At 55.8% G+C, this 115,343-nt stretch carries 106 protein-coding genes, 2 tRNA genes, 1 pseudogene and 3 riboswitches (1 of these 112 running past the window's edge); of the genes and pseudogenes, 89 read left to right on the top strand and 20 right to left on the bottom strand.

The window, feature by feature from the left end:
* A protein-coding gene (gene thrC / locus PEH01S_RS11605; RefSeq protein ID WP_127485569.1) for a threonine synthase crosses the window boundary here: on the top strand, nt 1–697 show its 3' portion. It extends 557 nt beyond the left edge of the window; only the last 697 of its 1,254 coding nucleotides appear in the window; its start codon lies beyond the left edge, outside the window; the stop codon is at nt 695–697.
* A 57-nt stretch (nt 698–754) separates the two neighbouring features.
* Here thrC and PEH01S_RS11600 read toward each other — a convergent pair whose 3' ends face one another.
* Complete coding sequence (locus PEH01S_RS11600) at nt 755–1,723, bottom strand: phosphate/phosphite/phosphonate ABC transporter substrate-binding protein (RefSeq protein ID WP_025853054.1); 969 nt, start codon at nt 1,721–1,723, stop codon at nt 755–757.
* 194 nt (nt 1,724–1,917) lie between these two features.
* On the opposite strand from PEH01S_RS11600, the gene PEH01S_RS11595 reads away from it, so the two are divergent.
* Nucleotides 1,918–3,501: a bifunctional metallophosphatase/5'-nucleotidase gene (locus PEH01S_RS11595; RefSeq protein ID WP_127485566.1), complete on the top strand. Its 1,584-nt coding sequence runs from the start codon at nt 1,918–1,920 to the stop codon at nt 3,499–3,501.
* Between the two features lie 95 nt (nt 3,502–3,596).
* Here PEH01S_RS11595 and PEH01S_RS11590 read toward each other — a convergent pair whose 3' ends face one another.
* Both PEH01S_RS11590 and PEH01S_RS11585 read right to left on the bottom strand, forming a co-directional pair.
* A complete protein-coding gene (locus PEH01S_RS11590) occupies nt 3,597–4,922 on the bottom strand; it encodes a nucleobase:cation symporter-2 family protein (protein ID WP_127485588.1) in 1,326 nt (441 codons plus the stop codon).
* A 45-nt stretch (nt 4,923–4,967) separates the two neighbouring features.
* Nucleotides 4,968–5,567 carry a xanthine phosphoribosyltransferase gene (locus PEH01S_RS11585; protein WP_127485564.1) on the bottom strand — a complete coding sequence of 200 codons (600 nt, stop codon included), beginning with the start codon at nt 5,565–5,567 and terminating at the stop codon, nt 4,968–4,970.
* A gap of 165 nt (nt 5,568–5,732) precedes the next feature.
* A riboswitch (purine riboswitch) is annotated at nt 5,733–5,835 on the bottom strand.
* 769 nt (nt 5,836–6,604) lie between these two features.
* On the opposite strand from PEH01S_RS11585, the gene PEH01S_RS11580 reads away from it, so the two are divergent.
* Complete coding sequence (locus PEH01S_RS11580) at nt 6,605–6,913, top strand: CD3324 family protein (RefSeq protein ID WP_025853059.1); 309 nt, start codon at nt 6,605–6,607, stop codon at nt 6,911–6,913.
* 123 nt (nt 6,914–7,036) lie between these two features.
* On the opposite strand, the gene PEH01S_RS11575 is transcribed toward PEH01S_RS11580, so the two are convergent.
* Complete coding sequence (locus PEH01S_RS11575; protein ID WP_025853060.1) at nt 7,037–7,177, bottom strand: hypothetical protein; 141 nt, start codon at nt 7,175–7,177, stop codon at nt 7,037–7,039.
* A 210-nt stretch (nt 7,178–7,387) separates the two neighbouring features.
* Here PEH01S_RS11575 and PEH01S_RS11570 point away from each other — a divergent pair, with 210 nt between their 5' ends.
* Nucleotides 7,388–7,792, top strand: a complete 405-nt coding sequence (locus PEH01S_RS11570) for a gamma-glutamylcyclotransferase family protein (protein WP_025853062.1) — start codon at nt 7,388–7,390, stop codon at nt 7,790–7,792.
* Nucleotides 7,793–7,802: 10 nt separating this feature from the next.
* Here PEH01S_RS11570 and PEH01S_RS11565 read toward each other — a convergent pair whose 3' ends face one another.
* Nucleotides 7,803–8,186 (bottom strand): hypothetical protein, encoded by a 384-nt coding sequence (locus tag PEH01S_RS11565; protein WP_127485562.1) that lies wholly within the window; start codon nt 8,184–8,186, stop codon nt 7,803–7,805.
* A gap of 212 nt (nt 8,187–8,398) precedes the next feature.
* Between PEH01S_RS11565 and PEH01S_RS11560 the strand changes: the two genes are divergently transcribed.
* The 3 genes from PEH01S_RS11560 (at nt 8,399) to PEH01S_RS11550 (ending at nt 12,201) form a co-directional block, all read left to right on the top strand.
* Entirely contained in the window at nt 8,399–8,782 is a 384-nt protein-coding gene (locus PEH01S_RS11560) for a response regulator (protein WP_025853066.1), read from the top strand.
* Between the two features lie 29 nt (nt 8,783–8,811).
* Nucleotides 8,812–10,533 (top strand): GGDEF domain-containing response regulator, encoded by a 1,722-nt coding sequence (locus tag PEH01S_RS11555; RefSeq protein ID WP_246062887.1) that lies wholly within the window; start codon nt 8,812–8,814, stop codon nt 10,531–10,533.
* Between the two features lie 120 nt (nt 10,534–10,653).
* Nucleotides 10,654–12,201 (top strand): methyl-accepting chemotaxis protein, encoded by a 1,548-nt coding sequence (locus PEH01S_RS11550; RefSeq protein ID WP_025853070.1) that lies wholly within the window; start codon nt 10,654–10,656, stop codon nt 12,199–12,201.
* Between the two features lie 96 nt (nt 12,202–12,297).
* Here the strand turns inward: PEH01S_RS11550 and PEH01S_RS11545 are convergent, their stop codons facing one another.
* Entirely contained in the window at nt 12,298–13,335 is a 1,038-nt protein-coding gene (locus tag PEH01S_RS11545) for a ribonucleotide-diphosphate reductase subunit beta (protein ID WP_025853071.1), read from the bottom strand.
* 295 nt (nt 13,336–13,630) lie between these two features.
* Nucleotides 13,631–15,856 carry a ribonucleoside-diphosphate reductase subunit alpha gene (locus PEH01S_RS11540; RefSeq protein ID WP_127485558.1) on the bottom strand — a complete coding sequence of 742 codons (2,226 nt, stop codon included), beginning with the start codon at nt 15,854–15,856 and terminating at the stop codon, nt 13,631–13,633.
* A 736-nt stretch (nt 15,857–16,592) separates the two neighbouring features.
* On the opposite strand from PEH01S_RS11540, the gene PEH01S_RS11535 reads away from it, so the two are divergent.
* Both PEH01S_RS11535 and PEH01S_RS11530 read left to right on the top strand, forming a co-directional pair.
* A complete protein-coding gene (locus PEH01S_RS11535; protein ID WP_127485556.1) occupies nt 16,593–18,260 on the top strand; it encodes a copper resistance CopC/CopD family protein in 1,668 nt (555 codons plus the stop codon).
* A gap of 146 nt (nt 18,261–18,406) precedes the next feature.
* Nucleotides 18,407–20,143: a putative bifunctional diguanylate cyclase/phosphodiesterase gene (locus tag PEH01S_RS11530; RefSeq protein WP_127485554.1), complete on the top strand. Its 1,737-nt coding sequence runs from the start codon at nt 18,407–18,409 to the stop codon at nt 20,141–20,143.
* A gap of 135 nt (nt 20,144–20,278) precedes the next feature.
* On the opposite strand, the gene PEH01S_RS11525 is transcribed toward PEH01S_RS11530, so the two are convergent.
* On the bottom strand, nt 20,279–21,208 hold the full coding sequence (locus tag PEH01S_RS11525; protein WP_127485552.1) for an aldo/keto reductase: 930 nt from the start codon (nt 21,206–21,208) through the stop codon (nt 20,279–20,281).
* A gap of 198 nt (nt 21,209–21,406) precedes the next feature.
* On the opposite strand from PEH01S_RS11525, the gene lepB reads away from it, so the two are divergent.
* From lepB to PEH01S_RS11505, 4 genes are all read left to right on the top strand, one after another.
* Nucleotides 21,407–21,922, top strand: coding sequence for a signal peptidase I (gene lepB, locus PEH01S_RS11520; protein ID WP_084159750.1), 516 nt, complete (start codon nt 21,407–21,409; stop codon nt 21,920–21,922).
* Nucleotides 21,923–21,985: 63 nt separating this feature from the next.
* Nucleotides 21,986–22,056 (top strand) — tRNA-Gly (locus PEH01S_RS11515).
* A 721-nt stretch (nt 22,057–22,777) separates the two neighbouring features.
* Nucleotides 22,778–23,587: a hypothetical protein gene (locus tag PEH01S_RS35395; RefSeq protein ID WP_246062886.1), complete on the top strand. Its 810-nt coding sequence runs from the start codon at nt 22,778–22,780 to the stop codon at nt 23,585–23,587.
* 79 nt (nt 23,588–23,666) lie between these two features.
* Nucleotides 23,667–23,897: a hypothetical protein gene (locus PEH01S_RS11505; RefSeq protein ID WP_127485550.1), complete on the top strand. Its 231-nt coding sequence runs from the start codon at nt 23,667–23,669 to the stop codon at nt 23,895–23,897.
* Between the two features lie 239 nt (nt 23,898–24,136).
* Here PEH01S_RS11505 and PEH01S_RS36140 read toward each other — a convergent pair.
* A pseudogene (locus tag PEH01S_RS36140) lies at nt 24,137–24,259 on the bottom strand (DUF2726 domain-containing protein); the annotation flags it as partial.
* 576 nt (nt 24,260–24,835) lie between these two features.
* Here PEH01S_RS36140 and PEH01S_RS11495 point away from each other — a divergent pair.
* Nucleotides 24,836–24,906, top strand: a tRNA-Gly gene (locus tag PEH01S_RS11495).
* Nucleotides 24,907–25,065: 159 nt separating this feature from the next.
* Entirely contained in the window at nt 25,066–26,298 is a 1,233-nt protein-coding gene (locus PEH01S_RS11490; RefSeq protein ID WP_127485548.1) for an MFS transporter, read from the top strand.
* A 9-nt stretch (nt 26,299–26,307) separates the two neighbouring features.
* On the opposite strand, the gene PEH01S_RS11485 is transcribed toward PEH01S_RS11490, so the two are convergent.
* Nucleotides 26,308–26,979 (bottom strand): helix-turn-helix domain-containing protein, encoded by a 672-nt coding sequence (locus PEH01S_RS11485; RefSeq protein ID WP_127485546.1) that lies wholly within the window; start codon nt 26,977–26,979, stop codon nt 26,308–26,310.
* Between the two features lie 150 nt (nt 26,980–27,129).
* On the opposite strand from PEH01S_RS11485, the gene PEH01S_RS11480 reads away from it, so the two are divergent.
* Nucleotides 27,130–27,564: an ArpU family phage packaging/lysis transcriptional regulator gene (locus PEH01S_RS11480; protein ID WP_164827788.1), complete on the top strand. Its 435-nt coding sequence runs from the start codon at nt 27,130–27,132 to the stop codon at nt 27,562–27,564.
* 129 nt (nt 27,565–27,693) lie between these two features.
* On the opposite strand, the gene PEH01S_RS11475 is transcribed toward PEH01S_RS11480, so the two are convergent.
* Together PEH01S_RS11475 and PEH01S_RS11470 are read right to left on the bottom strand one after the other, a co-directional pair.
* On the bottom strand, nt 27,694–28,164 hold the full coding sequence (locus PEH01S_RS11475; RefSeq protein ID WP_025853081.1) for an ImmA/IrrE family metallo-endopeptidase: 471 nt from the start codon (nt 28,162–28,164) through the stop codon (nt 27,694–27,696).
* Nucleotides 28,165–28,190: 26 nt separating this feature from the next.
* On the bottom strand, nt 28,191–28,637 hold the full coding sequence (locus PEH01S_RS11470; protein ID WP_025853082.1) for a helix-turn-helix domain-containing protein: 447 nt from the start codon (nt 28,635–28,637) through the stop codon (nt 28,191–28,193).
* A gap of 263 nt (nt 28,638–28,900) precedes the next feature.
* Here PEH01S_RS11470 and PEH01S_RS11465 point away from each other — a divergent pair, with 263 nt between their 5' ends.
* The 23 genes from PEH01S_RS11465 (at nt 28,901) to PEH01S_RS11355 (ending at nt 47,880) form a co-directional block, all read left to right on the top strand.
* On the top strand, nt 28,901–29,215 hold the full coding sequence (locus PEH01S_RS11465) for a hypothetical protein (protein ID WP_127485542.1): 315 nt from the start codon (nt 28,901–28,903) through the stop codon (nt 29,213–29,215).
* 73 nt (nt 29,216–29,288) lie between these two features.
* Nucleotides 29,289–29,801, top strand: a complete 513-nt coding sequence (locus tag PEH01S_RS11460) for a DUF1492 domain-containing protein (RefSeq protein WP_025853084.1) — start codon at nt 29,289–29,291, stop codon at nt 29,799–29,801.
* A 117-nt stretch (nt 29,802–29,918) separates the two neighbouring features.
* Complete coding sequence (locus tag PEH01S_RS11455; RefSeq protein WP_127485540.1) at nt 29,919–30,554, top strand: hypothetical protein; 636 nt, start codon at nt 29,919–29,921, stop codon at nt 30,552–30,554.
* A 203-nt stretch (nt 30,555–30,757) separates the two neighbouring features.
* On the top strand, nt 30,758–30,886 hold the full coding sequence (locus PEH01S_RS35795; RefSeq protein WP_275452176.1) for a hypothetical protein: 129 nt from the start codon (nt 30,758–30,760) through the stop codon (nt 30,884–30,886).
* Nucleotides 30,887–31,256: 370 nt separating this feature from the next.
* A complete protein-coding gene (locus tag PEH01S_RS11450) occupies nt 31,257–31,685 on the top strand; it encodes a phage tail terminator family protein (RefSeq protein WP_127485538.1) in 429 nt (142 codons plus the stop codon).
* Nucleotides 31,678–31,899: a hypothetical protein gene (locus PEH01S_RS11445; RefSeq protein WP_246062885.1), complete on the top strand. Its 222-nt coding sequence runs from the start codon at nt 31,678–31,680 to the stop codon at nt 31,897–31,899. The genes PEH01S_RS11450 and PEH01S_RS11445 overlap by 8 nt, the downstream gene beginning before the upstream one ends.
* Nucleotides 31,900–33,216, top strand: a complete 1,317-nt coding sequence (locus PEH01S_RS11440) for a phage tail sheath family protein (RefSeq protein ID WP_127485536.1) — start codon at nt 31,900–31,902, stop codon at nt 33,214–33,216.
* Nucleotide 33,217: 1 nt separating this feature from the next.
* A complete protein-coding gene (locus tag PEH01S_RS11435) occupies nt 33,218–33,691 on the top strand; it encodes a phage tail tube protein (protein WP_025853091.1) in 474 nt (157 codons plus the stop codon).
* Between the two features lie 25 nt (nt 33,692–33,716).
* Entirely contained in the window at nt 33,717–34,139 is a 423-nt protein-coding gene (locus PEH01S_RS11430; RefSeq protein ID WP_025853092.1) for a phage tail assembly chaperone, read from the top strand.
* 224 nt (nt 34,140–34,363) lie between these two features.
* A complete protein-coding gene (locus PEH01S_RS11425; protein ID WP_127485534.1) occupies nt 34,364–36,613 on the top strand; it encodes a hypothetical protein in 2,250 nt (749 codons plus the stop codon).
* A complete protein-coding gene (locus tag PEH01S_RS11420; RefSeq protein ID WP_127485532.1) occupies nt 36,613–37,404 on the top strand; it encodes a LysM peptidoglycan-binding domain-containing protein in 792 nt (263 codons plus the stop codon). Before PEH01S_RS11425 ends, PEH01S_RS11420 begins: the two co-directional genes overlap by 1 nt.
* A 12-nt stretch (nt 37,405–37,416) precedes the next feature.
* Nucleotides 37,417–38,400, top strand: a complete 984-nt coding sequence (locus PEH01S_RS11415) for an XkdQ/YqbQ family protein (protein WP_127485530.1) — start codon at nt 37,417–37,419, stop codon at nt 38,398–38,400.
* 2 nt (nt 38,401–38,402) lie between these two features.
* Nucleotides 38,403–38,702, top strand: a complete 300-nt coding sequence (locus PEH01S_RS11410; RefSeq protein ID WP_127485528.1) for a DUF2577 domain-containing protein — start codon at nt 38,403–38,405, stop codon at nt 38,700–38,702.
* The gene (locus tag PEH01S_RS11405; protein WP_025853100.1) at nt 38,699–39,109 is read left to right on the top strand and encodes a DUF2634 domain-containing protein; all 411 of its coding nucleotides are present in this window, start codon (nt 38,699–38,701) and stop codon (nt 39,107–39,109) included. The genes PEH01S_RS11410 and PEH01S_RS11405 overlap by 4 nt, the downstream gene beginning before the upstream one ends.
* The gene (locus PEH01S_RS11400) at nt 39,102–40,181 is read left to right on the top strand and encodes a baseplate J/gp47 family protein (RefSeq protein WP_127485526.1); all 1,080 of its coding nucleotides are present in this window, start codon (nt 39,102–39,104) and stop codon (nt 40,179–40,181) included. The genes PEH01S_RS11405 and PEH01S_RS11400 overlap by 8 nt, the downstream gene beginning before the upstream one ends.
* Nucleotides 40,174–40,758 (top strand): putative phage tail protein, encoded by a 585-nt coding sequence (locus PEH01S_RS11395; RefSeq protein ID WP_127485524.1) that lies wholly within the window; start codon nt 40,174–40,176, stop codon nt 40,756–40,758. Before PEH01S_RS11400 ends, PEH01S_RS11395 begins: the two co-directional genes overlap by 8 nt.
* Nucleotides 40,755–41,036: a hypothetical protein gene (locus tag PEH01S_RS11390; protein ID WP_025853103.1), complete on the top strand. Its 282-nt coding sequence runs from the start codon at nt 40,755–40,757 to the stop codon at nt 41,034–41,036. Before PEH01S_RS11395 ends, PEH01S_RS11390 begins: the two co-directional genes overlap by 4 nt.
* A gap of 2 nt (nt 41,037–41,038) precedes the next feature.
* Nucleotides 41,039–43,624 carry a hypothetical protein gene (locus tag PEH01S_RS34555; RefSeq protein WP_164827786.1) on the top strand — a complete coding sequence of 862 codons (2,586 nt, stop codon included), beginning with the start codon at nt 41,039–41,041 and terminating at the stop codon, nt 43,622–43,624.
* 12 nt (nt 43,625–43,636) lie between these two features.
* Nucleotides 43,637–44,116, top strand: a complete 480-nt coding sequence (locus PEH01S_RS11375) for a hypothetical protein (protein WP_127485518.1) — start codon at nt 43,637–43,639, stop codon at nt 44,114–44,116.
* Nucleotides 44,117–44,219: 103 nt separating this feature from the next.
* Complete coding sequence (locus tag PEH01S_RS11370) at nt 44,220–44,480, top strand: hypothetical protein (RefSeq protein WP_127485516.1); 261 nt, start codon at nt 44,220–44,222, stop codon at nt 44,478–44,480.
* Nucleotides 44,481–44,491: 11 nt separating this feature from the next.
* Entirely contained in the window at nt 44,492–46,753 is a 2,262-nt protein-coding gene (locus PEH01S_RS11365) for a DNRLRE domain-containing protein (RefSeq protein WP_127485514.1), read from the top strand.
* Nucleotides 46,754–46,813: 60 nt separating this feature from the next.
* Complete coding sequence (locus PEH01S_RS11360) at nt 46,814–47,215, top strand: phage holin family protein (protein ID WP_025853109.1); 402 nt, start codon at nt 46,814–46,816, stop codon at nt 47,213–47,215.
* The gene (locus tag PEH01S_RS11355; protein WP_127485512.1) at nt 47,212–47,880 is read left to right on the top strand and encodes a glycoside hydrolase family 73 protein; all 669 of its coding nucleotides are present in this window, start codon (nt 47,212–47,214) and stop codon (nt 47,878–47,880) included. The genes PEH01S_RS11360 and PEH01S_RS11355 overlap by 4 nt, the downstream gene beginning before the upstream one ends.
* A 139-nt stretch (nt 47,881–48,019) precedes the next feature.
* Here the strand turns inward: PEH01S_RS11355 and PEH01S_RS11350 are convergent, their stop codons facing one another.
* Nucleotides 48,020–48,427, bottom strand: coding sequence for a hypothetical protein (locus tag PEH01S_RS11350; protein WP_025853111.1), 408 nt, complete (start codon nt 48,425–48,427; stop codon nt 48,020–48,022).
* 333 nt (nt 48,428–48,760) lie between these two features.
* A riboswitch (cobalamin riboswitch) is annotated at nt 48,761–48,966 on the top strand.
* Nucleotides 48,967–49,317: 351 nt separating this feature from the next.
* Here PEH01S_RS11350 and cobJ point away from each other — a divergent pair.
* The 10 genes from cobJ to PEH01S_RS11300 all read left to right on the top strand — a co-directional run bounded on the left by cobJ (nt 49,318) and on the right by PEH01S_RS11300 (nt 60,251).
* Nucleotides 49,318–51,057: a precorrin-3B C(17)-methyltransferase gene (cobJ, locus tag PEH01S_RS11345; RefSeq protein WP_127485510.1), complete on the top strand. Its 1,740-nt coding sequence runs from the start codon at nt 49,318–49,320 to the stop codon at nt 51,055–51,057.
* A 68-nt stretch (nt 51,058–51,125) separates the two neighbouring features.
* A complete protein-coding gene (locus PEH01S_RS11340) occupies nt 51,126–52,160 on the top strand; it encodes a sirohydrochlorin chelatase (RefSeq protein ID WP_127485508.1) in 1,035 nt (344 codons plus the stop codon).
* On the top strand, nt 52,157–52,936 hold the full coding sequence (cobK, locus tag PEH01S_RS11335; RefSeq protein WP_127485506.1) for a precorrin-6A reductase: 780 nt from the start codon (nt 52,157–52,159) through the stop codon (nt 52,934–52,936). The genes PEH01S_RS11340 and cobK overlap by 4 nt, the downstream gene beginning before the upstream one ends.
* Entirely contained in the window at nt 52,936–53,586 is a 651-nt protein-coding gene (locus tag PEH01S_RS11330) for a precorrin-8X methylmutase (protein WP_025853116.1), read from the top strand. The genes cobK and PEH01S_RS11330 overlap by 1 nt, the downstream gene beginning before the upstream one ends.
* Before the next feature lie 4 nt (nt 53,587–53,590).
* On the top strand, nt 53,591–54,727 hold the full coding sequence (locus PEH01S_RS11325) for a cobalt-precorrin-5B (C(1))-methyltransferase (RefSeq protein WP_127485504.1): 1,137 nt from the start codon (nt 53,591–53,593) through the stop codon (nt 54,725–54,727).
* Between the two features lie 77 nt (nt 54,728–54,804).
* Nucleotides 54,805–56,055, top strand: coding sequence for a bifunctional cobalt-precorrin-7 (C(5))-methyltransferase/cobalt-precorrin-6B (C(15))-methyltransferase (locus PEH01S_RS11320; RefSeq protein WP_025853119.1), 1,251 nt, complete (start codon nt 54,805–54,807; stop codon nt 56,053–56,055).
* The gene (gene cobI, locus PEH01S_RS11315) at nt 56,048–56,758 is read left to right on the top strand and encodes a precorrin-2 C(20)-methyltransferase (protein WP_025853121.1); all 711 of its coding nucleotides are present in this window, start codon (nt 56,048–56,050) and stop codon (nt 56,756–56,758) included. Before PEH01S_RS11320 ends, cobI begins: the two co-directional genes overlap by 8 nt.
* Nucleotides 56,759–57,535 (top strand): precorrin-4 C(11)-methyltransferase, encoded by a 777-nt coding sequence (gene cobM, locus PEH01S_RS11310; RefSeq protein ID WP_127485502.1) that lies wholly within the window; start codon nt 56,759–56,761, stop codon nt 57,533–57,535. It begins immediately after the preceding gene.
* Nucleotides 57,535–58,788, top strand: coding sequence for a cobalt-precorrin 5A hydrolase (locus PEH01S_RS11305; RefSeq protein ID WP_246062889.1), 1,254 nt, complete (start codon nt 57,535–57,537; stop codon nt 58,786–58,788). The genes cobM and PEH01S_RS11305 overlap by 1 nt, the downstream gene beginning before the upstream one ends.
* Nucleotides 58,789–58,865: 77 nt before the next feature.
* Entirely contained in the window at nt 58,866–60,251 is a 1,386-nt protein-coding gene (locus tag PEH01S_RS11300; protein ID WP_127485500.1) for a cobyrinate a,c-diamide synthase, read from the top strand.
* 116 nt (nt 60,252–60,367) lie between these two features.
* Here PEH01S_RS11300 and PEH01S_RS11295 read toward each other — a convergent pair whose 3' ends face one another.
* Both PEH01S_RS11295 and efeB read right to left on the bottom strand, forming a co-directional pair.
* Entirely contained in the window at nt 60,368–61,009 is a 642-nt protein-coding gene (locus PEH01S_RS11295; RefSeq protein ID WP_127485498.1) for a hypothetical protein, read from the bottom strand.
* Between the two features lie 144 nt (nt 61,010–61,153).
* Complete coding sequence (efeB, locus tag PEH01S_RS11290) at nt 61,154–62,467, bottom strand: iron uptake transporter deferrochelatase/peroxidase subunit (protein ID WP_127485496.1); 1,314 nt, start codon at nt 62,465–62,467, stop codon at nt 61,154–61,156.
* 357 nt (nt 62,468–62,824) lie between these two features.
* Between efeB and PEH01S_RS11285 the strand changes: the two genes are divergently transcribed.
* Nucleotides 62,825–63,847: a LacI family DNA-binding transcriptional regulator gene (locus PEH01S_RS11285; protein WP_127485494.1), complete on the top strand. Its 1,023-nt coding sequence runs from the start codon at nt 62,825–62,827 to the stop codon at nt 63,845–63,847.
* A gap of 238 nt (nt 63,848–64,085) precedes the next feature.
* Entirely contained in the window at nt 64,086–67,379 is a 3,294-nt protein-coding gene (locus tag PEH01S_RS11280) for an alpha-mannosidase (RefSeq protein ID WP_127485492.1), read from the top strand.
* Nucleotides 67,380–67,470: 91 nt separating this feature from the next.
* Here PEH01S_RS11280 and PEH01S_RS11275 read toward each other — a convergent pair whose 3' ends face one another.
* Nucleotides 67,471–67,932, bottom strand: coding sequence for a carboxymuconolactone decarboxylase family protein (locus tag PEH01S_RS11275; protein WP_025853134.1), 462 nt, complete (start codon nt 67,930–67,932; stop codon nt 67,471–67,473).
* Between the two features lie 494 nt (nt 67,933–68,426).
* On the opposite strand from PEH01S_RS11275, the gene PEH01S_RS11270 reads away from it, so the two are divergent.
* The 6 genes from PEH01S_RS11270 (at nt 68,427) to PEH01S_RS11245 (ending at nt 76,334) form a co-directional block, all read left to right on the top strand.
* Entirely contained in the window at nt 68,427–68,810 is a 384-nt protein-coding gene (locus tag PEH01S_RS11270; protein WP_127485490.1) for a nuclear transport factor 2 family protein, read from the top strand.
* Nucleotides 68,811–69,285: 475 nt separating this feature from the next.
* Nucleotides 69,286–70,320, top strand: a complete 1,035-nt coding sequence (gene pheS, locus PEH01S_RS11265; protein ID WP_025853136.1) for a phenylalanine--tRNA ligase subunit alpha — start codon at nt 69,286–69,288, stop codon at nt 70,318–70,320.
* A 23-nt stretch (nt 70,321–70,343) separates the two neighbouring features.
* The gene (gene pheT, locus PEH01S_RS11260) at nt 70,344–72,794 is read left to right on the top strand and encodes a phenylalanine--tRNA ligase subunit beta (protein WP_127485488.1); all 2,451 of its coding nucleotides are present in this window, start codon (nt 70,344–70,346) and stop codon (nt 72,792–72,794) included.
* 121 nt (nt 72,795–72,915) lie between these two features.
* Nucleotides 72,916–75,534, top strand: coding sequence for a cell division protein ZapA (gene zapA / locus PEH01S_RS11255; protein ID WP_127485485.1), 2,619 nt, complete (start codon nt 72,916–72,918; stop codon nt 75,532–75,534).
* Between the two features lie 3 nt (nt 75,535–75,537).
* Nucleotides 75,538–76,104, top strand: coding sequence for a CvpA family protein (locus tag PEH01S_RS11250; protein ID WP_127485483.1), 567 nt, complete (start codon nt 75,538–75,540; stop codon nt 76,102–76,104).
* Nucleotides 76,101–76,334, top strand: coding sequence for a hypothetical protein (locus PEH01S_RS11245; protein WP_127485480.1), 234 nt, complete (start codon nt 76,101–76,103; stop codon nt 76,332–76,334). The genes PEH01S_RS11250 and PEH01S_RS11245 overlap by 4 nt, the downstream gene beginning before the upstream one ends.
* Before the next feature lie 79 nt (nt 76,335–76,413).
* Here PEH01S_RS11245 and PEH01S_RS11240 read toward each other — a convergent pair whose 3' ends face one another.
* Both PEH01S_RS11240 and PEH01S_RS11235 read right to left on the bottom strand, forming a co-directional pair.
* The gene (locus PEH01S_RS11240) at nt 76,414–76,803 is read right to left on the bottom strand and encodes a cupredoxin domain-containing protein (RefSeq protein ID WP_127485478.1); all 390 of its coding nucleotides are present in this window, start codon (nt 76,801–76,803) and stop codon (nt 76,414–76,416) included.
* Between the two features lie 128 nt (nt 76,804–76,931).
* Nucleotides 76,932–78,389 carry an aminotransferase-like domain-containing protein gene (locus PEH01S_RS11235; protein ID WP_127485476.1) on the bottom strand — a complete coding sequence of 486 codons (1,458 nt, stop codon included), beginning with the start codon at nt 78,387–78,389 and terminating at the stop codon, nt 76,932–76,934.
* Nucleotides 78,390–78,547: 158 nt separating this feature from the next.
* Between PEH01S_RS11235 and PEH01S_RS11230 the strand changes: the two genes are divergently transcribed.
* Entirely contained in the window at nt 78,548–79,165 is a 618-nt protein-coding gene (locus PEH01S_RS11230; RefSeq protein ID WP_127485474.1) for a LysE/ArgO family amino acid transporter, read from the top strand.
* 60 nt (nt 79,166–79,225) lie between these two features.
* Here PEH01S_RS11230 and PEH01S_RS11225 read toward each other — a convergent pair whose 3' ends face one another.
* Nucleotides 79,226–79,594 (bottom strand): phage holin family protein, encoded by a 369-nt coding sequence (locus PEH01S_RS11225; protein WP_025853147.1) that lies wholly within the window; start codon nt 79,592–79,594, stop codon nt 79,226–79,228.
* Between the two features lie 193 nt (nt 79,595–79,787).
* On the opposite strand from PEH01S_RS11225, the gene PEH01S_RS11220 reads away from it, so the two are divergent.
* The 21 genes from PEH01S_RS11220 (at nt 79,788) to PEH01S_RS11120 (ending at nt 101,726) form a co-directional block, all read left to right on the top strand.
* Complete coding sequence (locus tag PEH01S_RS11220; protein ID WP_025853149.1) at nt 79,788–82,175, top strand: endonuclease MutS2; 2,388 nt, start codon at nt 79,788–79,790, stop codon at nt 82,173–82,175.
* A gap of 181 nt (nt 82,176–82,356) precedes the next feature.
* Nucleotides 82,357–83,037 (top strand): PspA/IM30 family protein, encoded by a 681-nt coding sequence (locus tag PEH01S_RS11215; RefSeq protein WP_025853150.1) that lies wholly within the window; start codon nt 82,357–82,359, stop codon nt 83,035–83,037.
* A 91-nt stretch (nt 83,038–83,128) separates the two neighbouring features.
* Nucleotides 83,129–83,551: a DUF350 domain-containing protein gene (locus PEH01S_RS11210; protein WP_025853152.1), complete on the top strand. Its 423-nt coding sequence runs from the start codon at nt 83,129–83,131 to the stop codon at nt 83,549–83,551.
* Nucleotides 83,552–83,758: 207 nt separating this feature from the next.
* On the top strand, nt 83,759–84,259 hold the full coding sequence (locus tag PEH01S_RS11205) for a hypothetical protein (protein WP_127485472.1): 501 nt from the start codon (nt 83,759–83,761) through the stop codon (nt 84,257–84,259).
* A gap of 126 nt (nt 84,260–84,385) precedes the next feature.
* Nucleotides 84,386–85,696, top strand: coding sequence for an MFS transporter (locus PEH01S_RS11200; protein ID WP_174807124.1), 1,311 nt, complete (start codon nt 84,386–84,388; stop codon nt 85,694–85,696).
* A 71-nt stretch (nt 85,697–85,767) separates the two neighbouring features.
* Entirely contained in the window at nt 85,768–86,697 is a 930-nt protein-coding gene (gene cysK, locus PEH01S_RS11195) for a cysteine synthase A (RefSeq protein ID WP_127485470.1), read from the top strand.
* Nucleotides 86,698–86,853: 156 nt separating this feature from the next.
* Nucleotides 86,854–87,156 carry a hypothetical protein gene (locus PEH01S_RS11190; RefSeq protein WP_127485461.1) on the top strand — a complete coding sequence of 101 codons (303 nt, stop codon included), beginning with the start codon at nt 86,854–86,856 and terminating at the stop codon, nt 87,154–87,156.
* 258 nt (nt 87,157–87,414) lie between these two features.
* On the top strand, nt 87,415–87,891 hold the full coding sequence (locus PEH01S_RS11185; RefSeq protein WP_173426612.1) for an Lrp/AsnC family transcriptional regulator: 477 nt from the start codon (nt 87,415–87,417) through the stop codon (nt 87,889–87,891).
* Nucleotides 87,892–87,906: 15 nt separating this feature from the next.
* On the top strand, nt 87,907–89,100 hold the full coding sequence (locus tag PEH01S_RS11180) for an aminotransferase class I/II-fold pyridoxal phosphate-dependent enzyme (protein ID WP_127485459.1): 1,194 nt from the start codon (nt 87,907–87,909) through the stop codon (nt 89,098–89,100).
* Nucleotides 89,101–89,235: 135 nt separating this feature from the next.
* On the top strand, nt 89,236–89,505 hold the full coding sequence (locus PEH01S_RS11175) for an aspartyl-phosphate phosphatase Spo0E family protein (RefSeq protein WP_025853169.1): 270 nt from the start codon (nt 89,236–89,238) through the stop codon (nt 89,503–89,505).
* A gap of 124 nt (nt 89,506–89,629) precedes the next feature.
* Complete coding sequence (locus tag PEH01S_RS11170) at nt 89,630–90,148, top strand: hypothetical protein (protein ID WP_127485457.1); 519 nt, start codon at nt 89,630–89,632, stop codon at nt 90,146–90,148.
* 60 nt (nt 90,149–90,208) lie between these two features.
* Nucleotides 90,209–90,411, top strand: a riboswitch (cobalamin riboswitch).
* 179 nt (nt 90,412–90,590) lie between these two features.
* Nucleotides 90,591–91,616 (top strand): ABC transporter substrate-binding protein, encoded by a 1,026-nt coding sequence (locus PEH01S_RS11165; protein ID WP_127485455.1) that lies wholly within the window; start codon nt 90,591–90,593, stop codon nt 91,614–91,616.
* Nucleotides 91,616–92,656, top strand: coding sequence for a FecCD family ABC transporter permease (locus PEH01S_RS11160; protein ID WP_127485453.1), 1,041 nt, complete (start codon nt 91,616–91,618; stop codon nt 92,654–92,656). The genes PEH01S_RS11165 and PEH01S_RS11160 overlap by 1 nt, the downstream gene beginning before the upstream one ends.
* 152 nt (nt 92,657–92,808) lie before the next feature.
* Entirely contained in the window at nt 92,809–93,591 is a 783-nt protein-coding gene (locus tag PEH01S_RS11155; RefSeq protein WP_127485451.1) for an ABC transporter ATP-binding protein, read from the top strand.
* 2 nt (nt 93,592–93,593) lie between these two features.
* Nucleotides 93,594–94,670: a nicotinate-nucleotide--dimethylbenzimidazole phosphoribosyltransferase gene (gene cobT / locus PEH01S_RS11150; protein ID WP_127485449.1), complete on the top strand. Its 1,077-nt coding sequence runs from the start codon at nt 93,594–93,596 to the stop codon at nt 94,668–94,670.
* The gene (cobU, locus tag PEH01S_RS11145; protein WP_127485447.1) at nt 94,667–95,245 is read left to right on the top strand and encodes a bifunctional adenosylcobinamide kinase/adenosylcobinamide-phosphate guanylyltransferase; all 579 of its coding nucleotides are present in this window, start codon (nt 94,667–94,669) and stop codon (nt 95,243–95,245) included. Before cobT ends, cobU begins: the two co-directional genes overlap by 4 nt.
* Before the next feature lie 224 nt (nt 95,246–95,469).
* Nucleotides 95,470–96,450: an adenosylcobinamide-phosphate synthase CbiB gene (cbiB, locus tag PEH01S_RS11140; RefSeq protein ID WP_127485444.1), complete on the top strand. Its 981-nt coding sequence runs from the start codon at nt 95,470–95,472 to the stop codon at nt 96,448–96,450.
* A complete protein-coding gene (gene cobS, locus PEH01S_RS11135) occupies nt 96,429–97,271 on the top strand; it encodes an adenosylcobinamide-GDP ribazoletransferase (protein WP_127485442.1) in 843 nt (280 codons plus the stop codon). The genes cbiB and cobS overlap by 22 nt, the downstream gene beginning before the upstream one ends.
* An 11-nt stretch (nt 97,272–97,282) precedes the next feature.
* Nucleotides 97,283–100,063, top strand: coding sequence for a cobyric acid synthase (locus PEH01S_RS11130; RefSeq protein ID WP_127485440.1), 2,781 nt, complete (start codon nt 97,283–97,285; stop codon nt 100,061–100,063).
* Entirely contained in the window at nt 100,060–100,629 is a 570-nt protein-coding gene (locus PEH01S_RS11125) for a cob(I)yrinic acid a,c-diamide adenosyltransferase (protein WP_025853183.1), read from the top strand. Before PEH01S_RS11130 ends, PEH01S_RS11125 begins: the two co-directional genes overlap by 4 nt.
* On the top strand, nt 100,626–101,726 hold the full coding sequence (locus tag PEH01S_RS11120; RefSeq protein WP_025853184.1) for an RluA family pseudouridine synthase: 1,101 nt from the start codon (nt 100,626–100,628) through the stop codon (nt 101,724–101,726). Before PEH01S_RS11125 ends, PEH01S_RS11120 begins: the two co-directional genes overlap by 4 nt.
* Before the next feature lie 66 nt (nt 101,727–101,792).
* Here the strand turns inward: PEH01S_RS11120 and PEH01S_RS11115 are convergent, their stop codons facing one another.
* Entirely contained in the window at nt 101,793–102,533 is a 741-nt protein-coding gene (locus PEH01S_RS11115; RefSeq protein ID WP_025853186.1) for a YdcF family protein, read from the bottom strand.
* Between the two features lie 225 nt (nt 102,534–102,758).
* Between PEH01S_RS11115 and PEH01S_RS11110 the strand changes: the two genes are divergently transcribed.
* From PEH01S_RS11110 to PEH01S_RS11065, 10 genes are all read left to right on the top strand, one after another.
* Nucleotides 102,759–103,136: an arsenate reductase family protein gene (locus PEH01S_RS11110; protein WP_127485438.1), complete on the top strand. Its 378-nt coding sequence runs from the start codon at nt 102,759–102,761 to the stop codon at nt 103,134–103,136.
* 26 nt (nt 103,137–103,162) lie between these two features.
* Entirely contained in the window at nt 103,163–104,248 is a 1,086-nt protein-coding gene (locus PEH01S_RS11105) for a site-2 protease family protein (protein WP_127485576.1), read from the top strand.
* 47 nt (nt 104,249–104,295) lie between these two features.
* Nucleotides 104,296–105,477, top strand: coding sequence for an aminotransferase class I/II-fold pyridoxal phosphate-dependent enzyme (locus PEH01S_RS11100; RefSeq protein ID WP_127485436.1), 1,182 nt, complete (start codon nt 104,296–104,298; stop codon nt 105,475–105,477).
* 141 nt (nt 105,478–105,618) lie between these two features.
* Nucleotides 105,619–106,701 (top strand): Gfo/Idh/MocA family protein, encoded by a 1,083-nt coding sequence (locus PEH01S_RS11095; protein ID WP_127485434.1) that lies wholly within the window; start codon nt 105,619–105,621, stop codon nt 106,699–106,701.
* 24 nt (nt 106,702–106,725) lie between these two features.
* Entirely contained in the window at nt 106,726–107,745 is a 1,020-nt protein-coding gene (locus tag PEH01S_RS11090; RefSeq protein WP_127485431.1) for a Gfo/Idh/MocA family protein, read from the top strand.
* Nucleotides 107,742–108,722, top strand: coding sequence for an AraC family transcriptional regulator (locus PEH01S_RS11085; RefSeq protein WP_025853193.1), 981 nt, complete (start codon nt 107,742–107,744; stop codon nt 108,720–108,722). Before PEH01S_RS11090 ends, PEH01S_RS11085 begins: the two co-directional genes overlap by 4 nt.
* Before the next feature lie 589 nt (nt 108,723–109,311).
* On the top strand, nt 109,312–110,082 hold the full coding sequence (locus PEH01S_RS11080) for a thioesterase II family protein (RefSeq protein ID WP_127485429.1): 771 nt from the start codon (nt 109,312–109,314) through the stop codon (nt 110,080–110,082).
* A 272-nt stretch (nt 110,083–110,354) separates the two neighbouring features.
* Complete coding sequence (locus PEH01S_RS11075; RefSeq protein WP_127485427.1) at nt 110,355–112,160, top strand: ABC transporter ATP-binding protein; 1,806 nt, start codon at nt 110,355–110,357, stop codon at nt 112,158–112,160.
* Entirely contained in the window at nt 112,135–113,916 is a 1,782-nt protein-coding gene (locus PEH01S_RS11070) for an ABC transporter ATP-binding protein (protein WP_025853198.1), read from the top strand. The genes PEH01S_RS11075 and PEH01S_RS11070 overlap by 26 nt, the downstream gene beginning before the upstream one ends.
* An 80-nt stretch (nt 113,917–113,996) precedes the next feature.
* Nucleotides 113,997–115,343, top strand: a 1,347-nt coding sequence (locus tag PEH01S_RS11065) for a condensation domain-containing protein (protein ID WP_127485425.1), incomplete at its 3' end; no start/stop codon positions are given.

Here is a 115,343-nt window from a genome sequence, read left to right as displayed (position 1 = left end):
CACCTACGACGACGGGTTACGCTTCTTGGAACGGCATGCGGCCGAGCTGGGGCTGTACGTATGCAATTCGATGAATCCGTTTCGGATCGAGGGGCAAAAGAGCATTGTCTACGAAATCGCGCAAGCTCTAAACTGGATGCTGCCGGATTGGATCGTGCTGCCCGGCGGGGCGCTGAGCAACGGTTCCGCGCTCGGCAAAGGGCTGCAGGACATGCTGGCGACAGGGCTCATTTCGCGTATGCCCCGGGTGGCGGTCGTGCAGGCGGAAGGCGCAAGTCCGTTCCACCGGATGATCGAGCGCGGCCTGAAGGAGCTGACGCCGGAGCCCCGGCCGCATACGCTGGCCAGCGCGCTGAATATCGGCAACCCGCCGAGCTGGAAAAAAGCGGCCGCCGTGCTGCAAGCGACCTGCGGGGTAACGGTTTCCGTGACCGACAAGGAGATCATGGAGGCGAAAGCAGTGATCGACCGGGCGGGCATCGGCTGCGAGCCGGCTTCTGCGGCGTCGGCGGCCGGGCTTCGAAAGCTGGTCGCGCGGGGAATCGTGGACAAGGACGAGACGGCGGTGTGCCTTTTAACCGGGCACATGTTAAAGGACACCGACGCCTTGCAGCGGTATGTGACGAGGGAGGCGGCCGATGCAGGTATGCCCGTATCTTCGGCGTTGGAGCTGGAGCAAGTCAAGGAGCGTATGTAAAGCAAAAAGGAGCGCCGCTGCGGAAGGCAGGGTGCCCCTTTTTGTTAAAAGCTTTAATTATTTCTGGCCGATGCTTTTGGAATATTCGCGAACGACGTCAAATTTCTTGTCGTCGGATTTCACGTAGCCGCGGTGGGAGTATACGTCAAAAATGATTTTTCCGCCTTCCGGATCTTTGCCGATATCGATGAACGCTTGAGCGATCTTGTCTCTCCATTCTTGATCCATGTCTTTGCGAACGGCGATCGTGTCGTTCGGAATCGGAGAAGTGAAGGCAAGCACGCGCGTTTTTTCATAGATGTCAGGATAGTCGGTTTTCATTTTGTAGCGAGCGTCTTGGAAGATCGCCGCGGCGTCAACTTGTCCGTTCAGGACGGCGATTACGCCTTTGTCGTGACCTTTGACTTCGATGCCCGTTACGTCTTTCTCGGGATCGACGCCGGCTTTTTTCATTTCGTTGGCCGGCCATACGAAGCCTGCGGAGGACGTTACGCCCTGCCAAGCGATTTTTTTGCCTTTCAGGTCTTTCAATTCTTTGATCGGGGAATCCGCTTTAACGATGATCATCGCTTTGTAGAAGTCGACCAGCTCCGTGGTGTCGGCGCCCGTCTTGTCGTCTACGCCGTAGCGTTGAGCTTGCAGCAGCAGGTCTGCGGCTTTCTTCTCGTCATGCGCCAGAACATAAGCGTTCGGAGGCAGGAATCCGATATCGACTTGCTTGGAAGCCATCGCTTCGATCACGGTGTTGTAGTTGGTCGAGACGGAGACTTTGACCGGAATGCCGAGCTTGTCGCCAAGCAGCTTCTCCAGCGGCTTCGCTTTCGCTTCCAGCGTCTCTGCGTTTTGGGAAGGAACGAACTGCACTTTTAATTCTTTAGGCGCATAGCCTTTCGCCGCAGGCGCTTCTTGCTTTTTGTCGGAAGGTGCAGGGGCTGCAGAATTATTCTCTGTTTTCGTACCGCAACCTGCTGCAATCCCTGCGGAAAGCACCAGGGACAGACTGACTGCTGCAAACTTTTTAAACATGGAAGGACCTCCTGTTAACTTGTTAGATCAAAATCCATTTCTTACTATACCACAGAATAGTACAAGCCAGAGTAAATTTTTTGTGAAAACGCCCTGAAAATGTCGAAAAATATTTTGAAGCCTGACGGATGGTTCTCCGGCGCTAAATTTGATATAGTGGATTCAATTCAAGGAAAAACGGAGTTGAATGCAAGGTGGTTCAAAAGCTGACAGTCACGATCCTGGAAACAAGCGACATTCACGGAGCGCTGCTTCCGATCCAGTATGCCAATAACAGCCCGACGGAAACGGGGCTGGCCAGAATCGCATCGATCATTCGCAGAGAGCGCCAAAAGGGCGGGCCGCTGCTGCTCATCGATAACGGGGATTTGATTCAAGGGACGCCGCTGGCGTATCATCACGCCAAACTGAACGGCGGGAAGCCGAATCCGATGATTCAGTGCCTGAATGAGCTCGGGTACGACGCGGCCGTCATCGGGAATCACGAATTCAACTATGGGATGGAGCTGCTTCGCAAAGCGGTCGGGGAATCGGGCTTTCCTTGGCTCAGCGCCAACATCGTCGATGAGGCGACCGGCGAGCCGGTATTCGGCAAGCCCTATCTGGTGAAGACGATGGAGCAGGGGCTCAAAATCGGCGTGCTGGGGCTGACGACGCCCTACATCCCGCATTGGGAGAAGCCCGAGCATATCGCGGGCCTGCGCTTCGAGGATGCCGTAGAGACGGCCAAGCGGTGGGTGAAGCATCTGCGCGAGCAAGAGGGAGCGGACGTCGTGATCGTCTCCTATCACGGAGGGTTCGAGCGGCATTTGGAATCCGGCCAGCCGACGGAGCCGTTGACGGGGGAAAATCAAGGCTATGCGCTCTGCCGCGAAGTGGAGGGCATCGATGTGCTGCTCACCGGCCATCAGCACCGGTCGATTGCGGGAACGAGCATCAACGGAGTGACGGTCGTACAGCCCGGCAGCGCAGGCGCCTGGCTCGGCAAAGTCACGCTGACGCTGGGGCTGGAAGCGGGGGGCTGGCGCGTTCTGGAAGCCATGTCCGAGCTGGTGTCCCCGCAGGGCGAAGCGCCGGATGCCGCGGTGCTGGCGATCGTGGAGCCGCATGAACGCCTCGCGCAGGTATGGCTCGATCAGCCGATCGGGCGGTTGATCGGCGACATGCGCGTAACCGATCCGATGCAGGTCCGGCTGCAGGAGCATCCGCTCATCGAGTTTATCAACCGGGTACAGATGGAGCTGTCCGGGGCTCCGATCTCGAACACCGCGCTGTTCGACAATATCTCGCCGGGATTTCCCGAGCATATCACGATGCGGGACATTGTCTCCAATTATATTTATCCGAATACATTGCAGGTCATCCGGGTGTCGGGGCAGGATATCCGTGCCGCGCTGGAGCGTTCGGCCTCGTACTTTGCCCAATACGACGGAAATGGCCCGGTGCAAGTGAGCGCGGAATTCAGCGATCCGAAGCCGCAGCATTACAATTACGACATGTGGGAGGGCATCGAATACCGCATCAACATTTCGCGTCCGGTAGGACAGCGGATCGTCGAGCTGCGCTACAATGGAAAGCCGATCGATCCGGAGGCGGAATACGACGTCGTGATGAACAATTACCGGGCGGGGGGCGGCGGAAATTACCTGATGTTCCAAGGAAAGCCGGTCGTGAAGGACATTCCGACCGATATGGCGGAGCTGCTGGCCGGCTATATTATGGAACGGGGAACGATTGAAGCGTCACTGAACCGGAATTGGGTAGTCGTTTGGGATTAAACCGTTAGGAAATATGGCAACAAAAGAAGACTGCGGTCCTGTTCGCACGCGCACAGGCCGCAGTCTATTTATACGAGGTCAGGCGGTTTTTTCGATCAGTTCGCGGCACCTTGCGGCTGCGAAGCGTCGGCCACCGACCGTTTCCGCCGGAGGTTGAAAACCAAATTCAGCACGATTGCGGTGAAGCTGCCTGCGACAATGCCGTTGCCGGTCAATATCTGCACCATCTGGGGCAGTTGATTGAACAGCGTCGGAACGACCGTCACGCCGAGGCCCATGCCGACGGAGCAGGCGATGATCAGCAGGTTCTCATGGTTGTTCAAGTCGACCTGCGAGCCAAGCATGCGGATTCCGGAGGAGACGACCATGCCGAACATGGCTACGGTCGCGCCGCCGAGCACGGGAGTCGGGATCAGCGTCGTCAGCGCGGCGACTTTCGGGATCAGGCCAAGGACGACCAAAATGCCGCCCGCGGTCATGATCACGTCGCGCGTCCGGACGCCGCTCATTTGGATCAGCCCGACGTTCTGCGAGTAGGTCGTATACGGGAAGGCGTTGAACAAGCCGCCGAGGATGATCGCGAGACCTTCCGCGCGATAGCCGCGGGTCAAATCCTCCGAGCGGATGTCGCGGTCGCATATTTTGCCGAGAGCCAGAAAAACGCCGGTCGACTCTACCAGGCTGACCGCAGCGACCAGGATCATCGTCAGCACGGAGGTGATTTCAAACGTCGGCATGCCGAAGTAGAGCGGGTGCACCATATGGAACCAGGAAGCTTCATGGAACGGAGTGAAGCTGACTTTGCCGAGCAGCGCCGCGACAAATGTTCCGGCAATCAACCCGAGCAAAATCGAAATCGCCCGCCAAAAGCCTGTGAAAAAGCGGTTCAAGACGATAATCAGCGCAAGCACGCCGAAGGAGAGCAGCAGGTTGACCGGCGCGCCGAAATTCGGATTGCCGGCTCCGCCGCCCATATCGTTCAGGGCTACGGGAATGAGCGTGAGCCCGATGATGGTGACGACCGAACCGGTGACGACCGGAGGGAAGAAGCGGATCAGCTTGCCGAACATTCCGGCGAAGACGACGACGAACAGGCCTGCAGCCAAGATGGCGCCGTAGATGGTCGAGACGCCGTGCTGGCTGCCGATGGCGATCATCGGGCCGACGGCCGTGAACGTACAGCCGAGCACGACCGGCAGGCCGATGCCGAAGAACCGGTTGCTCCACACCTGAAGCAGAGTCGCAATACCGCAGGTTAACAGGTCGATCGAAACCAGGTAGGCGAGCTGCTCCGGCGTCATCTTCAGCGCGCTGCCGACAATCAGCGGCACGATGACGGCGCCGGCGTACATGGCGAGCACGTGCTGCAGGCCGAGCGAAAACCGCCGCATCGGCGGCTGGCTGGTTGTTTTAGCATTCATAGACACAGGAAGGATCCCTCCGAGAATGGATTGTTGGGCACGGATTTATACCGGATTCGTCTGCGGCTCAGGCTTGTCCGCGAAGGTGACCCGTCCGTCCGCCAACGAGGCGACGGGCGCAAGCGACTCTACGCGGTAGCCTGCTTCCAGAAGCTTTCGGCCTCCGGGCTGAAAAGCTTTCTCGATCACGATGCCGATCCCCGCTACCACAGCGCCTGCTTTCTCGGCAATCCGGGCCAACCCGAACGCCGCTTCGCCGTTGGCGAGGAAGTCGTCGATCAGCAGCACCCGATCCCCGGTTGACAAAAACTTTTTGGAGACGGATACTTCGCTTTCTTCCTGCTTGGTGAAGGAATACACCTTCTCCGTCAGCAGATCGTCCCGAAGCGTCAGCGACTTGCGCTTGCGCGCGAAAATGAGCGGCACGCCGAGCTGCAGCGCCGTCATGACGGCGGGAGCGATGCCGGACGATTCGATGGTCAGCACCTTGGTAATGCGCTCGCCGGCGAAACGGGCGGCAAATTCTTTGCCGATCTCCATCATGAGGACCGGATCGACTTGATGGTTCAGAAACGAGTCGACCTTGAGCACCTGTTCTCCCAGCACGATTCCTTCCTGCAGCACTTTGTTTTTCAGCAGTTCCATAGCTTTTTTTCCTCCCGAACGTTAACAAGATCCTAAGCCCGACAAACACAAAAAGCCCGATTCGGCCGTTTCTAATAAGAAACGGGCAATCGAGCGATACGCAAAAGCAAGAAAAGGCGCAAAACGGCCGGCCGGGCTGCAAGCAGCGGCGGTCTTCCTATCTGCGTCCGTATGTGTACCGCCCGTAGTCCTGCCGTTGCGGAGGCAGGGTAGAGACTCGCAGGCCGATTCATCCTGCAATTATACGAGCTTTTTTATATTCGTTTCCGGCGCTTTACTGTATGCCATTATATACGATGCGGGCGGTTTGCGCCAGTTTAAAAATACGGTAAGACGGTGTTTTCTGGCATAACCTGCGTGAGGCGCAGCCGCGGACAGGATAAGGATAAAATCGTTATAAAAGTTTTCCACCTTGCGGCAGCACGGCCGATTATGAGTTAATAGGAGATGTAGCCGGCCGGCTGACGCTCAAGGAAAGGAGTGATCAGATACAATGATTACGGTAACCGAGGTGGTCTTCGCGTAAGCGGAGACGCCAGTCAAGGGGGGCCTTCGGGCCCCTTATATATTCGCGGATGGACAATACAAGAATCGATGGGTTATAATGTAAGAGGAAATTCTGTGTCTTCAAAAAAATTCAGGTGAAAGGAGTGTCGTGCAATGGTAGTAGTACTGGACACAATGAAAAAAGGAAAAGGGTTTGCTAACAAGTGAATAAGCATTTTTCTCCTTCACCGTCACCTGAACCGTCATTGAATGATACATGACATATAGAGGCATTCAGGCACGATATGGCAATCGTGTTTTTTTGTTGATAAGAACTTATAAGTCATCGCGACTTATAGCTTCGCGTCAACCTTGATAAACGAGCTTATCCTTAGACGACAAGGACGGCGTAGCCGTTTATCCTGAATTTCATGCCCCTAATGCTTGCGACGTCAGTTTTGCTCCGGCAAAACTCAGAGGAGGTGTAAAGATGAAAATGCTTATAACTTTCGAGGCTTTGGCCAACATGGCACGAAAGGAGGCTTTCATCGGTGGGGTACAAGAATGGGAAGGATATTTTGCCGCCTAGCCTGCTCAAGCAGCTGCAGGACTATATTCAGGGCGAAATCATTTATATACCGAAAAAAGAACAGACCCGCGCAGGCTGGGGTGAGAACAACGGCACCCGGCAGTCGATTATGCGTCGGAACTTCGAAATTTTCCGGCTGTATGAGAACGGTCATACGGTCACCGATCTGATCCGTCAGTTTCATCTGTCGGAGGACAGCATTCGGAAAATCATCGTGAAAACCCGCGGACTATATTCGCGGCAGCAGGAAACGGCGTCCACCAGGCACTAGCCCGAAGGATAGCGAAACATATCGCAACGGAACAAGCCAGAAGTGGACGCTTTTGGCTTTTTTCTATTGTCTTATGCGCGCAAAAACGCCGCTTCCTGCAGCGGCGTGCTTGTCTTCGGTTCCTTATTGTTCCGGTTGTCCGGAAGCTTTGCGCAGCTCGTTGGCCAACCGGTTAAACTCTTTCCGCGCCTCCTCCGAGTCGGTGCAAAAATAAGCCGCCGACAAAAAGCGGATGATCTTGTTCGCATCTTCGGGACTAAGCATGGCGCACTCTCCCCCTTCCCCCCTAAACTTCGGCTTATGGACAATTTATGCCGGTTTGTCTTTTTCGGACACGGCAGGCGTTCAAAGATAGGGCAAATCACCCGATTCCCCAAGCTTGGCTTATGGTATGATAGAAGAAAATGGTATTTGCAGTAACGGCAACCGTTGCTTGGAAACCAATTCGCCGGTTGCTTGAAGGAGGGAACCGATCTGATCCGGGTTTTCGTCTATGGAACGCTGCTGGTCGGCGAATCGAATCATCACGTGGTAGCGCCTTACGTGCTCTCGGTCCGTCCCGGACGGGTGCGCGGCGCTTTGTTCGATGCGGGAGCTTATCCCGGACTCGTCTTGTCGGGCTGCGGCGGCGAGACGGACGTCGAAGGCGAATGGCTGGTCGTGACGCAGGAAGGTCTGAATCGGATGGACGAACTGGAGGAGTATTACGGACCCGGCGCCCGGAACGATTATGAACGCGTCTGGGTGCGCGACAGCCGTCGGGAAGAGTGCGAGGGCTGGATCTACCTGTGGAAGGAGCCGCGGGGATATCCGCGCATTCACGGCGGATCCTGGCGCGAATATGCCCGCAGGAAGCAAGAGCTTGGCAGCATGCTTTGAAACTCCCCAATCAAGCCCGTCTGGCGTACGGTCTCCAGTCCTCCCGTTCCGACTTCTTGACAATCTCCGTCATCCGCAGAACGACATGATGAGAATGCTCCTCGCCGATCGCGTTGATCAGCTGCTCATAAGAAATATTGTCTTGAACCAGGCTTCGGGTGACCGTGCTGTCTTTGTACCACGCCTCGGTGATGGCAAACGAGCCTTCTTTTTTCAGCCAAACCTCATGATAATAATGCTCTTGTTCGCTTTTGGGCTGGAGTGTCAAATAAAATGCTTGCATCGGCATGCGCGGGTCAGACGAGCGCTGGCTTACCAAGGACCCGGACGAAACGGGCTGGCCGAACGAAACGTACTTGCATACTTTTTTGATCAGATGGTCCACGGGATTCATGTTGCCCTTCCTTTCAGCTAGGAAAAAATGCTCGGTAAAAGTAAAATTTTCATCAAATTTAGAAGTGTTTTTATCGTAACATAGTCCTTTTGGTTTACATATGGTTCTTAAGGACTATATGTGATTAAAAAGTTCTCTGTAACCATACGACAATCATCCGTGCTATAATGATTTTCATAGAACATGCACCATGAAGGAGCGTTCGAGGGCTTATGGCACCTTACAAAATTTTATTGGCCGACGACGAAGCGGCCTTGCGGTTCTTGTTGACGGAAACGCTGGCCGAGGAAGGCTACGAGCTTACCGAAGCGGAGGACGGGGCGCAAGCGCTCTCCTATTTGCAGGAGCAGCCGTTCGACTTAATCATCCTGGACTATATGATGCCCGAACGCACCGGAGTGGAGGTTTGCGAATGGCTGCGCGGCCATGCGAATCCGAACGCGGACACGCCGGTCATTCTTCTGACGGCCAAAGCGCTGGATAAGGACCGTGAACGAGCCAAAGCGGCCGGGGTTACGCAGTATATCGTGAAACCGTTCAGTCCGCTGCAGCTGCTGGATACCGTGGAAGAGCTGATCCGGCGCGATGCGCGTTAACCGATAGAAATTTATACCGGAGACGGGAAGTGAAGGCTTTGCATCAAACACCCTCTGACGACCGGATGAAACGAGAGGCCCGGCTGCTGAAGGAAGGCCGGAAAAAATATATTCACGAGCTGAACAAGCAGCTCCAGCAGCTGCGGTATTGGACCGAGGATGCGGAGCCGGAGGATGCGTCCGAGACGGCCCGCCGGTTTTACCGTATCGTGCATACGCTGAAAGGCAGCGCGCCGATGTTCGGTTTTATGCGTATCGGGACGCTCGCCGAGAAATTGGTCGAGCACTGGGAATGGTCGCAGGACGAGGAAGCATTGACGGAGCCGTCGGTTCGCACGCGGTTTCGGATGTGCTCGCAGGCTTCCCTTGCGCTGGTGCTCGAATTGGAATTGGAGATCGATACCACCACACGCGAGCTGGAGCTGGATGAGCAGCAGGAGCAGCTGCAGCGTACCCTCACGCCTCCGCAGGGCGAACGGCTGCTTGTGATCGACGATGACGAAGTGCTGCGGGCTTATCTGGTCCGGCGTCTGAAGCTGGACGGCTACGAGGTGGATGATGCCGCAGACGTCCAATCGGCGCAGCGGCTGATCCGGGAGCGTTCGTACGACTTGATTTCGCTCGATCTGATGATGCACCCGGACAGCGGCTACGAGCTGTTCGAATTTTTGAAGGAAGACCCGAATTTGAAGCTCGTGCCTTTGATCGTGCTGTCCGGGCGCAGCGACGTGTACGACAAGGTCCGCTGCTTCTACTTGGGCGCGGACGATTATGTGGTCAAGCCGTTTCAATATGAGGAGCTGGCCGCCCGCATCTACAGCTTGCTCAAGCGGACCAAGACGTTCGAGCAAATGGCGTTCCGCGATCCGTTAACGGGAGTGTACAACCGCCGGTATTTCGACCATCAAATTCAAGTCGAGCTGCAGCGCGTCGCACGGTATCCCGGAACGATCTCGATGGTATTCATCGATATCGACCGGTTCAAATCGATCAACGATACGTACGGGCATCCGGTCGGGGATTTGGTGCTGCAGGGCCTCGCCCATCTGCTGCAGGCGAATCTGCGCGCTACGGATCTGATCGCCCGCTTCGGGGGCGAGGAATTCGTGGTAGTGCTGCCAGGCACGTCCGCCGCCGACGCCAAAAAGACGATCGAAGGCATCCTGAGGCTCACGCATCAAGGTCCTGTGGCGCAGAACGAGGGCCAGTCGTTCCACATTACGTTCTCGGCCGGCGTTTCGGAATGGCGGCCCGACCTTGCTCTGAGCGAGTGGATCCGACGGGCGGACGATGCGATGTACGAGGCCAAGCAAAACGGCCGCAACCGGGTGATGCTGTATACCGGCGATGCGGCCGGCGCGGAGTCGGACGCGGAGGCGCGCAAGACAGTGCTGATTGCCGACGACGATAACATTTTGCGCTCGATTCTAATGGCGAAGCTCAAGCATCTGCCGATCGACTTCAAGGAGGCGGCCGATGGGGAAGAGGCTTATCTGGAGCTGCTCGGCAGCCCGGTCGATCTGTGTATTCTCGATGGCGTGATGCCGCGTCTCGACGGGTACGGCATGCTCGAACGGATGAGGGACCGCGGCACGCGGCCGCCCCATACGAAAATGCTCGTTCTTTCGGGGCGCAGCCGGGAAGAGGATACGAGCCGGGGGATGCAGCTCGGAGCGAATGCTTATATGCACAAACCGTTTTCCATGGTTGAGCTGGAGCTCAAGGTGAAGGAATTACTGGATTTAAGCTGAGACCGTGACGGCGACTTGTCACGGTTTTTTCATTTTTACCTATAAAAAATAGGACTTCCGACCGATATAATATGTGATAAAGAATATAGCTTCGACCTTAGTGAATAGGATGTGAGCTTTTTGTTATCCACGAAGCCCGATGTGTTGGCGATTAAAAACCGGATGACCTTGCCGGTGACGTTCGGAACGTATTTGTTGGCCGTGCTCGCATGCGCCTTGTTCCGATGGCTGCATGTATTTAAATCCGAGCACGATTTGCTGGCTTACGAGGTGCTGCTTAATGTGTTTTTGGGGGCTCCGCTGCTCCTGTTAGTCGTCGCTGCGCTGTTATTTTGGCGGGGGCGTCAACGTTACGTTCCGCTTTTTAATGCGCTGTCCATGACATTCACGAGCATGGCGATGATCGTCGGATCGGGCGGGATGGTCGAATTTTATTTCTCGATCTTCATGGTTATCGCGCTGATGGCCTTCTATGAAGATACGAAGCTGATTTGGATTATGACGGCTTTGTTCGCCCTGCAATACATCGCCGCTTACTGGCTGTATTCGGAGCTTGTGTTCGGCAAGGACGGGTACGAAATCGAGATGCTGGCGATTCATGCCGTGTTCCTTCTGCTGACAGCGGGAACCACCGTATGGCAAATCACCAAGAAAAAGGAAACCGTGGCGATGCTCGAAGCGGACAAGCAGGAGAAGCAGAAGCTGCTCGGCAACATTCTCAACAAGCTGACGGACAGCTCCGAGCAGCTCGTGGATTATGTCGGACGGCTCAATGAGAACACCGAGCAGACGCTGCTGGCAAACCGCCGGATCATGACCTCCATGGAAAAGATGGCGACGGGAACGGAAGAGCAGGCGCAAACCAGCAAAGACAGCGCACGTGCCATGGAAGAGATGTCGATCGGCATTCAGCGCGTGGCCGAATCGTCAGCGACCGTCTCGGAAGCGTCGCTCGGCATGGTGGAGGAAGCGGAAAAAGGCAACGACACGATCGGCCACGCGGTATCGCAGCTCGGCGCTTTGAAGAGCTCCTCGACGGAAGTGTCTGCGGCGTTACAGCGATTGGAAAAGCAGTCCGTCGAAATCGGGGAGATCGCTACGCTGATTTCCGGGGTCGCTTCCCAAACGAACCTGCTTGCGCTGAATGCTGCCATCGAAGCGGCCCGGGCGGGAGAGCACGGAGCAGGCTTCGCCGTGGTGGCGCGCGAGGTCCGGAAGCTCGCGGAGCAAGCGGAGGCGTCGGCGGGACAAATTACGCAGCTGATCGAAGAGATTCAGCAGGCGACGGTATCGGCCGTATCGGTAATGCGCGCAAGCGCCGGTCAGGTCGAAACGAGCCATACGGCGGTGAACGAAGCCGGGGATGTATTCCGCCTCATCGTAGACGAAGCGAAAAAAGTATGCGATCAAATCCAGGATATTTCGGCGGCTGCCCAGCAAATGTCGGCAGGGTCGGAGCAGGTGACGGCCGCCTTGAACGAGGTGGCGCGCATTTCCGACGACAGTGCGGCAGGGGCGAATCATGTGCTCTCCTCGTCGCAAGAGCAGCTGTCGGCGATGGAGTCGATTACCGCTTCGACGGAAGGGCTGACGCGGCTCGCCAAGGAGCTGGAGACGATCTGCCACGAGCTGCAAACGGAACGGAAAAAGCATATGTCTTCTTTATAAAGCAGATGGAATACACGAAAAAGCATCCCGCTTCGCTGCCGCAAAGGCAAAGGAAGCGGGATGCTTTCGTTAGTCGGTAAGCGTAGGGGAGCCGGCTTACAGATCGTCCCAGTTCAAGTTGGACGATTTGCTGTAGTTGGTCACCTTTTGCTCGAAAAAGTCCGTTTTCATGCTGTTCATGTTGCTGAACGTCTCGACCCACTTCATCGGATGCTCGACGACTTCGGGGTACAAAATTTCCAGGCCGAGCTTGCGCAGGCGCTCGTTGGACAAATATTTGATGTACTGGTCGATGATGTCGTTGCTCAGACCGTGAATGTTGTTGTTCGTGATGTATTGGCCCCATTCGATCTCGTGCTGGACGGCCGTCTTCATCATTTGGCGCAGGTCTTCGATCAGCTCGTCCGTGAACAGCTCCGGATTTTCCTTGCGGATTTCGCGGAAAATGTTCTGGAACAGCGCCAGATGCGTCAGCTCGTCGCGCTGGATGTATTTGATCTCCGAGACGGTGCCGAGCATCTTGCCTTGGCGTCCGAGCGCGTAGAAGAAGCTGAAGCCGCTGTAAAAATAGATGCCTTCGAGAATGTAGTTGGCCATGATGGTGCGCATCAGGTTTTCCGTCGAAGGCGTCTCGATGAACCGTTCGTACAGGTCGGTGATAAACCGGTTGCGGCGCAGCAAATGCTTGTCCTCGCGCCATTGGTTGTAGATGTCGTCGCGCACCTCCGCCGAGCAGACGCTGTCGAGGATGTACGAATAGCTCTGGCTGTGCACAGCTTCCTGGAACGTCTGCACGGTCAGGCACAGGTTGACTTCCGGAGCCGTGATGTACTCGTTGATATTCGGCAGGTTGGCCGTTTGCAGCGAATCGAGAAAGATCAGGAAGCTGATGATTTTGTCGTAGCTTTGGCGTTCCTCGGGCGAAAGGAACTTGTAGTCCTTCGCATCCTGCGCGAGCGGGATTTCTTCGGGAATCCAGAAGTTGTTCATCATCGTGCGGTACATTTTGGTGGCCCAGTCGTATTTGACGTTATTCAGCTCGATCAGGTTCGTCGTGTTGCCGCCGATCATGCGGCGCTTGCCCCAATCCCGGTCGCCGTGCTCGTTAAAAAGCTTTTTCTTTTGAAGCTCCATTGGTTGGTCTACCCCCTAAATCCCCCTGCAAGGGGGACCCCAGGGGACGCTGCCCCCTGGACCCCCAAAGCTGTCGTTGGTTCGACAACGTGCAGGTGAGTGATGTTTGATGGTGGATCGCTTTCGTACATAAGACTCTTTGCAGCTGCAAAGAGTCTTATGTACACGCTTTACGTTTAGAGCGTTGGAGTTCATTGGGCGGCGCCCTTCGCTCTGCCGCCCGCGAACTCCGGTCTTTTTCGTTGGGGAGGGGCGCTCAAGCGCGCCCGGCCCTAACGGATTGTTGGTAGTTCGTTTAAGCGCTGCAGCTTACGCAATCCTCGACTTCGAGGCTTTTGTTGCGGCAGTAGTAAACGGTTTTCAGGCCGTGCTTCCAAGCGGCCATGTACATTTCCAGAAACTCGCGCGCGGACAGCTCTGGTGTGATGTACAGGTTGAACGATTGCGACTGGTCGATATGGCGCTGACGGGCGCCGGCGGCGCGGATGCTCCAGTGCTGGTCGATCCGGTGCGCTTCCTTATAGAACCACATCGTCTCCGGGTTCAGGTTAGGCGCGGTTTGCGGGATGACGGCGTTCTTCTTCTCCTCGACGAAAAACTTGTTGAAGATCGGGTCGATTCCGGCCGTCGAGCCGGCGATGAGCGAGGTGGATGCCGTCGGCGCGATGGCGAACATCCAGCCGTTGCGGACGCCGTGCTTCGCGACCTGCTCCTTCAATTCCAGCCATTCCGGACTGTTGTAGCCGCGGGCTTCGAAGTAAGCGCCGGTCTGCCATTCGCTGCCCTCGAATACGGGATAGGCGCCTTTTTCTTTGGCGATTTCCATCGACGCTTTGATGGCGTAATAGTTCATCCACTCGTACACTTCGTCGGCTTTCTGCACATGCTCGTCGGATTCCCATTGAATTTTGAGCTGAGCCAGCATTTGATGATATCCGCTGGAGCCAAGGCCGACCGCACGGTACTTTTTATTCGTAATTTCCGCTTGCGGAATCGGGTAGTAGTTCAGGTCGATGACGTTGTCCATCATCCGCATCTGCGTCGTAACGACGCGCTCGATGTCTTCCTTCGTGTAGACGCGGCCGAGGTTGGTCGAAGACAGGTTGCAGACGACGAAATCCCCGCTTTTCATCTTCGTCGTAATGATGCCGTCCTCGTGCTCCGTTTGGATCATTTCGGTGGCGCTCATGTTTTGGCAAATTTCGGTACACAGGTTCGAGCAGTAGATCATGCCTTTGTGCTTATTCGGGTTGGCGCGGTTCACCGTATCGCGGAAGAACACGAACGGCGTGCCGGTCTCGAACGAGCTGGTCAGGATACGCTTCATGATGTCGATCGCCGGAATTTCGTCCTTCGACAGTTTGTCGTCGTTCACGCAATCCCAGTAGCGGCTTTCGAATTCCTCGCCCCAGGAATCCTCGATGGAGTAGCCTTTGACCTTGCGCACTTCGTGCGGATCGAACAAGTACCACGTGCCGCGCTCCTCGACCGTTTTCATGAACAGATCGGGGATACAGACGCCCGGAAAAATGTCATGGGCTTTCATCCGGTCGTCGCCGTTGTTCGTCTTCAGGTTCAGGAAGTCCAAAATATCCTTATGCCACACGTCGAGGTAGACGGCGACGGCTCCGGAACGGACGCCAAGCTGGTCGACGGCGATGGCCGTATTGTTGTAGTTCTTGATCCAAGGCACGACGCCGCCGGCGACGCCTTTGAATCCTCGGATGTTGGAGCCGCGGCTGCGCACTTTGCCGACATAGATGCCCATGCCGCCGCCGTGCTTGGATACCTGCGCAAAGCTTTGATCCACATTGTAAATGCCCCACAGGTTGTCCGGCACCGTATCGATAAAGCAGCTGGAGAGCTGATGCAGAGGCTTGCGGGCGTTCGCCAGCGTCGGAGTCGCCACCGTCATCTCCAGATTGCTGAGCACGTCGTAGAACTGCTTCGCCCAACGCAGCTTATCTGTTTCCTTCATGGCCAGGTGCATCGCAACGCCCATGAACAGCTCCTGCGGCAGCTCAAGCACTTCTTTGTCCAGCCCCTTGATCAGATAGCGGTCGGCGAGCGTTTTGAGGCCGATGTAGTTCAGCAGGTAATCGCGCTCCGGCTTGATGTAAGCGCCGAGCTCCTGAATTTCTTCCCGGCTGTAATGCTCCAGAATGTATTTGCCGTACAAGCCCATATCGGTCAAATAGGTAATCAACGAATACAGATCGCCATAGCCGAAATGGCCGTATTTGCGGTTTAAGCGGGCTTCCTTATAAAGATCGTAGGAAAGCAGCTTGGCGGCGACATACTGCCAGTTCGGCTGCTCGACGCTTGTTTTTTCCACGGCCACCTGAATGAGCAGGCGCTGGATTTCCTTGGTCGTAATCCCGTTGCGGAACAAGGGCAGGAGAGCGGTTTCCAGCTCGAGCGGATCGCATTCCGGATAAGCTTCGCACGCGAAGTCGATGACTTTTTTCATTTTTGCGAACACGAGTTCTTCCTTCGTGCCGTCCCGTTTTACGATGATCATGCATTCAGCTCCTTTGGAATGTTCAAAGAAAAAGCATGCCGCCGCCTTGCAGGCAGACGCATGCCGCTAACGCTTCTTCGAAGCGTCCAGGCTGTTGAGAAAGTGGTCAGATGAGATAATAGAGGTTACGATGGGGTGGGGTATCCACTTCCGACCGCTCTTGTCCTCGGGAAATTTGATTGGAAGCCGCTTAATAGCGGACATTTCCCGAAGACAAAGGCGGCCGCTATCGCTTCTCCAGTGGATACCCCACCTCCGTATGCATCTCTATTTTTGTAAACGACCACTTTCTCAACAAGCTCAACGCTTCTTCGAAGCGTCACTTGTTGGCAACAAGCAGGGTCCCGCCTCAAAGCGTCTTCCTGTCGTTCTGCCGGTTCGCCGCCGGTCAGGCTTGACGAACCGTACGGGTGCGGCTTCGTTACTTTGGCAGTTCCCTAACGAGTTTTCCACAATATGTCGTAGTTATTGATTCTTGCACCTACAATATGTAGTTGTTTTCGCGAGGCAATATCATGAATTTACCGCATCGCCGCTTCTCTGTCAATCTATTATTTCGGCCGGGAATCGCCAATTGATTAGGACAAAATCGCGAAAAAACGCCGAATTTGGTTTGTTATTGCGTTTTATGCTACATTTACTATGGGCTATGGGAAACCTGCCTTTTTTTGTGATGAAAATCGAAGTCATGGGAGGATGACGCCGGGTCTCCGGTGAACGATAGGAGGAGTTACGAATGGAATGGAGAGGGAATTGGGGAGAGTCGTACAGAAGGATCGCCTTATGGCTGCTGATCGTCGGGTTCGGCCTCCTGTTCCTGCTTGGGTCTGCGGCTCCGGCCGGAGCGCACGCGTCTCTCGTGCAGACGGTTCCGGCAAGCGGCGCGGAGCTGGAGCAGCCGCCGGAGCAGGTGGTCTTGACGTTTAACGAGCGTCTGGAGGAGGGGCTGTATTATTTAAGGGTCTACGACGGCAGCAAGCGCAAGGTGACGGATAAAGCGGCCGTGATGAACGATACCCGCACGACCTTGACCCTGGACCTGCCCGGACTTGCCAAAGGCATCTATGTGGTGACTTATCACGTCATCTCGGCGGACGGGCATCCCGTGGACGGCACTTATTTGTTCGCGGTCGGCCAAAGCTTGGACCAGCCGTCGGGCGTCAGCGGCAGTGCGCCCGCGATCGAGCATTTGCACCGCCACGACGGTCCGATAAGTACGTTTGGAGTGAAAGATGTACTGCAGTTCGGCTCGCGTATTTTGTTTTATTTGGCTTTGCTCGGCTTTACGGGCTGGCTGCTCTGGCTGCGCTGGTTCGCTCCCGGAGAACAAACGGATCCGGCCCGCGTCCGGCTGAGGCAGTGGGCGGAACGGCTGCAGCAGCTCTATTTGATCGCATATATTTTGTTCATGTGGGCGCATATGGGCGATCTGATCGGCGACGGGGGAGCGCAAGGGCTGCTGCGTTTGTTCACCCAAACGACGGTCGGCTACGCCTGGCTCGGTGGACTGCTGCTAGCGCTGCTGTCCTTTATCGTCCTGCATCGCAGCGTCTTTCTCGACTATATCTGGCTCGCGCTTGTCTGGTTCGCCAAAAGCCTGCTCGGGCACGCGGCCGCCTTCGAACCGAAAAGCGAAACGCTCGTGCTGGACTGGCTTCATCTGGCCGCCTCATCGGTGTGGGTCGGAGGCCTGCTGATGCTGCTCGTCTTGTGGCGCACGGATAAGGAGACGGGCAAACGGTTCCTTCCGCGCTTCTCCACGGCGGCGCTGATCAGCATCTTGCTGCTTACGGTCTCCGGCGTGCTGACCGTGTTCATTTTTCTCCCGGATGTGCGGTATATCGTCGAGACCGGGTGGGGCAAGCTGCTTCTGGCGAAGACCGGGCTCGTGCTGCTGGTCGTCGTGACCGCGGCGCTGATCCGCTTCTTGTTCCGCAAAAGCAGCGAACGGCGGGCAGGCCGGCTGCTCGGAGTCGATGCCGTGCTGATGACGCTTATTGTCGGAGTGGTCGGCGTATTTACTTATTTAACCCCACTTCCGGCTAACGAGCCGATGAACTGGCATGTGATGGGCGAGAAAATCCATATGACGGCCCAAATCAGTCCGAACGTGCCGGGGGTCAACGATTTTACCGTCAAAGTGTGGCTGCCCGAAAAGCTCGGCAAACCGAAGCACGTGATCATGAAGCTGCAGGCGACGGACAATCCGGAAATTGCCCCGCTCTTGGTGCCTGTCGAATATACGGAGGATGTGAGCTTCGAGGAGTCGTTCGGGTTAAAAAGACATACGTATAAAGCCCGCGGCGCATATTTGCCTTATCCCGGCCATTGGAAGGTGGAGGTACGGGTTCTTGACAGCAATGACGACGAAACGGTATATGAACAAATGTTCCGCGTGTATTGAGCGTAATTTTGATACAAAGAAATTGTAGAATTTTCTCGTTTCATGTCGGAAAACATGGGTCTTTATGACTAAAATCCTCTTGTTCTTTTGGTTCCGGGGAATTAGAATAAAAGAAAACCCTTCATAAGAGGAAGCAGAGGATCGACATGGCAAAAAAACGGAGTCCTGTAGGTTCGGGTCTGCTGCGGGAATGGTGGCATAAACTGTACCGTCACGCTGCGCTTCTGCATCTGTGGTGCGTCATGGCCGGGGTGGAAATCGTGCTGCTTTCGCTCAAACAATTGCTTGGTGTGCCTAATGACCCGCTGGACTTCATGACATCGGGCTTGACCGTGCTGTTGGTCGCGCCGATCCTGAATGCGTCCGTTCGGAAAAACAGCACCAAGCCGATTCGGGCGCTGGCTCCGGCCGTCTTTATTGTGGTGTTCGCGGAGCTGGTGGAATTGGCGGTGCGCTATGCGTCATGGGAAACCGCCGACTTGACGAGAACAACGGCCGATCTCGCGGGGCTCGCTCTGCTCACGGCGCCGATCCTTTACTTCGTGCTGACGGATATGCGCAACCGGGAGTTTACGGTACGCCAGCTTACGTACCTCGCCTATCACGATATGCTGACCGGGCTGCCGAACCGCCAGAAATTCCAGCAAAGCGTCGGCACGTCGATTCGGGCGGCAAAGCTGTCAGGGAGCAAGCTGTCCGTGATGTTCATCGATCTGGACCGGTTTAAGAACGTCAACGATACGTTCGGCCACGCGTTCGGCGATCTTCTGTTGACGGAAGCGGCGGAACGCCTCAAAAGCGGGCTGCGGGCAGGAGATTGCGTGTCGCGGCAAGGCGGGGACGAATTCACCGTGCTGATCAAGGATATGCCGCAGCCGCAAGATGCCGAGAAAGTGGCGCAGAAAATCATTCATCTGCTCAGCCAGCCCTTTGCCATAGACGGCCATGAGCTTCGTGTGGGCTGCAGTATCGGAATCGCGATGTATCCGCAGGACGGGGAAGATCCGATTACGCTGATGAAAAATGCCGATACGGCCATGTACCGGGCCAAGGAGCTCGGGAAGAACGGCTATCAGTTCTATAAGGCCGAAATGAACGATACGGTCATTCAGAAGCTGGTGATGGAAGAGTGGCTGAACAAAGCGCTGGAGCAGGAAGAGTTCGTCTTGTATTACCAACCGCAGGTCGATATTTTCACAACCCGCATGAACGGAATGGAAGCGCTCATCCGTTGGAACCATCCGCGGCTTGGCTTTATCTCGCCGGGCGAATTTATTCCGCTGGCCGAAGAGACGGGACTGATCATTCCGATCGGACAATGGGTGCTGCGGACGGCTTGTAAGCAGAACAAGGCATGGCAACTCGCCGGCTTTCCGCCTTTGAAGATGGCGGTGAATATCTCCCCGATACAATTTCACCAGCATGATTTCGTCCAAGTCGTTCTTGACGCGCTGCAGGAAAGCGGGCTGGAGCCGCAATATCTGGAGCTGGAAATTACCGAAGGCATTGCGATGTACCATGTGGATCAAGTCATTCAAAAGCTGCAAACCTTGCGCGAGCTCGGCGTACATATCTCGATGGACGACTTTGGCACGGGCTATTCGTCCCTCAATTATCTCAAGAAGTTTCCGATCGACAAGTTGAAAATTGCACAGCAGTTTGTCCGCGACATCACGGTCGATCCCGACGACGCGGCTATCGTCCAGGCGATTATGGCCATGGCGCTCAGCCTGAAGCTGGACGTTATCGCCGAAGGGGTCGAGACGGAGGAGCAGCTCTCCTTCCTGCTCGATATCAAGTGCAGGGAAATCCAAGGCTATATTTACAGCAAGCCGGTTCCGGCAAACGAATTCACCGATCTGATGCTGCGGTCTCCCGCTTAAAGGATCAAGCAAACAAACAAGCGTTCCAGCCTCGTCCAATACGAGGGCCGGAACGCTTGTTTTGGTTTCTTTTGCCGATTGCAAGGAGAGTTCTTGCTTGGCTTCCTGGAAGCCGGATTGCGGCAGCTTAGGCAATCAGCTGTTCGTTTCCTGCCAAGCCTGCGGGTGACCGTCGCCGACATACTGCGCAGCAGCGGCATTGGCGATGACCTGCTGGCGGCTTTTGCAGCCCGGAATCACCGCGCTGACCGCAGGATGTTTCAGGCACCAAGCCAGCGCCCAAGTCGCCATGTCTATGCCTTCCGGCACTTCGTGCTCGCGGATGCGCTTCACTTCCTCCAGCTTCAGCCGCGTTTGCTCCGGGTCGTGCCGATGACGGACGTCGTTCTCCGCGAATGCGGCGCCGGGCTGGTACTTGCCGCTCAGGTAGCCGCTGGCCAGCGGCACGCGCGCCAGTACGCCGAGTCCTTGCCGCTCGCAGGACGGGAAGACCCGCTCCTCCGGCTTGCGGTCGAGCCGGTTGTAAACGACTTGAATAACCTTTGAATTGACGCGTTCGGAGGCGTCCGTTTGATGGAGGTTGTCGTTGCTGGCGATGGACGTGCCGAGATGCCGTATTTTTCCCGCTTGCGCTTGTTTATCCAGCATGGTCCACAGCTCGTCCTGATCGAAGACTTCGTCTGTGCCCGAATGAAACTGATAAAGATCGATGTAGTCCGTCCGGAGCGCTTTGAGCGAGGCATCGAGCTGAGCCAGCACCGCTTGCGGCGACCATTCCTGACTCCGGTCCAGATGGGCATGAAATTGATGCCCGAACTTGGTGGCAATGACCCAATCTTCACGCCGTCCCCGGGAGATGTAGCTGCCGATGAGCGATTCGGACGTATGGTCCCCGTAGCATTCCGCCGTATCGATCAGATTGATGCCGCACGCCTTGGCTTCGTCCAGAATCGCGTCCGCTTCCTCCTGGGTAAATGGCTTGCCCCATTCGCCGCCGAACTGCCATGTGCCGACCCCGATGACGGACACCTTCAAGTTCGTTTTGCCCAGCTTCCGGTATTTCAACGATTACCCCTCCTCGAGTGAATGATTTTTGCGCTTCCCCCTGATTTTACCTAATTCGATAGCCTGCTTCAAATGCAGGACGAACGGCCGGTCGGGCGGATTTCTCATTTTAAGGTTATTTTAATACTCTTTTCCTTCGATTCCGGTATAGTTAAAAGAAACGACGTTGAGAAGGCGAGGGAGAAGCTCTTGAACCGAATGATGCGATGGGCGAAGGAATGGGTCGCGCCGCTTGGCTTGGCCGTCATCATCAGCTTTTCGTTCAACACGTACGTAGCGCAGGGGATGAAGGTGCCGACCGGTTCGATGCTGCCGACCATTCAGCTCGACGATAAAGTGTTTGTGGAAAAGCTGGTCGCGCTAACCGATTTTAAGTTCGGCGATATCGTCGTCTTTTATCCGCCCCTTAAGGGAGAAGAAGACAAGCGCTACATCAAACGGCTGATCGGTCTGCCGGGCGATACGATTGAAGTGAAGGACGGCGCACTGTACCGCAATGGCGAGAAGGTGGACGAGCCTTATGTGAAGGAGCCGATGAAATACCGGTTCGGTCCGGTTCAAGTGCCGGAAGGGAAATATTTGTTCCTTGGCGACAACCGCAACGACAGTCTGGATTCGCACCTGTGGCCGACGCCGTTCGTGGACAAAAGCAAGCTTGTCGGCAAGGCGCTGTTCCGTTATTATCCGTTCGATCAGATCGGGGAGATTAAGTAGCGGGGTGCCACTGGACAAAACGAGAGGGAACGCTTATAATAAATAAGCGCAATCCCTTTTCGCGCGGGTGTAGTTCAATGGTAGAACTCCAGCTTCCCAAGCTGGTGGCGTGGGTTCGATTCCCATCACCCGCTTACTGAGGATTTGTTGTAAAGTTTGGTTTGTGGTCAGGTTAAAACTTCATTTTTGAACGTTAACACACTAACCTTTTGGGACACTAAATTCCCATTTGGAAGGTGTGTTTTTTGTTATGTTGATTAAGTTTGCCATTAAAGAATTTATTGCTGACAAGAAATACAAAAATCTGTCATCTAATACACTAGAGGTTTATGATTCTGTTCTTAGTATGTTTCAAAACTACTGCACTTAGAACGAAATGGTCAGTATTCATGATATTTCATCACTAACGGTGAAATCATTTCTAATTGAGCTACAAAATGAAAATGGAAATAATGCGACATCAAGCAATAACAAGCTTCGTGTGTTGAAAAACTTCTACAATTGGTTACAAGAAAACGAAATTATTATCGAAAAGCAAAATGTTTGTAAAAAGGTAATTATGCCAAGGAAGATATTATAATTAAGCCTTTTTCGGACTATCATATCGAACAGATGCTTGGTAATCTACGGCGCATTAAACAAAGAGAGCGTACTTTTTACGCCATTCGTGATTATTCAATAATAGTTTTCCTCTTAGGGATTGAAATGGTTTTTATTTACTATTTTGCAATTTAGAACTTTTGATCCATACAAAAATTCGTTGCAATATTTATGATTATCGAAACGCCATTTTTTTACTTAAAAGTAATTATATTCTTAATATGGTGTTTTAATCTCATATAAAGGAGAATTCCGATGAAAAAAAGTTTTCTTAAGTCAGTTTTCACTTTAACTGCTGTATCCACCATTTGCATGTCTTCTTTTGCAAACTCAAGTTTCGCAGCAAAAGTAACTCCAGAACAAGAAGCGAAGGGTATAGTACAAAAATATTTTAATGCAATGCAGGAAAAGGATTTCACAACTGCTGCTGATCTTGTTCGTGATTTACGTTACCCTGACAAGAAAATACAACTCAAAAAATATGCTGAATATAGGGAAAATACTGATTTTAACAAAGTTCAGATTTTATCTGTTGTAAAAGAATCAGAATCCAAAGTAAGTGTTGCGACTATGGAAAATAAGTCCAATATACCTGTTGAAGCAAAAGTCAATGTAATTAGAGAAGGCGACAGTTGGAAACTGTATCTTGGTGACGGAGACGCTGCGACGATCAAGGCTCTCAATGCTCCGTTTATTTCTACTGCCGGATCGGTTGATTATTACGAGTTTTTCAATGTTAAAAAAGATACAGTGCTTTATACCACGGATGCTTTTGAAGTTACAGATAAAAATAATCATGTTACAATAAAGGGCTGGCAAAATGACGGAGGACTACTTGATCATGAAGCAAGCAATAAATACAGAGTAGTAGAAGATAAATGGTATGGTTGGAAGGAATGGGGCATTGAAGAAATTGTAAATGGTGATAGCGATAAAAATGATTCACGAACTTGGTATACTAGAACTTTCGAAGGTATCCCTAATGGGAAAGGTTTTCATATCAGAATAACAGGTAACAGCTCTCAAGGTTATGGTTCCGACGGGGCTGGAAATGTATATCAATAATAACATTAGTAGTACACACTTTACATTTTCACAAAAAAAGGGTATTCTTACCTTGTATTGAAAATGGAGGTGTAGTGAGTTGAAACGCTTTTTTGTGTTACTAAGTATACTCGTTGGTATGTTTGTGGTCTATCATGGAATTATTGCGTTTACGACTACAGCACGTGGAGAATCAATTTATTTAATGGGTATGCTTATACCAGCACAAAATAACACACTATACACATATGGATCAATTTTTACGATTGTTGGTGCTTTCTTGCTTGCTACTCCACTTATCTTTAGAAAAAATTGGAGTAAAAGACATTGAAAAATGCGCAAACAAGCAGTCCGGTTTTTGGGCTGCTTTACTTTTTGCAAAAAAGAAAACTATTAAACTGATAGGGTAATAGAAATAAAAATTCAAAATGGCCCAGAAGCGGGTTTCCACTTCTAGGCCATTGCTTGAATAACAAATTGAGTCTGCTTTCTAAACTTATGTTTCAGTCAGTTTTAGTCATTATGCTACCTTTTTGATATTCTTCGTTTTGCAAATGAAATGGATTTGGTTCATTCACATAAGCTGTTTTTAATATAATCTCTATTTTTTTGTATATCTGTTGTATGACTTTCTCCGTCAAACTCTAACGCAAATAAAGGATTCAAACTATCATTATTACATACAATAAAGTCAAAATGAGATTTAAGTGCGAAACCATATTATTCATTACTAAGACCACTTTTTGAAATGTTAAACACGTCAGCAATTCTTACCTTTGGAAAAACAGAAGCGATCTTTTCTCGGCATATATCGTCTAATCTAACTTTTTGTTATTTATTGAAGATTTCTTTAATCACTATGACTTCAACTCTCCCTCGGTGGTATCCGTAATATCATAGTATTTGTATTTGTTCTGCTATTCAAGAAGCACAAAAAAATTCAGCCGGGCTATTTGTTTGTTGATTTTTTATTTTATGCAACATGTCTTGATGCCATTTTACTTCCAGTTCATCTCATTCAGAGAGCATATTTGATATACTGAGAGAGAAATAAAATTGACGAAGCTCTTTATCAATATGGTGAGGGCTATAATTTTACATGATTTGATCACTAACCTTTTTATCATTTCTGACCACTACACAAGTCGAATGGAACCCTATATACTTTGGTTAAAGTGAAGCAAATGGTTAGTGTAGTGAACGTACAAAAGGTGTATGATCACTGAATTTTAGCCGGATTAGAAGCCGATAATTCCAATACAACTTCGCGCGGGTGTAGTTCAATGGTAGAACTCCAGCTTCCCAAGCTGGTGGCGTGGGTTCGATTCCCATCACCCGCTTATATTGAGTACAGAATAGACCGCAGCCTTTGTTGAGGCCGGTCTATTTTCTTTTGTAAAAAATAATTGCTTCCTCAAGCCGGCGCCTTTATAATAAATTCTGCACACTTAACATACATAATGGTATAAAAAGTATATTTAATCTGCGGGGGATTGCGCTTGAACCGTTCATTTTACGCTTTATTGGTCAGCCAAACGGCAACCAATCTTGGCTTTGCGCTTTATACGATGGTTGTGGTCATGCATCTTTACGCGCAGACCGGTTCGACGGCGTTGTCCGCTGCGGTGACACTTATCAGCGCGATTTCGCGAATGGTCAGCGGTGTTGTTTTGCCGTCGTTTGCCGAACGGTTTCGGCTTCCCGCGCTGCTGATCTTTTCGCAAACGACGCAGTTGGTGGTTCTCCTGTGTCTTGCGCTGATGCTGACGCAGGGCGTTTCGGCTTCGAGCTTGGTTGCCATCATGGTGCTGCTCGCGGTGATTTCTTTTTTCAACGGGTGGTTCTCGCCTGTGAAAAGCTCGCTGCTCCGGGCCGTCGTACCGGAGAATGAGCGGGTGAAGGCAATCGGCTTGCTGTCGACGGTGGATCAAACGTTCCAATTTGCCGGCTGGACTTTGGGTGGCGTCCTGCTGACCTTTTTGGGCCAAAGCACGGGGCTTGGAATTACTTTTGCTCTGCTCATCGTATCGATCGGATGTATGTTCCTGCTAAAACGATACGGGAAGCGGCATGAAACGGCAGGGCTTCGAACGGGACAAGGATTCGTGTCCGGTCTGACGGCAGGCTGGAAAATTCTTTACAGGCATGAAGGATTGCGCGTCCTCGTCATGATGGATCTGATCGAATCGTGGGTCGGCACGATCTGGATCGGAGCCGTCACGTTAACCTTTGTCAAAGAGGCTCTGCACGAAGGTGAAGCCTGGTGGGGATACATTAACGGCGGCTACTACTTAGGCACCATCGTCGGCGGTTTGATCGTCCTTCGGCTTTCCCGCCGGATGCGGGGAAGATTAACCGCAAGTATGCTGCTAGGAGCGTCTCTGTTCGGTGTGCTGACATTGCTGTACGGGTTCGTATCGAACAGCATGCTGGCGCTGCTGCTCGTCCTGTTAATGGGTCCGGCTTATCAAATCCGCGATCTGGCGCAAGAGACCATGGTTCAAAATAGCTCGGACGAGCAAACCTTGCTCAAATTGGCGGCTGCCCGGTCTACCTTGATCCAGCTCATCACGATGCTCTCCATTGCTTTGATCGGAATTGTTACGGACCTGATCGGCGTTCGTCTGGTTTACATCGCTTCCGGCTTCGTGCTGCTCGTTTCATCCGCGTACGGCTTCGTGCAGCTGCAGCTTCGGAAGAAAGGGGCTTCGCTGGAGCGCGAACATCTGTAGCGTTCCTTCTCAATCGTCGGCCTGCTCCTCGTATTGCGGGAACAGCAGCTTAAGCATCCCCAGAATACGTCGCCGGTCTTGATCGGTGAGCAAGTGGCCGTTGTATTGGAGGCCGTTAACATATTGAAGCGACTTGCCGATATCGTACAGATGCTCAAGCGTCCGGGTATCGGTTTTTTCAGCGTCCGCGCCGGTCGTTCGGAATTGCTCCGCCATGCTTTCCAATTGGCCGATGAGCTTGTAAATCTCGACCTTCGGCGGATCTTGCTGAAGCAAAGCTTGCAGCGTGTCCGGCGCAATCTCGAAATCGTCGCCGAAAAACGGGCGATACTCCTGTTCTAATCTTTTCATGGCCGCCCGGGGAATGACGGGGAGAGCTTGAACGATCCCTTCGAGGTCGATCCCGAGAATATCGAGCAGGTCTTGGAACGCCTGCCGGTACTTGTGGGTGTCGGCTAGCTTCCGGTAGCCTGCGGCCGCCATCAGGTCGGCATACTCGACGCCCAGCGGTTCGACCAGCTTCTCCAGCAGCTCGGGCGAGGGCATGTTTTTTTTCTTGCCCGTTTCGATCTGGGATAAATAAGGATTGGAGTAGCCGATCAGATCGCCCAGTTGGGTAAGCGTCAGTCCTTTGGCTTCCCTCAAGCTTTTTAAATAGGCTCCGAATTGCTGAACGTTCATCCTCGCACATCCTTTCTTGTTCTTCTAGTATACACTCTTACTTGCTATTAGTAAATATTATCGGAAATATTGTTGCCAATAGCAAGAAGATGTGATAATCTTACTAACACAAAACAAGAAATGATGCAGGGAAACCGAAAGGTGGTCGCTATGAACGAAACGCTCACGCTTGCGCAAAAAAAAGCCGTCCGCGCCGCCATGGAAGAACGGCTGGCTCTGTACCGGAGCTGCAAATACAGCGGCTTCGAACGCCGGGAAGCCCGGACTACCGCCAGCTATGACCCGCGGTACCACGGGGCGACGAATGTGGTAAGCGATCCTACTGCGCAGATCGCCGTGTACAACGTGAACGAGCAAATGCACCGCAGTTATGTGTGCGATTCCGTGGAAATCGCGCTGAGCCTGCTGCCGGACAAGCAGCGGTCGATCATCGAAACGCGATATATGCGGCAAAACACGCCGACGGATACGCAGGTATGCGACAGGCTGAGCATGTCCAAGGATACATACGACCGCCAGCGGCTTGCGGCGATGTATGAAATGGCTTTATTTTTGGAAGTGGATTGCGGGTTTGAGTTGACATAGCAAAGCAAGCAGACAACAAATAGACCGTTCCCTCATGCGGAGCGGTCTATTGCTATGAGGATTTTTTCGATAAAAAAGCCGGTGTTTCCTGCTCGAAGGAGTACCGGCCCTAAGTTTTCTTATGTAAGATTAGATCGAAAAATACGTGTCTTCGCCTTTCCAGATGCTGTGCTGCCGCTTCGGGAGACTTTTTAAATGCGCCACTTCCTGCGGTACGCCGCTGGCCGCTGCTGCTTCATAGATCGTCATCCCGCCCAGAATGAGTTCGTCGGGCATCAGCAGCTCGACGGCGAACTGATTGGCTTCACTTTCGATGCGGTCGATCGAAACGAGCGTATTCCTGCGAAGGAAGGGCGTATTCACCTTCGGGTGAAGGATCACATGCCCGAGCTCATGCGCGCACGTAAAACGCTGACCGGATTTATCCAAACCTTGGTTGATATGGATGCAGCGGATTCGTTTGTACGTGCTGAAGTAGCCGAGAATGTTGCCGAGCGGCTCAAAGAGAACTTGGATGTTTTTCTGAGATGCGATTTTGAAAGGGTTGTTCGTTCCGTATTTTTTAATCAGTTGCAAGGCTGCTTGTTTCGAATTTCGCATCTGTTTCTCTACCCCCGTACCGATTTTTATTTTCGATATTTGTTCGGGGTAAACTTCTGTTTCGCTAACTGCTTGGCAAGCCGCATCGAATTCTCCAGCGATATTCGCAGCAATTCTTTACTCTCCTCATCCAAGGTTTCGCCATGAAAAGCAAGAGCTTCTTCGGACTCGAGATCGCTGAGCATTCGTTCGAGATCCCGGGCGATGTCCTTCTCTTCTTTGGGTGTCAAGGAAGACGCGTCCCGCTTTGCCTCCATGGCCGATGCATTCGGTGAAGGCTCGTCGGACAAGCCCAGAAGATAATCCGTCGTCACTTGAAAATGGGCGGCGAGCTTGCCGGCCATATCGGCGCTCAGCCGTTTTTTTCCCCTTTCGATCTCGTAATAATATTGAGGCGTAATGTTCAACAGTTCGGCGACAACGGTCCCCGCCATATTCCTTGCTTTTCGAATGTCCCGCACCCGATTCCCCATAAGACATTTCACCTTTTCTAAACTGGCTTTTAATAGAAGAACACTTGTTTCCATTGTATCAGCTTTTAGCTTAATAATCAAGCTTAGTAAAACTTGAAATGAAGAAAATGGGAGGATAATTAAGCAAATAGTTTGTTTTATGGGTAATTTTATGCGATAATTAATCTATATGATTAAATAAAACGGTTGTCATTTTGAAGCTAATAGCTTACTATTGGTTTCGTAAAACGAACGAACTGCTGACGAATGGAGGCGCCTCGAACATGACGATTCACGTCCAAAACCTTGAACCTGCAAATGCTACTCAAACGGCTGGCCTTATGGAAGGGCGGCAGGTTGCCGACAAAACGGTAAAGAGCCGCAAAGTGGGGCTGGATTGCGGCGGGCAAGCCGGACTTGGAGAACTGCGTCCGCCGGTGACTTTGGAGATGATCCGGACGAAGCTTGCCGGATTCGTTCATGCCGGACGTCAAGCCGAAATTCGGGCGCTCCTCAGGCACTATGGCGCTGAACGGCTGCCGGACGTTCCAACAAAATATTTTGACGAGCTGCTCCAAGCGGCTGAAGCGCTCAAGTGAACGGTGCGGCAAGTTCAGGCTGTAAGTTCGATCGGACATACTTCCAGAGAATGACGAGAGGGGAACAAACCGGATGATGATGCTTAATCTCGAACAAAACTACGAACGAATCGCTATAGATCAACTGCGCGGATATAAACGGCTTGTCGGACGAATCAAGATGCTTGAGAAATACCCGGTCAGCGGCGGTCTGCGGCTCGGCACGATTGTCCAGAACGGTCAGCTGCAAGACCTGCACCGGCAATGGCGGAAGCTTCTGGCATCCGGCGCAGACGAAGAAGCGCTTCGAAGCGCGGAGGCGCAAATTAAGGCGCTGCTGGAAGGGCTGTTGGGTACCTCGGACGGCTACCAGGGAATATTGGCGCGGATCAGCGAGCTGCAGGAGCTGGGACGGCAAAAGGAGCAGATGGAGCATGCCATGGATGCTCTGGACGATTTTAAACACGAATACGCGCAAGTGCTCAAATTGCTGTATGTGGATGGAAACGAGCCGCATGACATCGCTTGCGATCTGGGGATTTCCCTATCCACCTTCTACGGATGGAGACGCAAAGCTTTAAAAGAATATGGAATCTTGATTAGCTAGAGTCGCAGCGGTCTGCGGCTCTTTTTTTGTGTTATGGCTCGGCTTGACCCGTGCGGTAGGACCCGCTTGTGCTATAATGAAGCTAATTTTCAATCAAGAGGAAGCGAGGAAGAACCGATGCTTCAGCAGGATTTGGCATTCGTCAAAAACGTGAAAATGGAAGACATCCCGTGGCAGCGCCTGATCTCCTCCTACGGACGGGCAGCGGCATTCCCGCAATGGTTTCATGCGATGGCTCATGGAGATATGGAGTCGATGAGCAATGCCGCCGAGCGTTTGGCTGAGGAGCTTGAGCATCAAAGCACACTGTGGCACGCGACGCCGTTCGGTGTGATTTTTGCGATGAGGATGCTTGGCGAAGCTGCGGGCGATTCCGTGAGGCGGGAATTAAGCGCGCAGGACCGCGAGCGTTTGAATGCGCTTCTCGTCGCGATTCTGGAGACGTGCCAGCCCATTGCGGTTGCGTGCGCAGAAACGCTTGGCCATGTTGTCGATATGGAGCCGTTACCGTCTATCACCGATCTGCTTCACGAAAGCGAGCTTTGGCCGGAAGACGAGGAAGAGGACGAGGTGCGTTGGGAGGACGATCCCGTCTCCGATCAGGCATTTTACAGCTATGTCTATTATACGGCGCAAATTTTGCTTCTATATAAGGAAGATATTCGCAGGCTTTGCGATTCGTCGTGTACGGAAGTGCGGGCTGCCGCCGGGGAGCTGCTTGAGGTGGTTGAAAGTATCGAGGTTGGGGGCTGAGTTGAACGCGATTATACTTTTCAATAATTTAGAGGGGAAGCAAAGGAATGCCCGTTTACCGCAAATTGATGTATTTGTTTTGGATTCTGACGCTGCTCTTTAGTTTTTACTGGGAACTTTCCTCTGTAGATAAAAAGACATTAGCGGGTGCAGCGTATGATGCGATCAATTTTATGATCGTCAGTGGGATGGCTCTTACTTTTTTGATTCACATGTTCATGGTCAATCTGAAGTCACACGGCATCTGGACAGCGATGCTGGTCTCTATCGTCTTCATTTATTTTTATTTTATTTGCTACAAATACTATTTCAGTCTGCATATCGTACTCTAACTTGCGCGGGCAAATCTGCCGGGATGAAAAAATGTCGGAATTTCGCCGCAAAAGCGTCGGAATAACGATGGACAACCTTTGTAACGAAGTGCGGTTTTCCCGTGCTATGATGTTAATGTAAGATAATTGTGCTAAGGGGAAAACGAACGAAAAAGAGTCGCAGCGATGCGGCTCTTTTTGCATTCGCTTCGCTCCGGGCACAAGATTAGGCTTCAGGGGGAGGGAAGATATGGAGCGGTTGCGCAGACTGGTAGTACAGTTCAAGCGGGCGATTTCCGGAGCACCCTTTGAGGTGTGCGCCGCTGCCGGCGGAAGCGCATGCTGCGGCAATTCATGAAGCTGCTATTGAGCTTCTATTGGGGTGGTGAACGTGGAAGAAATTAAACAGGGGATCGCGAAACGGCTCAAGGAACTGTTTCCGGCCGCGAGCGTCTACACGGAACAAGTCGAGCAGGGCTTCACGAAGCCTGCTTTTTTTGTTCGGCAAACGGAAGGTGCGCAGAAGCACGGAATGAACCGGCGGTATATCCGGACCGGGACGTTCGACATCGCCTACTTTCCGGTTCCGGGCAGTCCGCAGTTGATCCGCGATTGTGAGACGGTCCGGGATACGTTGTACGAGCAGCTTGAGCTGATCCCGTGGGAAGGTCAACCGTACCGCGGCTCAAGCATGCGCTACACTTTAACGGACAACGAGCTTCATTTTTACGTAAGCTTCGAGGTTCATGTGGTGCGGCCGAAAGAGGTCGTGCCTACGATGCAAAATCTGGTACAGGAGGAACATATCCGACATGATTAAAAAAGGGACGTCGAAAGCGACAGCCATGAAGGAAGAAACGGCTGCGGCTCAGGAGAGCTTGCCGGCTTTTACGAAGCAGCAGTTTTTGGAGTCGAAGCTGTTTACGGCGCAGCAAAAAGATTTGCTGAACGCTCTGCTGCACGATGAGGAAACGTATACGACCGATCAGGTCAAACAACAAATCGAACAATATTTGAAAAAGGCGGTGGAATAGATGGCAGGCGGAACATGGACAACTCAAAACAAAGTACGCCCAGGGGTGTACATCAATTTCGAAGGTGAAGGCAAACCGGCCGGTGTAGCCGGAGAACGCGGGATTATGACAATGGCGCTGCCGCTCGGCTGGGGCGAAGCGAAAAAGGTGCTAACGATCCATGCGGGAGACGATGTGAAAACGCTCCTCGGCTACGATATCGCAGCGCCTCAGCTGCTGCTGGTTCGGGAGGCTTTGAAGCGCGCCAAAACGGTGCTGCTGTACCGTTTAAATGCCGGTACGAAGGCGGCCGCATCGGTCGGCACGCTGAAGGTGACAGCCAAGCACGGCGGCGTGCGCGGCAACGATTTGTCCGTCGTCGTTCAGGCGAATATTGACGACAGTACGAAATTCGACGTGAAGACGCTGCTGGCCGGTCAAGCCGTCGATTCCCAGACGGTGGCCAATATAGCCGAACTGAAAGCGAACGACTGGGTCGAATTCGGCGGCACGGGCGACTTGACGGCGACGTCGGGCGCTTCGCTCACCGGCGGTGCTGACGGCACCGTGACGAACCAAGACCATACCGACTATCTCGGCGCGATCGAGATGTTCGATTTCCAAACAATGGCGCTCGCATCCGGCGATGCAACGCTGAAATCCGTGTACACGGCATTCGTTAAGCGGCTTAGAGATACCGAGGGCAAGAAGGTTCAGGCCGTGCTGGAAAACTATCCGGCAGCCGACTTCGAAGGCGTCATCAGCGTCAAAAACGGCGTCGTGCTGACGGACGGCACCGTTCTGGATGCGGTGAAAGCGACGGTATGGGTAGCTGCGGCGACGGCCGGGGCGCAGGTGAACCAATCGCTCACGTACCAAGCGTATGACGATGCGGTCGACGTGGACATCCGTTACACGAATTCGCAAATCGAGTCCGCGCTGCGCGGCGGCGAGGTTGTTTTTGTGCAAAACAAAGGCCGTGCCATTATTGAGCAGGACTTGAACACGTTCAAAAGCTTCCTGCCGACCAAGGGCAAAGCGTTCTCCAAAAACCGCGTGATCCGCGTGCTTGACGGCATTGCCAACGATATTAAGCGGATTTTCGAGACGTTCTACATCGGTAAGGTGAACAACGACCACGACGGCCGCAATTTGCTGTGGAACGAGGTCGTTACTTACCTGAGAACGCTGCAGGCGAACGCGGCGATCCAAAACTTCAATTCGGAAACCGACGTGAACGTCATCCAAGGCCAGGATGCGGACAGCGTATTTGTGGAGCTGCACGTCCAGCCGGTCGATTCGATTGAAAAAATCTACATGAAAGTGACGGTGAAGTAACATGGCAGATCAAAAAGTGTTACACGCTCGCGATACGATTAGCGGTCAGGAAGGCCGTGCTTACGCAACGATTAACGGAAATGCGGAAGAAATGTTCTACGTTAAGAAGCTGGAAGCCAAGGTTGAGAAGGAAAAAGCCGAAATCAAGGCGCTTGGCCGCCGGGGAACGCAAAGCAAGGCGAAAGGCTGGAAGGGCACCGGCAGTATGACGATTTACTATATGACCACGCTTTTCCGTCAGATGATGAACGAATATATGGTCAGCGGTAAGGATACTTATTTCGATATCACGGTAACGAACGAAGATCCTTCCTCTTCGGTAGGCATGCAGACCGTTATCATTAAAAACGTCAACCTGGACAGCGTCATCATGGCGTCTCTCGACACCGGAAGCGATACGTTGGAGGAGGAAATCTCTTTCACCTTCGACGGTATTGAAATTAAAGATAAATTTCGCGCCCCTTCCATGAACTAATCACATTAACAGGAGGACATGATTCATGAGCGATTTAAGCGTATTTTTTGCCCAAAATGCAGAAACCAGCACGATTGAGGAAGTCGTTATTTCCGAACGGTTCAAGGACCGGGAGGGTGCTCCGGTGCCGTGGCGCCTCCGCAGCATGACGGAGGAGGAGAACGAAGCGGTGCGCAAAGCCGTCACGAAGCGCGTCAAAGGCAAAGGCGGCAGCTACACCACCGAAGTCGACCAGAACGAATATATCGCCAAGCTGGCCGTGAACAGCGTCGTTTTCCCGAATTTGAAGGACGCCGAATTGCAGCAATCGTACGGCGTGCTTGGCGCCGAGTCGCTGCTGCGCAAAATGCTGCTCCCCGGGGAGTACGCGAACCTGCTCCAAAAGGTGCAGGAGCTCAACGGCTTCGACAAGGATATGAACGAGCTGGTTGACGAAGTAAAAAACTGATCAACGAGGGCGCAGGCGAGGCGAATTATGCCTACTATGCCCTCCACGAGCTTCACATTTTACCGCAGGAGCTCATGGCCATGTCGCGGCACGAAAGGGCCGCGATCTATGCCATGATCGACGTGCGGGTGGAGAAGGAAAAGCGCGCCCGCGCTAAAAAAGGGCTATGAGAAGCGTCTCTTAGGAGGCGCTTCTTTTTAGGTTGTAGAAAGGAGGTAGTGGATGTGAATTTTGGTCTCCAAATATATCAAAGCGTGGCAAAGTCTTTTGGGCAGGTTCCAAGGTTAGTGCAATCCGCTCGGACAGGCATTTTGCGTATAAGCACAATGGCCTTTCTGCAATTTCAACGAGTGTCCGGAGCTGTAGGCGCATGGGTGAATAATCTGAAGAACAATATTATTCAAAAATTACGCCAGATTCGATTGCCCTCCCTAAATATACCGTCTTCGAAGATCCAGATCGTTATTAACGTAACGATTAATATGTCCGGCAATTTGTCTGCACTTCAACAGCTTCAGCGATCGCCAGGAAAAATAGCCGCAATGTTCCGCAATCTTGGGGCAACGGTTAACAAAGTATTCCAGAATATAAAGCAATTCAAATTGCCTTTTGGAGCGATTTCGTCGGGCTTCGGTAAGTTAAGAAACTATATTTCAACAGCCCTGCAGAACAGCCAGATCCGATTACCCCTCCCTAACGTAAGGCAATGGTTGAAAAATTTACTGGGAGTAGTAAAAGCAGCTGCACAAACTGTTAAAAAATCATTTCAAAAATTTGGATCTATGGTTGGTTCCGTTGTAAGCCTCGAAAATGGACAAAAGCTGTTTGATGCTACTGTAGGGGGAGCCATGGAACAGCAAAAGAGAAAAGATATGTTCAAATTCCGGGCAGGAGATGAGAAAAACAATGTTGGCGAGTCCATGTTCACAAAGTACAAAAACGAAGCGCTGGAAGCAGGGGTCGATGTAAATGACTACTTGTCTACTGCTTTAACGTTCATGCCTGTGGCGCAAAATGCGAATCAGATCAGTAAACTGAGTAAGCTTGCTCATCGTTTGGCGACATTCGATCCTGAAAACCAAGGAATCCAGGCTAATGGTTTAGCTTTAAAAGAGGCGCTTAGCGGGGATCCGACATCGATGGCCGCTTTGGCCAAACGGTTTGGCATGAGCCAAAACCAAGTGAATGAGCTCAAATTGGACGAGCTTGCCGAGAAAGGCGACAAAGAAGGATTTATTTCAGCGATGGATAAGCTTCTTGAACTGAACAATATGGGGCAGCAAGCTTATGATGAGATGCTTAACAGTCCGGTAGAAAAAGTTGGGACGTTGAAAAACTACGTTAAAAACGCTTTTGCCGAAACGGGGCAGGCAGCGTTTAAAGCACTGGAACGTATAGTTGGCGTGCTCAATAATGCTTTTAAAGACCAGAAGTTTAAGCCATTTTTCGACGGATTGCAAGCTGGATTTTATGCTATTGCTACAGGAGTCGAAGCTTTTGCTGGAATTATTATGAGTAATATCGGTCTTGTGCAAAATATTTTGCTCGCACTTGGCATCGTTCTCTTGGTGCTTGCTGGTATATGGATAATACAGTGGTTTGCAGCCTTATGGCCCGTGTTCTTAATCATCGGGGTTATCGTATTGCTTTTGGAAATACTAAGTCAATTGGGTATTACCTCGAGCCAAGTCGTCGGTTTTGTCGCTGGCTTATTTTTCAGTCTTTTCGCTGCTATTTACAACCAGATTGCTATGTTTTGGAATGTCATAGTATCCGTCGCTGAATTTTTTGCCAACGTTTGGAAAGAACCGGGGTATGCTTTTAAGAAGCTTTTTTACGATTTGTTAAAAAGTGTATCCGAAAATTTAACCACTTTTATCAATACGGCCATCACTGGGTTAAATTGGTTAATCGAGAAAGTGAATAGTATAACCGGCAGTAAATTCTCGCTCATTGGTAAATTTGAAAACGATTGGGTAGACAAGCTTAAACCGGATCCAAAGACAGGTACGGTAGATTTATCTAACATGCGCTGGGAGCAAATGGACCTAGCCGATGCTTTTAACCAAGGACAAGACTTTGCCAAGAAGGCCATGAATTTTAATATTCCCGAGGGAATGGACTTGGACAAAAAGGACAAGCCCCCGCTCCCGCCCCCGGACAATAGTCATCTTTGGAACAATACGAGAAATTTCCCTGCTGGCAAACAGCCCGGCTCCGAGCTTCCTAACATTAACCACGTGAACTCAATCGGCGAAATCGATAATACGGTCGATATCTCCAGCGAAGACTTGGAGGTTATGCGGGACTTGGCGGAAATTCAGAGCATCCAAAACTTTGTGACGCTGACACCGACCGTACAGGTGACTACAGGAGATATTCACCAACCGACCGATGCGAACGAAATGATCCGGCGCATCGAAGAAGTGATGTCGCGCGAAATCGCAAATTCCGCTCAAGGGGTGTACGCGTGATGGAAGACCATTATTTTATTTATTTGAGCTTTAATAACCAGGCCGAGGGTTGGAGGCTGCCGGTTAACCCGGAATCGATCGAAATTTCGGAAGAAGGCCAAGGGAAGACGTACAACATTGTCGGCAAAGGCGGGGGGACAGAGGAGACGCGTGCGGGCGAAATTAATGTCATTCAGAGCCCGAGGCTGAAAACGGTCAGCTTCAGCAGCTTTTTTCCCTCAAAATCGCATAACTATCCGTTTATTGTACAGGGAATCCCGGAGTTGACTCCGAACACTCCGAACTACCGGTATCTTAGCGATGGGATTCATGACCCGATGAAATACGTGAAAGATATCCGTAAATGGATGGAAACCAAGCATCCTATCCGTTTTATGTATATCGTTCGACGCGGTCGCGAAGATGGAAAACTAGATAACGCGAGCGATCGGGACCTAAATTTTCCGGCCTCAATCGAAAAGTTCGAATGGAAGGAAGTTGCCGGTTCCCCGGGGGATATCGAATATACGTTGTCGCTTAAGGAATACGTCTTTTACTCAGCAAGAAATGTTCAGCCCGTTGTGAATGCCAAAGGAGAGACTGTTCTCGTTCAACAGCAGCCTGCCCGCCCGAACGAAGGGGTCATGCCGGAGACGCATACCTTCCAAGATGGGGACAGTCTTACGAAAATATCCACAAAGTACTACGGCGACAGTGCGCGTGCCCGCGAAATTCAAGAATTAAACGGGATTTCGGATTCGGAAGTGGAAGGTATCGAAAACGGCACGGTACTGAAACTGCCGCCAAAGTAAAGGGGGACCGTCATGCTCCAGATCGAAATCGATAACAAGGACGGCTTCCTCTGGGACCTTTCGGGGATCGTCTCCGAAGCGACATTTAAAACCGCCCGGGTCGGGCAGGCTTCAAGCTTTGAAATGACCTTGATCAAGGGCGGATTCTACGAAGCGAAAGAATTCAAGTACAACCTCGGCGACATTGTCCGGGTCAGACAAGACGGCCGCAATGTGTTTTACGGCTATATTTTCTCAATCGAAAGCGGGAGAGAGGAAACCGTACAGATTACGGCCTACGATCAAATGCGTTATTTGCTTGCAAACGATTCTTACGTGCTCTCGAATGTAACGGCAACGCAAGTGGTGGAGCGCATTGGCAAAGACTTTGGGCTGAAGCTGGGCAAGCTGGACGATACGAAGCACGCCATTCCGGGGCTTAGCGAAAACAACACGAAATTGCTTGATATCATTTACAAAGCACTCGACAAGACGTTAATCGCCACGAAAAAAATTTACGTCCTGTTCGACGATTTCGGGGAGTTGACGCTTCGTGATGCTGAAACCATGGCACTGGATTTTTCGCTTGGAGATACGAGCCTTGTCTACGATTACAAGCAAAAACGCTCACTCGACAACGCCAGCAATAAGATCAAGATCGTCCGGGACAATAAAGAATCCGGAAAGCGCGAGCTCTACATTATTCAAGACAGCCGAACCATTGCCAAATGGGGGCTGCTTCAGCATTACCAAACCGTCGATGAAAAGGTGAGCGTCGAAAAAGTCAAAGAAATGCTGGACAATCTGATCCAGCTGAAAAACCGCGAGCAAAGGTCGTTTTCGATCGACGCTCTTGGGGATATCCGCGTGCGGGCCGGTTGCTATATTTCCATTAACATGGAAGAGCTTGGATTGAACCAACGTTTTTTGGTCAATGAATGCACGCATAAATTTGACGGCAGTGTCGAGCATACGATGAGCTTGGAATTGATCGACATTCGCCTTGGGGAGAGGTAGGAATGGGACTCTTAAATCTTATCAAGCAAGCCGGTCTCGATGCCGTCGAGGCGGGCAACCCCGTATCCGTATTGTACGGAACGGTAATCAGCGAAAGTCCTCTGAAGGTGAACGTTGACCCGCGTTTCACGCTAACAGAGGATTTTTTAATTGTTCCGGAGCAGCTGACAGACTACCGGGTGACAGTTGAAGGACAGGAGATCGTGATCCGGGAAGGATTGAAAACGGGTAACCGGGTCATTTTGCTTCGTATGCAGGGTGGGGAGCAGTATGTCATTGTAGATCGGGTGGTGACGGCATGATTCCGCAAGGCGGTGTGCTGGGAAACAACCGGAACGTCGAAATTGCGCAGCTTCCCAGTCGGACTTACCGGTTGGATAACGCGACGAACCGGATTGTCGGTATGACCGACGGGCTGGACGCGGTCAAGCAGGCCGCGCAGCTTATTTTGGAGACGGAGCGTTTTGAGCATTTGATCTATAGCGGGAACTATGGCCGCGAGTTCTCCGGATTGCTTGGGAGAGAGTCCGCTTTCGTACAGGCGGAGCTCTATCGGCGCATCCGGGCGGCGCTTATGCAGGACGACCGGATTCGGGATGTGCAGGACATACAGATCACGGTTATGGGGGACGAGGCTTCGGCTTCGTTCACCGTCGTATCGCAATACGGCAGTTTTGAGATGACGAAAGGAGTGGGAGCGGGTGTATGAACATCAGACGTTTCAAACGATTTTGAACCGGATGCTTTCCCGTGTGCCGGCAGACGTGGACAAGCGGGAGGGCAGCATCATCTATGACGCCCTTGCGCCGGCCGCTTTGGAGCTGACGGAGATGTATTTTCAGCTGGATACGAATCTGAACCTTTCGCTTGCGGATACGTCGAGCGGCGAATTTTTGGAACGGCGGACGGCCGAGTTCGGCGTGGAGCGCGAACAGGCCAGCAAAGCGCGCCGCAAGGGGCTGTTTTACGGGAATGCCGATGCTCCGGCGGATGTACCTGTCGGCAGTCGGTTCGGTGCCGGGGAGCTACGGTATGTGGTCGTTCGTCGTATGGCGGCCGGCGTATTCGAGCTGGAATGTGAAACAGCCGGCGCCGCCGGGAACCATTATTTCGGCACGCTGCTTCCCATCGATTATATCGCTGGACTTGTCCGTGCGGAGCTCGCCGATGTGCTTGTCCCGGGAGAAGACGAAGAGTCGGATGAGGCGCTGCGGAAGCGGTTTTTCGAAGGGCAGAAGGAGAAGCCGTTCGGAGGCAACGTGGCGGATTACAAGCAAAAGATCGGCAATATTCCCGGCGTTGGCGGGGTCAAAATCTTCCCGGCGTGGCAGGGAGGCGGTACGGTCAAATGTACCTTGCTAGGCAGCGATTTTAATCCGCCGTCCGCCGCTTTGATCGAAGAAGTCCAGACGGCCATAGACCCTACGGTGAACCAGGGTAAAGGCTGGGGACTGGCCCCGATGGGCCATACCGTCACGATTGACGGCGTTCAAAGCGTGAAGCTCGACGTGGAGACGACGATTACGCTTGCGGCCGGTGTGACCGTCGGGCAGGTACAGGGGGAGATTGAGGCCGCGATTTCGTCCTATTTGCTCGGATTGCGGCAAACCTGGGCGGAAGAATCGCAGCTGACCGTGCGGGTCAGCCAGATCGATGCGCGTATTTTGACCGTATCCGGGGTTAACGATGTAAACGGCACCCGCCTGAATGGTCAAACGGCGAACATTACTTTGTCCACGGAGAAAATCCCGCAGATGGGGACGGTGACGCTGCATGCCTAAGCTGATGGACTATTTGCCGGAGCATTTTCACGAGATCAAAGAAATGAAAGAGCTGACCCGGACCGAAGACGAGGAAATCGAGGCGATAGCGCAAGCGGTCCGGCAGTTTTTGGATAACCAGTTTGTCACGACGGCGCAGGAATGGGTGATCAAACGGCGGGAGGACATGGTCGGCATTCGTGCGGACTCGGCGGTGGAGACGCTGGAGTTCCGGCGCAACCGGCTGATTAACCGCTATTCCACGCGCCCGCCGTTCACCGTCCGCTACCTGCAAAGCCGCTTGGATTCCCTCATTGGGTCAGGTGTGGCGAAGGTGGAAGTGGACGGGCAAAATTTCATTTTAAAAATTTCGATGGGTGTGCCTGATGCGGCGTATTTCAAGGAGATCGAACATACGGTCCAAATCGTCAAGCCGGCAAACCTTGTATACAACCAGGCGACTTCTCTGGCCGACCGCGTCGGGTTGGAGGAGCACATTTGGAAAACGCCGCTTACCCGAATGACCCGGCTCTCTACGACATGGAAGCTGGGCAGCACCCCATTCGCCAATCGTGGCAAGGAGGTACAGGTGAAATGATTCCTACAACGTTTTTGAGCGAGCTGGCTCAATTTACGAATACGCAAATTGCTAAGGTAGTTTTGAACAGGAGCTATGAGATCGATACGTTCCGGATCAAAAAAGTGGATGCGGGCACCGTGGAGCTGGAGTATATGATTCCAGCCGGGTCGGTGGCCGAGGTGACTTTGATCGAGCTCCAAAGCAGTAAGGGGCAAGTGGTAAGCTCTAATGAGGCGTATGTGCCGATTACGAGCGATACGATAATTAAGCACACGGTAACCGTGAAGGAGGTGTAGGGATGGCATACGAGGCCAAGACGAACTGGCAGTTGGACGATACGGTGACCGAGCAGGATATGAACCGGATCGAGCAGGGGCTAAAGGATGCGTATGAGAATAGTTTGACAAGTCCGCCGCCTGAACAGGTGAACCTGAGGTATGGTTTGCAGGTTGTGGATGCGAAGCGGACCGCGCCGTTGGAGAATGTATGTATCAAGGGCCGGACGTTGGTGAATTTGCTGGGTAGGGACGGGAATTGTGAAAGTCTCAATCCGTTTACCTCGTCGCCGCCCAATATATACCAAGGGACGGCAGCGTTAGACTCCGCAAATAAAGTATATGGTAACAATAGTATCAAGATCAGTATTGGTAACGGATATACGCTTGCTACAATGGCAAAATCAAACATTCCATGTGAAAAAAACAAATTTTATGTCGCTATTGCGGAGGTTAAAAACGGTAACGCAACTAATGGTATTCGTGTCGTATTGAGTGGTCAGGCTTATGGACCGACTGTTCCCTATCAAACCTCAACCACAACGTTTGTTCTGTCCTTTTCAAAATTTGCTTCTGGTTCAAGCACTAGTCTACAGGTTGACATTGGAGTCAGCGGATCCGCAGGCCAGTATGCGTATGTCGATGGAATTCGTCTCTACGAGATTACTCAAGACGAGTATAACGCGATTGATAGCATGACACCGGAGCAGATCGCTGCGAAATGGCCGTACGTTGATGATATGAAAAATATCTGCTCGCCTTATATTATTAGGTATGGAGAGAATTTGTTGCCGCCGTTTACCGAATGTTCTTTAAACCCTTTAGGTATTGCAAATAGCATCATAAACGTAACATCACTGTATTCAATTACGCTTGATACGACAAAAGTCCCCAATGGACAGGAGGTAGTAGTCCAGTATCAAGATATTCCGTTAGTTCCTGAGACAACCTATACACTTGTAAACCCGTCAACAAACGGTTATATGCGCTGCAGGTTTGATTATATGGATAGATCGCCTTCGACACGCATGGTGTTTGCGCCTAACACAAGTAGAGCATTCACAACGCCTGCCAATATTAAGTCAATGGCGTTGGTAGCCGCGACAAATCTAATTGGATATACAGATGAAAATGACTCGGATACCTATACGTTTGGAGAGGTTATTTGTTCCTACAGTAATCCTGTTTTTGTCGCCGGCTCCTGGGCCAAACCGTTCAAACCACGCAATGAAGATTATCTGTTCTTCCCGAACGTCCATCTCGCGTCCAACGTCGATGGAACAATCTACGATACGTCATTTCAGTGTGACGGGAAGTACTGGAAGCAGACACGCTACAAGCCGAGGGATGTGTCTGGAGACCTTGCGTGGGATTTGTTAAGTGTTGGTACCGGAAGCAAGTCCTTATCGACAAATGGCGGTGTAATATCGGATATATTCTATGGTGCCGATAACTTAGGGATTGGTACATTCGTGAAGTACGACGGAACGATTTTACGCAAATATGATCATAATGCTGCCCTCGCGCCTGATGCCGGATGGATTGCTTCGAACGGTTCTATCCGTATCTCGGTTGCTAATGCCGATAGTGGATGGGGAGATTCGTACACACCGTCTCAGGATGAGATTAAAGCGTATTTTTTAGGTTATAAAATGTATGTGGCCGGTGGGAGCGCGGATATCAACTATAACGGGTCCGGGACAAAGGCTTGGGCGTATCAAACATCAAAGGCACATGCTTCGTTAACATGTCCTACTACATCGTATGCAGGATACACCCCTTACAAATTGCAATATCAACTTGCAACTCCAACAGTTGAAGAGATTGCAGTAGAAGGCGGAATCACATTTCATGAAGGGTTGAATCAGGTTGAAGTCGGTAACGGGATGATCGTTCGGGAGAAAACATCCCCTAATTTATATGGACCCAACAACTCGTATTACTTTAATGATATTGCAGTTGGTAGTCAATTTAAATACCGGGCTAATATTATATTAAATATTTATAAGAATGGACTAGTGGATAAGTCAGTCCTTTTGATGCCGGGTGCTCACAATGCCAATGGTTATAGCAAAGCGCGGATTAGTGCGGCGAATTACGATCAACGTGCCGCTTATTCAGCGACTTACATTGCCCTCGACCAGTATGCTTTATCTTGTAACGTTCAAAGTATTCAAGGTGAATACGCAGGTAATTTAATGAACGTTGTTGATTCGTTGGTTTCCAGCCAGACGGACTTATCTACAAGGGTCAGCATCTTGGAAGGTATGCATGCTCAGAATATGAAGGGCCAATGGATTTCGCCGACACTTGTAAACGGTTGGCTGGAATATGCCGATGGTTACGATACAGTCAGGTATATCAAAGATGGTTTTGGAGTCGTCCACCTTAAGGGGCTTTTAAAAAACGGTACGTTGGGGGCGGTAATATTTACTCTTCCCCCGGGTTACCGTCCAAAAGCGACAAAGATTTTTATGACGATTTCCGATACAAATGGAAGTGCACTAATTGGACGCGTCGATATCACTGCAAATGGAGATGTTAGACATACTTTGGGTGGCGCAGGGTATTTCTCATTAGAAGGTATTACGTTTCTGGCAGAACAATGACGGGGGTGCGCGATGAAAGAAGCGATCATTATTGATTTTAACGGATTTATGACAGACGTAACGCTTGTCGCAGATGATGCGACAGGCGTTTTTCCTTTCTATAGGACGCAGGAACCGCTGGCCCAAGAAGATATAGGGCAACAGTTGAATACGGAGATGTTGGGGTATGTGGTCGCTATTCCGGTTCCGCAAGGACTATTTAAGCCAAGATTTGATATCGAATCATGGAATGAATATATCCAACTCCAACCATTGGAATTGGATAAGGACGGAAAGTCCCCAACTGAAATGCCCGAACATTTCAGCTATAGTCCAAGGCAACAAGAGACGTTTTGGATTGAAGGGCTGATGCCAGAGGAAATTGTCGCAACTCGGAATTCGGATAATAAGTTTAAAACTGAACAAATAGGTGTCGTTTTAGAAACAAAATTCCCAAAAAAGAAACAGGCATTGATTTCTGTGTGGAACGGCTTGTGGAAAAAAATGAAATAGTCGATTGGGACAAGTACTATATCCTATTTTCGTTTATAAAAGAGTTATAGTAGTTTAGAGATTAGTTAATATTAAAACATTATTTAATTAGGGAGGTTTAGGGATGTCGTATACTGCAAAAACGAACTGGCGGCTTGACGATACGGTGACCGAACTGGACATGAACCGCATTGAGCAGGGCGTCACGGATGCTCATACGGAGCTCCGAGACGTAAAGGATACAATAGCTAGAGAAATCGAGGGAGTCAACAAGGCCGTGGATGGAGTACGTTCCAACAATACAAAAGAGCTTATCATCGAAGTTCGAGCATCAGACCCCGATTCTCCAGCTATCGGCCGCATGTGGATTCGCAGCGATCTGTAAGGAGGTCGAGTATGCCACAGATTAGATTGTTCAGAACAGAGGATGCCTGTGTAAGAGGGGACTACCCAGACGATAACTATGGAGGGGACGGAAGGTTATATGTTGAATGTTATAATGGCAGGGAGTCGTACCGGGCATATATAAAGTTTGATTTTTCCGCTATTCCCGCGAACGCAATCATTAGTAACGCAACATTGACAATTCGAACTGATACCAGCGGTTGGACGGGCACGGCAGACAATATTTATGCCGTCCCTGTAAATTCCGATTGGTCTGAATACGGAATCACATGGAGAAATAAGCCTGATGTAGGATGGTATGCGAATTACACCTACAAAACTGTCTCTCCGGGAGCAAACATTGTATACAATTGGGATGTTAAAAAAATCATTCAGGATCATGTCAATGGTAGCTATAGAACATTTGGAATTGCACTTTCAAGTGTCGGAGAGAGAGGATTAAAAACACTCCTTTCGAGAGAGGCAGATGGTGGATACGGATATATCGATATTTTCTATAATACATCGCCTAATGCTCCCGGTCTACAAACTCCAGTCCATGGTTCAATTACCAACAACCGGAACCCAGTTTTCAACTGGACATTTTCCGATCCAGACGGAGGCGATCACCAGACGGCTTGGCAAATACAAGTCAGCGCTGGCGACGGCGGCGCATTCACAAATATCGTCATGGATTCTGGGAAAAACACAACGGCTACGAACCAATGGACGTTTTATGGCCTTGGCGATAACCAATATTTTTATCGTATCCGAACATGGGATAAAGCTGACGCCGTGAGCCCTTGGTCATGGGTACCATGGTTTGGTATTGAAAATACACCGCCTGTAGCCGGAAGTATCACGGGCACGCAACATCTGAATGTGCAGCCAAACGGTACATTCAGGGTATGGGCCTATAATGTAAAGGACAACTGGTCTGGTGTCTCTGTAGTGAGATTTCCTACTGCTGGGCCCGGATATGATTTCCAGTGGAGAGACGGTGTAAAAGATGGCGGAAGTGATAATTGGTTTTGCGACATTCCAATCAATGCCTATAACAACAATGAAGGCACATATACAACCCATGTTTATGCCTACGATAACGCGGGGAATAGCGGATTTCTTGGTGAAATAAAGACAAATGTCGATAGGACACCAGCGACAATCGGCAGTGTATCTAATATTCAATATACTCAAGGCTCTTCCGCAAGAGTGTGGGCTGCTGATGTTACTGATGGGTTATCCGGTGTGGATCGGGTTACTGTGCATGTGGTGCGTCCTGATGGTTCATGGTACTTTTTGGCGAATGCTATTCGCGATGGCAGCTCAAATAATTACTTTATTGACGTTCCGTTAGAGTACGAGGGGAACTGGGGGGTAGACTTCCGAGCTTATGACAGAGCCCAGAATGAACCTGTAATGGTTCGGGCCAATGTAATAAGAGATAATTCTACTCCCAAAGTCACAGGCGTCCAAGGCTATAGCTATTCAAATCAAACTGGAGGCACACGTCGTACCTGGATTTATGGCGTCAGTGATGCGTTAAGTGGAATTGGAGCAGTTGAAGCCTATTACGTTAGAGCTGGGATGAGTTGGATCGGTCCCTACGCTGCCGGACAGTCCGGCAGCGACTATTATTTTGATGTTCCGATTTATAGTGGTGACGGTGAGTATGCCGCCCATTTCTATATACGGGATAAGGCAGGGAATCAAAGCGGACCGCATGAAGTCAAATTTTTCGTAGACAGTAAGCGTGCCAATGATCCCAATCCTTCTGTTGTTTATGGAACAAATTCGGCGACTATCTCATGGCTGCGCTTTTCGGATCCTACGCCGTCGTCTGGTTATGATCGAACAGGTATTTGGCTTGGAGAATGGAGCGGGACAGATTGGGTTGGGGGTACTCCAAACATCTATAACGCCTATGAAGTAACTAGAAGTATAGATGTGCTTGAAACAAACGTTTCAACACTAAAACCGGGAGCCCGATATCGTTATGCAGTTGCACATTATGATAAATCGGGGAATCAGAGCTCATACACATGGTTTGAATTTGTGACGAAAAAAAAGATTGGCGAATATCGAACGAAAGCCGGAGCAGCTATATTATCTTTGCCAGTATATGATCCGGCTTCCGGTGTGCTGGGGTCGAAGGCATTGCGATGCGGTACAAAATCCGGTGTTGGATGTTTCGAACTTGTGTCACCAACTGATCCATCTGCCAGCCCGTTTAGGATACAAACTCATCAAGGTATTCAAGCAATAGCGAAGTAAATTCGCCCCGATCCCATCGGGGCTATTTTTACGCCCTTTTTGGGCAGAAAGGAGGAATATATGGACAAATCCGCGATCGTCAAAACAGGCTTTGGCGTCATTGGCAGCTTCATCTCGTGGGTCGTCGGAGGGCTCGGGCTCGCCTTTACCATCCTGCTGGGACTAATGCTATTAGATTATGCAACGGGGCTCATGGCAGGATACGTCAAGAAAGAACTGAGCAGCCGTACCGGAACGAATGGCCTACTTCGAAAAACCTACATCATCATTCTTGTCGGCTGCGTGTATATGATCGAACTATCGGTCCTCAATTCAGACGGCGTAATTGGCGACGGTGTCGTTATTGCGTACAGCGTCATTGAATTTCTAAGCATCGTCGAAAATGGCGGAAAGCTCGGGGTGCCCCTCGGGCCGCTGAGCAATGTCATATCTGCGATCAAAGGAAGGGAGGAACGCCATTGACAAGGGAGCAATTTATCGCTGTGGTTGCGCCTGTTGCCGTGGAGCTGAAGAGGGAAGGTTCTCCGATCTTCCCTTCCGTTCGGATTGCTCAGGCTCTGCTGGAAACCGGCGGCAAGATTCATGAATGGAACAACCTTGTCGGTTATAAAGTCGGCAGCGGCCGGCCCAATGACTTTTGGAAAGGAAAATCGGTAAGCACCAAGACGTGGGAAGTATACGACGGCATCCGATCAGATGGCGTGCAAGCCCATTGGCGTGCCTACGACTGCCTCGAGGATTGCTTTCGGGATCAGGATTTGCTTTTTCAATGGAGTCGATACGACCGTGTACGAAGTGCCCAGTCTCCACAGGAACAGGCGGAGATGCTGCGAGTTTGCGGCTATGCAACCGATCCGGATTACTCGAAAAAGTTAAACCAACTGATCGTAAGTTACTCGCTTGAACAGTACGATAAGGAGGCGGCAGAAGCGATGCTGGATGCGGGAGTAGCCAATACGATTATCGATACATGGATGAGTCCGGCTTGGAAAGAGTCGGAAGCAAAGCGCTGCGAAGCGGAACAACAAGGAGACACGAGTGCTGCTTCCGCTCATCAACAACAGGCGGATTATATTCATTGGCTCGCAAATGAGCTTCGGAAAGCGTCCGGACAGGTTTCGCAATAATCCGGATGCGTAACGAAGGACTAAACCTATCCCTACCGGCTTCGGCTGGTAGGGATTTTTTTGTTTAATACGACAAAAGGTACCTTGAACCGGAAATTCGGCTTAGAGGGTACCTTGTTATTTGATAGCAGAACACTAACTATTTTTTCTTCAGCGCTTCAATATCGGCTTCCATACGAAGCTGGCGGCGATTCAGGATATCGACGCTATGCTCGAGAGTATTTTGTTCCGCTCGGATCTCTTTATTTGCTTTGTTCTGTTCGCCAACCATATGAATTAATTGGCCGATCATGCGTTCATTGTGATCGAAGCGGGTATGAACCTTGCGGAATTCGTCGTCAACTCTTTGGAACTTCTCAGTGAATTCCGAACGCATACTTTTGATCTCGGATTTCATGTCCGCCATTTCAGACTTCATGTCGTTCATTTCAGACTGCAGCCCGCCTACTACCGACCGCAACCCCCCAACCTCCGAGCGTAAACCGCCAACCTCCGAGCGTAAACCGCCAATTTCGGAAAGAATCAAGTCGAGTTTGTTTTCGTCCATGGGAGCACGTCCTTTTGGAGAAGAGATGATATAACTATAATACGAACATGATGCGAACGTCAAGGCGGTTTTGGCGAAAACTGTAAGAAAAAGGAGGCCGTACTCACTATACGACTATGTTTATCTTGGAACAGACCAAAAAGCTTCCCAGACCCTGCCTGGCCACATCTCCTACGAGCCCCCACAGCACCTCACATACATGCTTTTACATTGCTTCTATCCATTGGCATGACAGCAACCGAAGCCGCTTCCCCCAACGCAACGGCAAGGTAGACACGCGCGGGAGAAACATGCTATCATTACACTGTTTCCTAGCAAATGTTTTCAACAATTTCATATCATAATAGAGCAGGTGCCGATGTCCGTTCAAGACGGAATCGGCTTAAAAGGGAAGCCGGTGAAAGTCCGGCACGGTCCCGCCACTGTAAGCGAGGAGTTTTTTCCGTATCGTGTACGCCACTGTTGCCAAGTCGATGGGAAGGCTGCGGAAAAAGCGATGAGACGTAAGTCAGGAGACCTGCCCGCTCTGTTGCGGCCGTTATGTTTGACGACGGCCGGCAACAAAGTCACCACAAAACCTACGCGGATAGGGAGGTGTACGGGAGCGGTACAGGACAGGCAGCAAGGCTGGCGATCTGGCGTCACAGCGGCGCTCGTCGCATTAGTAATGCTGGCTGCACTCGTTTCAGCAACCTAAGCTCGCACTAGCATCTTCCGACAAGGGAGATGCTTTTTTTGTTGCTCTCTCAGTTTCTGGAAAAAGAAATCGGCATGAGCCGTCAGTTCGTTGAATAGGTTTATCGCATGGACAGCCGGGAGGAGTACGTTAGTTACAGGCTTCGGAAGCCTTGTACTCCATGAGGAAGCATACTTGACAGGAGGCGGCAAGGATGAAGGGGAAATTGTCAGTCATCGGGTTCGGCCCGGGCAGCTTCGATCATATTACGAAACGGGCAAGGGAAGCGATCCAGGAAAGCGACGTCGTGATCGGCTACAACACGTACGTGGATTTGATCCGGGGGCTTTTGAACGAGCAGCAGGTGGTCCGCACCGGGATGACCGAAGAGGTCAGCCGGGCGCAGGAAGCGGTACGTCAAGCCGAAGCCGGGAAAAAGGTGGCGGTCATCTCGAGCGGCGATGCAGGCGTGTACGGCATGGCTGGGCTTATTTATGAAGTGCTGATGGAAAAAGGATGGCGGCGCGAGGAGGGCGTCGAAGTGGAGGTCGTTCCCGGCATTTCGGCGATCAACTCTGTAGCTTCGCTGCTGGGCGCGCCGGTCATGCACGACGCATGCACGATCAGCTTAAGCGACCATTTGACGCCGTGGGAGATCATCATCCGTCGGGTGGAAGCGGCGGCTTCCGCCGATTTCGTGATTGCGCTGTACAATCCGCGCAGCGGCAGACGCACGCGGCAGATCGTTGAAACGCAGCGGGTGCTGCTGCAGTACCGGTCGCCGGATACGCCGGTCGGCATCGTGAAAAGCGCCTACCGCGAGCGTCAGGACGTGGTCGTGACGACGCTTGGCAAAATGCTCGAACACGACATCGGCATGCTGACGACGGTCATCATCGGCAACTCGACAACGGTCGTTTACGACGGACTCATGGTTACGCCTCGCGGATACCAACGCAAGTATACGCTGGACGCCGACGTGCAGCCGCTCCGACCTCACGAAAGGCTGCAGACGGAAGCGGAGCCTTGGTCGCTGGAAGCGCAGCAAGAGGAAGCGCTCAAGAGCAAGGGCGAGGAAAATAAAATATGGTTAGCCGAATCGCGAGCTGAAGGGCAACAGCAATCTCAAAAAGGCCCATACGTCATCGATTCGATGCTCGATCCGCTGGGCGGACCGGTTTACGGAGCGAGGGCGGAAGGCGAATCGCCGCTTGCCCTTGCGCTGGAAGCGCTGCGGCTTGTCGACGCGCACCGGGGCGTTCCCGAGCCGGATCAAGGTAAGCGTAGCGGCTACCTGTTTAAGCAGGAGCAAATCCTGGAGTTCGCCGTCAGCCCGGGGCTGGCGGAAAAGAAGCTGACGGCGCAGCAGCTCATGCTGCTTGCGGAAGTCGTCGGCGAGCACGGGACAATGGAATATACGCCGCATCATCAGATGCTTGTACGCATTGCGACGTCAGAGCCGGAAAGCGTAACCGAACGGCTCCGGGCTGCGGGACTTCTGCTTGCTCCGGTCGGCGATGTCGCGCAGATCAAGGCTTGCGATTTTTGCAATATGGATAAGGCGGAATCGGTGCCGTACGCCGAAGAGCTGCATCGTCGTCTGGGGGGCATGCGCGTGCCGAAGGAGCTCAAAATCGGCTTCAACGGGTGCGGCATGGCCTGCTACGGCGCGGTGAAGGAAGATATTGGAATTGTATACCGCAGGGAGAAATTCGATTTGTTCCTCGGGGGCAAAACGGTCGGACGCAACGCCCATGTCGCGCAGCCGGTGGCCGAAGGGATCGAGCCGGAGCGTTTGGTCGAAACGGTCGAGCGCATTGTAGCGCGGTATGCGTCGGACGGGCATCCGAACGAACGGTTTCATAAATTTTATAAACGCGTCAAGGAGCTGGAAGGCTACCGGCATCAGGAAGTGCCGGCGTTCCAGATCGAGAATGCGGTGTGCGGGGATTAAAGCTTACGCGCGCTTTTGAAGCAACTGCTCGAGAGCGTCAAGCAAGAATGAAAATGAGGAGGAAGCGCATGAACGCAGTATTGTTTGTAGGTCACGGCAGCCGGGACCCGGAAGGGAACGAGGAGATCCGGGAGTTTGTCCGTGCGGTGGAAGGCCGGCTGGGGGAGCCGATCGTGGAGACGTGCTTCTTGGAATTCGAGGCGCCGTCCATTTCGAAAGGCATCGCGACATGCGTAGCGAAGGGAGCAACGCGTATCGCAGTGGTGCCGATTACGCTGTTTGCGGCCGGACATGCGAAGCTGCATATCCCGGCAGCGATTGACGACGCGAGACGGAGGTATCCGGCGGTGCAGTTTATGTACGGCCGTCCGATCGGAGTGCACGAGCTGGCGCTGGATATTTTGATCTCCAGGCTGACGGAAGCGGGCGTAGACGGCTTGGCCGGAACGGACGATACGGCGCTTCTCGTCATCGGACGCGGCAGCAGCGATGCGGACGCCAACAGCGATTTATACAAAATTACACGGCTGCTCTGGGAACGGCTTAAGGTCAAATGGGTGGAGACGGCCTTTATCGGCGTGACGGCGCCGCTGGTGGACGAAGGAATCGAACGCTGTATCCGGCTTGGGGCGAAGCGGGTCGTCCTGCTGCCTTACTTTTTGTTCACCGGCGTGCTGATCAAGCGGATGGAGCAAATGACGGAAGCTTTTGCGGAGAAGTATCCGGATAAATCGTTCGTGCTGGCCGAATACTTCGGGTTCCACCCGACGCTGCAAACGATTCTGCTGGAGCGGGCGCAAGAAGCGCTTCAAGGCGAAGCGCGGATGAACTGCGATATGTGCCAATACCGTCTTGAAGCGATGAAGCATTTGGACCATCATCACCATCACGATCACGAGCATGGGCATCACCATCATCATCACCATGAACACGATCACGATCATGACCATCATCACGACCACGAGCACCATCATGCGCATGAACACGGTCACCATGCTCATGCTCACGGGCATCATGAGCACGAGCATCACCATCCGGAAAGCGGCGGCACGAAGCCTGCCGAGCCGTCGGAGGCGGCTGCGGCGAAGGAGGTGCTGTCATGATCATTGTGCTGGCCGGGACGAGCGACGCCAGGGAGCTCGCGCTGCGTATCCGGGCGGTGGGCTATCCGCTCGTCGCCACCGTCGTGACCGAGAGCGCGGCCAAGAGCCTCGAAGAGGCGGGGCTTGAGGTGCGCATGGGCCGGCTTGACGCACACGGCTTGGCGGATTTGATCCGCAGCCGGGGCGCTCACGCGGTGGTTGATGCAAGCCATCCGTTTGCGGAAGAAGCGTCCCGCAACGCGATGGCGGCGGCCGAGCAGGCAGGAGTGCCTTATATCCGCTACGAGCGCGAGCGGGGATCGTACGATGGGCACCCGCGGCTGTTTTTCGTCGACGATTATGAAGACGCGGCCGAGCTGGCGGCGCAGAAACGCGGCGTCATCATGCTGACGACGGGGAGCAAGACGCTGCAAATTTTTGCCGAACGGCTGATCGGACTGTCGGGCACGACGCTGGTGGCGCGCATGCTGCCGCGCAAGGACAATATGGAGAAATGCGAGCAGCTCGGCCTCGAGCAGAAGAACATTATCGCGATGCAGGGGCCTTTTTCCAAAGAGCTGAACCAGGCGCTGTACAAGCATTACGGCGTCAACGTCATCGTCACGAAGGAAAGCGGCAAGGTCGGCGCGGTGGAGGAAAAGCTGTCGGCGGCGCTCGAAATGGATATCGACACGATCGTCATCGGGCGGCCGCAGCTGGAGTATGGCGAAGTATATTCGGATTTTGAAGGCGTCACGAGCGCGTTAAACGCATTATTTCAGGAGGTGCGCGATTAATGGATTTTCGCACGGAGTTTAAACCGCTTACCGTTCAACCGCAGGAAATCGAAGAAAAAAGCTTCGAAATGATCACGGAGGAGCTTGGCGAGCATAATTACACGGAAGAGCAGTTCAAGGTCGTGCAGCGCGTCATTCACGCGTCGGCGGATTTTGAGCTCGGGCGCAGCCTGGTATTCCATCCGGACGCGATCCGCGCCGGAATCGAGGCGATCCGCAGCGGCAAGCCGGTGGTCGCGGACGTGCAGATGGTGCAGGTGGGCATTAGCAAGCCGAGGCTGGCCAAGTACGGCGGAGACGTGCGGGTGTACATTTCGGACGCGGATGTGATGGAAGAAGCGAAACGGCTGAACACGACCCGGGCGATCATTTCGATACGGAAGGCGGCACGGGAAGCGGACGGCGCGATTTATGCGATCGGCAATGCGCCGACGGCGCTGCTGGAGCTGATCCGGCTCGTCAAGGAAGGGGAGGCGCGTCCGGGACTGATCGTCGGCGTGCCGGTCGGCTTCGTATCGGCGGCGGAGTCGAAGGAAGAGCTGCTGAAGCTGGATGTGCCGTTTATTACGAATATCGGGCGGAAGGGCGGCAGCCCGGTCGCGGTGGCCACCGTCAACGCGCTGTCGCTGCTCGCCGAACGGCAGGGATAACGCGATGGCGGACGGCGGGGAAAAGGAAACGAAGCCGCTCCGGCATGGCTATACGACGGGCGCCTGCGCGACGGCGGCGGCTCAAGCGGCGCTTGAGGCACTAATTATGCAGGAGTCCCAGACGCAGGCGACCATTCGTCTGCCGATCGGGCAGGACGTGACGTTCGACATCGTCGCCTGCGCCTATGCGTCCGATTGGGCGTCCGCCGAGGTGATCAAAGACGGCGGCGACGACCCGGATGCCACGCACGGCGCGCGGATCATCAGCGAGGTGTTCTGGCGTGAAGCGCCGGGGATCGAGATCGACGGCGGCGTCGGGGTCGGCCGGGTGACGAAGCCGGGGCTGCCGGTCGAGGTCGGACAGGCGGCGATCAATCCGGTGCCGCGGAAAATGATCCGCGAAGCCGTCGAAGCGGTGCTGAACCGCTATGAGGTGAAGCGCGGCGTGCGCGTGGTCGTGTCCGTGCCGGACGGCGAGGAGATTGCGAAGAAGACGCTCAACGCCCGGCTGGGCATCCTTGGCGGCATCTCGATTTTGGGCACGCGCGGCATTGTGGTGCCGTTCTCAACAGCCGCATACAAAGCGAGCGTCGCGCAGGCGATCCGTGTGGCGGTTAAGGGCGGCTGCAGCCACGTGGTGCTGTCGACCGGCGGGCGCAGCGAGAAGTACGGCATGGAGCTGTACCCGGAGCTGCCGGAGGAAGCGTTTGTCGAGATGGGCGATTTCGTCGGCTTTGCGATTCAGCAGTGCGCGCGGCAAGGTATAAGCAAAATTACGCTTGTCGGCATGATGGGTAAATTTTCCAAGGTGGCGCAGGGCGTCATGATGGTGCATTCCAAAAGCGCCTCGGTCGACTTCGGATTTCTGGCGCGCATGGCGGAGGAAGCGGGAGCGCCGGAAGCGGCCGTCAAGGAAATTTTGCAAGCGAATACGGCGGCGCAGGTCGGCGATCAGATGCAGGCGCTGGGCTGTACCGCATTTTTCGACGTGATGTCCGGCCATTGCTGCCGGGAATCGCTGCGGGAAGCGGGAGCGTTTGGACCTGAGGCGAAGGTGCGGACGCCGCTGGAAGTCGAAACGGTGATCATTTCGATGAAGGGCTCGCTGTTGGGACGTAAAAGCATGACGAACGTGGTTTAACGTTCTGCTTGCAGAGAGGACGACGATTGACCGGACTCGGACTCCGGCAGGCGGGCAAGAAGGAAAGGGGTACACGCATGGGAGAAAAAATCGCAGTGATCGGGATTGGCGACGACGGAGCGGCGGGCTTGCCGCAGGCATATCTCGACCGGATTCGGCAAGCCGGGCTATTGATCGGCGGGGAGCGGCAGCTGCAGTTTTTTGCCGATGCCGCCGCTGAAAAGGTCGTGCTCAAAAGCGGGCTGTCCGAGCTGACGGAGCGCCTGAGGTCGGAAACCCGGAACACGGTGGTGCTGGCTTCGGGCGATCCGTTGTTTTACGGGATCGGAGGCTACTTGGCCGGCAAGCTGCCCGGGCAGGTGGAGGTTTACCCTCAGGTGAGCTCGCTGCAGCTTGCTTTTGCGCGGATCGGCGAGAGCTGGCAGGACGCTGTGGTCGTCAGCGTGCACGGACGCAGCATGCAAGGCTTGGCGCAGCGGATCGACGGCGCGAAGAAAGTGGCGCTGCTCACGGACGAGCACAATACGCCGGGGGCGATCGCGCGGTATTTGCTCAGCTTCGGCATGACCGAATATGACGTGTTCGTCGGCGAGAACCTCGGCGGAACCGCCGAGCGGACGGGCTGGTTCGGGTTGCAGGAGCTGGCGGATATGGCCGAGACGCATTTTTCGCCGCTCAATGTCGTCGTGCTGCGGATGCGCAAAGATGCCGAACCGCCGCGCTGGTCGCTCGGTATTGAGGATGGAGAGTTTGCGCAACGGAAGCCGGACAAAGGGCTCATCACGAAAAAGGAAGTCCGCGTGCTCAGCTTGGCGGCCCTGCAGTTGAAGCGGGACAGCGTCGTTTGGGACATCGGAACCTGCACGGGCTCGGTCGCGATCGAAGCGGCGAAAATCTGCCGCGAGGGCGCGGTCTACGCCATCGAAAAGAACGAAGGCGACCTGGACAATTTTCGCGAGAACGCCCGCAAATTCCGTACGGACATTACCGCCGTTCACGGCAAAGCGCCGCAAGGGCTGGAGCAGTTTCCCGATCCCGATGCGGTCTTTATCGGCGGCAGCGGCGGCGAGCTGCGCGAGCTGCTGGCCGTATGCTGCGCCCGGCTGAAGCCGGAAGGGCGGATCGTGCTGAATGCGGTCACGATCGAGAATTTGTCCGCGGCGGCGCAAGCTTTTGCCGAGGAAGGGTTCGTGACGGACATCACGCTGACGCAAGTGAGCCGCAGCAAGCCGATTTTGGACATGACGCGGTTTGAAAGCTTGAATCCGGTATACATCATCGCAGCGCGGAAGCGGACGGATAAAGGAGAGGACGGAACGGATGAGTAAGCTGGGCACGTTGTACGGATTGGGCGTGGGGCCGGGGGACCCCGAGCTGATTACAGTGAAGGCGTTCCGCCTGCTGAAGGAGTCGCCGGTCATCGCCTACCCCCGCAAGAAATCCGGAGCGAAAAGCTACGCTTTGGCCATTACGGAGCTGTACGTCGACACCCGGGAGAAGGAAATGGTCGGCCTGACCTTCCCGATGACGAAGGACCGCGAATCGCTGGAGAAGCAGTGGAACAAGACGGTCGACACCGTATGGGGCTATCTCAGCCAAGGGAAAAACGTCGCATTCGTCACGGAAGGCGATCCGATGCTGTACAGCACGTACATTCATCTGATGCGGCTCATGAAGGAGCGCCATCCCGAGGTGGAAGCCGTATCCATACCGGGCATCTCTTCCGTGCTTGCCGCTGCGTCAAGGCTCGGTCTGCCGCTGGCGGACGGAGACGAGCAGGTGGCTGTCGTGCCGGCGACCGACGATTACGATGCGATGCGCCGTGCGCTTGAAACGCACGACTGTGTCGTATTCATCAAGGTGGCGAAGGTCATCGACCTGATGCTGACCGTGCTGCGCGATTTGGGACTGGTCGACAAGGCGGCGGTTTTGACCAAGGTAACCTCTGCGGAGGAACTGATCTGGCGCAATATCGAGGAGCTGGCTGGCCGGGAACTGGAATATTTGACGCTGATGGTGGTGAGAAAATAGATGAAAATTTACATTATCGGAGCAGGTCCCGGGGACCCGGATTTGATCACCGTCAAAGGACTCCGCATCCTGCAGGAAGCGGACGTCGTGCTGTATACGGATTCTCTCGTCAACGAGGAATTGATTGCCCGGGCGAAGCCGGGGGCGGAGGTGCTGCAAAGCGCCGGCATGAGTCTGGAGGAAATGGTCGCCATCATGACCGACCGCGTTAAAGCGGGCAAGCTCGTCGCCCGGGTGCATACCGGTGATCCGGCCGTGTTCGGGGCGATTATGGAGCAAAAGGCGCTGCTCGCCAAAGAAGGCATCTCCTGCGAGATCATCCCGGGCGTCAGCTCGGTATTTGCGGCCGCAGCGGCGGTCGGAGCGGAGCTGACGATTCCGGAGCTGACGCAGACGCTCATTTTGACGCGGGCCGAAGGACGCACGCCGGTGCCGGACCGCGAGCAGTTGAAGGAGCTGGCGTCGCATCACTGTACAATCGCGCTGTTCCTCAGCGCGACGCTGACCAAAAAAGTCGTGCGCGAGCTGACCGAAGCCGGCTGGAGACCGGATACGCCGGTAGCAGTCGTGCAGCGGGCGACATGGCCGGATCAATTGATCGTCCGCACGACGCTGGAGAAGCTGGATGAGGATATGCGGACGAACGGCATCCGCTCGCACGCGATGATTTTGGCCGGATGGGCGCTTGACCCGAACATTCACGAGAAGGACGAATACCGCTCCAAGCTGTACGACAAATCGTTTACTCACGGCTACCGCAAAGGAGTGAAGGAATGATGAGCGCGAAGGGCGGGGACGGAGCGCGGAACGGGATGGTGGCGGAGGCCGCGTCGGCCGCAGCTTCTTTCGGAGGAACGGGCAACGCGCCCGAAGCCGGAGCCGCCGCGGGCGAGGGCGCCCAGCCCATTGCTTTGCAGGAAGGCGTGATCCCGGCGGTCCGTTTGAACGGTGATTACGCGGTCGTCGCCATTACGAAGCATGGGGTGGAGCTGGCACGCCGTTTGCGGAGCACCTTTTCCCATGCCGACGTGTATTACATGTCCAAATTTGCGCGAGGCGACGAAGCGGCCAAAGGCATCCAATTGTTCGAGGGCAGCGTGCGGCTGCTGTTTCCCGCGCTGTTTCCGGCGTATAAGGGCATTATTTGCATCATCTCGCTCGGCGCGGTGGTCCGGATGATCGCCCCGCTGCTGGAGGACAAAAAGAAAGACCCCGGAATCGTCGTCATCGACGACAAAGGGGAGCACGTCATCAGCGTGCTGTCGGGCCATCTGGGCGGAGCCAACGAGCTGACGCGCGAGGTGGCGGCGGCGCTGGGCGCAAGGCCCGTGCTGACGACCGCGTCGGACGTGCAGAAGACGATCGCCGTCGATTTGTTCGGCCGCCGTTTCGGCTGGACGTGGGAATCGGCCGACAAGCTGACGCCGGTCAGCGCGTCCGTCGTCAACGAAGAGCGCGTCGCCGTCGTCCAAGAGTCCGGGGAACCGGACTGGTGGCTGTACGATACGCCGCTGCCGCAGACGATCCGGGTGTACGGCGACGTGCGGAGCGCGCTGGCGGATGAGCCGCAGGCGGCGCTGGTGGTCACGCACCGGCTGCTGAAGGCCGACGAGGAAGCGATTCTCGCCAACGGCGTGCTGTACCGGCCGAAGGTGATTGCGCTCGGCATCGGCTGTAACCGCGGAACGGCGGCGGAGGAGATCGAAGCGGTGATCTGCGAGACGCTCGAAGAGCTGCGGTTTTCGATCCGCAGCGTCAAAGCGGTCTGTACGATCGATCTGAAGAAAGACGAGGAAGGGCTGCTTACCGTCTGCGCCAAATACGGATGGCCCCTCGAGTGCTATACGCCGGGCGAATTGAACGAGATGCCGATGGAAGAGCCTTCGGATACGGTGTTCAAGTTCACCGGCGCTTACGGAGTCAGCGAGCCCGCGGCCAAACGGTACACCGGTGCGGAGCGGCTGACGCTGACCAAAAAGAAAAGCGGCAACGTGACGATTTCCGTCGGGCTCCTGGCGTTTGGCAAGTAACCACTCACTCACGCGGCTGCTGTGCGTAACCGTAACGGGAATCCAAACTTTGCAGCGGAAGGGAGCCGATGAACCTCATGAACGAATCTAGAACGCACCGAAGCCTCGTCGTTGCCGGAACGGGAAGCGGAGCCGGTAAAACGACCGTCACCCTCGGCCTGATGGCGGCGCTCCGCCGCCGGGGAATGACGGTGCAGGGCTTCAAATGCGGCCCGGACTATATCGATCCGACTTATCATAAGGCGGTGACGGGCAGACCGTCCCGCAATTTGGACAGCTGGATGCTGACCGCGGACACGGTAAAGGAAATTTACGCCCGGGCTTCCCGCGATGCGGATATTTCGATCATCGAAGGCGTGATGGGATTTTACGACGGCAAAGACCCTTTGTCCAATACCGGAAGCACGGCGGAAATCAGCCTGCTGCTGGATTGCCCCGTCCTGCTCGTCGTCAACTGCCAAAGCATGGCCCGCAGCGCCGCAGCCATCGTCAAAGGCTTCCAGTGTCTTGAGCCGCGCGCCCGCATCGCCGCCGTATTCGCCAACAAGGTCGGCAGCGACGGACATTACCGGATCGTAAAAGAAGCGATCGAGCAGGAATGCGGCATTCCCGTCATCGGATACATGAAGCGGGAGGACGCGCTTTCCGTCCCCGAACGGCATCTGGGGCTCGTGCCTTCCATCGAGCGCGGGGAGCTTGGCGGTTTGTTTGAAGCGCTGGCCGACCGGATCGATCGGACAGTCGATATGGACCGGCTGCTGGAGCTTGCGCAAGCGTCCGAGCCTCCGGCCGTCCCGGAGCCGCGCTTGTTCGCCGAGCCGTCCCGCCGTTACCGCGTGCGGATGGCGGTTGCCCGGGACGCCGCGTTTCATTTTTACTACCCCGAAAATTTGGAGCTGCTGGAGCTGTACGGAGCGGAGCTCGTCTATTTCTCGCCGCTGGCGGGCGAGCCGCTGCCGGAAGACGTGCAGGGCTTGTATATCGGCGGCGGGTTTCCCGAGGAGTTTGCCGAGCGGCTAAGCGCGCAGGCGCAGGTCACGGACTCGATCCGCAGCGCCGTGGAGCGCGGGCTTCCGACGCTGGCCGAATGCGGCGGCTTTATGTATCTCACCGGAGCGATCGGGGATACGCAGGGGAGGAGCTATTCGATGCTGGGCCTCGTGCCGGGTCAAGTGACAATGCAGACCAAGCTGGCGGCGCTCGGACTGCGGGAGGTTACGGGGGCGGAAGGCAACTTTTTGCTGCCCCGTGGAGAGACGGCCCGTGGGCACGAGTTTCATTACTCGGTCTATGAGCCGCAGTCGGAGCTGCCTCACGCTTACGAGACGAAGGGACTGCGCGGCGCGAAAAAGGACGGGTGCCTGCTCCATCGGACGGTGGCCGGCTACACGCATTTGCATTTTGCCTCGAACCCCGGCATCGTGGCGCGCTGGCTGGAATGCTGCGAAGCGTACGGTCGATAGAGGTCCCGCGGATGCGGAAGTAAGCTTTGAATACATGTAAAAAGAGGGCTAACCGGCGGTCGGTCGCACGACTCGTCGTTAGCCCTTTTTGGCGTATATTGCGGCTTCATATGCAGCTAAATCGTCCATTGATCATGAACGATGCCGACCAAATACCAGCCTTGACCGTGCTTTTGGAACACGAGCCTCAGACTGCTCCAGCCCATTTCGTTATTGTCCGCGCCGCGGCTGAAATGGTACTCGACAAAGATCGAATGCGGGTATGCTTGGCGAATGTTAATAATCGAGTTGCCCTGCTTCACAATCTCATTGTAGCCGATTTTTTCCGGCTTCGCATAATCCCGGTCATACACGAAACGCTTGTAATAATCTTGGAACGTCAGTTGGATCGGGGCGCCGCTGCCGTCATAGGTTCCCCAGGTATACACGGTTTTGTCTTGAAGCAGCGCCGGAAGCTGTCCGGCTTTAACAATCAAGTCGTGGTTTGCATCGACCGTAGCATAGGGGGAAAAGCGGACGCCCTTTTCCGGGTGGACGTACCGCTGCAGCTGTTTCATATCCCGATGCTTGAGTGCTGCAATGACGGCTTCCGCTTGTTTGGCAATGACCTTCTGTGCCTCGGCCGGGGATAACGTCCCGGAATCTCTCGGACCCGGCTCCTCGCCGGATACGATCTGCGAAAACGGATCCGGTTGAAGAGAGGAGGCGAGCGGTGCGAGAAGCAGCGTCAGCCCCAATACAACCGTTTGAACAAGCACGAAACTTCACCTCTATTTCCTATAAAAATTTGGGACTAGCTTAAGGTTTCCTATGGTCCGGGTAGTTATGTGTACGATATACCCCAATCCGATCCGATAAAAACGGCTCCGTCGCGTTTCTACCAGGAAAGAGGCGAGCGGAACCTAGCGGCTTCCGGAGCGAAATAGCGTCTCGCCGACAAAGCCGTCTTCTCCAGCACCCGGCGGACAAGCGAATACGGCGCTGGACACATGTGAAGTGAATTTATTGAGCGCATCCAGCTTCGCAAGAAGGGACAGCATGGGAATGAACTGCCGCTTGACGCTCCGCTGGAAGCTGATAAAAAAGAGGCCGGCATCCCAATCGCCTGTCCCCGCATCAATACCGTCCACGTAGGAATAAGCCCGGCGAAGCATTTTCGTTCCTGCGCTGCGGGCCAGCCATACGTGCGAGCTCGCCGGAAATTGGCTCAGCGGAGCCGGATCGAATTCGTTCTTTTTGCCGAAAGGAGCGCCGCTCTCCTTCAGCCGGCCGAAGGTGATCTCTTGCTCGGCCAGCGTGGACCGGTCCCACGGCTCCAGAAACATGCGAATTTTGCGCGCGACCAGATAAGTGCCGTTCGCCATCCATGCAGGCCCGTCGGACGACGCTGCCCAGACATGCTGCGATCTCGCCGCTTCCGAATCGAGCTCGCGGTTGGCCGTGCCGTCCTTGAAGCCAAAAAGATTTCTCGGCGTCTGACCGTCAGGGGCTCCGATATATCCGTTCTGCACCCATCGGATTGCCGCCGTGCCCTTGGAGGCTCTGGCCAAATTGCGGATCGCATGGAAGGCCACGCCGGGATCGTCTGCGCAAGCTTGCACCCCGATATCTCCGCCGCACCATTGGGGATCGAGCCGGTCGCCGGGCATGGGCGGAATATCGGATAATTCGGCCGGCTGCTCGGAGGCAAGGCCGAAGCGGTCCTTGCCGTTGCTCTGGAACAGCGTGGGTCCGAACCCGAACGTGAGGGTAAGATTCGAAGGGGAAAGCCCTTTCGTTTCCCCGGTATCCGCCGGCGGCGAGGTGACGTCTCCGCCTTCTCTCCGAGGCTTCCCTGCTGTCATGACAGCGCTGGCCGCAGACCATTCTTGCAATAACTTCAACAGCTGCCCGGCATCCTGATGCAAAATATCGAATGCGGCGAAGCATACGTACGGCTGCTGAGGGGTGATGATCCCGGCCTGCTGCAAACCGTAAAAAGGGACGGCACCGCCCGCCCCCGCTTGAGGCTTCGCCGCTTGCGCGCCGGAGCCCGGCCCCGGATCGGCACGCTTAAGAGACATTAGGGTCGCCATTCCGCTCATGCCCAGCACAACACCGGTTCCGGCAATGGCAGTCAGCTTCAGCATCTCGCGGCGGCTGATCGATTCAGGCTCCGTTTTCGTCCGGTCCTCTTCGGCTGCGTTGTTTCTTTCTTCCTCCGGCGTACTGTTCATTGGACAAGCCCCCTTGTTTTTATATGCGTCAATCCCGGCAAATCCGGCGATGTTTGGTGCAACGAGCTTTATAACCGCATGCGGGGAATCGTGCAAAACGAACCGCAGCGCTTCCCGCGTTAACGGGTATTCTGGCTCTCGGCGTACTGTGTTGGATGAAAGAGACCGTTTGGTTTCTTTTTTACAATAATTCAGAATATAGCTGTTTTCAACCGTCTTATGTTACGAATTTGCGACAGCCGTTTCCGGCACAAAGATCTGCGAGTTGAGGAAGGAAGCCAAGGTGGGGCAAGCGTAAAAATGTCATTGACCGCCAATTATAACACGTGTTATTTTAAGCGTAGGAGGGATTTGAACTTGAAACGCGTAACAAGCTTTGATGTAGCGGCAAAAGCCGGTGTCTCCCGCAGCGTCGTCTCTGCGGTGCTTAACGGCACGCCGGGAATTGGCGTCAGCGAGGAGAAGCGGCGCGCCGTGCTGCAGGCGATCGAGGAGCTGAATTATGTCGTCGACGCGCAGGCCCAAGGGATGCGGACCGGACGAAGCCGGTGCATCGCGGCATGCGGCGATCTGTATAATCCGCTGTTCGCGCAAATGCTGGAAGGGCTGCAAAAGGCTTGCGCCGAGCAAGGGTACCACGTCCTGCTGTACGGGGGCACCCCGCTTTCGTCCGATCGGCAAGGCCTGGTCGAGCTGTTCTTGCAGCGCCGGATCGACGGCATCGTCACCAAGGACTCGACGAGCTTTCAGGACGACGAATGGCGGAGACAAGTCGAACGTCACCGCATCCCTTACGTGTCGGTGGAAGGGTATCCGGAAACCGCGGAGGTCGCTTCCGTACAGATGGACTATGCCCAAAGCATCCGGACCGCCCTTGATTATGCTTGGAGCAAGCTCGGCAAGCCGTTGACCTACGTCGAGCTGTATAACGGTCCTGCACATCAGCCGAATTGGGGGGACCGCCAGCGGACGAAGGCTTACGCCGATTGGATGCGGGAGCGGGGCATGGAGCCGCGCATTCGGGTAAAGCCGCAGGCCGAATGGCCGGAGGACAGCGGCTGGTGGCGGGAACTGCTGAGAAGCGGGTCCGAGACGCCCGGCTGCTTGACGAACTGGTCCCGTGCGGCGGTGTCTTTGTACCGCGCCGCTTTCGAGTCGGGGATGCGTATCGGTCAAGATTTCTTCGTTATGGCTGCGGACAATACGGAACGGCTGAATGCAGGGCTGGTCCCCTCGTTAAGCGCCGTGGAGGTTCCTTATGCGGAAATGGGCGAAGCCGCGGGCAACCGGTTAATCGAATACATCGAGGGACGGAGAGAACGGACCGACACAGCCCGCATGTGGCTGCCGGCCAAGCTGATGGCGCGGGAAAGCTTGTAGCCCCCCGTGCCAAGTTGTACAGCATCTGCCGTTTTTGGCGCATGAAGGTGAAGAGCGGGCATGTTCCGGAAGAGCTCACGGACAAATAAGGTGACCGAACGGTGGCGAAGAGGATTAATCTTTTTCAGCCGGCTTTGCTTTTACGCTCACGGCAAGAGCAATATTTTTTTACAGTCTTATAACACGTGTTATAAACTTGTTAAACCATCTATTTTCGTTTATGAAAGGATGATCGGTCATGTTATGGACGGAAGAAAAGCTTGCTGCGCGCATCCGGGAGCTGGACCGGTTCCGCTACCGCGATGAGCGCGACGTTACCGCCATGCTCCGGCAGTTTGATCCGGAGGGAAGGATTGCGGCCTACCCGCCGGAGGAAGGCGAATGGGAGCCTGTCCATATCGGCGACCGTTGGACGGGGCGCGATCTGTACATGTGGCTGGCCTTCGACGCGGACATTCCGGCCGCTTGGGCGGGCAAAAAAATACTTGGCCGCTTCGATTTCGGCCGTACGGGCGGGGGCGGCAACAGCGGCTTCGAGTCGCTGCTGTTTTTGAACGGGCAGCCTTACCAGGGGGTGGATACGAATCACGGCGAAGTATTCCTCCCGCCGGATGCGGCAGGCACCACGGTGCGCTTCCGCTTCCGGCTGTGGTCCGGGCTGAACGGCTACGAGCCTGCCGCTCCGATCGAGCATCGGCTCAGCCTTGCGAAGCTGTGCTGGCTGGACGAAGCGGCGGACGACTTGTTTTACACCGCCCGCGCGGCGCTTCAAACCGTCGAGCGGCTCGGCGACCACCAGCCGGAACGCCATGAGCTGCTGTCGGCGCTCGACCGGGCTTTCCTGCGCATCGACTGGTCGTCTCCCGGCTCGGAGCCGTTCTATGCCTCGCTCGAAGCCGCCCGCGATCTTCTGCGGCAGCAGCTGGAGGGCATCCCGAAGCATCATCCGGTTACGGTCCGCTGCATCGGGCATACGCACATCGACGTCGCCTGGCTGTGGCGGCTGAAGCATACACGCGAGAAGGCGGCGCGGTCGTTCTCCACCGTGCTCCGCCTGATGGAGCTGTACCCGGATTACGTCTTTTTGCAAACGCAGCCGCAGCTTTACGAGTACCTGCAAACGGATTATCCGGCGCTGTACGAGCAAATCCGCGAGCGGGTCGCCGAGGGCCGCTGGGAAGCGGGCGGCGCGATGTGGCTCGAAGCGGACTGCAACCTGACGTCGGGCGAGTCGCTGGTACGCCAGCTGCTGTACGGCACACGTTTTTTCCGGGACCAGTTCGGCGTAGAATGCCGCTATCTGTGGCTGCCCGATGTGTTCGGCTACAGCTGGGCGCTGCCGCAAATTTTGAAAAAGTCCGGCATCGACATGTTCATGACGACGAAAATCAGCTGGAACCAGTACAACCGCATGCCGCACGATACGTTCCGTTGGCGGGGAATCGACGGCAGCGAGGTGCTGACCCACTTCATCACGACGCCCGATCCGGGCGGCAGCGAGGGAGCCTTCTATTACACCTATAACGGCAGCATTACCCCCGACTCCGTGCAGGGGATCTGGGAAGGCTACCGCGATAAGGAGTTGAACCGGCATCTGCTGCTGTCTTACGGCTATGGGGACGGCGGAGGCGGCGTGAACCGCGAAATGCTGGAGATGCGCCGCAGGCTGGAGTCGATGCCCGGGCTGCCGCATGTCACGACGGGCCGGGCGGACGAATATTTTGCCGAGCTTCAGGAGCGTATGGCGGCCACCGACCGGTATGTCCATACTTGGGACGGGGAGCTGTATCTGGAGCTGCACCGGGGAACCTACACGAGCCAGGCCTACAACAAGCGGGCGAACCGGAAGCTGGAGCTGCTGTACCGCGAAACGGAATGGCTGAGCGTGCTCGCTGCGCTGCTCGGCGCAGGCTGGTCAAGCTACCCGCAAAGCCGTCTGTACGAAGGCTGGAAAATCATTTTGCGCAACCAGTTTCACGACATCATCCCCGGTTCGTCGATTGGCGAAGTATACGGGGACTGCCGGGAGGAATATGCCGAAGCGTTCGGTATCGGCTGCGAGGCGTGGATGCGGGCAACGGGAGGACTGATCCCGAGTGGGGCGTCCACAGCCGGGTATCCAGCGGACGCGCCACGCGGCATGCTGGAGGCGGCTTTCGAATCGGCGTCTTCGGAGGAAGCGTCCCCGGAAGGCGTCAAACCATCCTCCGGTGAGTCCGGTGCGCCGGGCGTCCGCTATGTCACGCTGTTTAACGGGGCATCCTGGGAGCGGGCCGATACCGTCCGCCTGACGGCTCGTCCGGGCATGGAGCAGGGCTGCTGGCGGGATGCTCATGGCCGCATGCTTGCGTCCCAGCGATCGGGCAGGGATTGGCTCGTAAATACGAGCGATCTGCCTTCCATGGGCTACACTATCGTGCAGTTTGAAGCGGGAAGCGGTGGCAGCGAGACCGGGCCGGAAGCGGGAAACGCGCCTTTTCGGATCGGGGCCCGAAGCCTATCCACGCCGTTCTATGACATCGAATGGAACGAGCAAGGCCAGCTGACGCGCCTTTACGATAAAGCGGCAGGCCGCGAGGTGCTGGCTCAGGGGCAAGCGGGAAATGTGCTGCAGGTGTTCGAGGATAAGCCGAAGGGACGGCACGAGGCTTGGGACATCGATATTTTTTATCAGGAAAAAATGGAGGCGGTTAGCGTCCTGACGCGGGCCGAGGTGACGGAAACCGGCCCCGTCCGGGCGGTTGTGCGGTTCGAATGGACGTACCGGCAATCGGCTGTTGTGCAGGACATGATTTTGTATGCGGCAAGCCGCCGGATCGACTTCGCTACGAATGTCGATTGGCACGAGCAGCGGAAGCTGCTCAAGGTCGCTTTTCCAGTCGATATCCGCGCCACCGAAGCAACCTACGACATTCAATTCGGGAACGTCAGGCGCCCGACGCATTGGAACACGAGCTGGGACTATGCGCGTTTCGAAACGGTCGGTCATCAGTGGGCCGATCTGTCCGAGCGCAATTACGGCGTCAGCCTGCTGAACGACTGCAAATACGGCTATGATATCAAGGACAACGTCATCCGCCTGTCGCTGATCAAATCGGCCATGGTCCCGGACCCCCGCGCCGATCAAGGAGAGCACCGGTTCGCGTACGCGCTGCTGCCCCACGAAGGAGACTGGCACCAAGGCCGAACCGTACAGGAGGCATGGGCATTGAACAATCCGGTGACGGCGGTATACGGCAAGCCGGAACGGAGCGCCTTGTCGCTGCTTTCCTTATCTGGTACCGCATCCGGGCACGTCATGATCGATGCGCTCAAACGGGCCGAGGACAGTGACGCCGTCGTCGTACGGCTGCATGAGTTCGCCGGAATTCGCGGCGAGGTGAGGCTGGCAAGCGATCTCCCGGTTGAGGCTTGGCAGGAGCTGGACCTGATGGAACGCCCCGCAGGCGAGAGGCAGGAAGGGGACGCGATTGCTTTTGCCATCAAGCCGTACGAGATCAAGACGCTGCTGTTGCAGCTGAACGGACTCTAAAAAATGAAAAAGGATAGAGGCGCAGAAGCAGCTCTGCCGCTCTATCCTTCTATTAGCTTACCCGACCAGAATCCCGTCACCGCCAGTCCTTTTACTTGGCAGACTGCGGGTCCAAGCAGCCCGGGAACATGCCGGTAGAGATGGCAATCCGGTTCCAGCCGTTAATCGTGACGATGGCCATAATCAGCGCGACATATTGGCTTTCGTCGAAATGCTCCCGTACCCGCTCGTACAAGCTTTGCGGCACTCCGCCGTCTGCGATCAGCGTCACGGCTTCCGTCAGCTCAAGAGCTGCCCGTTCCGCTTCCGTAAAAAATGGCGATTCCCGCCAAACGGTAATGAGATGAATGCGGTGGTCGTTGCCGCCGGCTTTCAGCAGCGCCTTCGTATGCATGTCGACGCAAAAAGCGCAGCCGTTGATTTGCGACGCCCGGATCTTAATCAGCTCATAGAGCGTGTGGTCCAGCCCGCTGCTTGCGATAAATTTCTCCAAGCCGAGCATTGTTTCGTATGCTTTCGGATTCACTTCGTAATGATTCATTCTTACCTTCATAGAGATCCGCTCCTTTGGTTTTTGTTTTTCTTTGCTTGCACTCCTAAGACGATACGGGTTTATTTTTTGTGACAGGACCAATTCCCGCTTGCCGCTTTCGCGCCGATTGCTTATAATACCTATAAATTCCATAAACCAAAATGCATGGACGGAGAAAAGTAAGCAGCGCCTCTTGACAGGGAGGAGACGCCGGAGATTGAGAGCGTGTCCGAAGAACCAGGCTGCCGAAGTTCGCTCCCGAGCAGTCCTTTGAAACCGTGCGGCCTATCCGGCCCGTCGGCAAGTAGGAGGAACCGGTCCGAACGCAAGTTCCCGAACCGTTACAATCAATGAAGGAAGAAGACAACGGGCATCCTCCGTGCCGAATGGCGCAGGCGGCTTAACCGGTCTTCTGAACAAGGGTGGTACCGCGGCTTTTTCGTCCCTTACCGGGATGGAAAAGTCTTTTTTGCGTGGTCCCAAGCCATGCACAATCGAAAAGGAGGCTTATTTCTATGAACAACGAGCAAAAAGAAGCGATGATTCGCGAGTATGTCCAGCACTACAATTCTTTTGATATTGACGGCATGGTGTCGCTTCTGCACGAGGAGGTCCGGTTTCGCAACGTATCGAATGGCGAGGTGACGGCGGAGACGTCAGGCGTCGAAGCGTTCAGAAAGTTGGCCAAGCAATCGGCCTCTTTGTTCAAGAACCGCTGTCAAAAGGTGCTGAGCTCCTGTTTTCATGAGGACCAGCTTGAAGTTGAAATTGACTACGAGGGCACGCTTGCGGAAGATATTCCGGGCGGGCCGAAGGCCGGGGAGCTTATTAAATTACAGGGCTTCTCGCGGTTTGCTTTTCAAGACGGAAAAATCTTCGCCATTGAGGACCGTTCCTAATCCCTTCCGCCGTCTTGCTTCCCGCATGAACATGCTGTGAACTGCGCCGTTTGCGCTTGCATTCGGACGCTTGTTTGCATATAATACTTCTCATATACTGAATACTGCCAAATGCGTTGACGGAGAAAAGTAAGCAGTGCCTCTTGACAGGGAGGAGACGCCGGAGATTGAGAGCGTGTCCGAAGAACCAGGCTGCCGAAGTTCGCTCCCGAGCAGTCCTTTGAAACCGTGCGGTCCATCCGGCCGTCGGCAAGTAGGAGGAACCGGTCCGAACGCAAGTTCCCGAACCGTTACGTTCAATGAAGGAAGAAGACAACGGGCATCCTCCGTGCCGAATGGCGCAGGCGGCTTAAACCGGTCTTCTGAACAAGGGTGGTACCACGGCTTTTTCGTCCCTTACCGGGATGGAAAAGCTTTTTTTGCGTTCGCGGATACGGCGCAGGCGGAAATCATCATACAAGGAGGGAATGCAGGCATGAAAGAACGATTGCTTACACTGAAGGAAGAAGCGCTGCGCGAGCTGGCTCAAGTGGAAAACCAGCAGCAGCTTGCCGACCTTCGGATCAAGTATTTGGGCAAAAAAGGCCCGCTGACGGAAATTTTGCGCGGGATGGGAGCTTTGAGCGCGGAGGAGCGTCCGGTCATCGGTCAGGTGGCGAACGAGGTTCGCGGCGCGATCGAGGAAGTCATCGAGGCGAAGCAGGCGGAATACACCGCGGCGGAGACGAACGCCCGGCTTGCGGCGGAGCGAATCGATGTGACTTTGCCGGGACGTCCGGCGGCGCGCGGCGCGGCACATCCGATCAGCAAAGTGATTGAGGAGATTGAAGACATTTTTATCGGCATGGGCTACACGGTGGCCGAAGGTCCCGAGGTGGAGCAGGATTACTATAACTTTGAAGCGCTCAACCTGCCGAAAAACCACCCGGCCCGCGACATGCAGGATTCGTTCTATATTACTGACGAAATCTTGATGCGCACCCACACGTCTCCGATGCAGGTCCGCACGATGGAAAAAATGAAAGGCCACGTGCCGGTCAAAATCATTTGTCCGGGGCGCGTGTATCGCCGCGACGACGACGATGCGACGCATTCCCACATGTTCACGCAGATTGAAGGCCTTGTGATCGACAAGGGCATCCGCATGAGCGATTTGAAAGGGACGCTGCTGCAGTTCGTGCAGGAGCTGTTCGGGAAGCAGACGCAAATCCGGATGCGCCCGAGCTTCTTCCCGTTCACGGAGCCGAGCGCAGAGGTCGACGTTACCTGCGCGATGTGCGGCGGCGAAGGCTGCCGGGTGTGCAAGCATACGGGCTGGCTCGAAATTCTCGGCTCCGGCATGGTGCATCCGCGCGTGCTCGAGATGGCGGGCTACGATCCGGAAGTATACAGCGGCTTTGCGTTCGGTCTGGGCGTCGAGCGGGTTGCCATGCTGAAATACGACATTGAAGATATCCGGCATTTCTATACGAACGATCTGCGCTTCTTGAAGCAGTTCGTGCATTTGTGAGTGAGAGGAGCGTGGGCTAAGTCATGAAAGTATCTTATCAATGGTTGTCGCAGTATGTGGATGTCAGCGGCTATTCGGCCGCCGAGCTGGCGGAGAAGCTGACACGGAGCGGCATTGAAGTCGATATCGTGGAAAGCCGTAACAAAGGCGTGTCGCAGGTGGTTGTCGGCTTCGTCAAATCGCGCGAAAAGCATCCCGACGCCGATAAGCTGAGCGTTTGTATCGTCGACGCAGGCCAAGGCGAGGATCTGCAAATCGTTTGCGGGGCCAAAAACGTTGCCGCAGGGCAAAAGGTGCCCGTCGCCGTCGTCGGCGCGAAGCTGCCGGACGGCCTCGTGATCAAGCGGGCGAAGCTGCGCGGTGTTGAATCGCAAGGCATGATCTGCTCGGCCAAGGAGCTTGGCTTGAACGACAAGCTGCTGCCGAAGGAAATTCAGGAGGGCATTCTGGTGCTGCCGGAGGATACGCAGGTCGGCGCAAGCATCCTCGATGTCCTCGCTTTGAACGATGAAGTCATGGATTTCGACCTGACGCCGAACCGTTCCGACTGCCTTAGCATGCTGGGCGCAGCGTACGAGATCGCGGCGATTCTGGGCCGCGAGGTGAAGTTGCCGGATCCGGAAGCGGGACTGAACGACAGCGCGGCGGCCGTCCAAGCGGCTGAACGGATTTCCGTGGAAATTTCGGCTAAAGAGCAGTGCTCGCATTACGCTGCGCGCCTGATCGATGGCGTGAAAATCGGCCCGTCGCCGCTGTGGCTGCAAAACCGCCTGATGGCTGCCGGCGTGCGCCCGATCAACAACATCGTCGACGTAACAAACTATGTTATGTTCGAATACGGCCAGCCGCTGCACGCTTTCGATGCGGATCAGCTGAACAACGGCCATATCGACGTGCGGCTTGCCCGCGAAGGCGAGAAGCTCGTGACGCTGGACGATGCGGAGCGGACCTTGGAGCCGCATATGCTGCTGATCACCGACGGGGTGAAGCCGGTCGCGATCGCGGGCGTCATGGGCGGCGCGAACTCCGAAGTAACGGACGGAACGACGCGTATTCTGCTTGAATCGGCCAACTTTGCCGGTTCCTCGGTCCGCAAAACGTCGCGTCAGCTCGGGCTCCGTTCGGAAGCGTCGCTGCGCTTCGAGAAGGAAGCGAATCCGGAAGCGGTCATTCCTGCGCTGAACCGCGCGGCGGCGCTTATTGCCGAGGTGGCGGGCGGCCAAGTGGCGTCCGGCATCGTCGAAGCGGTAGCGGGAGAGCGCAAGCCGGTGCAAATCGAGCTGACCGTAAGCCGTATTAACGGATACCTTGGAACAGAGCTTTCGCTTGAGGAAGTGAAGGCGATTTTCGAACGGCTGAATTTCGTTGTCGAGCCGCTGGAGCAGGACGGACTGCTGGTGCATGTGCCGAGCCGCCGCGGCGATATTACCCGCGCCGTCGATCTCATCGAGGAAGTGGCCCGTCTGCACGGCTACGACAACATTCCGACCACGCTGATGAACGTGGTTACGACGCCGGGCGCGCTTACCCGGGAGCAGGCGATTCGCCGCTTGACGCGGACGCTGCTGACGGGCAGCGGCCTGCATGAGGCAATTACGTACACGTTCACGCATCCCGAGCAGATCCGCCAGTATACGGGCGCTTACCCGGATGCGAAGCCGATTGCCCTGGCGATGCCGATGAGCGAGGAGCGCAGCGTGCTGCGCACGAGCCTGATCCCGCATTTGCTCGATGTTGCGGTGTATAACCGCAACCGGAATCAGGACGACGTCGCCGTGTTCGAAATCGGCCGCGTGTTCGTCACCGGTGAGGAATCGCTGAGCCGTCTGCCGGAGGAAAAAATGCAGCTTGCCATCCTGCTGACCGGCAAACGAAGCGAGCTTCATTGGACCGGCAAGCCGGCCGATGTCGACTTCTACGATTTGAAAGGCATCTTCGAAGGGGTTGCGTCTTATCTCGGGATTGAAAACATCCGGTATGAGGCCGCCGAGCCGGAAGGCTTCCATCCGGGACGGACGGCGCTGATCGTTGCCGAAACGCCGAATGGCAGCCGGGCCATCGGAAAGCTCGGTCAGCTTCACCCGGCGCTTCAGCAGCAAAAGGACCTGGCGGACACGTATGTCCTCGAAGTGGAGCTGGATGCGCTCGCGGAGCTGGCAAGCGACAGCTTTGCCTACCGTCCGCTGCCTCGTTTCCCGGCAATCGGCCGGGATATGGCGCTGGTCGTGGACCGAAGCATTCCGGTCGGCGATCTGCTCGCGAAGGCGCGGGAAACCGCAGGCAGCCTGCTCGAATCGATCCAGGTGTTCGACATCTACACCGGCGAGCGGCTTGGTGCGGATAAGAAAAGCGTGGCCATATCGCTGGTCTACCGCACGCCGGAGCGGACGTTGACGGACGAAGAGGTCAGCGAGCTGCACGGCCGTGTCGTAGCGGCTCTTGAGGCCGGTTTCGGCGCCGAGCTCAGGAAATAATTCCCTTGCCTTTTGTCAGCTAAAAGTCTGAAAAAGACAGCAGGAAAAGCGATTCTCCGTATCGAAGTCTATAGGATACGGAGAATCTTTTTTTTGTGTTTCGGAAAGGGGAGCAAGGCGCATGAGCGGTGAAGATAAAGTTCGGATGACCGTCGATATTTATGGTACCCAGTACAAGCTGGTTTCCAAATCCAGCCCTTCCTATATAAAGCAAGTTGCCTCTCTGGTAAACGACCAAATGCACAAGATCGCGGAGAGCAGCCCGCGGCTTGATTTGCCTAAAATCGCGGTGCTCGCGGCCGTTAATATAGCGGACGAATGGAGCCGGATGCGTCAGGATTTTGAATCGGTATTGGAACGTCAGCGGCAGCTCGAGCATGCGAGCGAAGAGTTGGAACGGTTAAGCGAGCGCCATGTGCAGCTTCAACAGGAGCTGGAGGCGGAGCGTGAACGGCTGGCGAAGCTCGAAGCGGAGCGCGGAGAGCAGCAGGCTTCGCGGGAGCGCGCCGAGACGGAAGCGGCAGCGCTGCGGGCCGAGCTGGAACCGCTTCGCGAGCGTCTGTCTACGCTCGAAAGCGAGCTTGCCGAAAGCCGGGAGAGGTTGACCGGCCAGTTGGAGCTGAGCGGCGAGCTTGAGCGCAAGCTCGCCGAGACGCTGGAGCGGGCACGCGAGTTCGAGGGGCGCTGCGCCGCCGAAGCGCAAGAAGCGGAGCGCCGCGGGCAGCGGATCGTTGAGCTGGAGCAGGCGAAGCATGAGCTGGAGCTCCGCGCGGCCGAGCAGGACAAGGAGCGGGACAGCTTGCGGGCGAGAATCGCTTCGCAGGAGGCGCAGCTTAGCAAGCAGGCGGAAGCGGAGCGTCAGACGCAGGAGCGGCTGACGGCGCAGGAGAAGCGCGCAAGCGAGCTGGAGCAGCGGCTGCAGGCGACTGAGCAGGCGCGTGGTGAGGCGGCGAAACGGCTCGCGGAGCGGGAACAGCAGTACGCCGAGCTGAGCGACCAACTCGACGGACTGCAGGAGCAGCTTTCCGGCCAGCAGCAGGAGATCGAGCTGCAGGTGGCGCTTTATAACGAGCTGCAGGAGCTGAGCGAAGCGAAGGAACGCGAGCTTCGGGAGCAAGCGGCTGCTGCGGAGGCCAAGCTGGCGGAGCAGGCGCGCGAAGCGGAGGCGCAGGCGGCGGCAGCGGCCGCGCAGCAAGCGGAGCTGGAGCGGCAGCTCTTAGCCGAGCGGGAGCGCAGCCGCGAGGAAGCAGCCGCGGCAGAGGCGCTGCTGGCGGAGCAGGCGCGCGAAGCAGAGGCGCGGCAAGCGGAGCTGGAGCTGCAGCTCGCGGCCGAGCGGGAGCGCAACCGGGAGGCGGTAGTCGCGGCGAAAGCGATGCTGGCGGAGCAGGCCCGCGAAGCGGAGGTACGCTACGCCGAGCGTGCGGCGGAGCTGGAGCAGGTGCTCGAAGCGCAGGCGGCGGAAGACGCCGCGCGCTTGGCGGCTCGCGAAGCCGAGCTGCAGCGCGAGCTGGCGGAGCTTGAGCAGCGGCGCGCCGCCGAGAGCGCGGAACTGAAGGAGCAGAAGCGCCGGCTGGAGGTGCAGCTTGGCGAGCAGTTGGAGAAGATGCGCGAGCAGCTGCAGCGCGGCGAAGGGCTGCAAGCGGAGCTGGAAGCCCTGCGCGGAAAACAGCGCGAGCAGGAAGAGGAGCTTGCGCTGCAGCAGGAGCTGTACAACGAGCTCGAAGGCGAGCTGTCCGCTTTGCGGGAGCGCAGCGGCGCCCAGGAAGCGGAGCTGCAGCGGAAGCTGGAGACGTTGGAGCGGCAGCGCGCCGCAGAGCTCGCCGAGGCGGAGCAGCGCACGCAGGCCGCAGAGCAGCGTCAGGCGGAGCTGGAGGCGCGGGCAGCCGAGAGCGACGCCCGGCTCGCGGCCCGGGAAGAAGAGCAGCGCCGGCAGCTGGAGGCACTGGAGCGGAGGCGCGAAAGCGAGCTGGCCGAAGCGAAGAAACGCTTCGACGAAGAAGCGGCTGCCTTGGCGGCGCGCATCGCGGAGCTCGGACAGCAGCTTCGCGAGCGGGAGGCCGAGCTGGCGCTTGAGCTGGCCGAACGGGAGCGGCGCAGCGAGACGCAGGCGGCGCTGGTCGAAGAGCTGCGGGCTAAGCTTCGCGAGCAGGAAGAGGAGATTGGCCTTCATCAGGAGCTCTATGATGAATTGCAAGGGCAGCATGACGAGCTGGCGCGGCGTTTGGCCGAGCAAGAAGCGGGTCTGCGCGAAGCGGCGGCGGCGCAGGAGGCGCGTCATGAGGAGTTCCGGCGCCTTCTCGGCGAGCGTGAACGCGAGCTTGCCGAGCTGCGAGGAGAACGCGAAGCGGCTGTAGAGCTGAGCCGTGCCCTGCAGGAGCAGTGTGCCGCGCTTGAGGATCGGCAGCAAACAGCGCAGAGCGAGCGGGAGACGCTGGAGCAGCGGTTGGCTGCGCAGGAAGCGAGAATCGCCGAGCTGACCGAGCAAGCGCAGCAGGGAGCTCAGCTGCGGATCGAGCTGGCCGAGCAGAAGGACGAGCTCGAGCTTCAGGTCGAGCTGTACAATGAGCTTCAAGAGCAGCTCAATGAACAGCTAAAACAACACAAAGCGCTGCAGGCCGAATACGGGCAGCACCAGGAGAAGGCGGAGCAAGTATTCCAAGAATTGCAGAACTTGAAATCCGAGTACGAGAAGCTCCAGATCGAATATAACGAATGGATCGAGCTCGTGGAGAAGGAATAGCGGATGAACGGATTGGATTACACCGTTCTGGCGGTGCTCGCCGTCGGAACGGGCTTAGGGTTCGCGCGCGGCTTTATCGGCCAACTGGTATCGGTCGCCGGTCTCGTGGCCGCGTACGTGATCGCCTTTTTCTTTTATGACGACGTGGCGCCGCTGGTGGGCAGTACGCTTGCGCTATCCGGGCATGAAACGTACCAGAAGTATGAATTTTTAGCAAAAGGCTTGAAGCTGGACACTTACGTGTATAATGCGCTGGCGTTTGCGCTGTTGTTCTTCGGGGTCAAAATCGCGTTCAGCATCGGCGGACGGCTGCTGAACTGGCTGGCCGCCGCGCCCGGAATTAAGCAGGTCAATCAATGGAGCGGCGCCGCGCTAGGCTTTGCGGAAGCGGCGGTCATCGCGGTGATCGCCGTCCATGTCATGACCGTGATCCCGAACGACGGCGCGCAGAATCAACTCAAAAACTCGATGCTGACGCCGTACGTCCTGGAGCATACGCCGATTTTGACCGATAAGCTGCAGGAGCTCTGGAACAATCACAGCGGCCGGGTCAAAGCGGGTGAATCATGAATCCGCAGATAGAAGGACTGAAAAGGGCTTGCTTCACCGCTTGGAACAAACCAAGCTGCGGAAGCAGGCCTTTTTTAAAATTAACGATTAAAATGCTTTTGCCTGCGCATGGAAGGAGCGTGGCTGCTTCATCGGAAGGCGGCGGTCAAATTGACGGCCAGCTGTTCATTCCACGCACGCAGCGTGGTTTCAGCATCGACCTTGGCTCTTTAACCACGCCGCATGGTTGATTATGATCAATGCAAAAAAGCCCCGTTCGTCCCGGAGGACAACTGGAGCCGCTTTGGAAAGGTTCGCCTTCAGGCTGTTTTATTCCACAATAAGCTTGGATTTCATCGTAGCGTGGCCTTGGCCGCAAGGAAGCGAGCAGATGATATCGTACGTGCCGGCCTTGTCGATTTTCACCGTTTTGGTCTTGTTGTTGTTGTCCAAGCTGACGTTTGCGCCGCTGATTTGCACGGCGTGCATGCCCTGCTTGTTTTCCAGCGAAAACGTCACGTCCTCGCCTTTTTTCACTGTATATTCTTTTTGATCGAACTCGAAGTTCGTGGCCACCAATTTTACCTGCTGAGCCGCCGCATTGCCGTTGGCCGCTCCGCCTGCTGCAGGCTCCGAAGCTTTCGGGGCTTCTTTCGCGCCGCATGCGGATAAGGCGAAGATCAATCCGACTGCTGCCATACTTACAATCCATTTTTTCATCCGGTAAGTCCCCTTTCACAACCATCGTGGAATATTTTTCTCATTCCATGATACAGCAACCGTCGGCCTTAAGGCTGTGTCGGAGCGGTGACAACAATATGAACACATCGTGTCATTCCCTGTCGAACTTATTTTGGCTGGGCGCCAAGCTCCCGGATCAGTCCGGCAAGCTTCCGAAGGCCAAGATTCAGGCGCTCTGCCGATTCGAAGGAATACGAGAGCCGGATGTAGGCCCCGCCAAGCGAATCGTACACCGTACCGGGGTTGAACAGAATGCCCTCCTGCAGCGCGCGTGCGAACAGCGCATTCATGGAGACCGGAGGCACGATCCGCAGCCAAATGTAAAAGCCGCCCGTCGGCACATTCCATACCGCAAGCCCGGTCAAATGCTTCTGCAGCATGTCCAGCACATCGTCGCGTCTTTGCCTTAATACGGTACGCACCCGGCTTAAATGCTCCTCATGAAAACCGCGTTCGAACCATTCCGTCAGCGCCCATTGGGAAAGCGAGCTTGACCCGTAATCGGTCTGCATTTTGAGATCCGCGAGCCGCCGGATGACCGGCTCCGGTCCGACGATCCAGCCGGTTCGCAGGCCCGGGCCGACCGTCTTGGAGACGCTGCCCAAGTATAGGACGAGTCCGTTCGGATCGCGCGCTTTCAAGGGCGGAGGGGGCGGGGCGTCCAACCATAGCTCGCGATAGACGTCATCCTCAATCACCGGCAGCTGCAGCCGCTCGCATTCCCGCAGCAGCTCGACGCGCCGCTGCTCCGACATGACGGTGCCCGTCGGATTGTGGAAGGACGGAATCGTATACAGCATCCGGTTCGGCAGGGGTTTCAACTCGGTCAAACCGCGAATGCGTATGCCTTCCAAATCCATCTCCAGCCCCGCTAGCCGGACTCCGGCGGAGTGAAATACATGCAGGGAATGAAGGTAGGACGGGCTCTCCGTGATCATGGTGGCTCCCGGTTTGACGAGGCCGAGGGAAATAAGCTGCAGGGCTTGCAGCGCCCCCGAGACGATGAGAACGGAGGCCGGGGAAGCAGGAATGCCGATCGCTTGCAGGTGGCGGCTCAGCTGCTCGCGCAGCGGCAGCAGCCCGCGCGGTTCTTCGTAGCCGAGCGTGTGAATGCGGGAGGCAAGGCGCGCGAACACCTCCCCAAGCAGCGGCTGAGGATACAGTGACGGGGACGGCTCTCCCGTGCTTAAACGGATCATTCCGGCTTGAAATTCCGTCTCGTTGATCGTTTGGATGGTCGGCAGATTGGGCCGGTGCCAGCCGGCCTGGACATACGAATCCCAGTCGGGCGGGGTGCGCGAGGTCAGCAGCGACCACGGATTGTTGACCACTTTCGTGCCGCGCCGTCCGTCGCCTTCAAGCAGCCCGTCGGCGGTCAGCTCCTGAAGCGCCGTAACGACCGTGGAGCGGTTGACGCCGAGCGCCTCGGCCAATTGACGCTGCGTCGGGATGCGGCTGCCGACCGGCCACTCGCCGTTTTCGATTTTGCGTTTCATATAGGTTTTGATTTGCAAATAGAGCGGCAGCGGCGAATTTTCATCCGGCTGCCAGTCGAGGCGGTACATGCGCTGCCATCCCTCCGTACGAAGTCGGTTACTCCGATTGTAGCAAAGTTTGTTTTGGTTGGGTACTCGACCAACCGTTTGGTTGAAGACTTTTCCGCCGGGGGAGGTATGATGGATGAAGACTAGATTATTCAGATAGCTTCAGGAGGAAAGAGGGCATGCAAGCGGTACTGCACGGATTTGTTTTAGCTTTGGGATTGATTCTCCCCTTGGGGGTACAAAACCTGTTTATTTTCCAGCAGGGGGTTGTACAGCGGAGGTTCGTTCTCGCGCTTTCGGCTTCGGTCACGGCGGCTTTGTGCGACACGATTTTGATTTTGGCCGCCGTTTTAGGGGTTTCCGTCGTCATTTTGGCGTTTGCCTGGGTCAAGACGGTGCTGCTCATCGCAGGCGCCGCATTTTTGCTCTATCTGGGCTGGAACGCTTGGAAAGCCGGTTCCGCTTCCGGACCATCGGTGCAAAGCTCGCCCGAGTCGTTCCGGATTTCGAAGCAGATCGCCTTTACCGTCTCGATTTCACTGCTCAACCCCCATGCGATCCTCGATACCGTCGGCGTGATCGGAACGAGCTCGCTGAACTATACGGGAGCTGACAGAGTCGGGTTTACCGCTGCGGCCATCGTCGTATCGTGGTTGTGGTTTATCGGGATCGCCGGCGCGGGGCGGATCACCGGAAGGCTGGATGCTTCGGGACGGTTTCATACTTGGTTGAACCGCGTATCGGCGCTGATGATATGGGGGACGGCCGGATATTTGATTTACTCGTTATTCGTATGACGGTACCGCCGCGAAGTCGAAAAAATTGGCCGCAGACGCTCTTGCCTGCGGCCGACTTGCTTACTTGGCGTTCTCACGACCGGAAGCGCCGCGCTCAAACGGTGTTTTCACCGGAATGAACAGGTCGATGATTCCGATAACCAAGGCAGCCAAGATTGCACCGATAATGCTTGTCCTTACGCCGCCTACGATAAACTGGGCGAGCCAAATAATCAGCGCGCTTGTTAGAAAACCGACAACCCCCCGGCCGAACGGAGTAATCTTTCTGCCGAAGATTCCTTCAATGACCCACGCCGCGATCGCGATAACCAAGGCCAGGAAAAAGGCGCTCCAGAAGCCTCCGACCGAAAAGCCGGGAACGATCCAGCTGACAACCAGCAGCATTAAGGCGGAAACGATAAACCTGACAAGATGTCCAAGCAAGTGCATCGTGCAGTTCCTCCTTCGCGTCTTTGCGGTGTTCGTCAAGCGCTTTCGGTGCAACTTATAGGTTTTCCCAAACCTTCGGCATTATGAATGGCAATCCCTAGCGGAAATTCATTAGCTTTACTTCCCGGTCTTGGATATAATAGCAATGGAGAGCTTTTTCCGGCAAGAAAGGCAGGTTTCTAAAACGATAACGATGAATACGAACAAGACATCATACAATCAAAAAATATTGGCGACGCTGGATTTCCGTGCGGTGCTCGAGCGCTGCGCGAACCATGCCGCGACATCGCTCGGCAAAGGCCGGGCGGAGGGGCTTGAACCGAGCGGCGATTTTCATGAAGTGAAGCGCAGGCTGCAGGCGACCGATGAGGCGGTTAACGTGGACCGCTTGAAGGGCGGCGCGCCGTTCGGCGGCATCCGCGACATCCGAGCTGCGGTTCATCGGGCGCGGATCGGCGGCATGCTGAACCCGGCCGAGCTGTTGGATATTGCGATGACGAGTCAAGGCGGCCGCCGGCTGCGCAGGTTTCTGGAAGCGACGAACGAAGATTACAGCATTCCGCTGCTGATTGATTTCATCGAGCCGATGACAGACCATAAGGAACTGGAAGATCGGATTCGCGGATGCGTTGACGAGAACGCACAGGTCATGGATACCGCAAGCCCGGACCTGCTGAAAATTCGTCAAGAGCTGCGGTCGAGCGAATCGAAAGCCCGCGAGCGGCTGGAACAGATGGTGCGCACGCCGTCCATTCAAAAGATGCTGCAGGACAATCTGGTCACGATCCGGGGAGACCGGTACGTCATCCCCGTAAAACAAGAATACCGCGGTCATTTCGGCGGCATGATTCACGATCAGTCGGCTTCCGGGGCGACGCTGTTTATCGAGCCGGAAGCGGTCGTGCAATTGAACAACCGCGTGCGTGAATTAAAGCTGAAGGAAGAGGCGGAGATCGAGAAAATTCTCCGCATGCTGTCCGCCCTCGTGGCGGATAGCGCGGATACGCTGCTCGTCAACGTAGAGTCGCTGGCGGAGCTTGACTTTATTTTCGCCAAAGCGGGCCTCGCCCGCGAGATGAAGGCAACGCTGCCGCTGCTCAACGACCGCGGCTTCATCAAGCTTAAGCGCGGACGGCATCCGCTCATTCCCGCGGAAAAGGTCGTTCCTCTTGACGTAGAGCTGGGCAACCGGTATTCGACGATCATTGTGACCGGACCGAATACGGGCGGCAAGACCGTCTCGCTCAAAACGATCGGTCTGCTGTCGCTTATGGCGATGGCGGGGCTGTTCGTCCCGGCCGAGGAGGGCAGCCAGCTTTGCGTGTTCGATGCGATCTATGCGGATATCGGAGACGAGCAAAGCATCGAGCAAAATCTCAGTACGTTTTCCAGCCATATGACCAATATCATCCGGATTCTCAAAGAGATGACACCCAAGAGCCTTGTGCTGCTCGACGAGCTCGGAGCCGGAACCGACCCTGCCGAAGGCTCGGCGCTGGCGATATCGATCTTGGAGCATATGCACCGGATGGGCTGCCGCATCGTCGCAACGACGCACTACAGCGAGCTGAAGGCGTATGCCTTCGACCGGCAGGGCGTGATCAACGCCAGCATGGAGTTCGACGTGCAGACGCTGCGTCCGACGTATCGGCTGCTCGTGGGCGTCCCCGGGCGGAGCAACGCGTTCGCGATTGCGGAGCGCCTCGGTCTGGCGAAAACCATCATCGATCACGCCCGCGGTCAGGTCGGCGAGGAGGATCAGCGCGTCGAATCGATGATCGCCACGCTCGAAGAGAACCGGCTGCAGGCCGAGGCCGAGCGCGAATCGGCGGAGCGCAACCGCCGCGAAGTCGAAACGCTGCGCGAGCAGCTTGCCGCCGAACGCCGGCGCTTCGAGGAGCAGAAGGATAAGCTGTTCGAGCGTGCGGAGCGCGAGGCGCAGGAGGCGGTGGCGAAGGCCCGCCGCGAAGCCGACGAGATCATTACCGAGCTTCGCAGAATCCAGCGCGAGGAAGCGGGCGGAGTCAAGGATCATAAGCTCAGCGAGCTGAAAAGGCGGATGAACGATGCCGCTCCCGAGCTCCGAAGCAAGTCCAAGGCCGGTACGCCGCGCAAAAAAGCCGACCGTGTCGAGCCGGGCGACGAAGTGCTCGTGACCAATCTCGGTCAGCGGGGACATGTGGTCGAGGTGGTGAGCGAAACGGAAGTGACCGTGCAGCTTGGCATTCTCAAGATGAAGGTGAACAAAGCCGATCTGGAGCTCGTGAAGCAAGCCTCCGCCCAGAAAAAGCCGCAGCAGCAGGGCACTTCCAGCCTGAAGCGGACGCGCGACGAGAACGCCAAGATGGAACTGGACTTGCGCGGGGCCAATGTGGAAGAAGCGATCATCGAAGTGGACCGCTTCCTCGACGAATCGTACCTGGCCAATTTCGGCCAGGTGTTCATCATCCACGGCAAAGGCACCGGCGTGCTGCGGACCGGCATTCAGGAATTTTTGCGCAAGCATAAGCACGTCAAAAGCTTCCGGATGGGAGCCTACAACGAAGGCGGCGCAGGGGTCACGGTAGCCGAGCTGAAATAGAAGAAGCCCGCTCTTCCTTCCGGTTGCAGCGGGACCGCACTTATTCTTGGAAAAATTTTATTCGACAATTGAAACTCCGGCCCGCATCTCCCGTATATACGAGTGTAAGCATCGATGTTTGTGAAAGCTCTGCAGGCTGAAGCGATATTTTTTCATACAAACGTACAGGAGGAATTTTAACATGGGTATTTTCAAAAGACTGCGTGACTTGACGATGGCTTCGATTAACGATCTTCTGGATAAAGCGGAAGACCCGGTAAAAATGCTCAATCAATTCCTTCGGGATATGGAAGAAGATATTTTGGAAGCCGAGTCCGCGGTTGCCAAGCAAATCGCGATCGAGAAGAAGTTCAAGCAGCAGTACGAGGAAGCGCAGGAAATGGTTCAAAAACGCGAGGAGCAAGCGCTCAAGGCGCTGGAATCCGGCAACGAGGATTTGGCCCGCCGCGCGCTGCAGGATAAGAAAGAGCATCAATTGCGCTACGACGAAATGAAGCAGCAATACGATACGGCGAAAGCCAACGCCGACCGTCTGCGCAACCAATTGTCCGAGATGAAGGACGAATTCAGCAAGCTGAAGAACAAAAAGGACATTTTGGTTGCCCGCGCTGAAGCGGCCAAGGCCCAAAAGCAGATCAACCAAGCGATGACCGGCTTCGGTACCGACAATGCGGCAAAAGGCTTCGACCGGATGAGCCAAAAGGTGCTGCAGCTTGAAGCGGAAGCCGAAGCGAGCAACGAGCTGCGCTCCAAAGGCAAGAGCCTTGACGATGAGTTCGAAGCGCTCAGCAAAAACGACGGCGTCGACGATGAACTGGCAGCGCTTCGTGCGAAGCTGGCGGCCAAGAAGCAAGCGGAGTAAGCCACATAAGGAGACTGAAGGCGCCAGGCCTTCAGTCTCTTCGGTGTTAAAAACTCACCTTGATTAAGGCGAAAGGCAGGGTGGATCGATTATGGCGGATAAAGAGGTGGATTTTTTGTTGAGCAACCCTTATATTGAGACGCTGGCGTTTTTTTCGATCGCCGTGCTGGCGCTAATTGTCTTTTTGGCGATTTTCGAGATTGTCACCAAGTACAAAGATTGGGAAGAGATCAAGAACGGAAACTTGTCGGTAGCGATGGCGACCGGGGGCAAAATATTCGGGATATGCAACCTGTTCCGTTTTGCGATCTTGAATAACGATTCGGTGCTGCATTCGTTGATTTGGGCAGGGTATGGCTTTTTACTGCTGCTGGCGGCTTATTTTATTTTTGAATTTTTGACGCCTTATTTCAAAATCGACGAGCAAATCCAGAAGGACAACCGGGCGGTAGGCTTTCTGTCGATGGTCATTTCGGTGTCGTTGTCCTATGTTATCGGCGCTAGCGTGACCTGATGCCGGGGACCGGCGATGCGGGCCGGCCAAATCGGATCGTTCTTCAAGACCGGAGGAGGAAGAGTCCTTGTGAAGTATTTATGGGGCACCTTATTTGCGCTTGCGCTTGTTTTTTTGGGCGCGGGCGTTTACTATTTTATTAAATTTGCATAGCGTGAAGGAGTAAAGCAGGGACCTTCACCCGCCGCCGCTAAGGGGGATGACGCATTGTCGCAATCAGAAAAACAGGTATGTCCGTGGTGCCATACGGAGATCGTATGGGACCCGGAAATCGGCCCGGAAGAGGAGTGTCCGCACTGCTTCAATGAGCTGGGCGATTACCGGAGCATTAATTTACAGGTGGAGCGTTCCGACTCGGGCATTCAATATGACGATGAGGAAGAACTGGATGACGAGCTGGAGCTGTCGGACGAGGAGCTGCAGCTGGCAGACGACTACGGGGAAGGGGCTCAGCAGCTGCTGGACGGTCAAGAGGAAGCGCCGGAATGCTCTTCCTGCCACAGCTTTATGCTGCTGGCCGGCACTGAACCTGCTTCGGAGGGCTTCGTTCCGTTCGTGCACCCGGCGCTTGGCAAGCCGCTGCTGGAATCTTCATTCGGCGTTCAGGTCTACTTGTGCCCGTCCTGCTTCAAAGTCGAGCGCCAGCTGGCGGAAACGGACCGGCTCGCGTTGGTCGAACAGCTTCGGGAGTATGGAGCTAAAAAATAAGATCTGCAAAAAAAGGAATTCGGAGCAGGCATTTGCCGGCTGTCGGGTTCCTTTTTTTGGCCTTGATTCATGATTTCCGCCGAACAGGGAAGCTTAACTAAGACATTACGGATACAAGGTGAGAGCATGCATTCCGGAGCTAAACATTTTCCGCACGATTGGGTGCGAGGCAAGGATCGTGCGGGGGAGCACAGATGGCGGGAAGTAGAGCAGACCGGCCCGGCCGGCGGGAAGCGGAAGAAGGAAAAGGGCCGCCCGTTGTCGGGGCAATCCCGCCTTCTGCTGACGGTGAACGGCTTGTTTGCCGTAGCCAACGCCCTGTCCGGCACGTTCGTCAACGTGTATCTATGGAAAGCGAAGCATGATTTTACGGTCATCGGATGGTTTACGCTCATTCATCATTTGACGATGGCGCTCACGTTCTGGATTGCTGGCAAATGGGTCAAAGAGCATAACAAAATGAACTGCTTGCGCACGGGGGTCGCGGTTGCGGCTATCTTTTATATGCTGGTGCTTTGGTTCGGGGGGAGGGCGGCAGACTATTTCGTGCTGCTCGGCGCGGTACAGGGCTTGTCATCGGGCTTGTTCTGGCTTGCGTTCAACGTCGTTTACTTCGAGGTCACGGGCCCGGACGACCGCGATCGGTTTAACGGATGGGCGGGCCTGCTCGGATCGGGCGCCGGGATGATCGCGCCTTGGATTTCAGGTTATTTGATCGTCCGGCTGCAAGCGGCTGCGGGCTACCGGCTCATTTTTACCTTGTCGCTGGTTGTTTTTCTGGTCGGGGTTATTTTCAGCTTTTTCCTGAAAAAGCGCAAAACGTCCGGGACGTACGAATGGTTTCTCGCCTGGCGGTGCTTGAGATATCAGGATACGGCTTGGCGCAAGGTCGGGCTCGCGCTCATGGCGCAGGGCGTCCGGGAAGGCGTATTCGGCTTCATGATCGGCCTGCTTGTATATGTTCATACCGGGAGCGAGATGTCGCTGGGCAATTTCTCGCTCGTCACTTCCGCAGTGGCGCTGCTCAGTTTTTTGGTCGCGGGCAGGCTGCTGAAGCCCCGGTTTCGGGGGAAGGCGATGCTGCTTGGCGCGGTGATGCTGGTGCTTGTCATTTTGCCGTTTTTTTGGAAAGTCAACTTCGTCACGCTGCTGCTGTTCGGGGTGGGCGCGGCTGTCTTTTACCCGCTGTACGGCATTCCCATGACCTCCATCGTCTTCGATCTGATCGGGCGGGAAGAGGAGAGCGTGAAGAAGCGGGAGGAATACATCGTCATGCGGGAGCTGGCGCTGAATTCGGGCAGATTGCTCGGCACTGCCTTGTTTATTGCCGTCGTTTCGTTTACCCAGTCGCCTGCCGCCATGAACTGGCTGCTGCTCGGCATCGGCAGCTCGCCGCTCGCCGTCTGGTATTGGATGCGCAAAGCGGAAATGGCGTGACCTCTGTCAGCTTGCTAAAACCATACCTTCCCGATAAAATAAGAGGGATAGGGAAGGGAGCGGCAGGCAGCATGAAGGGTACGACGGGAAAAATGGTGAACAGCATTACGGAGCTGATCGGCGATACGCCGGCCGTGCGCATCCGCAGGCTCGTTCAGGAAAACGACGCGGAGTTGTATGTGAAGCTGGAATATTTCAACCCGAGCGGAAGCGTCAAGGACCGCGCGGCGTTCAATCTGATCGCGCAGGCGGAGAAGGGCGGCCTGATCGGCCCGGGCGCGACGATTATCGAGCCGACCAGCGGCAATACCGGGATCGGCTTGGCGATGAACGCCGCGGCCAAGGGCTATAAGGCGATTCTGATCATGCCGGACAATATGACGAAAGAACGGATCAATCTGCTGAAAGCGTACGGGGCGGAGGTTGTCTTAACGCCCGCGGAGCAGCGGATGCCCGGAGCGATCCGCAAGGCGGTGGAGCTGCAGGCGCAAATTCCGAACAGCTTCATCCCGCAGCAGTTTGAGAATAAGGCGAATCCGGACATCCACCGGACGACCACGGCGCTGGAGATCATCGAGCAGATGGAAGGGCGGCTGGATGCCTTCGTCGCGACGGCCGGCACGGGCGGCACAATTACAGGCACGGGCGAAGTGCTTCGCGAGAAGCTTCCGGGAGTGCAAATCTACGTCGTCGAGCCTCAAGGCTCTCCGGTGCTGTCGGGCGGCGAGCCGGGGCCGCACAAGCTCGTAGGCACCAGCCCCGGCTTCGTGCCGAAAATTTTGAACACCGGCGTCTACGACGAAATCGTTCAGGTATCCGACGAGGATGCGCTGCAAACGACGCGGGACTTGGCGCGTCTCGAAGGCATTCTGGTCGGGCCGTCCGCCGGCGCGTCCGTATGGACGGGGCTGCAAATCGCCCGAAAGCTCGGCCGCGGAAAGCGCGTGCTGTGCATTGCCCCGGATACCGGAGAGCGTTACTTGAGCATGGGAATTTTTTGATCCGTTAGGGAAGACAGGCTTGTCCGATAAGGGCAAGCTTATTTTATTTTTGGAAACTCTGTCAGGCTTGTTGAATAAATATGCAATTAAATGTATAATAATCAATAGAGATCAATCTCGACACCGAAAAGCAGTATGGAAGAGAGGGAACCAAGGATGAAAATCGCGCTGCATAACGAGCTTCCGGGCGAAGCGCAGTTTCAGCAGTTGATCGACTCCGTGTCCGAACGGACCGGCGAACGCCGGCCGCTGGCTTACGAAGCTTTATGCGACGGGGGCCCTGTCATCGCGGCCTACGATCAAGGCGTGCTGGTCGGCCTCGGGCGGCTGGTAAGCGACGGCATCGGACAGCAAGCGTTTGAATGCAAAATTAAGCCCGGCTATGAACTTCGGGAAATCGAAGCCTACATGCGCAAGCTGCTGGCCGTTTCCCCGGTACCGAGTCACTGCCATTGCTGATGCGGGCTTGTCATAAGCCGTTATCAACCTCCGAGCGTTCGGAGGTTTTTTTGCTGTGGCCGCGGAAGTGCGGGCCCGCATAATTTTACTTTGCCAAAGCGTGGCTGACGGGTGTAATATGAAGTAATAAGCCATCGGTTCCGGCACTCGTTGCGAGGCTGCGACCCCGCAGGCTTCCCGGCTCACGGTGGATTCGCCGGGTGAGGCCGTTTGCTTCGTAAAACTAGTAGGAGGGCGTTGTCATTGGAACAATTCAAAATGAAAATCATCGAGCTGCTGAAGGAAGACGCAAGACGCACGCCGGCTCTGATTGCGACTATGCTGGGGGCGTCCGAAGCCGAAGTGGCGGAAGCCATCCGCGAGCTGGAGGAAGCGAACGTGATCGTCAAATATGCGACGGTCGTCAACTGGGCCAAGGTGGACAACGAGAAGGTCACCGCCCTGATCGAAGTGCAGATTACGCCGGAACGAGGCCGGGGCTTCGATGCGATTGCCGAGCGCATTTACTTATATCCGGAAGTCAAATCGGTTTATTTGATGTCGGGGGCCTACGATCTGCTGGTGGAAATCGAAGGGAAGACGCTGAAGGAAGTGGCGTCGTTCGTCTCCAACAAGCTGTCTCCGATCGACCGGGTGCTTTCGACCAAAACGCATTTTATTCTTAAAAAATACAAGCAAGACGGAATCGTCTTTGAAGACCATGAGGATGACCGCCGTCTTTTAATCTCGCCGTAAAGGACGCTGAAAAGCATGATTGAGTCAAAACAGGTACAGCAGGTCAAGTCGATGCGCGGGTATTTGGCGCCGCTCGTGCAGGAAATTCCGCCTTCGGGGATTCGCAAGTTTTTTGACTTGGTAAGCGGGAGCAAAGATATTATTTCTCTTGGCGTCGGAGAGCCTGATTTTCACACGCCTTGGCATGTCCGGGAATCGTGCGTTTATTCGTTGGAGCGCGGCAATACGAAATATACGCCTAACGCCGGGCTGCCCGAGCTGCGCGAGGCGATCGCGGAATACTTGTACGAATCGTTCCGGCTGCTCTACGAGCCGTCGGACGAAGTGATGGTAACGGTCGGAGGCAGCGAGGCCATCGATCTTGCGCTGCGTGCGCTGATCGCCCCGGGAGACGAAATTCTGATTCCGGAGCCGACCTATATTTCCTACAGTCCGATCGCGCGGATTAGCGGCGGCGTTCCCGTCGGGATCGAAACGTTCGCCAAGGACCAGTTCAAGCTGAAGCCGGAAGCGCTGAAAGCGGTCATTACACCCCGCTCGAAAGTGCTCATTTTGTGCTATCCGAGCAATCCGACCGGCGGCATCATGACGTACGAGGACTGGCTGCCGATCGCGAAAATTGTGGAAGTGAACGATCTGATCGTCATTTCCGACGAAATCTACGCCGAATTGACCTATGAGCAAAAGCATGTCAGCTTCGCGTCGATGCCGGGCATGCGGGACCGCACGATTCTCGTGAGCGGCTTCTCCAAGGCGTTCGCCATGACCGGATGGCGGATGGGGTATGCTTGCGGGCATCAGGATCTCATTTCGGCCATGCTGAAAATCCATCAGTATACCGTGATGTGCGCTCCGTCCATGGCGCAGGTGGCTGCGCTCGAAGCGCTCACCAACGGGATGGAGGAGAAGGACAAGATGGTCGAGTCCTACAACCAGCGGAGACGTTTGGTCGTTCATGGCTTCCGGGAGATCGGCCTTCCTTGCCATGAGCCTCAGGGAGCGTTCTACGCTTTCCCTTCCATCCAGTCCACGGGACTTACGTCGGAAGAATTTGCCCAACGGCTGCTGTTTGAGGCCAAGGTCGCAGCGGTGCCCGGGCACGTATTCGGCCTGGGCGGAGAGGGCTTTATCCGCTGCTCGTATGCGACATCGGTCAATCAATTGACCGAAGCCATCGACAGGATTGGAAATTTCATAAAAAAGTTGTAATTTCGTCAAAATAAATCATTTTCAAATCCCCCAAAAACTGGTATCTTATAGGTATGATAGTTCATATCTTATGACTTACTATAGAAACTTGTCAGCTTAGGTCTGATGACGACGACCCGGTGGGAGGGATGGGGGATGGCTTTTCCGGAATATCAGCTTCGGCAATATCTGAACGTCGGCTGGATTCGCGACAGCGAGCACAAGGCCAAGTGGACTTTTGGGAAAAGAAAACAGGCCTCGTCCGCCGTTTCGCTGGAAGACGACATCTACAAGCTCCGGCGTCAGCTGGAACAGCTGGTACAGAACGGGAACAGCTTAACATCCCCGGAAGTTGTCGAAATCAGCATGCAGTTGGATATCAAAATCAATGAATATATGAATCGCCCTAAAGGGGACCGGCGTTGAACGGTCCCTTTTTGCTTTGTCGAAAAAGCTTTGAAAGCGCAGCCCCGACATGATAAGATACAAGGATAGAGAGCCGCGGAGACTGGAATCCGGCGGTACGGTCAGAGGGGGAGACAAAGGGACGATGAGAAGGAGATGGCTTCTCGGTTTGCTGCTGATCTTCGTGCTCGCGGGCTGCGGAGGACCGAAGGCGGACGTAACGGTGTTTTTGATGGGGAAAAGCGGCATTCCGACGGAAATCGGGGAAAAGCTTCAAGCGTCGCTGCAGAGCAAAATCGGACAGACGCCCACCGTTCAGGTCGTGACGTCGCCGTTGTTTTCGCTTGAGAAAATGATGGTCGAAATTGCCGCCGGAGGGCACGGGGTGTTGATTATACCTGCGGAGCAGTTCAAGGGCATGGCGAAGCAGGGGGGGTACGTGTCGCTTGACGACGTGGCGAAGCCGGAGGATTTTGCCGAAGGCGTTCTGGAAATTCCCGTGGGCGACAAGAAGGAGAAGCATCTGTACGGCATCCCGATGGAAAAGTCCCTTTGGTTCACGGAGCTTCAATTGAACGGCAAGGATTTGTTCGCGTTCATTCCGGAGAATGCTCCGGACGCGGAAAAGGCAAAGCAAGTGTTAAAAATCATTGCGCAAAAGTAAACGTTCGTGCGATGCTGGGCGTGGCGGTATAAGCTCGCTGGAAAGCTAGCTGCGGACGAATAATTGAATAGCGGTTCGGGTGCTTGCGGGCGGATGGAAGCCTGCAAGTTAAAAGGGAAGCCGGTGCGAATCCGGCGCGGTCCCGCCACTGTGAACGGGCGAATGCTCTCCGGGAAGCCACTGCTTTAATGTAAAGCGGGAAGGCGGAGAGCTCCGGAAGGAAGCCTGTAAGCCAGGAAACCTGCCCGAACGGCAAGCGAAGCATCCTTCGAGGAAAAGGAGCGGAATCGGGCAGCCGGCCGGCGGTGTGCCGTCTTTGAACGGGCGGATCGCGGCGGGCGGTCCGTCTGTGCCCTTTGCCTCGGAAATGCTTCCGGGTGAAGGGCTTTTTCGTTTTGGGCATCGCAAAAAATATACCCTATATCCAGAGGAGATTTGGAAGATGAAAGCTAAACTTACAACGAAGGTTTTACGCAAATCATGGTTAGCTGCGATCTTGAGCTTGGCGTTGGCCGCATCGCTGACAGGCTGCGGAAGCGCGGCGAAGACGCCGGGACAGGGAGAGCTTGCCAATCCGCCGAAGGCCGACGGCACGAAGCAGGAAGGAGCGGCTTCGTCGGCCAAGCGAACGTCTTATCCTCTGAAGGTGAAGGATGCTACGGGCAAGGAGTTCGTGTTCGAGAAGGCGCCGGAGCGAATCGTATCCACCTCGCCGAGCGAAACGGAAGCGCTCTTCGCTCTGGGCCTCGGAGACAAGGTGGTCGGCGTATCGGACTTCTGCGATTACCCTGCGGAGGCGAAGTCGAAGCCGAAGATGGGCAGCATCGTCAAGCCGAATGAAGAAGCGCTGATCGGGACCAATGCGGATCTGGTCATGACCGGGGTGTCGATGAAGCCGCAGGTGGTTGACAAGCTGCGCGAGCTGAAAATCAACATGTTCAAGGTCGAACCGAAAACGTTGGACGACGTGATGAACAATCTGCTGATGATGGGACAAATCTTCGACCGTCAGGAGCAAGCGCAAAAGCTCGTTGATTCGATGAAAGCCGAGCGTCAGAAGGTCGTGAATGCCGTGAAGGATCTGAAGCCGGAGCAGAAGAAAAAGGTGTTTATCGAGTTTTCCCCGGGCTGGACGGTCGGCAAAGGCGAATTTATCGACGAACTGATCACGCTGTCCGGCGGGATCAATGTAGCCGGCGGCGAGAAGGGCTATGTCCAAATCAGCGAAGAGAAGGTTATCGCGGATAATCCCCAGGTGATCATTTACCCGAACGGTATCATTGACGACAAGTCGAAAAAGCCGATGGACCAGCTGATCCGCGAACGCAGCGGCTGGGATAAAATCGAAGCGGTCCGGTCCGGCAAGCTGGCCGGTGTCGATAAAGATTTGATCAGCCGTCCGGGGCCGCGCATTACGGCCGGGCTCGTGGAGATCGCCAAAGGGATTTATCCGGATCTGGTGAAATAATGAAGCGCAAGCTGTGGATATGGGGCGGAGGCGCGATCGTCCTGCTTCTGCTGTCCGCGACGGTTGCCTTGTCCGTCGGTTCGGTTCGCGTGCCGTTCGGGCACGTATGGGGGATCCTCCTGCATCAGCTTCCATGGCCCGGCGAGCGCATCCCCGAGACTTGGAGCGTGGCATCGGAGCAGATTATTTGGAAGGTGCGGCTGCCCAGGGTGGCGCTCGGACTGCTGGTCGGCGCAGCGCTCGGGCTGGCGGGCGCGGCATTTCAGGGCGTGCTGCGCAATCCGCTCGCCGATCCTTACACGCTCGGCGTCTCGTCGGGCGCGTCCGTCGGGGCTTCCTTCCTGATTTTGTTCGGGCTGCAGTTTTCGCTGCTCAGGGAATGGAGCGTGCCGGTCGTCGCGTTTGCGACAGGAGCGCTTACGCTGAGCGCAGTGCTGCTGCTGGCCCGGACGGAAGGCAAGCTGCGGATGGAAACGGTCATTTTGTCCGGCGTCGTGATGCAGGCGTTTCTCGGTTCGTTCGTCTCGCTGATGGTTTCAATGTCCAAGCAGGTCATTAATGAAATCGTATTTTGGATGATGGGCAGCCTGGCGCTGCGCGGATGGTCTTATTCGCTTGTACTGCTTCCTTATTTAGCTGTCGGAGCGGCGATATTGCTCGGATTCGGGCGGGCGATGAATCTGTTTGCTCTGGGCGAGCGGCAGGCGGCCCACTTGGGCGTTCACGTGGAACGGACGAAGCTCGTCGTGTTAATCGCATCTACTTTGATTACGGCCGCTGCGGTATCCGTGTCCGGAGTCATCGCTTTTGTGGGCCTGCTCGTGCCGCATCTGCTGCGCTTGCTGGTGGGTCCGGACTACCGTCTGCTGCTGCCGCTGTCGCTCATTGGAGGCGCCATTTATGTGGTTTTGGCGGATATGCTGGCGCGGACGCTGCTTAGTCCGACGGAAATTCCGCTCGGCGTCGTCACGGCTTTTATGGGGGCGCCCTTCTTCGCTTATTTACTAAGGCGGCGGAAGCGTGCGATTCGGGAAGGATGAGGTCGGGACCGCGGCTTTAGCCGAAGGGAACCGATCTTCTCTCGGAGAAGCGCAGCACCGTCAAGAAAGGCGGAGGAACACGCTGCCGGGAGAGTGTCCGTTCACACGGCGCTCCTCATGTATCGGAGTATTGGAAAGGGGGAGCCAAGCGGGTGATACGGGTGGAAGTGGAACAGGCGGGGAAGGCGTTCGGCAGCCGTCCGGTGCTTCGGCAGATCGGCTTCTCGGTAGAGCCGGGCGAATGGTTCGGCATTCTCGGCCCGAACGGCAGCGGAAAGTCGACGCTGCTGCATATGATATCCGGTGTCGAGCGGCCGGATGCCGGTATGGTGAAGCTGGACGGGCGTCCGGTCGAGACCGTCCCGCGCAAAGAGCTGGCCCGGCAGCTCGCCGTGCTGCATCAGGATGCGCTGCCGCCGCTCGGTTTCACGGTGCGCGAAATCGTGGAGATGGGCCGTTACCCGTATCAAAACTGGTTGGGGGACGAGCCAGGGGATTCCGAAGCGTTGATCGAGCGGATCCTCGATTGGCTGAAGCTCAGACCCTTGGAGGAGCGTACGGTTGACGGGCTTAGCGGCGGCGAGCGCCAGCGGGTGGCGCTGGGCAAAGCGATGGCGCAGGAGCCGAAGCTGCTGCTGCTGGACGAACCGACGACCTTCCTGGATATCGGGTACCAGGTGGACATGATGGACAAGGTCCGTCAATGGCAGCGGGAATGCGGGATGACCGTCATTTCGGTGCTGCACGATTTGAACTTGGCCGCGCAGTATTGCGATCGGCTTATGCTGCTTTATGACGGCGAGGCGGCCGGCATCGGTACGCCGGAGGACGTGCTGCGCGCCGATCTTTTGGAGAACGTATACGGCACGCGTCCGTATGTGCTTCCGCACCCGGACAGCGGAGTGCCGCAAATTTTGCTCGGAAAAGGGGAATGACCATGTCGGATCAAAGCCGGTTACAACAAGTGCTATCGGACATTCGGCCGCTTGATGCGGGGATGATGGAAGAGGCGGCCCGCAGACTGGACCAATTGACCAAACCGCCCGGCAGCCTCGGTCGGCTGGAGGAAATTGCGAAGCAGCTTGCAGGCATTCATGGCGAAGTAATGCCTGAGCTGGCGCGAAAAGCCGTCGTCGTGATGGCGGGAGATCATGGCGTATGCGAGGAGGGGGTTAGCGCCTTTCCGGCGGAGGTGACGCCGCAGATGGTGCTCAACTTCCTGAACGGCGGGGCGGCCGTCAATGTGCTGGCAAGGCAGGCCGGGGCGGATGTCGTCTGCGTGGACATCGGCGTCAACGCCGAGCTGTCGCATCCGCTGCTGCGTTCGCGCAAGATCCGCATGGGAACGGCCAACATGGCGAAAGGACCGGCGATGACCCGGGCGGAGGCGGAAGCGGCGGTCATGGTCGGCGTAGAGCTGGCCCGGGAGCTGGCGGGCGAAGGCTACCGGCTGCTCGCAACAGGCGAGATGGGCATCGGGAATACGACAGCCAGCTCGGCGCTCTTGACCGTGCTCGGAGCGACCGATGCCGCCTCCGCCGCAGGGCGCGGTACGGGCATCGACGACGAGCGGCTGCTGCACAAGCAGGCCGTTATCCGCCGGGCGATTGAAGTAAACCGGCCGGAAGCTGCCGATCCGCTCGATGCGCTCGCCAAGGTAGGCGGCCTCGAGATCGCCGGATTGACCGGCCTGATTCTCGGCGCGGCGCAGAGCCGCATCCCTGTCGTCATCGACGGCTTCATCTCGTCGGCCGCGGCCTTGGTCGCGGCAAGGCTCGCGCCGCTCAGCGTGTCGTATATGATCGCGTCACATCTCTCGCAGGAGCGGGGCCATGAGCGCTTGCTCGCGGAGATCGGCTTGACGCCGATGCTTCGGATGGATATGCGGCTGGGCGAAGGCACCGGCGCGGTGCTGGCTTTCCCGATGATCGAAGCGGCGGTCCGAATTATGAAGGAAATGGCGACCTTCGCGGATGCCGGAGTTTCGGGCGGATTGGAACGGGCAAACGTATGAACGCCGGTCAATGGGAAGGAAACGCGCCGCTAAAAGTGCTTGTCACCGGAGGGGCGCGCAGCGGCAAAAGCGCGTTCGCCGAGCGGTACGCGGCGGTGCTGGGCTATGAGGGCTTATACGTCGCCACCGCGCAAGCGTATGACGACGAAATGCGGCGGCGCATCGACTTGCACCGCCAAGCGCGCAGCGAGCGCGGCTTCCGCTGGACGACCGCCGAGGAGCCCTTCGCCTTGGCGGAGCTGCTCGAACGCTCGGCTGCGCCGGTCGTGCTCGTCGATTGCCTCACGCTCTGGCTGTCGAACTGGCTGCTTCGGCTGGAGCAGGAGCCGGATGCGGAAGCGCGGCTCGAAGCGAAAATCGACAGCTTGGCTGCCGTCTTCGCGACGGCGAAGCAGCCGACCGTTCTCGTGACGAACGAAGTCGGAGCCGGGCTTGTGCCGGAATACAAGCTCGGCCGCATGTTCCGCGACTTGTCCGGCCGGATGAACCAACGTCTTGCCCGCGAGGCCGATCAGGTTTTCCTAGTCGCCTCCGGCATTCCTCTTGAACTTAAGAGCATGGCTTTTAAATGGTAGGTTTTTCGGTTGGGCTTTTGTTTTTTTGGGGCGAGCGGGTGCGCTTTCTTGGGAGCGACTTTTGACGAAGTCAACGGAGCGAACCAAGAATCATGCCCGGCTCTATGCCCGCCGCCGGCAGCGCATTAAGCTTTTTAGTCTTTTATAGGGAGGAGGTGTATCTCTTTGAGAGCGACTTTTGACGAAGTCAAGCGGAGCGAACAAAGAGATACACCCACCAACGTATGAGTGAAACGCTAACAATGGTGCTGGCCGCCATCGTCATCGATTGGATGCTCGGCGATCCGTCATGGCGCTGGCTGACGCATCCCGTAATCTGGATCGGGCGGTGGATTTCCGCCGTGGAAAGGCGGCTGTGGCCGGATGGGGCGCAGTCGGCAGACGCTCACGGCATGTGGGCCGTACGCTGGCGCGGCATTGTGCTTGCCGCATCGACGGTAGGCCTGGCGTTCGGCGCGATGTATTTCATCGTCTGGGCCGCGTCGCAGGTGCATCCGTGGCTCGGCTACGCGGTGAACACCTGGTTCATTTCGACCACGATCGCTATCAAAGGGCTGAAGGATGCGGCCATGGCGGTATACCGACCGCTGGCCGAAGGGCGCCTGGACGAAGCGCGAAAATATGTCGGCTACATCGTCGGACGGGATACGACACGGCTGGACGAGCCGGAGATTACGCGGGCGACCGTAGAGACGGTGGCTGAAAATATTGTGGACGGCGTCGTATCGCCGATCTTGTTCGCATTGCTCGGCGGAGCTCCACTGGCGATGCTGTACCGCGCGGCGAATACGCTGGACTCGATGGTCGGCTACAAAAATGACAAGTACCTGCACTTCGGCTGGGCCTCGGCCCGGTTCGACGATGTGCTGAACTGGATTCCGGCGCGGCTGACCGGAGGGCTGCTCGTCTTGGTTGCGCTTGCAAGCCCCGGACTGAATGCCGTTCGCGCGGCAAAAGCGGTCCTGAAGTTTGCCCGGCTGCATCCGAGTCCGAACAGCGGGATTCCGGAGTCGGCGGTGGCCGGTGCGCTCGGCATCGAGCTTGGGGGCGTGAACGTGTATCACGGCCGGACAAGCGAGCGGGCCCGGATGGGCTGGCCGCTGCGGGAACGCACCCGGGAAGATATTAAAAGGACCGTGCGCATGCTGTACGGCGTCAGTTACGTCATTGCGGGGGGATTGCTGTGCGCGCTTTTATTCGTTTGATCCGGTCTTGGGGCGAAGCCTGTGCGGCTGCGTTTCAATTTTTAACCCGATTGCCCGTACCGGTGAAGCTGGACTATAACGACGCTTTGTTTCGGCGGAGCGTCGTTTTTTATCCGCTCGTCGGGCTGGTGCTGGGGCTGATTACAGCAGCTGCCGGGCTGCTGTTGGCCAATGTGCTGTCCCCGCTGCCGGCAGCGGTATTGCTGCTCGGGATCTGGGTGATGCTCACCGGGGCGCTGCACCTCGACGGGCTGATGGATACGGCTGACGGCATCTTGAGCTATCGCTCGCGGGAGAGAATGCTGGAAATCATGAAGGACAGCCGGGTCGGCGCGATGGGTGTCATCGCCGCCGTGCTGGTCCTGCTGCTGAAATGGTCGCTGCTAACGGAGCTGCTGCCTGCCGCGGCAGCCGGCGGCCAAGGGAATCTGTGGATCCTCTTGGCGCTGGTCCCGCTGTGGAGCCGCTGGTACGTGGTCGTGGCGATTGCCTGCTGGCCGTATGCGCGGCAGTCGGGGAGCGGGATGGGCGGCTTTTTTCGCGGTGTCGGAGCCGGGCATGCCGCGGGCTCGGGGCTGGTGGCGCTGCTGCTGTCGTTTTGCGTCGCTGCGGCGGGTGAAGCATTCGGAGGGCTTTCGCTGCCGTTTTGGCATATGGTAGGAATAGTCGCCATTCTGCTCGCTGTGACGGTTGGGGCAGGGGTTCTGATGAGCGTTTCGATTCACCGAAAATTAGGCGGGTTGACGGGCGATACATACGGGGCGATGAACGAACTGCTTGAAGCGGCGCTGCTGCTCGCGCTAGTGTTGATTAAGGGATAGGAGAGATTGCGATGCTGGAACGATACGGACACGGCGGCGATTTATGGACGGCCGCGGAAGCTTTCGGCAAGCCGCGGGAGCGGTTTGTCGATTTTAGCTCGAACATGAACCCGCTCGGACCGCCTGAGGCGGTAGGACGCATTTTGGCCGAGCAGTGGCAGGAGGTCGTCCATTACCCGGATCCGGCGGTGCGGGAGCTGACCGGCAAGCTGGCGGCTAAGCACGGCGTTCCGGTCGAATGCGTGCTTGTCGGCAACGGGGCGGCGGAGCTGATCGATTTGGCCGTCCGGGTGCGCCGTCCCCGGGTGACGGGACTGGTCCGCCCGTCTTTTGCCGAATACGAGGAAGCCGTGGAAAAAATCGGGGGACGCATCACGGACATCCCGCTCGATGAAGCGAACGGCTTTACGCTTCGTCTGGCCGACGTGCAGGCGGCTGCCGGCCGGTGCGATCTGCTGTTTCTCGGTCATCCGAACAATCCGACCGGGCGTTTGCTGCCGGATGATGTGGTGCAGGCGCTGGCCGGCGGACAGATTCCGGCTATCGTCGATGAGGCGTTTCTTGACTTTTGCCCGCGGGAGGAGGAGCTGACGCTGGCCCGTGCTGCGGCGCAAAGCCCTCACTTGACTGTGATCCGCTCGATGACGAAGTTTTATTCGATTCCCGGACTTCGTCTCGGGTATGCGGTGGCGCATCCGCAGCAAATCCGCGAGATGAAACGGCTGCAGGTGCCGTGGAGCGTGAACGCGTTGTCCCAATGGATCGGCTCGGCCGTCCTGGAGGAGCGGGAGTTTGCGCGCCGGACGCTGGAATGGGTAAAGGAAGAGAAGGAGCGCCTGCGTACCGGCCTGCAATCGCTCGGCCTGACCGTGTACGGGAGCGATGTGAACTTTGTACTGTTTTCGCTGCGGCCGCTCGGACTCGACGTGCGGGCATTGCAAGCGGCGATGGGCCGGCGGGGCATTTTGATCCGGGACGCTTCGCTGTTCCCCGGGCTGGACGAAACGTACTGCCGGGTGGCGGTCAAGCTGAGGGAGCAGAACGAAGCGCTGCTGGACGGTCTCAGGCAGGCGATTGCCGAGCTGCTTGAGGCGCGAGGGGGCTCGACGGCGGGGGAAGAAGCGGCAGCCTGGAGGCCGGAAGGCTCGCTTAGCAGCGGCGGGACCGTACCCCATGCTGCCTGTCCGCAGCCGCTTCCGGCCGCTTCCGCGCCGATGAAGCTCGCTCCGACCTTCATGCTGCAGGGGACAGCCTCCGATGTCGGCAAAAGCTTGCTGACGACGGCCTTGTGCCGCATTCTGCTGCAAGACGGCCTGCGCGTGGCGCCGTTTAAATCGCAAAACATGTCGCTCAACTCCTACGTGACGCCGGACGGCAAAGAAATCGGCCGGGCGCAGGGAATGCAGGCGGACGCGTGCCGGATTCCGGCCACGACGGACATGAACCCGATTCTGCTCAAGCCCAAAAAAGACATGGTCTCGCAAGTCGTGGTCCACGGCAAGCCTTACCGTGACCTGGATGCGCGGACGTACCGGGAGAAATATTTGCCGGAAGCCGAAGCGGTGGTGAAGGAAGCGCTCGCCCGCCTGCGGCAAGCCTATGACGCGGTCGTGATCGAAGGGGCGGGCAGCCCGGCCGAAGTGAATCTGAAGGACCGGGATATCGTCAACATGCGGCTGGCCGGATGGGCGGACGCCCCGGTGCTGCTCGTGGCGGATATCGACCGCGGAGGCGTGTTCGCTTCCCTTGTCGGGACGCTGGACATTTTATCGCCGGAGGAGCGCGGCCGGGTGAAGGGCTTTATCATTAACAAATTCCGGGGCGACGTGACGCTGCTTACGCCGGGAATCGAATGGCTGGAGAAGCGGACGGGCAAGCCGGTGCTGGGCGTTATTCCTTATTTGCCGCAGCTTGGGCTGGAGGACGAGGATTCGGCGTCGCTCGAACGAAAGCTGGCGGAGGGCGGTCTGGGCCGGGCAGATCCGGCGCTGTCCGAGGACATGCTTGATGTCGCCGTCATCCGGCTGCCGCGCCTGTCCAACTTTACGGATATCGATCCGCTGGAATACGAGCGCGATGTCCGGCTCCGCTTTGTGGATTCGGCGGAGACGTTCGGGTCCCCGGATGCGGTGATCGTGCCGGGCAGCAAAAATACGGTCGACGATCTCTTGTACCTTCGCGGCTGCGGTCTTGACCGGAAGCTGCTCGATTTTGCCGAGAGCGGCGGATGGGTGACGGGCATCTGCGCAGGGTATCAGATGCTGGGCGAGAAGCTGCTCGACCCGAATGCGGTCGAATCGGATCAACCGGCGCTCGACGGACTCGGCTTATTCCCGACGCAAACCGTCTTTGCCGCGGAGAAACGGACCGTGAGAGCCGCAGGGACGACACGGCTGTATGCGGCTCCCGGACAGAAGTTCGCAGTCGAGGGCTATGAGATTCACATGGGCGTGACTTCGTTCTTGCGGCCCGTCGACCACCCGTTCGAATTGTCGCATCCCGATGCCGGAGCCGCCGAAGCCGGTTCGTCGCCGGACGGTGCGGTCTGTGCGGACGGACGGTTGTGGGGCACGTATGTGCATGGCATTTTGCATAACGACGATTTCCGCCGCGCGTGGCTGAACCGGATTCGCGCCGCGAAAGGGCTGGAGCCGCTGCCGGCGGAGCTGCGCTTTCAGGAACGCCGGGAGGCGGCCTTCGACCGGCTCGCGGCCCACGTGCGGGAGCACTTGGATATGGAGCGATTGTATGAGATGATAGGGTGGAATAAAGGCCGGGAGGGATTCCAGTGAAAATTTATACGAGAACGGGCGATGCCGGGAAAACCGGGGTAATCGGAGGCCGCGTGGACAAGGACGACGTCCGTGTCGAGGCGTATGGCACGGTCGACGAGCTTAATTGCTTTATCGGCCAGGCGATGGGGTTCCTGGATGCGGAACGCGACGCGGATCTGCTCGCCGATCTGCTGCAAATCCAGCACGAGACGTTCGACTGCGGCTCCGATCTGGCGCTGCTGAAGCAGGAGCTGCGGCCGTATAAGGTAACGGCCGAGATGGTGGACCGGCTGGAGGCGTGGATTGACAAATACGATGCGGAGACGCCGGACATCCAGCGCTTTATCCTTCCGGGCGGGAGCCAGGCGTCGGCGGCGCTGCACGTATGCCGGACGGTATGCCGCCGCGCCGAGCGCCGGGTCGTCACGCTCGCGCGCACGCAGCCGATCAACGAAGAGGTGCGCCGTTATTTGAACCGGCTGTCGGACTTGTTCTTTACCGTCGCCCGGGTAGCCAATCATCGGGCCGGAAACGGCGACGTGGAATATATTCGGAGCGCCGAGGTGTTCAGACGCAAGTCATGAGCTATTATAAACCGCTGGAATATATCGTCCCGACAGAAGACGACGGCATGGTGCTGAGGACGATTTTGCAAAAACGAATGGGCGTATCCCGCAAGCTTCTCTCGCGGCTGAAGCTGACGGAGCAGGGCATTACGGTCAACGGGGAACGCAAATATATCGATGTGAAGGTACGCGCCGGAGACCGGGTCGCCGCGCGGATGGAGATGGAAGCGTCGGACGACATTTTGCCGCAGCCGCTTCCGATCGACATTTTGTATGAGGACGACGAGCTGCTGGTGCTGAACAAGGAGGCCGGGATGATCGTGCACCCGACGCACGGACATTACACGGATACGCTGGCGAACGGCGTCGTTCATTATTGGCGGGAAAAGGGCGTAAGCTTCCGCTTCCGTCCCGTGCACCGGCTCGATCAGGAGACGTCCGGGGTGCTGGCCGTCGCCAAAAATCCTTACGTGCATCAGCAGATTTCGGAGGAAATGCAGGCGCATGGGCTAAAGAAGGAATACGTCGCGCTCGTACACGGCGTGATGGGCAGCGACGAAGGCACGGTAGACGCGCCGATCGACCGCAACCCGCTTGCGCCGCATGTCCGCATCGTCACGCCAACCGGCTATCCGGCTGTCACGCATTACCGCGTAGAGCGGAGGTTTCGCGAAGCGACGCTCGTGCGCTTGTGGCTGGAGACGGGGCGGACGCATCAGATCCGCGTGCATATGCGGCATCTCGGCCATCCGCTGCTCGGCGATAAGATGTACGGTCCGGGCGGAACGGCGGACGAGGCGGATAAGGCGGCTGCAGAGGGAAAAAGCCCGGAAGCCGGCGGTGTGCAGCTGCGGCATGGAGCCTCGGCGTTATCGTCCGAGGGCACACCTGTCGGCGAGAGCGACGCAACGCCGCAGCAGGCGGCGCCAAGCGTCCGCCAAGCGGCTTCGCCCGCAGCAGACTATGGGATGGAGCGTCAAGCGCTGCATGCCTGCACGCTCGGGCTGACACACCCCGTTACGCGCCAGCGGATGGAATTTCACGCGCCGCTGCCGGCGGATATGGAGCGCTGCGTCAAGCAATTGGAGCAGTCGGAAGCTGCACACGAAGCATAAAAAATCCGCCGTTCCCGCGTGTTCAAGATACGACCGGGGAAACGGCGGATTTTTTGGTTTCGTTCGTTACTGCAGCATCCCCAAATACTCTTTGACCGCGAGGCTCAGATCGTCCATGGCCGCAGAGGTCGGAATCCATAGTCTCCCCGTCCAGCCTGTGCCGCGGCTGATTTTGTAATCGACCGGATACGGAAGGGCCCGGACGTTCTGTGCGGCAAAATGCTTCATTGAACGCGGCATATGAAAAGCCGACGTCACGAGAATCGGCCGCTTCCAGCCGCCTTCGTCCAGAAGCTGCTTCGCGTATCGCGCGTTCTCTTGCGTGGTGCGGCTCCGGTCGTCCAACCGGATCGCTTCGGCCGGAACGCCCAGCGCGATAAGCTTGCTGCGGGCCAGCTGCCCTTCGTTGGCCGTATCGGCATACACCTGCCCGCCGGAGACGATGACCGGCAGCGGCTTGGCGGCGTACAGCTCGGCCACCGCAACGACCCGGTGCAGCGTGCTGCCGCTCAAGTGGCCGGTACCGCTCACGTCCGGGGTTCCCGACACCGCTCCGCCGGTCAGCATGACGTAGACGTCGCCCTCCAGGACCGCAGGCGGCGAATAGCGATTTTCGACCGATTGTAGCGCCGTTTCGCCGACAAGCGGGATCGAGAGCAAATAGACGAGGCAGGCCGAGGCGAACAGAACGATGCCGGCCGAGCGGCGGACGCGGGCATAAAGCCACCATCCGATCAGGAGCAGCAGCGGAACGAAGCAGCCGGGAGGCATCAAGAAACTGTAAATGAGTTTAAGAGCATAAATCATGGCTTAAGCTCCTCCTGAATCGAGTAGAAAGCGTCGGTATCCTTCGGACGTGCTTTCGACAAGACTCCGTATCAACATGGGACTCTTTTCCATTATCTGCGCATGGCCGCCTTTTTTCAACTTTTGGCCGCACCAGCCGCGATTTGCAGGACCTGCCGATTCATCGGTATAATGAATTCATGTCATAGTTAACCATTTCAGGATAGGATAAGGATGAGAGAAATCATGAGCAAGAGCAAATCGATCAAAGTTTTTCAATACCCTTCTTGCAGCACCTGCCGGAGCGCGTTGAAGTGGCTCAAAGAGCACGGATGGGAAGTGGAGGCGATCCACATCATGGAGCAGCCTCCAACCATAGAGGAGCTTCGGACGCTGATCCCGCAAAGCGGGCTGGACATCAAAAAGTGGTTTAACGTCTCCGGCGAAGTGTATAAAGAGATGCAGCTCAAGGACAGGCTGCCGCAGCTGAACGACGAGGAGAAAATGAAGCTGCTTGCATCGAACGGCAAGCTGATCAAACGGCCGGTCGCGACGGATGGGGAGCGGGTGACGGTCGGCTTCAAGCCGGAGCTGTACGAAGAAAATTGGGGGAACGAATCGTAAGGTTTGTCTAAGGAGCGTGAGCCTTGTTGCAGCAAAAACCTAAACCGAAAAAACAAAATCCGCTTTGGTATATCGGCGCAGCCGCGACCTTCATTCTGACGCAGCTGAAAACGCTGCTGCCGCTGCTGAAGCTCGGCAAATTCGGGGGAGCGATCATCTCGATGGCGGTGACCATCGGCGCGTATGCGATCGTTTTTCCGTGGCAGTTCGCTATCGGCTTGGTACTGCTGCTGCTCATCCACGAGCTCGGTCACGTCATTGCCGCCAAGCAAAAAGGGCTGCCGGTGACAGCCCCGGTGTTTATCCCGTTCCTGGGCGCGCTGATCAACATGAAGCGGCATCCCCGGGATGCGGTGACGGAAGCGTATGTCGCTATAGGCGGACCGGTTCTCGGAACGGTCGGCGCCTTAGCCGTATTCGGAGCAGCCTATGCGATGGATAATCCGGATCATAGTAAACTGCTTTATTCGATCGCTTATGTCGGCTTTTTTCTCAATCTGATCAACCTGCTGCCGATTCATCCGCTTGACGGAGGGCGGATCGCGACGGCGGTAACGCGCTGGCTTTGGCTGGTCGGCTTGGTCGGAGGACTGGTCGTGATCATTTATCTGCGCTCGATATTGTTCTTCATCATTTGGGCAATGTTCGCCTACGACCTGTACAAAAAATTCGTCAAGGACCGCAAGCAGGGCGAGGAGCGGTTCGTCAACGCGAGCTTTCTGGTGGCGGCCGAGCCGCTGCTGGCACACGGCTATATGATTCCCGGCCCGGAGCATAAGCGGGAGCTGCCTTTTGTCACGTTCTCGGATTTGGACGGGCAGCAGTATGTCAACGTCCTCTGGGAAGGTCTTCATTTTCAAGGAACGGTGCCGCTCATGCATCAAGGAATCATCAAGCGTGCCCACGTGACCCGAGTAGAGCATCTCCGGAAAGAAGACGGTCTGCATCTGATGATCCACTGCCAGATCGATTACCGTTTATATGAAAATGACAAATACTACGAAGTTCCTACGGCGTCGCGGTGGAAGTTCGGGACGGCGTATGCGCTGCTTGCGGCGTTTCTCATCGGCATGATGTGGTACGTTCACGAGGTAACGGGACTGAAGGTATAATCAACATTCCGAATCGGCGTTCGGAAGGAAAACGAGGTAACGCATAGATGAAAAGATGGGAATCGAAACGATTGGCCGAACTGGGTTCGGCTATTTTTTCTGAGATGGCGGCGTGGAAGCGGGAAGTGACGGCGCGCGGCGTCGATGTGATCGACCTCGGCATCGGAAGCCCGGACCGGGCGCCGTCCGCCCGTGTCATGGAAGCGCTGACGCGCGCGGTGAACGATCCGGGCCTGTACGGCTATCCGACATCGGAAGGAAGCGCGCAGTTCCGGCAAACGGTCGCCCGCTGGTACGCCCACCGGTTTGGGGTCACGCTCGATCCGGAGGACGAGATCGTCACGCTGATGGGTTCGCAGGACGGCTTGGCGCACTTGGCGATGGCGGTGACGGACCCCGGCGATACCGTGATGGTTCCCGATCCGGGTTATCCGATTTATTCCGCGAGTCTGGTGCTGGCCGGGGTGCAGCCTTACCATATGCCGCTGCGCGCCGATAACGGCTTTTTGCCGAAGCTGGAGGACATCCCGGCGGACGTGGCGCGGCAAGCCAAATTCATGCTCTTGAACTATCCGAGCAACCCGCTGTCGGCGGTAGTCGACTTGGCGTTCTTCGAGCGGTTGGTCGAGTATGCCCGCGAGCACGAGCTGCTGCTGGTGCACGATCTTGCTTATTCCGAGATGTCGTTTGACGGGTTCAAGCCGCCCAGCATCCTGGAAGTCAAGGGAGCGAAGGACATCGCCGTCGAATTCCATTCCTTGTCGAAAAGCTTCAATATGGCCGGCTGCCGCATCGCCTTCATGGTCGGGCAGCGTGACGCGGTCCGCGCTCTGCGCGTGTTGAAGTCCAATATCGACTACGGCGTATTTTTGGCGGTGCAGCAGGCCGGCATCGCAGCGCTGGAGGAAGATATGATGCCGGGAAGCCGGTCGGTTGCAGCGCTGTACGAACGGCGGCGGGATATTGTGATCGAAGGGCTGAACGAAGCCGGCTGGAGCATTCCGAAGCCGAAGGCGACGATGTTCATCTGGGCACCGATTCCCGAAGGCTGGACGTCTCGACAGATTTCCCGGGAAATGCTGTATTCTGCGGGAGTCGTCGTTATTCCGGGCGATGCGTTCGGCAAGGAAGGCGAAGGCTACGTCCGCATCGCTCTCGTTCAGGAAGAGGACCGGCTGCAGGAAGCGGTCCGCCGGATCGGGCAGTTTTTGCGGGAGGCTTCCCGCTGACAAACGGCTGAGCGAAGATTGCTCTGTACTTTTAACGATGTCGTAATATCTTACTTTTTCCTGTCGCCAAATTGCAATTTCACCGCCGCCGCAATCATGCTACTATGTAGGCATGTCGTACAAAAATAGGAGGCGTATCAAGTGTCCCAGAAGCTCAAAATTGCCATTATCGGATGCGGCGGTATTGCGAACGGAAAGCATTTGCCGAGTCTGTCCCGTTTGGAGCAAGTCGAACTTGTCGCATTTTGTGACATCATTTCCGGCCGGGCCGGGGAAGCGAAGGCGAAGTACGGCAGTACGGAAGCGAAAGTCTACGAAGATTATAAAACGCTGCTGCAGGATGCGTCGATCGATGTCGTCCACGTATGTACGCCGAACGATTCCCATGCGGAGATTACGATTGCGGCGCTGGAAGCCGGCAAGCATGTGATGTGCGAGAAGCCGATGGCTAAGACAGCGGCCGATGCGCGCCGGATGGTCGAGGCGGCCAATCGGACGGGCAAGAAGCTGACGATCGGCTACAACAACCGGTTCCGGGCGGACAGCCTTTACTTGAAACGCATCTGTGAGGAAGGCGAGCTTGGCGACATCTACTATGCGAAAGCGCATGCCGTTCGCCGCCGCGCCGTGCCGACCTGGGGCGTCTTCCTGGACGAGGAGAAGCAAGGCGGAGGACCGCTGATCGATATCGGCACGCATGCCCTCGACCTGACGCTCTGGCTGATGAACAATTACGAACCGAAGGCTGTGCTCGGAACGGCATTTCATAAATTGTCCGGCAAAGAAAACGCTGCCAATGCCTGGGGACCTTGGGACCCGAAGAAGTTTACGGTGGAGGATTCGGCTTTCGGCATGATCGTGATGAAGAACGGCGCGACCATTATGCTGGAATCGAGCTGGGCGCTGAACACGCTCGATGCGAAGGAAGCGAAGAGCACCTTGTGCGGAACGGAAGGCGGCGCGGATATGGAGGACGGCCTCCGGCTGAACGGCGAGAAGCTGAGCCGCTTGTACATGAACAAGATCCAGCTCGGCAGCGGCGGGGTCGATTTCTACGACGGTCAAAGCGAGAGCGCGCCGGATACGGAAATGCGGCTGTGGATCGATGCCATCCTGCATGACAAGCAGCCGGTCGTCACGCCGGAGCAGGCTTGCGTCGTGTCCGAAATTCTCGAAGCGATCTACGAATCGGCGAAAACGGGCAAAGCCGTATACTTCGACTAAGCGCCCGAAGGAAGGATGGGAACGATGATCAGAGTAGCGATGCTCAGCTTTTGGCATGTGCATGCCGCCGATTACGCGAAGCAGGCGGCGGAGCATCCGGACACGGACATTGTGGCCGTATGGGATGAGCTGCCGGAGCGCGGACGCCGGGAAGCGGAAGCGCGGGGCGTGCGGTTTTACGACAAGCTGGATGAGCTTCTCGCCCAGCCGGATATCGATGCGGTGATTGTCGATACGCCGACCAACCTGCACCGCGATGTGATGGTGGCTGCGGCGCAAGCGGGCAAGCATATTTTTACGGAAAAAGTCGTGGCGCCGACGCTGAAGGAAAGCAACGAAATTATGGAGGCGGTCCGCAAGGCCGGGGTCAAACTAACGGTCTCGCTTCCGCGCTTGAACGAAAGCTATACGCTGGCCGTACAGGACGTATTGAACGGGGGATTGCTTGGCGAAGTGACGCTCGTCCGTACGCGGCTGTCCCATAACGGCGCAATTCCGAACGAGCAATCGGCGAACGGCTGGCTTCCCGCGCACTTCTACAACGCCGGGCAATGCGGCGGCGGCGCAATGATCGACCTCGGCTGCCATCCGATGTATCTGGCCCGTTTGTTCCTGGGCATGCCGGAGAGCGTATCGGCCAGCTATGGCTACGTCACCGGCCGGGAAGTTGAGGACAATGCGGTGTCCGTGCTGCGTTATGCCAGCGGGGCGCTTGCCGTCGTGGAGGCGGGCTTCGTCAACCGCCACTCGCCGTTCGTGATCGAAGTGCACGGCACGGAAGGCAGCTTGCTCTATTCGACGCACGACAACCGCTTGCTCGTGCGCACGGCGAAGGGCGGAGCAGCGTCGGACGGGGAATGGCGCGTGCAGGAGCTTCCTGCCGGTCGCCCGTCGGCTTTTCATCAGTGGGTAGCCCATATTCAGCAAGGGACGACGGCGGACGAAAATATCGGGCTTGCGCTGGACCTGACGCGGTTAATGGAAGCTTCGAACTTGTCCGCACGTTCCGGGGCGGCCTGCCGGCTTAGCGATTTGCAGCCATGAACGGCCAATCCCGAATCGGCGCGAGGCCGTATCCGTACGAGCTGATGCTGGAAAACCCGACGGCGCTTGACCGGCTGGAGGTGGAGTTCAAATGGGGCCGATACGGCATTCGCATGCTTAACTTTCACCATACCAGCTTTGCTCCGGGCCGGATCGTTCATTTTCATAAGCATTCGGACTACGAGTTTCACTTCATCCCGCGCGGCAAAGGGAAGGTCATTCTCGGCAGCGAGCCGTATTCGCTGCAGGAAGGCCAGATGTATTTGACCGGTCCCGGTCTCCTGCATTATCAGGAGGCCGACGCCTTGGAGGCGATGGATGAGCTGTGTTTGCATATCGATATTCAGAAGCTGGATGCGGAAGAGACGGCAGATTCGGAGGCGTGGGGAGCCCGCTGGGAGCAGGCGGAGGCGGAAGCGTGCATCCGCCGCCTGGAGCAGCTGCCACCGCGGCCGATGGCCGACAAATACAAGGCGATGGAATGCTTCTTGACCGCCTACCGGGCATGGTACGAGAATCAGCCGGGCGTCCTGACGGTGATCAAGCAAGCGATCATTCAGGTGCTGCTGCGGATGACGCGCGCCTACGACGATACGCCGCAGCGGGACCTGCCGTCCCGCGATATGAAAAACTACCGCTACCAGCTTGCCGCCCAGTTTATTAAGGACAACTACATGGCGCCGTTAACGCTGGAGGCGGTGGCGGAGCGGGTGCAGGTCAGCCCGAGGCAGCTGCAGCGCATTTTTCGCGAGCAGACGGGAGGCACGTTCAGCGAGTACATCGAGCATGTGCGGCTCGCGCAAATTTGCAAGGAATTGGCCGAGAGCGAGCTCACCATCGATCAGATTGCGTTTCAGAACGGCTTCTCCAGCGCCAACTATTTGCATTACGTATTCAAGAAGAGACTCGGCACCACGCCGATGCAGTACCGCTTGCAGCATGACGTTAAACATAACCGCTCGTTTCCGGACACCTGACGCCGTTCTCCTTCGTTCGCCTATCGAACGCGGGAAACACCTGTCGGGTGTTTTTTTACCGTTTCTACCTTGCACAGTGCACAATAAGCATGATGAAATTTTGTGAATCAGGCATATGGGTCTTAAGTCTCGATTCCGGGAATGTTTGTTTGACATGATTCGACAAGAGCATTTTTTGGGAAGCGCCGCCGGAGACCGCTTTATGTTAACGAAATCTTTGTTTTGGTTTTTTTAGTTTCGTAAATCACGAGAAAATGGCTATGAATGGATACGACATGGGAAGTCTAATGGAACTTGACTTTTTTTAGATTTGGTTTTCGAAATTCGGCGTCAATTTACCGTTTCTTTAGAACGAAAATGAATGAAATGTAAAATGACCAAGCCAATCTGTTAAATGAAAGAAAAAATGAAAATAAAAAGCGAATATGATTTTGTTCCATAAATGAGTGAAAATGGCTATTTTGGTTCCTATAAATTTCTTTTCCCAAAATTAGGCTTTATGTCTCATGCCAATAGGTCCTAGTATTTGTATATAATTAGCAGAGAATGGGATTCGCGCTTCGACAACACATAGAAGGGGAGGGTCCACATGATTTCACGAACGCCTTCTTGGTTTCCGAATACCGAGGCCGGCTCGCGCATGCAGCTTCGTTTATTTTGCTTTCCTTATGCAGGCGGCGGAGCGTCCGTATTCGGCAACTGGAAACGAAAGTTTCCGCCAGAGATTAAAGTATGCCCCGTTCAACTCCCGGGCCGGGAAAGCAGGGCATTGGAGAGCCCGCTGAGCTCTCTTCCGGACATCGTGCAATCGCTTGTTTCGGAAATGACGCCATTCCTGCATTCGCCTTTCGCTTTTTTCGGACACAGCATGGGCGCGCTGATCGCTTTTGAAACGGCCCGGCAGCTGTATCTGGAACATCGTGTATTGCCTGTACACTTCTTCGCGTCAGGAAAAGCCGCACCGCACCACGCCTCCACAAGAAAAATACTTCATCGCCTGCCAGACGATCAATTCAAGAAAGAGCTGCGACTCATCAAGGGAACACCTGAAGAAATTTTGGAGAATGACGAATTGATGCAAATTGTCATGCCTCGACTGCGCTCGGATTTCGCCGTTTGCGAAACGTACGTTTACCATCCGCAAGAGCCGCTGAGCTGCCCGATCACCGTTTTTGGGGGGACACAAGATCATGATGTGAGCTTAGACTCGCTCCACGCTTGGCAGGAGCATACAAGCAGCGACTTCAAGCTGCAGCTGTTCGAGGGCAATCACTTCTTTCTCCATGAGCAGGAGACGGGGATTATCGACAGCATGATACACGTATTGTCTACGCCCAAGAAACCGGCTGTTTTCCGATAAGCCAGCCATGCTACATGTCCATGGTTGAGAGGGGGCGGAAGATAACCTCTGTTATCGAGGGACAATTCCTTTTATATACTACATAAATTTTATCGGAATAATATTCATTGATTTGGCAAGAGTACGATGAAACGTGACATCTATCGAAAGGGTGAGAGAGGAAGCCGGATAAACATACCGACAAAGCGAGAGGAGATTGGGATAACAAACGCATTTTGAGGCTTAGGAATTTAAAGACCATCGGCTATCTGCAAGGAATAGGAGGCTCCCATTTGTCCAAACGAACCCCCGCTTTTTCCAGATTGGCCCGCTATGTCAAACCTTATTTTCCATGGGTTGCGGTCACGGTGTTCGCTTCCCTCTGTGTGGCTGCCATCGATATCGTGTTGGGCAAAGCCATCGAACGATTGGCCGAGGGAACGATCGGTTCGCCTATCGCAATCATTCTTATGGTCCTTGCGATGGTATTGGTCGGAATGCCGTGTAAATTTGTCATCAAATACGCTTCAGCAAGATTTAGCGTCAGCGCGTTAAGGGATTTGCGTAACGAGCTGGTGGACCGGTTCGGCGATCTGACGATGTCGAGCGTGGAGCGCCGTTTTACGGGAGACCTGGTCTCCCGACTGACGAACAATACCGCCGTGCTGCAAAACTTTTTCATCCAGCATTTCGCCAATCTGTTCTATCTGCCTGTTGTTTTTGTCGGCGCTCTGACCCTGCTCCTGCTCACGAGCTGGAAGCTGGTGCTGTCCAGTCTGGTGCTGATGCCGCTCGGCATCGTCTTGGCCGCTTTGCTGAACAAGCCGATTCAATCGTATTCGGCGCAGCTTCAGGAAAAGCTCAGCGAGCTGAATGTCGTGGCCCAAGACGCGATCGGCGGGATGGCCATCGTCAAAGCATTCAACATGCAGGCGGCCTTTTTGCAAAAATATACGCTGATCATGAACGAGGTGATCCGGCAAGGCTTGCGCATGGAAAAGCGGTATGCGGCGATCACGCCTATAGGCGTCGCGCTCTTCTCCACGCCCATTATTCTGGTCATTGCCTACGGCGGTTATTTGATCGCGCAAGGGGAGCTGAGCGCAGGCGGGATCGTCCTGTTTCTCTATCTCATTACGTTCATTCTGCAGCCGATTTCGATGCTGCCGACAATGATTTCGCAAGTCAAAGAAGCTGCGGGAGCCGCCCAGCATTTGTTCGAGGCGCTGGATTGGCCGACGGAACGAAAAGGGCAAATGAGCGGGCCGGTCCTTCCCGATGCCGCTCCGGTACGATTCGAGGCGGTGACGTTCTCCTACGACGGCGAGACGAAGGTGCTGGACGGAATCAGCTTTCAGGTGAACGAAGGCGAAACGGTAGCGATTGTCGGCGGCAGCGGAGGCGGCAAAAGCACTCTTTTTAAGCTGCTATGCGGATTTTACGAGCCCGAGCCGGATGGCGGCGGCACGATCGAAGTGTTCGGCCGTCCGCTGTCCGATTGGGATCCGGCCGAGCTGCGCGCCCGCTTATCGCTGGTGTCACAGGAATCGTATCTTTTTCCGGCCACCATTGCCGAAAATATCGGTTACGGGCGCGCATGCGCCACCCGCGAGGAAATCGTCGAGGCGGCGAAAGCGGCGCATGCGCATGAATTTATCATGCAGCTTCCGCAAGGCTATGAGACGCCGCTCGGCGAACGGGGAGGCGGTCTGTCCGGCGGGCAAAAGCAGCGGATCGCCATCGCCAGGGCGTTCCTGAAGGATACCTCCCTGCTGCTGCTGGACGAGCCTACCTCGGCGCTCGACAGCCAATCCGAGGCGCTTGTGCAGAGCGCTCTGAAGAGCATGATGGGTGGCCGTACGGTGCTTGTCATCGCTCACCGGTTGTCGACCGTCCGGCAGGCCGACCGTATTATCGTGCTGGATCAAGGGCGGATCGCGGAGAGCGGGACACACGACGAGCTGCTGAGACATCAAGGAGTCTACAGCAAATTATACGTTCAGCAGTTTGCGGCTGCGGAGGACGAGGATACCGCCGGACTTGACCGTTCGCAGGCAGCAAGGAGGGGAGAGCATGACCTTCAAGCAGGGGTTCGATGATTTTCGGCACTTGATGTCGTTTATGAAGCCGCGAAGCAAGCTGTACTACGTCGGTTTGTTCGGCAATAGCCTCACCAACGCAAGCGTCCCGATTTTGCTTTCTTTCGTGCTCCGGTACCTGCTTGATTTTGTGGTCAACCGGGATACGGCGGAGCTTTACCGGGCGATTTATCTGGTGTGCGGCACGTTTTTGGCGCTGAGCATTTTATCGCCCTTATGCAGCTATGCGTACCACCGCTGCGTGAAATTGACTTTGGCGGACATCCGCCTGCAATTGTTCGCGCATATCGGCCGACTGCCTTACCGGGCGGCGGAAGGACGTCATTCCGGCGATCTGATCTCCCGGATGACCAACGATGTGCAGACGCTGGAACGGGCGTATACGGAATATATGCGATCCATCATTTTGGAAATTACCATGTTCGTCAGCTCGATCGTGATTCTGCTTGCGCTGGATTGGCGGTTTGCTTTGGTCACGTTCGGACTTACCCTGCTGTCGGCCTGGCTGAATGCCAGGTTCGCCGGGAAGATGCGGACGATAAGCGGACGGCTGCAGGAGCAGACGGCACGGTTTACGGAACGGCTCAGCGATCTGCTGACCGGCCTTCAGGTGGTCAAGCTGTTCGCCTTGAAAGGAAAGGTCGGCCGCTTGTGCAGCGAAGCCAGCGACGCGGTAAGCGATACCGGAATCAAGCAGGGCCGCCATCTCGGTCTGCAGGACGCGTGCAATTTCTTCATCGAGTTTCTGACCTTGGGAGGCATGCTTGTGATCGGTCTCCTGATGGTCTCCTGGAAGCAGATGGAGCTTGGCACGCTAGGGCAAATCGTGCAGCTGCAAACCGGCATTTCGGCGGTGTTTCTTCAACTGGGCTCCGCCGTCTCGCTGATGCAGAACTCGTTTGCGAGCCTGACCCGGATCCGCGAGATTTTGGACGAACCCGGGGAACCGGAGCGTTTTCCCGGGACGATTGCGCCCTCCGATCAAGCGCCCATCGCCGCTTCTCCGCAGGCGGCCTTGGAATTCAACGGCGTTTCGTTCGGCTACGATCCGTCCCGCACGGTTTTGCGGCGGTTCAACCTGACGGTGGAGGAGGGACGGACGACGGCGCTCGTCGGTCCGAGCGGAGGCGGCAAAAGCACCGTCATGAAGCTGCTGCTTGGCTTCTACCCTCCGGACGAGGGAACGGTGACGATCCGGGGGAAGGCGGCGGGACACTATACGCTGGCGGAGATCCGGAACTTTATGGCTTACGTCCCGCAGGAATCGACGCTGTTTCACGGCACCGTCGCCGACAATATCCGTTTCGGCTCTCCCGAAGCCTCGATGGAGGAAGTGGAGGCCGCAGCGAAAGCGGCGTACGCCCATTCGTTCATTACCGAGCTGCCGGGCGGCTACGATACCGTCGTCGGCGAGCGGGGCGTCAATCTGTCCGGCGGCCAACGCCAGCGCCTTGCCATTGCCCGGGCGCTGCTGAAGAACGCGCCGATTTTGCTGCTCGACGAAGCGACGTCGGCGCTGGACGCCGAATCGGAGCATGAGGTGCAGCAAGCGGTTCAGGCGCTCATGCAGGGGCGGACGACCCTTGTCATCGCCCATCGGCTGTCTACGGTAGAGCAGGCGGACGTCATTTGCGTCATTGCCGAGGGCGAGGTGAAGGAGAAGGGGACTCACCAGCAATTGCTCGCCGAAGGGGGGCACTATGCGGAGCTGTATCATTTGCAGTTTCGAGCGGATCCGGCCGGACAACCGGCCTGATGTCCGCCGGATGCGATACGGTAGGCAGACGACGGTTTACAGGATATCTTTTCCAAATATTTTCACAAGGGGAGAGACTCATGAGCGGAAGTAAGGTCCAATTTTATGCGTTAACGCAGCCTCAGCAGCGGATTTGGTATACGGAATTGCTTTATCCGCACCGCAATACGTCCACCATCATCGGGACGGTTAAAATAAAGGGCCATGTGCAGGTCGACGCCTTGAAGCAAGCCATTAACCAAGTGATTGCCCGGAACGATTCGTTTCGAATCCGCATCGTGTCGGATAATGGGGTTCCCCGTCAATATGTGAGGCCGCACGCCGATCAGGAAATCGAATGCCTCAATCTGGACAAAGCGCAGGCGGAGGAATGGGTGCGCCGTCATAATCTGGTGCCGTTCGAGCTGTTGGATTCGGATTTGTACCGGTTCGTTATTCTTCGGATCGGCGCGGAAGAAACCTGGTTCAATTTTAAAATGCATCATATCGTGACTGACGGCGTGTCCATGAATCAGGCCGTCAACCAAATCAGCGAGCATTACTCGCAGATCGTTAGCGGGAAGACTTCGGCCGTTGCGGGGAAAAACCCGCCTTCCTATCTCGATTTTATTCAAGTGGAGCAGGAGTACGAGCAATCCGACCGCTATCAAAAAGATAAAGCGTACTGGATGGACAAATTCAGCGAGTTCCCGGAGACGCTCGGGCTGAAATCCTACAATCCCTTAACGCTCGGCACAGCCGCCAGACGGGAAAGCGTCGTGCTGAACGACGGGCTTTACCAAGGGGTGAAATCGTTTTGCGAGCAAAACGGGATCAGTCTGTTCACGTTCTTCTTGACTGCTTTATATATCTACATGTACAAAATGACGCAGGAGCAGGACATTCCGATCGGCACGCTGTACGCGAACCGGACGTCGAAGAAAGAAAAAGATACGATCGGCATGTTCGTCAGCACCGTCGCAACCCGGGTTCGGGTGGAGCCCGAGTCCGAGTTGCTGGCTTTCCTGCAAACCGTAGCCAAAGAGCAGGCCTCGATCCTGCGCCATCAGCGCTATCCGTATAACAAGATCGTTCAGGACCTGCGGGAGGCCCGGCGCAGCCAGGATATCCAGCGCTTATTCGGGGCGTCCATCCAATACCGCACGTTGAGCTTTGCTCCGTTTGGCGATTCGGTCATGCAGGCGGATAACGATTTTTGCGGGGATATCGTGAACGACTTCGATCTTCACATGGTCGAGATGCTGGATGACGGAAAGCTCGTCCTGCATCTGGATTACCGTATGGAGCTGTTTGATGAAAACGAAGTGGCGCAATTGATCCGTCATTACCTCAGCGTAGCTGAACATATGATCGAAAGTCCGACCCAAAAAATAGTTGATCTATCGCTGATTGATGCCGAGGAGCACGGCAAGATTCTGAACGTTTTT

Origin of the sequence: Paenibacillus ehimensis NBRC 15659 (assembly GCF_004000785.1) — a bacterium.
In the GTDB taxonomy this organism is placed as follows: Bacteria; Bacillota; Bacilli; order Paenibacillales; family NBRC-103111; genus Paenibacillus_G; species Paenibacillus_G ehimensis.
This window is presented reverse-complemented; position numbering and strand designations above follow the sequence as displayed.

What these genes read in the sequence shown, in the direction of transcription:
- PEH01S_RS11390 (WP_025853103.1), top strand. Translation starts at nt 40,755, where the DNA reads ATGATTCCTACAACGTTTTTGAGCGAGCTGGCTCAATTTACGAATACG.
- PEH01S_RS35395 (WP_246062886.1), top strand. Translation starts at nt 22,778, where the DNA reads ATGAAAAAAAGTTTTCTTAAGTCAGTTTTCACTTTAACTGCTGTATCC.
- PEH01S_RS11235 (WP_127485476.1), bottom strand. Translation starts at nt 78,389, where the DNA reads ATGTACCGCCTCGACTGGCAGCCGGATGAAAATTCGCCGCTGCCGCTC.
- PEH01S_RS11395 (WP_127485524.1), top strand. Translation starts at nt 40,174, where the DNA reads ATGCCTAAGCTGATGGACTATTTGCCGGAGCATTTTCACGAGATCAAA.
- PEH01S_RS11120 (WP_025853184.1), top strand. Translation starts at nt 100,626, where the DNA reads ATGAGCTATTATAAACCGCTGGAATATATCGTCCCGACAGAAGACGAC.
- PEH01S_RS11410 (WP_127485528.1), top strand. Translation starts at nt 38,403, where the DNA reads ATGGGACTCTTAAATCTTATCAAGCAAGCCGGTCTCGATGCCGTCGAG.
- PEH01S_RS11325 (WP_127485504.1), top strand. Translation starts at nt 53,591, where the DNA reads ATGGCGGACGGCGGGGAAAAGGAAACGAAGCCGCTCCGGCATGGCTAT.
- PEH01S_RS11470 (WP_025853082.1), bottom strand. Translation starts at nt 28,637, where the DNA reads ATGGGGAATCGGGTGCGGGACATTCGAAAAGCAAGGAATATGGCGGGG.
- cobT (WP_127485449.1), top strand. Translation starts at nt 93,594, where the DNA reads ATGTCGGATCAAAGCCGGTTACAACAAGTGCTATCGGACATTCGGCCG.
- PEH01S_RS11465 (WP_127485542.1), top strand. Translation starts at nt 28,901, where the DNA reads ATGACGATTCACGTCCAAAACCTTGAACCTGCAAATGCTACTCAAACG.
- PEH01S_RS11535 (WP_127485556.1), top strand. Translation starts at nt 16,593, where the DNA reads ATGGAATGGAGAGGGAATTGGGGAGAGTCGTACAGAAGGATCGCCTTA.
- PEH01S_RS11300 (WP_127485500.1), top strand. Translation starts at nt 58,866, where the DNA reads ATGAACGAATCTAGAACGCACCGAAGCCTCGTCGTTGCCGGAACGGGA.
- PEH01S_RS11230 (WP_127485474.1), top strand. Translation starts at nt 78,548, where the DNA reads ATGCAAGCGGTACTGCACGGATTTGTTTTAGCTTTGGGATTGATTCTC.
- cobK (WP_127485506.1), top strand. Translation starts at nt 52,157, where the DNA reads ATGATCATTGTGCTGGCCGGGACGAGCGACGCCAGGGAGCTCGCGCTG.
- PEH01S_RS11130 (WP_127485440.1), top strand. Translation starts at nt 97,283, where the DNA reads ATGCTGGAACGATACGGACACGGCGGCGATTTATGGACGGCCGCGGAA.
- PEH01S_RS11415 (WP_127485530.1), top strand. Translation starts at nt 37,417, where the DNA reads ATGCTCCAGATCGAAATCGATAACAAGGACGGCTTCCTCTGGGACCTT.
- PEH01S_RS11275 (WP_025853134.1), bottom strand. Translation starts at nt 67,932, where the DNA reads ATGAAGGTAAGAATGAATCATTACGAAGTGAATCCGAAAGCATACGAA.
- pheT (WP_127485488.1), top strand. Translation starts at nt 70,344, where the DNA reads ATGAAAGTATCTTATCAATGGTTGTCGCAGTATGTGGATGTCAGCGGC.
- PEH01S_RS34555 (WP_164827786.1), top strand. Translation starts at nt 41,039, where the DNA reads ATGGCATACGAGGCCAAGACGAACTGGCAGTTGGACGATACGGTGACC.
- PEH01S_RS11440 (WP_127485536.1), top strand. Translation starts at nt 31,900, where the DNA reads ATGGCAGGCGGAACATGGACAACTCAAAACAAAGTACGCCCAGGGGTG.
- cobJ (WP_127485510.1), top strand. Translation starts at nt 49,318, where the DNA reads ATGAAGGGGAAATTGTCAGTCATCGGGTTCGGCCCGGGCAGCTTCGAT.
- PEH01S_RS11330 (WP_025853116.1), top strand. Translation starts at nt 52,936, where the DNA reads ATGGATTTTCGCACGGAGTTTAAACCGCTTACCGTTCAACCGCAGGAA.
- PEH01S_RS11200 (WP_174807124.1), top strand. Translation starts at nt 84,386, where the DNA reads ATGCATTCCGGAGCTAAACATTTTCCGCACGATTGGGTGCGAGGCAAG.
- PEH01S_RS11575 (WP_025853060.1), bottom strand. Translation starts at nt 7,177, where the DNA reads ATGCTTAGTCCCGAAGATGCGAACAAGATCATCCGCTTTTTGTCGGCG.
- PEH01S_RS11180 (WP_127485459.1), top strand. Translation starts at nt 87,907, where the DNA reads ATGATTGAGTCAAAACAGGTACAGCAGGTCAAGTCGATGCGCGGGTAT.
- PEH01S_RS11245 (WP_127485480.1), top strand. Translation starts at nt 76,101, where the DNA reads ATGAATCCGCAGATAGAAGGACTGAAAAGGGCTTGCTTCACCGCTTGG.
- PEH01S_RS11280 (WP_127485492.1), top strand. Translation starts at nt 64,086, where the DNA reads ATGTTATGGACGGAAGAAAAGCTTGCTGCGCGCATCCGGGAGCTGGAC.
- PEH01S_RS11460 (WP_025853084.1), top strand. Translation starts at nt 29,289, where the DNA reads ATGATGATGCTTAATCTCGAACAAAACTACGAACGAATCGCTATAGAT.
- PEH01S_RS11085 (WP_025853193.1), top strand. Translation starts at nt 107,742, where the DNA reads ATGAACGGCCAATCCCGAATCGGCGCGAGGCCGTATCCGTACGAGCTG.
- cobM (WP_127485502.1), top strand. Translation starts at nt 56,759, where the DNA reads ATGAAAATTTACATTATCGGAGCAGGTCCCGGGGACCCGGATTTGATC.
- cobI (WP_025853121.1), top strand. Translation starts at nt 56,048, where the DNA reads ATGAGTAAGCTGGGCACGTTGTACGGATTGGGCGTGGGGCCGGGGGAC.
- PEH01S_RS11210 (WP_025853152.1), top strand. Translation starts at nt 83,129, where the DNA reads ATGGCGGATAAAGAGGTGGATTTTTTGTTGAGCAACCCTTATATTGAG.
- PEH01S_RS11160 (WP_127485453.1), top strand. Translation starts at nt 91,616, where the DNA reads ATGAAGCGCAAGCTGTGGATATGGGGCGGAGGCGCGATCGTCCTGCTT.
- PEH01S_RS11250 (WP_127485483.1), top strand. Translation starts at nt 75,538, where the DNA reads ATGAACGGATTGGATTACACCGTTCTGGCGGTGCTCGCCGTCGGAACG.
- cbiB (WP_127485444.1), top strand. Translation starts at nt 95,470, where the DNA reads ATGAGTGAAACGCTAACAATGGTGCTGGCCGCCATCGTCATCGATTGG.
- PEH01S_RS11480 (WP_164827788.1), top strand. Translation starts at nt 27,130, where the DNA reads ATGAACGAAACGCTCACGCTTGCGCAAAAAAAAGCCGTCCGCGCCGCC.
- PEH01S_RS11225 (WP_025853147.1), bottom strand. Translation starts at nt 79,594, where the DNA reads ATGCACTTGCTTGGACATCTTGTCAGGTTTATCGTTTCCGCCTTAATG.
- PEH01S_RS11170 (WP_127485457.1), top strand. Translation starts at nt 89,630, where the DNA reads ATGAGAAGGAGATGGCTTCTCGGTTTGCTGCTGATCTTCGTGCTCGCG.
- PEH01S_RS11370 (WP_127485516.1), top strand. Translation starts at nt 44,220, where the DNA reads ATGTCGTATACTGCAAAAACGAACTGGCGGCTTGACGATACGGTGACC.
- PEH01S_RS11340 (WP_127485508.1), top strand. Translation starts at nt 51,126, where the DNA reads ATGAACGCAGTATTGTTTGTAGGTCACGGCAGCCGGGACCCGGAAGGG.
- PEH01S_RS11485 (WP_127485546.1), bottom strand. Translation starts at nt 26,979, where the DNA reads ATGAACGTTCAGCAATTCGGAGCCTATTTAAAAAGCTTGAGGGAAGCC.
- PEH01S_RS11455 (WP_127485540.1), top strand. Translation starts at nt 29,919, where the DNA reads ATGCTTCAGCAGGATTTGGCATTCGTCAAAAACGTGAAAATGGAAGAC.
- PEH01S_RS11545 (WP_025853071.1), bottom strand. Translation starts at nt 13,335, where the DNA reads ATGGAGCTTCAAAAGAAAAAGCTTTTTAACGAGCACGGCGACCGGGAT.
- PEH01S_RS11435 (WP_025853091.1), top strand. Translation starts at nt 33,218, where the DNA reads ATGGCAGATCAAAAAGTGTTACACGCTCGCGATACGATTAGCGGTCAG.
- PEH01S_RS11585 (WP_127485564.1), bottom strand. Translation starts at nt 5,567, where the DNA reads ATGGAACTGCTGAAAAACAAAGTGCTGCAGGAAGGAATCGTGCTGGGA.
- PEH01S_RS11270 (WP_127485490.1), top strand. Translation starts at nt 68,427, where the DNA reads ATGAACAACGAGCAAAAAGAAGCGATGATTCGCGAGTATGTCCAGCAC.
- PEH01S_RS11600 (WP_025853054.1), bottom strand. Translation starts at nt 1,723, where the DNA reads ATGTTTAAAAAGTTTGCAGCAGTCAGTCTGTCCCTGGTGCTTTCCGCA.
- PEH01S_RS11445 (WP_246062885.1), top strand. Translation starts at nt 31,678, where the DNA reads ATGATTAAAAAAGGGACGTCGAAAGCGACAGCCATGAAGGAAGAAACG.
- PEH01S_RS11530 (WP_127485554.1), top strand. Translation starts at nt 18,407, where the DNA reads ATGGCAAAAAAACGGAGTCCTGTAGGTTCGGGTCTGCTGCGGGAATGG.
- PEH01S_RS11350 (WP_025853111.1), bottom strand. Translation starts at nt 48,427, where the DNA reads ATGGACGAAAACAAACTCGACTTGATTCTTTCCGAAATTGGCGGTTTA.
- PEH01S_RS11215 (WP_025853150.1), top strand. Translation starts at nt 82,357, where the DNA reads ATGGGTATTTTCAAAAGACTGCGTGACTTGACGATGGCTTCGATTAAC.
- PEH01S_RS11320 (WP_025853119.1), top strand. Translation starts at nt 54,805, where the DNA reads ATGGGAGAAAAAATCGCAGTGATCGGGATTGGCGACGACGGAGCGGCG.
- PEH01S_RS11240 (WP_127485478.1), bottom strand. Translation starts at nt 76,803, where the DNA reads ATGAAAAAATGGATTGTAAGTATGGCAGCAGTCGGATTGATCTTCGCC.
- PEH01S_RS11405 (WP_025853100.1), top strand. Translation starts at nt 38,699, where the DNA reads ATGATTCCGCAAGGCGGTGTGCTGGGAAACAACCGGAACGTCGAAATT.
- PEH01S_RS11365 (WP_127485514.1), top strand. Translation starts at nt 44,492, where the DNA reads ATGCCACAGATTAGATTGTTCAGAACAGAGGATGCCTGTGTAAGAGGG.
- PEH01S_RS11115 (WP_025853186.1), bottom strand. Translation starts at nt 102,533, where the DNA reads ATGATTTATGCTCTTAAACTCATTTACAGTTTCTTGATGCCTCCCGGC.
- PEH01S_RS11070 (WP_025853198.1), top strand. Translation starts at nt 112,135, where the DNA reads ATGACCTTCAAGCAGGGGTTCGATGATTTTCGGCACTTGATGTCGTTT.
- PEH01S_RS11360 (WP_025853109.1), top strand. Translation starts at nt 46,814, where the DNA reads ATGGACAAATCCGCGATCGTCAAAACAGGCTTTGGCGTCATTGGCAGC.
- PEH01S_RS11590 (WP_127485588.1), bottom strand. Translation starts at nt 4,922, where the DNA reads ATGAATGCTAAAACAACCAGCCAGCCGCCGATGCGGCGGTTTTCGCTC.
- zapA (WP_127485485.1), top strand. Translation starts at nt 72,916, where the DNA reads ATGAGCGGTGAAGATAAAGTTCGGATGACCGTCGATATTTATGGTACC.
- PEH01S_RS11220 (WP_025853149.1), top strand. Translation starts at nt 79,788, where the DNA reads ATGAATACGAACAAGACATCATACAATCAAAAAATATTGGCGACGCTG.
- PEH01S_RS11165 (WP_127485455.1), top strand. Translation starts at nt 90,591, where the DNA reads ATGAAAGCTAAACTTACAACGAAGGTTTTACGCAAATCATGGTTAGCT.
- PEH01S_RS11375 (WP_127485518.1), top strand. Translation starts at nt 43,637, where the DNA reads ATGAAAGAAGCGATCATTATTGATTTTAACGGATTTATGACAGACGTA.
- PEH01S_RS11565 (WP_127485562.1), bottom strand. Translation starts at nt 8,186, where the DNA reads ATGAATCCCGTGGACCATCTGATCAAAAAAGTATGCAAGTACGTTTCG.
- PEH01S_RS11420 (WP_127485532.1), top strand. Translation starts at nt 36,613, where the DNA reads ATGGAAGACCATTATTTTATTTATTTGAGCTTTAATAACCAGGCCGAG.
- PEH01S_RS11110 (WP_127485438.1), top strand. Translation starts at nt 102,759, where the DNA reads ATGAGCAAGAGCAAATCGATCAAAGTTTTTCAATACCCTTCTTGCAGC.
- PEH01S_RS11185 (WP_173426612.1), top strand. Translation starts at nt 87,415, where the DNA reads ATGAAAATCATCGAGCTGCTGAAGGAAGACGCAAGACGCACGCCGGCT.
- PEH01S_RS11080 (WP_127485429.1), top strand. Translation starts at nt 109,312, where the DNA reads ATGATTTCACGAACGCCTTCTTGGTTTCCGAATACCGAGGCCGGCTCG.
- PEH01S_RS11090 (WP_127485431.1), top strand. Translation starts at nt 106,726, where the DNA reads ATGATCAGAGTAGCGATGCTCAGCTTTTGGCATGTGCATGCCGCCGAT.
- cobU (WP_127485447.1), top strand. Translation starts at nt 94,667, where the DNA reads ATGAACGCCGGTCAATGGGAAGGAAACGCGCCGCTAAAAGTGCTTGTC.
- efeB (WP_127485496.1), bottom strand. Translation starts at nt 62,467, where the DNA reads ATGAACAGTACGCCGGAGGAAGAAAGAAACAACGCAGCCGAAGAGGAC.
- PEH01S_RS11560 (WP_025853066.1), top strand. Translation starts at nt 8,399, where the DNA reads ATGGCACCTTACAAAATTTTATTGGCCGACGACGAAGCGGCCTTGCGG.
- PEH01S_RS11430 (WP_025853092.1), top strand. Translation starts at nt 33,717, where the DNA reads ATGAGCGATTTAAGCGTATTTTTTGCCCAAAATGCAGAAACCAGCACG.
- cysK (WP_127485470.1), top strand. Translation starts at nt 85,768, where the DNA reads ATGAAGGGTACGACGGGAAAAATGGTGAACAGCATTACGGAGCTGATC.
- PEH01S_RS11475 (WP_025853081.1), bottom strand. Translation starts at nt 28,164, where the DNA reads ATGCGAAATTCGAAACAAGCAGCCTTGCAACTGATTAAAAAATACGGA.
- PEH01S_RS11175 (WP_025853169.1), top strand. Translation starts at nt 89,236, where the DNA reads ATGGCTTTTCCGGAATATCAGCTTCGGCAATATCTGAACGTCGGCTGG.
- PEH01S_RS11100 (WP_127485436.1), top strand. Translation starts at nt 104,296, where the DNA reads ATGAAAAGATGGGAATCGAAACGATTGGCCGAACTGGGTTCGGCTATT.
- PEH01S_RS11305 (WP_246062889.1), top strand. Translation starts at nt 57,535, where the DNA reads ATGAGCGCGAAGGGCGGGGACGGAGCGCGGAACGGGATGGTGGCGGAG.
- PEH01S_RS11190 (WP_127485461.1), top strand. Translation starts at nt 86,854, where the DNA reads ATGAAAATCGCGCTGCATAACGAGCTTCCGGGCGAAGCGCAGTTTCAG.
- pheS (WP_025853136.1), top strand. Translation starts at nt 69,286, where the DNA reads ATGAAAGAACGATTGCTTACACTGAAGGAAGAAGCGCTGCGCGAGCTG.
- PEH01S_RS11540 (WP_127485558.1), bottom strand. Translation starts at nt 15,856, where the DNA reads ATGATCATCGTAAAACGGGACGGCACGAAGGAAGAACTCGTGTTCGCA.
- lepB (WP_084159750.1), top strand. Translation starts at nt 21,407, where the DNA reads ATGATGCGATGGGCGAAGGAATGGGTCGCGCCGCTTGGCTTGGCCGTC.